We start from the raw sequence: 113,340 nt of genomic DNA, 5'->3' as shown, positions 1-113,340 counted from the left end.
GATCTCACCGTCTGCGGCCTCGGCCTTGCCAACCCGTTGGAGAGCGAAGGGCTGACCACCAAATGGGCGATCGAACTGGTCTTCTCGCCGATCCACGGTTTCGACCAGGCGGGTGATCTCGCCGAACTTTTTGCCCGGCCGCTACGGCGCCGCGACGTGTTGAAGGTTTGATCCGGTGCAGTTAACCGTCTGGACATACGAGGGTCCACCCCATGTCGGCGCGATGCGGATCGCGACCGCGATGGAGGGCGTGCATTACGTGCTCCACGCGCCGCAGGGCGATACCTATGCCGACCTGCTGTTCACGATGATCGAACGCCGCGGCAAGCGTCCGCCGGTCACCTACACCACGTTTCAGGCGCGCGATCTCGGCAAGGATACCGCCGAATTGTTCCAAAGCGCCGCGCGCGACGCGTTCGAGCGGTTCAAGCCGCAAGCCATGCTGGTCGGCGCATCGTGCACCGCCGAGCTGATCCAGGACGATCCGTCGGGCCTCGCCGAGGCGATGCGCTTGCCGATCCCGGTCGTCGCGCTCGAACTGCCAAGCTATCAGCGCAAGGAAAATTGGGGCGCGGCGGAGACGTTTTACCAATTGGTCCGAAAGCTTGCCGACAAGGATTTGCGCGCCGCCCCGCGCGAAGGCCGTCGCCCGAGCGTCAACCTGCTCGGCCCGACCGCTTTGGGCTTCCGCCACCGCGACGATGTCGTCGAGATCAGCCGCCTGCTCGGCACGCTCGGCATCGACATCAACGTGACGGCACCGCTCGGCGCCAGCCCCGCCGATCTGGCGCGCCTCGGCGCCGCCGATTTCAACATCTGCCTCTATCCCGAAATCGCCGACACGGCGTGCCGCTGGCTGGAGAAGACGTTCGGACAGAAGACCGTTCACACGATCCCGATCGGGCACGGCGCGACGCGCGATTTCATCGCCGAAGTCGCCGCACTTGCCGGGGTCGATGCCGCCGCCGCGCTCGACGATTCGCGCCTTCCCTGGTGGAGCCGCTCGGTCGACTCGACTTATCTCACCGCCAAGCGCGTCTTCATCTTCGGCGATGCGACGCACGCCGTCGCCGCCGCGCGGGTGGCACGCGACGAGCTCGGCTTCGAAGTGGTCGGGCTCGGCTGCTACAATCGCGAATTCGCCCGGGACATCCGCGAAGCAGCGAAGCTTTATGGGCTCGAGCCGCTGATCACCGACGACTATCTCGAAGTCGAGGATGCGATCGCCAAGCTCCAGCCCGAACTCGTGCTCGGCACGCAAATGGAGCGCCACATCGCCAAGCGGCTGCGCATTCCGTGCGCGGTGATCTCGGCCCCCGTCCACGTGCAGGATTTCCCGGCACGCTACAGCCCGCAAATGGGTTTCGAAGGCGCGAACGTGCTGTTCGACACCTGGGTGCATCCGCTCGTCATGGGGTTGGAGGAACATCTGCTGACGATGTTCCGCGACGATTTCGAATTCAGCGACAGCGCCGGCGCCTCGCACCTCGGGCATGGGTCGGCACCCGCCCCAACCCGTCACCCCGGACCCGTTCCAGGGTCCACCGCACCACAAGCTCCGTCTGCTCAGCCGGAGGAGTGGACCCCGGAACAAGTCCGGGGTGACGTTGCAGTTGTTGCGACCGGCTGGTCCCCAGAAGCCGAACGCGAACTCCTGAAAATCCCGTTCTTCGTGCGTGGCAAAGCCCGGCGAAACACCGAGCGCTATGCCGCCGAGCAAGGCATTGCCGCGATCACGCTCGACACGCTTTACGATGCGAAGGCGCATTATGCCCGGTAGCGCGACCATCCCCGCCGCCATCCCGGTGCGCGTCGTCATCGTGACCCTCGATAATCATTTGTCGGGCGCAGTGCTGCGCGCGCAGGAACGCCTCCGCCGCGAAAATCCCGGCGTAACGATCGGCTTTCACGCCGCCGCCGACTGGGAGGAAAACCCCGAGGCGCTCGCAGTCGCCCGCGCCGACATCGCACGCGGCGACATCGTGCTCTCCACGATGCTGTTCCTTGAGGATCATATCCAGGCGGTGCTGCCGCAACTGCAAGCGCGCCGTGAAGACTGCGATGCGATGATCGGGCTGATGTCGGCGGGCGAAGTGGTCAAGCTGACTCGCATGGGCGAGTATCGCATGGACAAGCCCGCCACGGGCATGCTTGCGCTGGTCAAGAAATTGCGGGGCAAGACCAAGGCCGGGGCCAGTTCGGGCAAGGGCCAAATGGCGATCCTGCGCCGCTTGCCCAAGCTGCTGAAATTTGTCCCCGGCACCGCGCAGGACGTGCGCGCCTATTTCCTGACGATGCAATATTGGCTCGCCGCGTCGGACGACAATGTCGTCGACATGGTGCGCGGGCTGGTCGATCGCTACGCCGATGGCCCGCGCCGTGCTTTGCGCGGCACAATGAAGGCAGAGGCCCCGCGCGATTATCCCGAGGTCGGCGTCTATCACCCCGCCCTCCCCGACCGCATCGCGCACACCGCCGCCGCTTTGCCGCGCCGCGCCGATGCCAAGGGAACGGTCGGCGTGCTGATGCTGCGCTCCTATGTCCTTGCCAAGGACGCCGGCCATTATGACGGCGTGATCGCGGCGATGGAGGCACGCGGGCTGAACGTGATCCCGGCCTTTGCCGGCGGGCTCGACGGGCGTCCGGCGATCGAGGCGCTGTTCCTGAAGGACGGTTCGCCCGTAGTCGACGCCGTGGTAAACCTCACCGGCTTCAGCATGGTCGGCGGCCCGGCGTATAACGACACCGCCGCGGCCGAAGAAATGCTGGCGAAGCTCGACGTGCCCTATATCGCGGCGCATCCGGTCGAGTTCCAGACGCTGCAAGCCTGGGGGGCCAATCGCCAGGGTCTGCTCCCGCTCGAATCGACGATGATGATCGCGATTCCCGAGCTCGACGGCGGCACCGTACCGATGGTGTTCGGCGGGCGTTCAGACGGGTCCGACACGCCGTGCACCGGGTGCAACCGCCAGTGCCAATTCCCCGCGGCGAGCGAAGTCCGCGCGATGCAAACCTGTGTCGAGCGTGCCGAGATGCTCGCTGCGCGCGTCGGCAAGATCATCGCGCTGCGCCGTGCGGAGAATGCCGAGAAGCGCGTGGCGGTCGTGCTGTTCAACTTCCCGCCCAATGCTGGTGCGGCCGGCACCGCGCAATTCCTCAGCGTGTTTTCGTCGCTCCACGCGACGCTGCAACGGCTCGATCGTGAAGGCTACCGCGTCGAGGTCCCCGCCTCGGTCGATGCGCTGCGCGAAGCGATCCTGCAGGGCAATGCCGCGCGCTTCGGGACCGAGGCCAATGTCCATGCCAAGGTCAGCGCCGACACGATCGTCGCGCGCGAAACATGGCTGAAGGAGATCGAGGCAAGCTGGGGTCCGGCGCCGGGCAAGCTGCAATCGGATGGCACGTCAGTGCAGATCCTCGGCGCGCAATTCGGCAACGTCTTTGTCGGGCTGCAACCCGCTTTGGGCTATGAAGGCGATCCGATGCGCTTGCTGTTCGAGGGCCGTTTCGCCCCGACGCATGCCTTTGCCGCGTTCTATCGCTGGCTGCGCGAGGATTTCTGCGCGCACGCCGTGCTGCATTTCGGCACGCATGGCAGCCTCGAATTCATGCCCGGCAAGCAATCGGGCCTGAGCGCGGATTGCTGGCCCGACCGGCTGATCGGCGATTCGCCCAACATCTATCTCTACGCCGCCAATAATCCGTCGGAAGGCGTGCTCGCCAAGCGGCGTTCGGGTGCGACGCTGGTTTCCTATCTGACCCCGGCGCTCACCAATTCGGGCGTCTACAAGGGCCTTGCCGCGCTGAAGGCCTCGGTCGAGCGTTGGCGCGCGACCACGCCCGACAGCGACGAAGCGCGCGATCTGGCCGAACTGATCGCGGATCAGGCCGAAGCGGTCGATCTCGACGGCAGCGACGTGACCGCGCTCGCCGCCAAACTCTACGAAATCGAGCGTGAACTGATCCCGCAAGGGCTGCACGTCGCGGGCGAAGCGGCGACGCGCGAAGAGCGGATCGACATGATCGCCGCTTCGTCCGACGCGCGTGGCGAGAAACTCGCGCACGAGACGATCCTTGCCTTGGTCGATGGCACGCTGAAACTCGATACGCCGCTACTCAAGGATATGGCCGCGCTCAACACGGCGCTCTCGACCAATAAAGAGATCGACGGCCTCGTGCTGGCACTCGCGGGGCGCTACATTCACCCGGTCACCGGCGGCGATCTGCTCCGCTCGCCTGAAATCCTGCCGACCGGGCGCAATATCCACGGCTTCGACCCGTTCCGAATCCCCTCGGCTTATGCCGTCAGGGACGGTGCCGCGCAGGCGCAGCGGCTGATCGACCGCAGTCTCGCCGACTCCGGACATTTGCCCGAGACGGTGGCGATGGTGTTGTGGGGCACCGACAATCTGAAGAGCGAAGGCGCGCAGATCGCGCAGGCGATGGCGCTGATGGGCGCACGCCCGCGCTTCGACAGCTACAACCGGCTGGCGGGTGCGGAACTGGTGAGCCTCAAGGAACTCGGCCGCCCGCGCATCGACGTGGTCGTCACGCTGTCGGGCGTGTTCCGCGATTTGCTGCCGCTGCAAACGCGGATGCTGGCGCAAGCCGCCTTGCTCGCGGCCGAAGCCGATGAGCCGCTGGAGATGAACTTCATACGCCGCCACGCGCTCTCGCACAGCGCGGAACAAGGCTGCGACATCGAGACCGCGGCACTACGCGTCTTCTCCAACGCCGAGGGCGCATACGGTGCCAACGTCAATCTGATGATCGACGAAGGTAGCTGGACCGATCCCGACGAGCTGGCCGACAGTTTCGAACGGCAAAAGGGCTTTGCCTACGGCGTGTCGGGCGCACCGGTCCGTCAGGCCGCGGTGCTCGCCGCCGCGCTGAAAACCGTCGATTGCGCGTATCAAAATCTCGAAAGCGTCGAACTCGGCATCACCAGCATCGACCAATATGTCGATACGCTCGGCGGAATCAGCCGCGCCGTTACCCGCGCCAAGGGCGGCCAGACGGCACCGGTCTATATCGGCGACCAGACGCAGGGCGTCGGCAAGGTTCGGTCCTTACAGGAACAGGTCGCGCTCGAAACGCGCACCCGCATCCTCAATCCGGTGTGGACCGAGGGCCTGCTGCGCCACGGTTATGAAGGCGTTCGCCAGATCGAGGGCAGCGTCACCACGACGATGGGCTGGTCGGCGACGACCGGCGAGGTCGATCCCTGGGTCTATCAGCGGATCGGCGAAACCTACGTCCTCGACGCCGAAATGCGCGAGCGGATCGCAGCGCTCAACCCGAAGGCAGCGGCGCGCGTCGCCAACCGCCTGATCGAAGCTTCCGAACGCAAATACTGGTCCCCCGACGCGGCGACGCTCGCCGCACTCCATGCCGCCAGTGACGAACTCGAGGATCGCCTCGAGGGTATCGTCGCGGTGGCGGCATAAAGGAAAATATGATGGCTTTGCTCGATCCCCCAGTCCGCTGCCTCGATGGCGAAGGGTCGCTCCAGGTCGGCCTCGACCCCAATGACCGGATAGGCAACGCCAAGGTGTTTGCGGTGTACGGCAAAGGCGGGATCGGCAAATCAACCACCTCGTCCAACCTCTCCGCCGCTTTCTCGCTGCTCGGCAAACGCGTGCTGCAGATCGGCTGCGACCCGAAGCATGACAGCACGTTCACGCTAACCAAGAAATTGATGCCAACCGTGATCGACGTGCTCGAAACGGTCGAATTTCATGCCGAGGAACTCCGCCCCGAAGATTATATGTTCGAGGGCTATAACGGCGTAATGTGCGTCGAGGCAGGTGGCCCCCCGGCCGGCACCGGCTGCGGCGGCTATGTCGTCGGGCAAACGGTCAAATTGCTCAAGCAGCATCATTTGCTCGAAGAAACCGACGTGGTGATCTTCGACGTGCTGGGCGACGTGGTGTGCGGTGGGTTTGCCGCGCCGCTGCAACATGCCGAGCGCGCGGTGGTCGTCGCCGCCAATGATTTCGACAGCATCTTCGCGATGAATCGCATCGTCGCGGCGATCAAGGCCAAGTCGAAGAATTACGACGTGCGAATGGCGGGCGTGATCGCCAACCGTTCCGCAGCGTGCGACGAGATCGATCGCTTCAACGCGGCGACCGGCCTCAAGCGGTTGGCCCACTTCCCCGATCTCGACGAGATTCGCCGCTCGCGCCTCAAGAAGTGCACCTTGTTCGAGATGCCTTCCTCGCCCGCGGTCGATGCCGCCTGCCTCGAATACAAGCGCCTCGCTGCGCAAATGTGGGCCGGGTGCGAGCCGCTCGATGCGCAGCCGATGAAGGACCGCGAGATCTTCGAGTTTCTGGGGTTCGAGTGAGATGACGACGCAGACGTACGACCGCTTTCGTGGCAACCTCGAAACCTATTTCGACAAGACCGCGAGCAAGGCGTGGGAGCAACTGACCTCGGATGCACCGGTCAGCGGTGTCCGCGCGACGGTGCGCAAGGGCCGTACCGAAATGCGCGACACATTGCTGTCGTGGCTACCCGCCGACATGACCGGCCTGCGCTTGCTCGATGCGGGTTGCGGCACCGGGGCGCTGGCAGTGGAAGCGGCGATTCGCGGTGCCGAAGTCGTCGCGATCGATGTCGCTGGCAGCTTGGTCGACGTCGCCCGCAAGCGCGCGCACGCCCAGGGACAGAGCGGCCTTAACATCGATTGGCGTGTCGGCGACCTGCTCGATCCTGCGCTCGGTCGGTTCGACCATGTCGTGGCGATGGATTCGCTCATTCATTACAAAGCGTTCGACATTGTCGCGGTGCTGCGTGGCTTGTCCGACCGGACCCGTGGATCGATGATGTTCACCTTCGCGCCGCAGACGCCGCTGCTGATGGTTGCGCTCGGCATGGGTCGGCTCTTCCCGAGCGGCGATCGCTCACCCGCAATCATCCCAGTGCGCGAGCGCTTGCTCCGCACGCTGATCCGCAGCGCAATGCCGACGGCACGGCTGGGGCGTGATCGCAAGGTTTCGGGCGGCTTCTATACGAGCCATGCACTGGAGGTAGTGACCGCGTGAACGCTGCCGACCGCGCCCTCTATTTGGCTTCAATGAAAGCATCGCTCGCGCGACCGGCAAAGCCCGAGCGTGCGGGTGCGGCCGTCCGCGCGGAAGCGCTGAAGAATGGCGCGTTCTGGAACCGGCTCGGCACCGCCTTCCTGCCCTTCGCCGATGTCGCGACCAAGGAATTGCCGCTCAGCCGCTTGCTCAGGCTGTCGCTGTTTCAGGTTTCGGTCGGCATGGCCGCTGTGCTTCTGACCGGCACGCTCAACCGCGTGATGATCGTCGAACTCGGCATGTCGGCCTCGGTCGTCGCGGCGATGGTTTCGCTGCCCTTGTTGTTCGCGCCGCTGCGCGCGCTCGTCGGGTTCAAATCCGATCATCACACTTCGCTGCTGGGGTGGAAGCGCGTGCCCTATATTTGGTTCGGCACGATGCTGCAGTTTGGCGGCTTTGCGATCCTGCCCTTCGCCCTGCTTGTCATGTCGGGCGGCGGTCAGGGCTCGCCGGTCTACGGCCAGATCGCCGCCGCGCTCGGCTTCCTGCTGATCGGTGCGGGGATGCACACGACGCAGACCGCCGGCCTCGCGCTCGCGACCGATCTCGCGACCGAGGAGAACCGGCCGCGCGTCGTCGCCTTGCTCTATGTCATGCTGCTGCTCGGCATGATGATCAGCGCGCTGGTCATCGGCCAACTCCTCACCCACTTCTCGGCAACGCGGCTCGTGCAAATCGTATCGAGCGTCGCGATCATGACCGTGATCCTCAACGTGATCGCTTTGTGGAAGCAGGAAGCGCGCAACCGTGGCGCGATGACGCCACGCGAGGCACGGCCGTCGTTCCGCGAAACCTGGGCACAGTTCATCGCCCAGCCCAAGACATTCCGGTTGCTGGTCGCGGTCGGGCTCGGCTCGGCGGCGTTCAGTATGCAGGATGTGCTGCTCGAGCCTTATGGCGGCCAAATCCTCGGTCTGTCGGTCGGTGCGACGACCTCGCTCACGGCGTTGTGGGCAATGGGCATGCTGGCCGGCTTCGGCCTTGCCGCGCGCGCGCTCGGCCGCGGCGGCGAACCCAATCGACTGGCCGGCTTCGGAGCGACGGCAGGGATTGGCGCATTCCTCTGCGTGCTGTTTGCCGGACCGATCGGATCGGCGCCGTTGCTCGCGGTCGGCGCGATCATCATCGGCTTTGGCGGCGGTCTCTTCTCGGTCGGCACGCTGACCGCGGCAATGGGCATTTCCGACGAGGGCCGCACCGGCCTCGCGCTCGGGGCGTGGGGCGCGGTTCAAGCCAGCTGCGGCGGCCTTGCCATCGCAATCGGAGCGTTTGCGCGCGACCTGATTTCGGCCGCCGCCGTGGCGCATGATCTGGGGACGACGCTCGCCGTCCCGACCACCGGTTATGCCTTTGTGTACTGCGTAGAGATCGTGTTGTTGTTGGCGACACTGGTGGCGCTCGGACCCCTGGTTCGCGTTCGCGAGCGTAAACCCGCCCCGCGGTTCGGCCTCACCGAATTTCCCATTTGATGGACTGTGAAGGATAGTCTCATGCACTTGCAACTCACTCACGGGATCGACGTCGCGCTGGTCGTGCTCAACGCCTTTTTCCTCTTCTTCCTGGGATTGGTCGTCTATTTGCGACGCGAGGATCGCCGCGAAGGCTATCCGCTTGAGCATGAGCTGACCGGTCGGCTCGAAGGCGGCGGGGCGCTGTCCACCGCGCCGACCAAATTCTTCAAGCTGCCCTTTGGCCATGGCACCGTCAGCGCGCCGACCAAGGGCCGCGAGCCGCTCAATGTGCCGGGCGCACGCAAGTCGGATTGGTTCCCCGGCGCGCCGATCGAGCCGACCGGCAACCCGCTGGTCGACGGCGTCGGCCCCGCCGCCTGGGCCGAGCGCGCCAAGCGCCCTGATCTCGATTGGGAGGGCCATGCCCGCATCGTGCCGCTCAGCGCCGCCGACGGCTTCTTTATCGCGCGCCAGGATGCCGACCCGCGCGGCTTCACCGTGCTCGGCTGTGACGGCAAGGTAGCCGGCACGATCCGCGAAGTGTGGATCGACAAGGCCGATCGCCTGATCCGCTATCTCGAAGTCGAGATTACCGGTGGCCGCCATGTCCTCGCGCCGATGACGATGGCAACGATCGCCCGCGCCCGTAGCACCGTTACCGTCGATGCCGTCACCGCCGCACAATTCGCCGACGCACCCGCGATCGAGGGTACTGGCGTGATCACTTTGTATGAGGAAGAACGCGTCCAGGCCTATTTCGGTGGCGGCTATCTCTATGCCACTGCCGCCCGTTCGGAGCCGCTGATATGAGAACCGAATATGAATCGGAGCCGAACCCCGGCTTACCCGGCCTGCTCCCCAAGGGCGAAAACATCATCTGGCAGGGATCACCAAACTGGCGCGTGCTGGCGCGCACCGCGTTCCACACGCGGCTGGTCGCCGGCTATTTCGCGGCGCTGACCGTATATGCGATGGGCAACGCGCTGTGGCATGGCGTTACCGGCCTCGCCGATCTCTCGGGCGTGGCGATTACACTGGCGGGCGCGGTGATCGGCGTGGGGCTGCTGCATCTGCTCGCCTGGGCAACGGCGCGCGCCACCATCTACACGCTGACCGACCGCCGCATCGTCCTGCGGATCGGGATCGCTTTGCCAAAGTGCATCAATCTGCCGCTCGGCATCATCGGCAACGTCGATTTGCGGCAGCGCATGGAGGGCACCGGCGATCTCGCGATCAAACTGACCAGCGAACAGCGGCTCGGTTATGCCGCTCTGTGGCCGCACGCCCGCCCCTGGCAGTACAGCAATCCACAGCCGATGCTGCGCGCCGTTCCCGACATCTCGGCAGTCGCAACCTTGCTCGCCCGCGCGTGCTTGTCGATCCAAACCGACGGTCGGGTCGTGCCGATCGAAACCGCCACGCGCATGACCGCCGCCACCGAACAGGCAGAGGCCGCATGAACACCACCCATAGCGACCATGTCGATGTCCCACGCGGCGCGCTCATTATGGCCGGCGCACTTGTCGCGATGGCGATCACCGCGACCAGCATCGTGCGCATTGCGCAGGTCCCGCCATCGGCCTCGCCCGCGCTGCTGCGCGCGGCCGACCATGCCCAAATCATCAAGACGCGCAATCTGCGCTTTAGCGATCGTCCCGATGGCGCGGTCGAGATCGAGGATGTCGGCACCGGCCAGACTGCGCTGATGCTGGAGCGCGGCAGCAATAGCGGGTTCATCCGCGGCGTGATGCGCGGGCTCGCGCGGGAACGGCGGTTGCACGGCGTCGGCGCCGACGCACCCTTCACGCTGACCTTGTGGAGCGACCGGCAATTGTCGCTGACCGACACGGTGACCGGCCGCTCGATCGAGCTGAACGCGTTCGGCTCGACCAACCGCGCGACCTTTGTCGATCTGCTGATGCGGCCTGAAAGGCCACAGACAGTACCCATTGCAGCATCCCCCGCCACAACGGCGGCGCACTCCTGATGCTAGCCCTCGCCCGCACCCGCTTCGATACGCCTTGCCGGATCGAAGTGGAGCATAGCGACGAGCATTTCCACGCGCATGTCGAGCTGGCCGACGGCGTGCCGATCTATCCCGGCGACAAGGTGCGCGTGCATGGCGAGCCAATCGTCGTTGGTTTTGGCGAAAGCGCGGTGTTCAATCGCACCGCCACCGTCGAACGCGCGACCGCTATCGAACGGTTGTGGACCAAATTCGCCGGTCATTTCGAGATGACCGAATTGTACGAAGTCAGCTTTACGCCCCGGAGGACTGCATGAACGCCGTCACGAAGATCAAGGCAGCGCCCGATACGATGGCGATCGCGCGCGAGAATACGGTTCTGTCGCCGCGCTTCTACACCACTGATTTTGTCGCGATGGACAAGATCGACGTCACCCCGGTGCGCGCCGAATGGGACAAGTTGATCGCCGAGATGGTCGCCGATCCCAACAAACTCCACTTCAAACGCACCAACCAGTTCGATGGCGTGATCGAGAGCTTGCCCGATGGCTTGCGCGAGGAATTCATCGATTTTCTCGTGAGCTCGCTGACTGCCGAATTTTCGGGCTGCATCCTCTATGCCGAGATCCAGAAGCGCGCGAAGAACCCCGACATCAAGCAGCTCTTCCGGCTGATGAGCCGCGACGAGAGCCGCCACGCCGGTTTCATCAACGATACGCTGAAAGACGCCGATATCGGCGTCGATCTCGGCTTTCTGACCAAGACAAAGAAATACACCTATTTCCGGCCGAAATTCATCTTCTACGCGACCTATCTGTCGGAGAAGATCGGCTATGCGCGTTATATCACGATCTACCGGCACCTCGCGCGCCACCCCGAGTTGCGCTTCCACCCGATCTTCAACTGGTTCGAGGAATGGTGCAACGACGAGTTCCGCCACGGCGAAGCGTTCGCGCTGCTGATGCGCAACGACCCCAAGCTGCTAAGCGGCCATAACAAGCTCTGGGTCCGCTTCTTCCTCGTCGCGGTCTATGCAACGATGTACGTGCGCGACCACAATCGTCCGCAATTCCACAAGGCACTCGGGATCGACCCCAAGGATTATGATTTCCAGGTCTTCCGCGTCTGTTCGGAAATCACCAAGCAAGTCTTCCCGATGACGCTCGATACCGACAGCCCCGCCTTCCGCGCCGGGCTCGAGCGGATGCGCAAGACCGCACTCGCGATCGACGCGGCAAAGGCGCAGGGCGGCGTGATCGGGGCCATCAAGAAAGTCGGTTTAATCGCCGCCGCCGGGGTCAATTTCGCGCGGCTCTATTTCCACCCGGTGGTCAGCAACGCGCTGCCCGCGCAGATCCGGCTGGCGCCGGTCTGGTGAGCGTTCCGCCGCTGATCTTTGCGCTGGTGATGTGGTTCGTCGGGACGGCGGCGGTCGTCTGGCTCGACAGTCGCCCGCGCCATACCTTTGCGGCCAGCTTCAGGCTCGCCGGGGGGGCCGCGCTGATTGCGCTCGGCGCCGTGTGGCAGAGCGCCGGCGACACGACTTGGGTCGGCTCCTATATCGGCTTCAGCGCGGCCATCGTCCTGTGGGGCTGGCACGAGATGGGCTTTCTGATGGGCTTCGTGGCGGGGCCTAACAAGGCCCCCTGCCCGCCCGACGCGGTCGGCTGGACACGGCTGAAGCTCGCGACCAATACCGTGATCCATCATGAAATCTCAATCGCGATCAATGCATTGGTGCTGTTCGCATTGTGCTGGGGCCAAGCCAATCAGGCGGCGCCGCTCACCTTCCTGCTGCTGTTCGTGTTGCGGCTGAGCGCCAAGTTCAACCTGTATCTCGGCGTACCCAATCTCAGCGACGAAGTGTTCCCGGAACATCTCGCCTATTTGAAAAGCTATTTCCGCGTGCGCTGGATGAACCCGCTGTTTCCGTTCGCGGTTGCGGGCTGGGTCGCGATCACGATCTGGTCATGGCTCGCCGCCGAAGCGTCACCCGCCAATAGCGGCGCCGCCGCCACCGCGACGCTTCTCGCAGGGCTCGCAGCGCTCGGCGTGGTCGAGCATTTGTTCCTTGTGTTGCCCATGCGAGATGCCAAGATGTGGACATGGGCATCATCCACCAAAAAGACAGAGGCGCAGCCGGTTAAGCCGGTCGCCATCGACTAGAAGATCGGGGAGGGTAGAGTAATGGACTATCAGTCATTCTTTCAGACCGAGCTGACCGCGCTCAAGGACGATGGCCGTTACCGGATCTTCGCCGAGCTCGAGCGGCGCGCCGGTTCCTTCCCGCGCGCCCGGCACCATGTCGATGGCGACGTCAACGAAGTGACCGTGTGGTGCTCCAATGACTATCTCGGGATGGGGCAACACCCGTCCGTGCTCGCCGCAATGCATGAGACGCTCGATTCGTGCGGTGCGGGTGCAGGGGGCACACGCAACATTTCGGGGACGACGCACCAGCATGTCCAGCTCGAAGCCGAACTCGCCGATCTGCACGGCAAGGAAGCGGCTTTGCTGTTCACCTCGGGCTATGTGTCGAACTGGGCCGCGCTCGGCACGCTCGCCGCGCGGATGCCAAACTGTGTGGTGCTGTCGGATGCGCTCAACCATGCCTCGATGATCGAGGGGATTCGCCACAGCCGCGCCGAGTGTCTGCGCTTCAAACATAACGATCCTGCGGATCTTGACCGGCTGCTCGCCACGATCGAGCCTGGCCGCCCGAAGCTGGTTGCGTTCGAAAGCGTCTATTCGATGGACGGCGACATCGCACCGATCGCCGAGATCCTCGACGTCTGCGAAAAGCATGGCGCACTCTCCTATATCGACGAAGTCCACGGCGTCGGGCTCTATGGCCCGCGCGGCGGCGGCGTGGCAGAACGCGAAGGGCTGATGGACCGGATCGACGTGATCGAAGGCACGCTCGGCAAGGCGTTCGGCGTGATGGGCGGCTATATCGCGGCCTCGGCGGCGTTGTGCGATTTCGTGCGCAGTTTCGCCAGCGGCTTCATCTTCTCGACCGCCTTGCCGCCCGCGATCGCCGCCGGGGCCTGCGCCAGCATCCGCCATCTGAAGGTGAGCACTGTCGAACGCACGCAGCATCAGGAGCGCGTCGCGCATGTGCGGCGGCGGCTCGACGCGATGGGCATTCCGACGCTCGACAATCCCAGCCACATCATCCCGATCATGGTCGGCGATGCGCACAAGTGCAAAATGATCAGCGACTGGCTGCTCGAGCATCACGGCATCTATGTCCAGCCGATCAATTATCCGACCGTGCCGATGGGCACCGAGCGGCTGCGGATCACGCCGTCGCCGGTGCATACCGACGGCGATATCGACCGGCTGGTGACGGCGCTCTCCGAAATCTGGTCGCAATGCGCGCTGGCGCGGCGGGCGATGGCGGCCTGATCGACCCGGGCGGCGCTGCGAACGGACCGTCGATCTATGTCGCGTCCCGGCTACGTCCCGTATCTGCCACAGTCGGAGCCAGTGCGGGTCGCCGACGACCTTTGGGTCGTCGATGGCCCGGAGATCGGTTACCGTTTCGCCGGGCTAACGCTACCCTGCCCGACGCGGATGACGGTCATGCGGATCGGCACGGCCCTGTGGCTCCATTCGCCGACAGTGTATTCGGCTGATCTTGGCAGGCGGTTAGCGGCGCTGGGCACCGTGGCGTGGATTGTCGCGCCGAACAGCTACCACTATAGCCATGTCGCCACCTGGGCCACCGCCTATCCCGCCGCCGCGTGCCACGTCTCACCCGATGTCATCGCGAAGCTCCCGCCGCTGCCCGATCCGCCGATTCCTCTGGCAAACGAAGCGCCCCCAGACTGGCGCGCCGATCTGGACCAGTTCCACGTCGATCTCGGCCGCTTTGCCGAAACGCTCTTCTTCCACCGCGCGAGCGCCACGCTGATCGTTACCGACCTGGTGCAGAATTTCGAGGCCGACCGCATCCCAAACCCGTTCCTGCGCACGATCTTGCGCATCGGCGGCTCGACTGGACCGGGTGGACAAACCTCGCTCGATGTCCGCATCGCCGCACGCGGCAACCGCGACCGGGCGCGCGAAGCACTGGCCCATATGCTGCGCTGGGCCCCGCAGCGGATCATCCTGTCACACGGCAAAGGCTATGATCGGGACATTCCGGCCACGCTGACCCGCGCCTTTCACTAGGCGACCTAGCGAATCTGCGGTGCGCGACCGCCGCCCCGCGCCTTACGCGCCTTGAGGGTAAAAGCGAGGATCAGCGCGACGCCGACCGTGCTCGGAATCGCCCAGATCACCGGATTGAAGACATGATCGGGCACCAGCCGGATCAATCCGACCGATAGAAACGCGGTGTAGGCCGAGATTCCCATGCCGAGCAGCGAGCGAAAATGCTCTGCGACAGGCGCGCCACGCGTCACGTTCGGGCGCCAGATGTAGAAGAGTTGCGTCGTGACCGCGACCAGCCCAATCGTCGCGACCAGCGCCATCAGCGGCTCGCCCGTCGTCAGGCCATAAAGCCCGCAATTAAGCGCCGAGACGATAACAGCGGCAAAGAGCAATTGATGCCGCGCCGTGCGCAGCCCCGCCCGGCTGGCGCGATGCCGCACGACCGACAGGCCATAATCGGCAAAGCTAATCGTCAGGATGCCAAGATACAGCATCATCCAGCCGAACAGCCCGCGGAACAGGATGCGATCGGTGATCATCGGCAGCCGCTGTTCTGAGCCATACAACGACAACAGCGCCATCGCGACGGCGAGCGCGCCCGCCGCCATGAAGGCAAGGCTTGCCACCCGGCCCCATTTGCGATGCGCAACGCTGCCCTTGCGCGCGGCGATTGGGATCCAAAAGCAAATCAGCCCGGTCGCGCCGGCCAGGACGTGGAGGACAACGATGATCTCAAACAGTTTCATCGTGCCTCGACGGCCTGACCGGTAAAGCCTGTCGCGTGGCGGTCAGTTTCCGCCGACTGTTCCGACGGCCGCTGCACCGGGCGCAACGGCTGCCGTCGTCGTCGGTGCCGCCCTGGGAGCAGTCGGCGTCGCCGGGACCACCGCTGGCGCAAGCGTCGGCTTGGCCAGATACGGATAATCCTTCAGCATGCTGACCCCACCCAGCGGCTTGTTCAATCCCTGGTGGCACGTCGTGCAATTGACCTTGTACACGTCACCATGCGGCCCTTTGCGATTGGCCGGGAAGACCGAGGTCAGCGAGCCGATATACGCTTCGTTAACGTTTCGAACCATGCGGATGCCATACCAGGCGGTCACGCGCTGCGGCCGACTGTTCGACCAGCTGCCGAACGAATCGGTGTTGTGGCAGAAAGTGCAGTTGACGTTGAGCGCCGACGACATGTGGACCATCAGGCCATAGGTCTTTTCGGTGCGCGCGATCGAGGCACCGGCCGGTGCGGTGCGCAGCGGCGTCTTGCCCGCGACGCGAATATTGCCGTTCGCGCCGAGATAAGAGGAGAAGCTGTCATACGGCAGCGACGCATAGCCGGTGGTCGGCGTCGGGGTATCCTGCCCATGCTTGTTGCCCATGATCCGCGTCGGTTCGCCTGGCGCATCGGCGCGGGCCCAGACATTGCGGGGGACAGCATAGCCGCGATGGCAGGTATAGCAGGTGACTCCGGTTGCCTTGACGTGCGACGACCAGTTCGCGTTGATGTTGAGTGTCATCTGCAACATCCGCCGCGCGACGACCTTGGTGTACTTCTCGTCCGATGCCATGTTTTCGGGATTATGGCAGTAATTGCAGCCGACCTTGGTCGGGTCGCCCGTCTGCGGCGCAACCCATTGGTTCATCGATGCCATCAGGTGGTTGAAGCGCTCGGCGCTCATCGCCCCCGCCACCTTGACGTTCTGATACGTCTGCGCCGCGGTCGGCCCGCCATCGGCCGGCAAGTCGTAAGGCGGCGCGGGGATCGGCTGCGCGATCAACCGCTTCTTGGCGATGATCTGATCGCCGCCGGTGCCGCGATAGCCGGTCTGCTCGATCGCCTTGGGGCCGAATTCGCACCCGGCGAGCGCGACGAGCAGGACGCCGCAGGTGATCGAGCTGGTGATGGTGGCGACGCGGATCATTGCGGTGCTCCCGGCAAAGTGGCTGGATCGACGACACCGGTGCTGGGATAGGCTGGCGCATAGCCATGCTGCTGTGCCCAGAGATACCAGTTATCGACGACGGTGCCCGTCAGCAGGATGCCGATCCCGCCCGTGAGCGTCGTCAGCACCGCAAACCACCAGGCCCAGCGGTGGATCGATTCCATCGTGGCGTTGAACCCCATCGTCCAACGCCAGAATAAGGCGGCGCGTTCGGAGGCGGTCCCGCGATCGGTGATCTGCTCGATCTCGCGCTCGCCGCCATAGCGACCGACCGCGAGAATGGTCGCGCCGTGCATCGCGAAGAGCAGCGTCGATCCGTAAAGGAACGCGATCGAAAGCGCGTGGAACGGGTTGTAGAACAGATTGCCGTAGCGGATCGAGAACGCCGCGGTCCAATCGAGATGCGGGAAGATGCCGTAGGGCACCGCTTCCGACCAGCTGCCCATCAGCATCGGGCGGATGAAGCCGAGCACCAGCATCAGCCAGATCGCGCTCAAGAAGGCCCAGGAAACATGCGTTCCCATGCCGAGCGCGACCGCGCGGCGATAGGTGCGCAACCACCAGAGCAAGACCGAGGCACTGAAGAACATGCCGGTCAGGATGAACCAGCCACCATCGGCGAGCGGCACGAACGGCGAGAAGCCATATTTGGGCGCCGGCGGCTCAAGCGACAGCCAGAAGAGCTGGCGGACGAACTGGACCGGGCTCCAATTGACCGAGGCGAGCATGTTGAGACCGATAATCTCAAACGCGATCAGCCCGAAGACCAGCGAGAAAACGCCGAGCCAGCCGAGATAGATCGGACCGATCTGCGCATTGCCGATCTTGCCCAACAGATAGGAGAAGCCCCCCGCGTTGGTGCGCGCGAAATTCCCCGGTGCCATCGGCGGGCCCATTTCGGGGGCCGCGCGTAGCTGAACTTGGGTGAAGATGTTCTGATAGCTTGCCATTGTTCGCGATCCTCTCAAGCCCAGATCGGCAGATTGAGCCACCAGCTCCACCATTCAGGCCAGCCGCGCGTCCAGAGCGGGCCGCTGATGATGATGCAAATGGCGCTCCAGAAGCCCGCCGAAAGCGCGAGGAACAGGCCAACCCGGTGAATGCCGAGCGTGCCGACCGAATAGCCGATCGTATCGCGGAAGAAGGCGTCTTCATATTCGGGAGATTTGACCTCCCCCAATTCTCCATTGGGGCCCTCCCGCGGATTGACCGCCGAGAGCACCAGCCCGCCATGCAGCGCGAGCGCCAGCGTCGTCGTGAAGAAGAAGCTGACCGCGATCATGTGCGCCGGGTTATAATGGAAGTGCAGATATTGGTAGCCGGTGTTCGACACCCAATCGAGATGGCTGAAAATGCCGTACGGGAAGCCGAAGCCCCACGCCCCCAGCAGGATCGGGCGGATCACCACCAGGCTGACATAAGCGAAAATCGCCACGCCGAACGCGATCGGCACATGATAGCCCATACCAAGCTTGCGACAAATCTCGACCTCGCGCAGCGCCCAGGAGCAGAACGCCCCGACCGCGCAAATCGTGATGATTTGCCACAAGCCCCCCGCCTTGAGCGGCGCGAAGCCCAGACCGTAACGGATATCGGGCGGCGCGATGCTGATCAGCCACGGGTTCCACGTCGGCCCAAGCGACGCGCCGTAAAAGATCAGCGCGGTGCCGAGCCCGGCAAAAAATGCGGTCGTGACCCCGAAAAAGCCGACATAGAAGGGGCCGATCCAAAAATCGAACAGATCGCCGCCCACGAGCGTCCCGCCCCTAACCCGGTATTTCCGTTCAAAGCTCAAGAGTGCCATGGACCCGCTCCTTCCCCCCCACCGGTCAGCGGCGAGATCGACAAAATTCGAAAAGGTGGAGGACTGGACGGACCTGGGCGCGCTCGGCGCCAATCAGGTCACGTCCGCCTCGTCGTAGATATTACGACATTGACTGTCAGCCGAGTCCGTCAGGGCGCGGCTGGTGCTGCTACCGCTGCTGCGGGAGCAGTCGGATTCGGAGCCTCAAGCCAGTTATACCGGTTGGTGCTCAGCAGGATGAAGTGAATCAGGATCGCCAGCGTGAACAAGAACACGGCGAGCGCGGTGAGGACCCGGCGAGGGTCAAAAGTTACCCACATTCTCCACATGGTATTTTCTCCTTAGCTTTTGCTGGCAATGGGCGCTTGGATGGGCGCCACAGCGGCCAAGCCTGCCTTGTAAGGCTCAGTACCCGGGAACCACGGGCGCCATTGCCACACGAGGATATGGGCGATGATCGCAACCACCACGAAAAAGCCCATGCTCAGCACGAAGAGTTTGTGAAACTCCTTCGCTTCATCGGGCGTCAGGTAGGTGCCCGGTCCCATTCTTTCGTCACTCATATCGCTCGCTCCTTCTGTGTCGTTCGAACCGGCGAGATAAGGCGCGCGGCACGCGTCCCCCGACGGCATCCACGCAGCGCAGAGCACCGCGAAGATCGGCTGATCCGCACGGTCGTGCGGAGATGGCTGGCTCGCGCGGTCACCCGCCGCGGCTTTCAGTGATGGCACCGGCAAGCCGTTCCGCCGTCACGCGTGTCTCGCCGGCGCGGCGTGCGCCGCGTTCGGCGGCATCGCGGATGCGTTTGGCGGCGGAAATGCGCACGAGCACGGGCTCGCGCTCGACCACTTCGTCGAGCGCAGCCTTGGCGGCATCGTCCCACGCCACTTCGCGTTCGATCCGCGCCGGCGTTGCCTCGATCTTGTCGAGCTGTCCGGCGAGCGGGATGATGTGGAAGAGCGCGTCGAACAGTGCGTTGCACACTTCCTGGATCAGGTAAGTCGCCCCGGCATAGCCCATGAACGGCGTGCCGGTGTGGCGGCGGATCACCGCGCCGGGGAAGCTGGCCGGGATATACACGCCGCGCGAACCGGCCTCGGCCATATACATCCGCTCGTTGAAACTGCCGAACATAATGAGCGGCGGATTGGTCCTAAGCGCGTCGATCACCGCCTGATTGTCGGGCTTGATCCCGGCGGAGCGGTTGAACGAGAACGTACAGGGCAGCCCCATGTCGTTCTCGAGGAAATTGCGGATCCCCCGCGCATACGTCTCAGTCGCGACGATGCCGAAGCTGGCGGTTGCGAAGAAATCCTGCGTGACCGAGCGCCACAGATCCCAGAGCGGCTTGATCGTGGTGTGCTTCTCGCGTTCGATAAAAGGTTCGGGGTCGAGCCCGATCAGCTCGCCCAGCTTGCGCAGGAACAGCGTCGTACTCTGCAACCCGATCGGTGCCTGGAGATAGGGCCGCTCGAGCGCCTCGCACAATCCGCGACCGAACTCGCGATACATGCAGACGTTGACCGCCGCATCGGCCAGCTTGCGCACATCGGCAAGATGGCTGCCGAGCGGGAAGACCATTCCGACATCGGCACCAATCCCTTCGATCAGGCGGCGAATTTCGGCCAGATCGGACGGCATGTTGAAACTGCCATACATCGGCCCGATGATGTTGACCTTGGGCCGCTCGCCCTCCTTCAGGGGACGCAGCGCGGGGACCTTCTTCGGGCCGAACTGCGTCCACAGCCAGGTCAGCGCGCGGTCGCCCGATTGCCACTGATCCTCGTCGATCGTGCGTGGCAGAAAGCGCTGGATATTGGTGCCCTCGGGCGTGACGCCGCCGCCGATCATCTCGGCGATCGAGCCGGTGACGACGACCGCGGGCAGATCGGGATCGAGCGTCGCCCAGGCGCGCTTCATCGCGCCTTCGGTGCCGTCCCGGCCTAGCTCTTGCTCGCCCAATCCCGTCACGACTATCGGCAGCTCATGCGGCGGCAGGCCGTCGGTGTAATGCAGCACCGATGTAACCGGCAGATTCTCGCAACCCACCGGGCCATCGATGATGACCTGCAAGCCCTTGATTGCCGTGAACGCATAGACTGCGCCCCAGTAACCACCGGCCCGATCGTGATCGAGAATGAGGGTCATGTGCCGATATGCTCCTCGGCCTTGGCCGCCGCAATCCGCTTGGCGGCATATTTCGCCTTGAATTCGGGACGATCGACCGGCGTGTTTTCCCACACGCCGGCGGTCGACCCGGTGCCGACGCCCTCGAAAAACGCCTTCATCGTGTCGAAGCGGTGCTGGTTGGCGAGCGCCGCATTCACCACCATCGCCAGGCTGCCCGCACCCGCCGGCCCCATCAGCGGGCGCGCTGAGATGAGGTTGGTGAAATAGAGCGCCGGGATCGCCTTTTGCTTGGCGTGCTGGACGACGGGCGTGGTGCCGATCGCGAGATCGGGGCCATGTTCCTCGACCGCGGCGATATCCTGCTCCAGGCTCGCACGATATTGCACGCGGCAGCCATGCGCCTCGAGCCATTCGCGGTCGGGATCGGACCACACCGTACGCGGACAAGCGGTGCCGACGTAGGGCACCTCCGCGCCGCTTTCGATTAACAGCCGCGCGACGAGCAATTCGGAGCCTTCATAGCCCGACACGGTGATGCGTCCCTTGATCGGCTTGGCGGCGAGCGCGCCTGCGATCGCGGGCAGGAACTTGTTTTTCGACGCGTCGATCTTGTCCTGCGCGATGCCACAGGCCGCGCCGATCGCGTCGAGCCATGCCGCCGTGCCATCGCGCCCGACCGGGGCCGATCCGACAACGGTCCGCCCGGCGGCTTCGAATTCGCGGACGCTCGCGGTGTAGAAGGGATGGATCGCCGCCACCGCCGCGCAATCGAGCGCCGAATACAGCTCGCGCCATTCGCGCGTCGGGACGACTGGCCCTGCGGCCAAGCCCAGCGGTTCGAGCATCAGCCCGATGCCGGGCGGGTCCGCCGGAAACATCTCGCCGAGCAGCGTGATCGTCGGACGATCCGGGCGTTCTTTCGGCGCGGCGACCGGGCCCTGTTCGGCCTCCTTGCGCGCATAGCTGAGCATTGCGCCCGCCAGCACGTCCTTTGCCTCGGCATGCGTGGGAATGCCGAAACCCGGCACATCGATGCCGATGATGCGGACGCCATTGATGTCCTTGGGCAGCAATTGCAGCGGCACGCCCGATGCCGTCGGCACGCACAGATTGGTGACGATGATCGTGTCATACAGCGCCGGATCGGCGATCTGATGCACCGCGTCGCGAATGTCTTCGAACAATTTGCCGGTGACCAGCGTCTCCGACGAGAAGGGCACGTACCCGACCGTCCGCTTCGCGCCGTAGAAGTGCGAGGTGAAGGTCAGGCCGTACACGCAGCACGCCGATCCCGACAGGATCGTTGCGGTGCGCCGCATCCTGAGACCCACGCGCAAGCTGCCGAACGCCGGGCACATCGATTGCGGCTGATCGTGTGGTCCCTTGGGATAATCGGCGTCATAGCGCGCGAGAACCTCGGACTTGCCCGCAAGTTCGGCCGCCTCACGCAAGGTCGATCCGCTCGCGCAGCCACCCCCCGCCCCCTGGGAGGGGTCGGGGGAGGGTGACGTCAGCAATACATCGCGAACGCGTGTCGCGTCGCCCTCCCCAACCCCTCCCAGAGGGACGGGCTTTTCAAGATCGAGGCCAGCCTCAGACGGCATCGTACACCACTTCCAAAGTCGGCTTGGGCACGTATGCCACGCCGCGCATATCGGCCTGGCTCGCGGGCTTGAGCGAATAATCCGCCCCCGTCACATCGGCCGAGAACAAACCGAGCAGCCCATCCTGATCGAGCGGCGCGGGGCGCAGCGGCGGCGCTTCGGCGACGTTGACCGCCAGCTCCTCGAACAGGCTCGCCCATTCGCCACCGGGCTTGCCGATGATCTGATAATTCGCGCTTTTCTTGCGGATGTGCTCATTCGCGGGAATCGCACACAGCACTGGGATGCCGACCGCTTCGGCAAAGGCATTCGCTTCGCCAGTGCCGTCATCCTTGTTGAGGATCATCCCCGCGACGCCAACATTGCCGCCCATCTTGCGGAAATATTCCACCGCCTTGCAAACATTGTTGGCAACGTAGAGCGACTGCAAATCGTTCGAGGCGACGACGATGACCTTCTGGCACATGTCGCGCGCGATCGGCAGGCCGAAGCCACCGCACACCACGTCCCCCAGGAAATCGAGCAGGACGTAATCGAAGCCCCATTCGTGGAAACCGAGTTTCTCGAGCGTCTCGAAACCATGGATGATCCCGCGCCCGCCGCAGCCGCGCCCGACCTCGGGTCCGCCCAATTCCATCGCGAACACGCCGTCGCGCTGGAAGCAGACGTCCTCGATGCCGATCTCTTCGCCCGCCAGCTTCTTCTTGCTCGACGTTTCGATGATCGTCGGGGTCGATTTCCCGCCGAACAATAGCGAAGTGGTATCGCTCTTGGGATCGCAACCGATCAGCAAAACGCGCTTGCCTTGCTGCGCCATCATGTAGCTCAAATTGGCGAGCGCGAAGGATTTGCCCGAGCCGCCCTTACCGTAGATCGCGATGATCTGCGTTTCCTTGGTGATCGGACCCGTATGGACGGGATCGGGCTCTTCGTGCGCTTCATCGCGCAAGGAGCCGAGATCTAGCATCGTCATACATGACTCCAATCGAGCACCATCTTCAGACAAGTCGAGTCGCCAAACGCGGCGGGATAAGCGTCGGCCGCTTCGCTCGCGGGGCGGACATGGCTGATCAGCCCATCAAAACGCAGCGCGCCCGAAGCGACCAGCGCATTGGTCGCGGCCACGTCGGCGGGGGTAAATTCGGCCGAAATGCGCATCCGCGCTTCGCGCATGAAGGCCGGCGGAAAGGCGAAGCTCAGCCGGTCGTAGAAACCCGCCAGCACGATCTCCCCGCCCTTGGTCAGGCGCGGCACGAGCAGGTCGAGAATGTCGGGCGCGCCGCTCGCGTCGCAGATCGTCGCATAATCGCGGCGCGCATCGGCAGGAGGGTCGATCACGGTATAGCCAGCAGCATCACGGCGATTCGGATTGGTTTCCCACACCGTCGGTGCAGGCGCGCCCAGCGCGACCACAATCCGCGCGATCAGCCGTCCAACAATGCCGTGGCCGATCACCAAATCCGGGGCCTTTCCGCCCACGACCGCATGATAAGCGGTTGCAGCGAGCGCGGTCAGAATGCCGTCGCGCCCGAGCGATTCGGCGACCGGCAGCGCGCGCGCCGAGGGCATCACCACGCGTTGCGCCGTTCCCCCGAACAAACCACGCGCGCCTTCATAGCAATTCGCACCGGGTACGAAGACCCACTCGCCGATCCGCCCGCGCACTTCAGCACCGGCATCGACGATCCGTCCGACCGATTCGTAGCCCGGCACCAGCGGATAGCCCATGCCCGGGAAGGCCGGCATTTTGCCCGACCACAGCAATTTCTCGGTACCCGAACTGATTCCGCTATGCGCGACGTCGATCAGCACGTCGGCGGAGCCCAGCGCGGTGAGCGAAAGTGCACGGAGCGCCAACCGCTCCGGAGCCTCCAACACTACCGCCAGTGTTTCCACCGAGCTTCCCCTGCCGCGACCACCCGATCATCGGGTTTGCTTATAGTGTCAGTCTATCTGGACACTTTATATTGTCAACTCGTGTTGACGCATTTTGCCTATCGGGTCGCGACGATGATCCGAACGGTGAGCGGCAAGGCAGTCGGAACGATGCGCGACTCGGCAAAGCCGGTCATGCGCAGCATGCGGCGGATTTCGTCTGCGGTGCGGGGACGGCCCGACCCCATCGCCCACAGGTACAGGCCGAAATAGGCATCGCCCGACGGCTCCGCGCCGCGTGTTCCGGCCATCGGCTCGGCAATCAACAGCGTACCGCCCGGCGGCAAGGCAGCATGGACCGCGCGCAACAAGGCGAGCGCGGGCGCATCGTCATGATCGTGCAGGACGCGCACCAGCGTGATCAGGTCATGCCCGTGCGGCAGCGGGTCCTCGAGAAAATTGCCGCCGAAAATCTCGACTCGGTTGCCGAGTCCGGCCGCCAGCAGCGCCGCTTTCGCGCGCGCGCCGACCGCGGGAAGATCGAACATCGACAGCGCGAGTCGCGGCACGCGCGCCGCCACCGCGCGCACGAAGCGTGCCTCACCGCCCCCGACATCGAGCATGCGGGCGTGCCGCCCAAAGCCGTAACTGTCGATAATATGCTGCGCCACCAACGGCTGCGACGCCGCCATCAGCCGCGAATAGGCCGCGACATCATCCCCGTCGCCCTCGCCCGCGCGCTCGGCATAGGTCCAATAATGCGCAAGCTGCCCGCCCCCGCCGCCGCGCCGCAGCAAGCCGACCGGATCCGCCAAATCGGCATAGAGCAAGCGGTGGTGCGCAACCATCTCGACGATGCCGCCATTGCCGCGCAGCGCTGCGCCATCGGCGCCCAGCGCCCAGCGCGTCGCATCGAGCCGCTGCGTCAGGTTCAGCGCCGCCGCCGCCCGCAACAGGCGCTCGGTCCCTTCAACCGGCACGTCGACTCGCGCGGCGATCTCCTCGATTGCCAACGGCCCCGCCGCGAGCAACTCAAGCAAACCCAGCTCGACACACGCCGCAATCGTCTGCGAATAGGTGAAACCCGCCACCAGATCGAACATCGTGCGCGCCCGCGCCCGGACGATTCCGCGCGTGAGCGGAAAGCGCACGGCGAAGCGCTGAAAGCCCGGATCGGCAAGGATTCGATTGCGCCAAGCGATCCAGCGTTCCCGCCAATTTCGGTTGTCATCGGGTCTAGTCAGCTTCATATGTCCAAACAATTGGACGCATGCACGATAAGCGTCAATCGCCGTTAGGAGTCGAATGCAGCGCGACACAGCCATCGTTATCGGCGCAGGGGTGGGCGGTCTGACCAGCGCCGCTTTGCTTGCCGCGCGCGGGCTGGACGTGACGGTGGTCGAAGCGGCGCATGCCCCCGGCGGCAAGATGCGGCAAGTGGCCGCCGGCACCGCGCAGATCGACGGCGGCCCGACGGTGTTCACGATGCGCGACGTGTTCGACGGCATTTTTGAAGCCTGCGGTGCCGCGCTCGACGATTTCGTAACGCTGCGTCCGACCGCCCGGCTCGCCCGTCACGCCTGGGGCGATGCGCGGCTCGATCTCTTTGCCGACCGCGACGCGAGCGCCGACGCGATCGGTGCCTTTGCCGGAGCCGACGAGGCGCGGGGATACCGCGCATTCTGCGCCGAGGCGCAGCAAGTCTTCACCGGGCTCGACCGCCCCTTCATGCGCAGCCAGCGGCGCACGCCGATGGGGCTCGCCTGGCAAATGGGTCTGGCTAACCCCCGCGAGCTCATCACCAAGCGGCCGTTCGAAACCTTATGGAAGGCGCTCGGCGAGCATTTCCGCGATCCGCGCCTGCGCCAGCTGTTCGGCCGCTATGCCACCTATTGCGGCTCCTCGCCGTTCAAATGCCCCGCCACGCTGATGCTGATCGCGCATGTCGAGGCCAGCGGCGTGTGGCTGCTCGACGGTGGTATGCACGCGCTCGCGCGTGCTTTGGAGGCGCTGGCGGTGCGCGGCGGCGCGCAGTTTCGCTATGGCGAACCGGTCCGCGAAATTCTGGTCGCACAGGGCCGCGCCTCTGGCGTCGTGCTGGCGAGCGGCGAGCGGCTAAGCGCCGGGTCAATCATCTGCAATGCCGATCCCGCCGCGATTGCCGATGGCCGCTTCGGCGCGGCCGTTGCGTCCGCCGTTCCTCCGACGGATCGCGCCGCGCGCTCGCTCGGGGCGATGGTCTGGACAGCGCAAGCGCAAACCAGCGGTTTCCCGCTGCTACACCATAACGTGATCTTCTCGGACGATTATGCGGCGGAGTTCGATCAGCTCGCCGCCAAGCGCCTGCCCGATATGCCGACCGTCTATGTCTGCGCGCAGGACCGCGATGGCGCTGGCAATGGCCCCGCCGGGCCCGAGCGGTTGCAGATTCTCGTCAATGCCCCGCCGATCGGCGACGGCCCCGGATTCACCCAAGCGGAGATCGACACATGCCAAGTCCGGATGCTGGAGAGTTTGGCAAGGGCCGGGCTCTCGGTGGTGCTATCGCCGGCGGCAACGACGCTTACGACGCCGATGGAGTTCGAAACGCTGTTCCCTTCGACGGGTGGAGCCCTTTATGGACGGGCCTCGCACGGATGGGCGGCGTCCTTCCGCCGGCCCGGCGCCCGGACAGCGATCCCTGGTCTTTATTGCGCGGGCGGGAGCACGCACCCGGGCGCCGGCGTCCCGATGGCGGCGCTCAGCGGCGGCCTAGCCGTCGATATCCTGCTCAAGGACCTCGGTTCGACGTACAGGTCGACGCGAACGGCTATGCCTGGTGGTATATCGACGCCTTCAGCGACGCCGCGGGACCCGATGGCGGGCGTTACGGGCTCACGATCATCGCCTTTATCGGCAGCGTCTTCTCGCCCTATTACAAGCTGAGCGGGCGCCACAGCCCGGAAAACCACTGCGCGATCAACGTGTCGATGACCGGCCCGCGCGGCAAGGCGTGGGCGATGACCGAACGCCCGAGCACCAGCGTCCGCCGCGATGCCGATCACCTCGCGATCGGCCCGAGCTCGCTGCATTGGGACGGCGACGTGCTGGTGATCGACATCGCCGAGACATCGGCCCCGCTCCCCTATCCGGTGCGCGGGCAAGTCCGCGTCTATCCCGAGATGATCGGGACCACCGGTTTCCACCTCGATCCGCTGGGCAAGCATCGCTGGCATCCGGTCGCACCCCGCGCGCGCGTCGAAGTCGACATGACCCACCCCGGCGTAAGCTGGTCGGGTGGCGGCTATTTCGATTCGAATTTCGGCGCGGAGCCGCTCGAGGCCGGTTTCGACGACTGGCACTGGTCGCGCGCGCATCTCAAGAACGACGTGGCGGTGCTCTATGAGGGCCGCCGCGTCGATGGCACGCCCTTCGATCTGGCGCTCAGGATGGACCGGCAGGGCAATTGGACCGACGTCGCGCCACCGCCGACCGCGGCGCTCACGCGCACTGGCTGGCTGATCGACCGCCTCACTCGCGCCGATCCCGGCTATCAGCCCAAGGTGGTCAAGACCTGGGTCGACGCGCCCTTCTACGCGCGCTCGGCGATCGATACGCGGCTGTTCGGCGAAGACGTGCGTGCGGTGCACGAAAGCCTGTCGCTCGGAAGGTTCCGCTCACCGATCGTCCAGTCGATGCTCACCATGCGCATGCCCCGCGCTGCCCGCTGAGGCGTCACGGTCGCGCTTGCTGCGGGCGATGGCGCGCGTCATCGCGACATATTGATACAGGCAGAAGCCGAGCACGAGCACACCCGTCATCGCCATTTCGATGATCCCGAGGTTGTTGCCGATCATCGTCCTACTCCCGCACTGCTACCGCCTGCGCGAAATCGCCGATCAGCCGCGCGACCTCGTCCGGCCGTTCCTCATGCGCGAGATGGCCGAGGTCGGGCAGGACTTCGACTCGGGTGCCCGGAATCAGCGCCGCCGCGTCGTTGACCGACGCCAGCGGAATCGCCGCATCGCCGGAACCGTGTACGAACCGGACCGGCACGCGGATGCGCGGCAAGTCGCGCGATAGCGCTTCGAGGTCCCACGCCGCCATCATCGTCAGCGCGCCCGCGCAATGGTCCGATGTGGCGAACAGCCGCCGGTAGAAATCGACCCCCGCGCCATCGATTCGCGATCCAGTGGCGCGTTCCAGAAAGCGCCCCGCCTCGCCCGGCCCGCGCGCCATTGCGGCGAAGAGGTGCGGCGCAAACGGATTGACGAACAGCATCCGCGCCAGCGTCGGGAAGAGCTTCGCGGCAAGACCGGGAAACGGCATCAACGCCGAGTTCAGACCGATCACGGCCTGTGGCGCGATAACCCCGTCGAGCACCATCCGCAGCGCGATCGCAGCCCCGGCGGAATGCCCGACAACCATATCGGGGGCGAGATCGAGCTTCGTCATCAGCTCGCCAACCGCGCGCGCCATGCCGACCATCGACAGCCCGCCGGACGGACGCCCGGTGGTAAAGCCGTGCCCCGGCAAATCGGGCGCGACGACGGTGAAATGCTCTGCCAGCAACGGCAGAAGATCGCGCCAGCTATGCGTCGCGGCCCCCGTCCCGTGGAGCAGTAACAACACCGGGCCGCTTCCCGCCACCTGCACATGCCAACGCATCCGGCCGGTATCGGCGAAACGGCTGGTGGCGCGGTTGGGCCAGTCGCGGCCCTCGACGTTCCACTCGGGCTTGCTCACGCTGCCTGCACCGCTGCGACGGCCCGGTGCATCATCGCGGCATCGGCGCGCGGCAGCGGCAAATAGCGCGCACCCATCGCCAGCGCGAGCCGCGCGCCCTCGGGCCGGGGTCGCGCCGATGTATCGACGAACGCTGCGCCGATCCCGGCCTGGCCGATCGCGCGCGCGGCTTGCTCGGCATCCTGTTCGGCCCGCGCGCGCACCGTGCTGCCATCGGCGGCGATATTGGCGCGGCCGTCGGTCAGCACGACGATGAAGGGGGTGCGTCCGCGCGCCCGCGCCGCCTCGGCCAGCTCGCGCGCGGCATCGAGCCCGATCGACAGCGGTGTTCCCCCACCCCCCGGCAATTCCGCCAGCGCGCGACGCGCGCGCGTCAGCGACCGCGTCGGCGGCAGCAAAATTTCGGCGGTGGTCCCGCGGAACGCCACCAGCGCGACGTGCGCGCGCTTCACATAAGCTTCGGCCAGCAACAGTTCGACCGCACCCTTCGCCTCGGCCAGCCGCGCCGCCGCCGCCGATCCCGAAGCATCGACCGCGAAGATCGTCAGTGTTTCCGCGCGCGTCTCGAAACGACGAATCCGCAAATCGTTGCGGCGGATGCGGATCGGGCCGTCGCCCCGGTCCCGCAAGCCCTGCCATGGGGCCGCCGCGCGCAGCGTGTCGATCAGGCTGAGTCGCAGCCCCCCGCGCGGCACCCCGGCGCGCGCGCTCATCGGCCGCCCGCGCTGCAGCGATGTGCGCCGCTCGCCCTTGCCGCGTGCCGCGCCCGCGCGCCGCCGACCGCGCCCCGCCGCAAGCTTTTCGAGCACATCGCGCGGCAGCGACGCGAGCGCTGCTTCGAGCACAACATCCTCGGGGGGTTTTGGCTCGCCTTGCTCCTCCTCCCCCGAGTCGGTTTCGGGCGGCGGCGGTGGGAGCGGGGCGTCCTCGGGCATGTCCTGTTCCGCCTCGGGCGGTGCGGGAAAGCGCGTCGCGCGCGGACCGAGGACGAGCCGCACCGCGAGAATCACGTCTTCCTCGGCCATCGCCTCGCGCCCGGCTAGCGCCGCCGCGGCGCGCGCTGTGCGCAGCGCGAACAGCGGCGCGCGCGCCGAATCAATTCCCAAAGCCAGCGACGCGGCGGCAAGGGTCGCGAAGACTTCGCCTTCCCCAATCTTTGCCCCTGTTTCCTTCCCCGGCGAAGGGCGGGGCCTAGCCGCGGACGCTTTAATTGGTGAGGACGGCGCTTGATCATCGTCGTCCCGCGACTGGGCCTCGCCCTTCGCGGGGGAAGGCGGAAGGGGTAAATCTATCGGAAGCCGCACGTCCGACAGATCGATCCGAAACGCCAGCCGCTCGACCAGCGCGTGCGGCGGCTCTTCCTCATCGACCCCATCGTCGAGCGCGACCAGTACGAACTGCGCCTCCAATCCCTCGACCGACCCCGCATCAAGCACCGACGCAATCCGCGCCCCCGTCGCATCGCTCATCCGCTCGGCCATCGGCAGCGCCACCAGCCCGCCATCCGCCGCCGCCAGCACGCCGGCCTGCCGCACCGGCCGCCCAAGCGCGAGCGTCGCGCCGAGATCGAGCCCGCCGAGCAGCGCATCATCATCGACATGCGCCGGAATGCGCCGCACCGGTGCGCCCTCGGGTAACGCGTCGCGCAGGGCCGCAACCACTGCGTCGCGCACCTCACCGCCGCCGCGCAAGATCATGCCGCCGAGCCCAACCGGATCGAACGCGCAAAGCTGCGCCGCCAGCATCGCATCGTCGAATGCCCCGGATCGAACCCCAGATCCGACGGGGCCGTCCGCGCTCACGCCGCCGCCAGTTCGTCCAACGCGCGCTCGATCCGGACCGTCGAGCCGGTCTCGTCGAGCACCCCACGCCGCAGCCGGTGCCGCAACGCGAGCGGGGCGACGCGCGCGATATGGTCAGGCGTCACCTCTAGCTTGCCTTCCAATGCCGCCAGCGCGCGCGCCGCGCGCATCAGCGTCAGCTCCCCGCGCAGGCCATCGGCCCCCACCGCCATGCACAAGCCCGACGCCCGCGCCAGCATCGCATCGGACATCGCGACCTTCGCCAGGCCAGCGCGCCCGCGCGCGATTTGCTTGAGCGTCTTCTTCTCGGCCGCGCGCCAGACTTCGGCAAAGTCCACAGGCGTCCGCTCGAACGCATCGCAACGTTTGAGGATTTCCACGCGGCTTGCCAAATCCTGCGGCGTACGCACTTCGACCGACAGGCCGAATCGATCGAGCAATTGCGGGCGGAGTTCGCCTTCTTCCGGATTGCCGCTGCCGACCAGCACGAACCGCGCCGGATGCCGCACCGACAGACCCTCGCGTTCGACGACATTCTCGCCCGATGCCGCCACGTCGAGCAGCAAATCGACGATATGATCCTCGAGCAGATTGACTTCATCGATATAGAGGAACCCGCCATTCGCCCGCGCGAGCAAGCCCGGCTCGAACGCCTTGACCCCCGCCCCCAGCGCGCGTTCGAGATCGAGCGCGCCGACCACGCGGTCCTCGGTCGCGCCGAGCGGCAAATCGACGAACGGCACCGGAACCGTCGCCTTGGGGGCAGGCGGCGCCGATCCTTCTGCGTGGAAACCGGCGAGCGCCGCAGAGACGGGGGGCAACAACGCCGCCAACGCGCGCACCGCGGTCGATTTCCCCGTACCGCGATCGCCAAACACCATCACTCCGCCGATCCGCGCATCAACGGCAGCCAGCAACAGCGCCAATTTCATCTCGTCCTGACCGACGATCGCGGAGAAGGGGAAAGACACACGCATCCACACGGTGTATCATGCGTTGGACACACGACAAGTGGACACTCCCCAGAATCTTGGCCGCGGCATGGGGGGCGTCAAGACGATTGGACCCCGATGAATCCTCTTTACGTTTCCGGCGGCTGCGCGGCTGCCCTGCTCGTGGCCGGCGGCTTGGCGACGCCGATCGGCAGCTGGTACAACACTTTGCGCAAGCCGAGCTGGCAGCCGCCGGGCTGGGCATTCGGGCCGGCCTGGACGATCATCCTCGGGCTGGCGGCCTGGTCCGCCGCGATCGCCTGGACCGCCGCGCCCGATGCCGCCGCCCGCACGTCGATCATCATCCTGTTCGCGGTCAATGCGGCCTGCCATTTTCTGTGGAGCCCCTTGTTCTTCGCGCTCAGACGACCCGATTGGGCACTCGGCGAAGTGGTGTTCCTGTGGGCGTCGCTGGTCGCCTTGCTCATCGGGCTGTGGCCGATTTCGCCATTCGCGGCTTTACTGATCGTGCCCTATTTCCTGTGGGTCAGCTTTGCCGCCTTCCTCAACTGGACGATCGTGCGTCTGAACGCGCCGTTCGCCTGACCTTGCCGTTACGGAACGAGAGGCGTAGCTTGGTACCAGAACAAGAAAGAGGGACGTACCGCAACCGCCGAGAGGATCTTTCCGATGACCACGCTCGATGCAATCGCGACATCCATGCCCGCCGATCTTCCCGAGGTCAGGCGGATTGGTACGGCAGATCTCAACTGGGCGCTGGCGGAGGGGTGGAAGGATTTTCAGGCGAAGCGCGGCGATCTGATCTTTCTCGGGCTGCTCTATCCGATCATCTGCGGCATCGCCGTCGCGCTCGCGTTCAACGCGCCGTTGCTCCCCTTGTTCTTTCCGCTGGTCGCCGGCCTGTCTATCGCGGGACCGGCGGTCGCCTCGGGCTTTTACGAACTGGCGCGGCGGCGCGAAGAAGGGCGCGATTCGAGCTGGTGGCATTTCGTCGATCCGCTGGGTGGGCGCAGCCGCTGGCCGCTCGTCACGCTGACATTCGGGCTGGCGGTGCTGTTCGTCGCCTGGCTCGGCGTCGCTTATGCGATTTACGGCGTCACCTTCGGGGCGAACGCGCCGATGCAAGTCGGAGATTTCTTCGGGCGCCTGTTTACGACGGGCGAAGGCTGGCAGTTGATCGTGCTCGGCAATCTGGCGGGCGGAGCGTTTGCGGTGGTGACGCTGATCGTTGCGGTCGTATCCTTCCCGATGGTCGTCGACAAACCAGTCGATGCCGGAACAGCGCTGCGCACGTCGATCAAGGCGGTGCGCGAAAATCCGCGCGAAGTGTTCGGCTGGGGCTTGCGCGTCGCCGGTCTGCTGCTGCTCGGGCTGATCCCGGCGGCGATCGGGCTGGCGGTAGTGTTGCCGTGGCTGGGCTACGCCACGTGGCACCTCTATACGCGCCTAGTCGTGCGCTAAATCAGCGCATACCCCCGGCGGCGCGCTGCGCGGCGGACATTCTCAGGAACTGGTCGACCGCGGCCAGCCGATCGGCAATATCCGCGCGGTATGGCGCGTCCTTGGGCGTTACCGCGAGCGCATAGGCCCAGGCCGGCCGCGCCGCCGCGAAATCCCCCGAATCGACATAGGCCATGCCGAGGAAGAAGGTTGGCCCAGGCGCCCGCGGTGCGAGCGTAACGGCGCGGCGAAAGGCGAATTTCGCGGCAGGTGACACTGCGCCATCATGCAGCGCAATCGCGTAGCCAAGACCACTCCACAGCACGGCATTGCCCGGCCGCAGCGCGATTTCGGCGCGCAATCCCTCGGCGGCGGCATGCGCGTCGCCCGACCGCAGCCGCGCATCGGCGGTGGCGAGGGCGAGGCTGTCCTCCCGCGACGGCGCGAACACCAATTCACGAAAGGCGATCATGCCGGGATCGACCGAGATCGGCGTCACATCGGCCTCAGTCGGCTTGCCTGGCTGGTGCGCCTGGCTTTGCAGCGCGAAGCCCGCCGCGCCCAGCATCAGTGCTGCGCCTGCAATCGTCCACAACCGGCGCGCGACGCCCATCGCCCACAATACGCTCGCCGCGACGAGCCCGACCGCCAGCAGGATCAGCACATTCATGAGGATCGCCGCCGCTTGAAACTCGCCCGCGCCAGCCAAGCGCCGATCGCCAGCAAGGCCAGCGGCGCGATCCACAGCGGCGCGGTGGTGGCGCTGAGCGGCGGATCATAGCTGACATAATCGCCATAGCGCGCGATCAACCAATCGCGGATCGACTGCGAGCTTTCCCCGGCCGCGATCCGCGTGCGGACGAGCGAGCGCATGTCTCCTGCCATTTCGGCATTGCTGTCGGCGATCGACTGCCCCTGACACACGACGCAGCGCAGCGTGAGCATCAGCGCTTGCGCTTGCGCTTCCTTGGCCGGGTCCTTCAACTGCACGTTGGCAAGCGGCGCAGGCGGCTGATTGCTGTCGGCAAAGGCGGGGGCCGCCAGCGCGAGCAGCAGAATTGCGAGCCACTTCACCGCGCATTCCTCACCGCGGCGATCAGTCCCGGCACTTCTTCTTCGCGGATATCGCCGACATGTTGCTGGACGATCCGCCCCTGCCCGTCGATTACGAAGGTTTCGGGTACGCCCGCCGATCCGAGTGCGAGTTGCACGGCGCTGGCTTGGTCGTCGCCGATCGCGCGATAAGGATCGCCATTCCGCGCGAGGAAATCGGCGATCGCGGCGGGCGTATCGCGGATCGCGACCGCGTCGATCTCGACCCCGGCTTGCTGCAATTTCAGCAATTGCGGTGCCTCGGCAATGCACGGAATGCACCAGCTGGCAAACACATTGAGCAAGCGCGGCTTGCCGGTGGCGAACGCAGCGGTCGAGAGGCCCGGCTTACCCGGAACGATCGGCGGTAAAGTGAACGCCGGCAGCTTCTGCCCGACCAGCGCCGAATGAATAACCCGGTCGGCGGGCCGGAATAGCCCCCAGGCGATCACCGCGAACAAGGCAATCGCGCCGAGGAACGGCACCCAGATCAGCGGCCGCGTCATGCGGAGCCCTCACGCAGCTTGCCTTGCCGCGCGCGCAGCAAGCGCCCGAGCAGCGACAGCGCGCCACCGAGGGCGACCAGCGCGCCGCCGAACCAGATCAGCGTCACGAACGGCTTCCACCACAGCCGCAATTGCCAGCGCCCCGTCCCGTCGGGCTCGCCCAGCACGGTGTAAAGCTGGCCATCCCAGCGTGTGGCGATCGCCGATTCGCTCGTTACCGTCACCGGGTTGGCGAAAAAGCGCGATTGCGGGCGCAGGTAAAACACGCTTCCAGTCTCGCCACGCCGCACGCTCAGCCGCGCTTCGAGCGCCGACCAGTTCGGCCCGATCACGGGCTTGATCCCGTCGAGCGTCACAGTGAACGGCCCGACGCGCTGCGCCACGCCGACGCGCGCGGCGACCAGCGTCGCCTGCGTAAAGGCGGTGTCGCACGCCATCCCCGCGAGACTCACCGCGATGCCGAGATGCGCGAGCACCATGCCGTACGTGAATAAAGGCGTGCGGCGCAAATTGCGCATCCACAACGGCGCAACGCTCGCCACCGCCAGCCCCGCCGCAAGCGCCAGCCCGAGCAGCGGCAGTACGGCGACATGCCCCAGCATCGCCACCAAAATCAGCACGATTCCCGTCACCGCGACCGGCAGCGTCATCCGCTTGAGCACCGCCTCCGCCGTATCGCGCCGCCAGCGTAGCATCGGCCCCGCCGCCATCACCGCGACCAGCGCGAGCGCGACCGGGCCCGCTGCTTTGTCGAAGAAGGGCGCCCCGACCGACAATTGCGTGCCGAATCCGGCCGCAACGATCGGGTAAAGCGTGCCGATCAGCACGATCCCGAGGATCACCGTCAGCAAGAGGTTATTGGCAATCAGCGCGCCCTCGCGGCTGACGAAATCGAACGTATTGCCTTGCTTCACCGTGCCGACGCGCAGCGCAAACAGCAGCAGCGCGCCGCCGATATAGATCGCCAGCAACGCCAGGATGAAGGAACCCCGCGTCGGATCGACCGCAAAAGCATGGACGCTGGTCAGGATGCCCGAGCGCACCAGGAAGGTGCCGAGCATCGACATGGAGAAGGCGACCACCGCCAGCATCAAGGTCCACGCGCGGAGGCCGTCGCGCGTCGCCAGCACGGACACCGAATGGAGCAACGCAGTCGCCGCCAGCCACGGCATGAGCGAGGCATTCTCGACCGGGTCCCAGAACCACCAGCCGCCCCAACCGAGCTCATAATAGGCCCAGTATGAACCCGCGGTGATACCAAGCGTCAGGAAAATCCACGCGCCCAGCACCCACGGCCGCATCGCACGGGCAAAAGCAGGGCCGACATCGCGCGTGATCATCGCGCCGACCGCGAACGAAAACGCGATCGAAATGCCGACATAGCCGATGTACAAAGTCGGCGGGTGGAAGGCGAGGCCGGGGTCCTGCAGCAGCGGGTTGAGGCCATTGCCATCGGCCGGCGCCGGATTGAGCCGGGCAAACGGATTCGAGGAAAACAGCAGGAACGCGTAGAACCCGAGCGCAATCGCCGCTTGCGCGCCCAGCGTCGCGATCAGCGTGCGTCGGTCCAGGCTGCGTTCGAGCAAGGCGACAGCGGCCCCGGCGACGCCGAGAATCGTCACCCACAGCAGCATCGAGCCTTCGTGGTTACCCCATGCGCCCGCCACCTTGTACAGCATCGGCTTGTCCGAATGGCTGTTCTGCGCAACCAGCAGCACCGACATATCGCTGCGCGCGAACACCCAGATCAGCAGCAACATCGCGGCGAGCGCGAGCGCGCCCTGCACCACCGCGACCGGGCGGACTGCGGCCATGATCTCGGCGGTTGATACGTCGTGCGCCAGCGCCGGTTTCGCCGAACGCCACACGCCGAGCCCCGCCAGCACGAGCTGGAGCAAGGCGAGCGCTGCGGCGAACCACAAAGCGGCAAGGCCGGCTTCTGCTAACATCGTGCGCCGATCATTGTTTCAGGGTTTTCGTCTCGTGCATCTTGCCCGCCATTTCGGGCGGCATGTATTTCTCGTCATGCTTGGCGAGCAAATTGGTCGCGGTAAAGCTGCCATCGGGATTGAACGATCCTTCCGCCACGACACCCGATTTCTCGCGGAACAGGTCGGGCGCGATCCCGCGAAACGCGACCGGCACGGTGGCGAGGCCATCGGTCACGACGAAGCGCATCGACACCCCGTCGGCGAGCCGCTGGATCGATCCGCCCTCAACCATGCCGCCAAGCCGTACCGCCTTGCCCAGTGGCAAGCCATCTTTCTTCACGTCGCCCGGCGCATAGAAGAACGCCGCCTGATCTTTCAGCGCGGAGAGCGCCAGCACACTCGCCCCGCCGACCGCCGCGACCGCGAGCAGACCCAAAGTCAAACGCTGATGCTTGGCCTTCACTTCTTCTCGGCCTTCCGCATCGCCAGATAACTCCACAGCGCAAGTCCGGCCGAGGCAACCCCGGTCAGCACATAGGCGGCGGTCACGAACGGCCAGGGGTTCACGCCATCACCTCCACGACATTCGCCATCCGCCGCATTCGCGCCTCGGCCTTGGTGCGGGCGAGGATCGTGCGCATCCGCATCAAGACGATCCCGGCGAACAGCAGCGTGAAGCCGCCAAGCGTGAACCACAATGGCCACAGGATCGACGGATCGATGCTCGATTTGGTGATGCCGATACTCTGGCCCTGATGCAGCGTGTTCCACCACACCACCGAATAGCGGATGATCGGCAGCAGGACCGAGCCGGCAATGCCGTAGATCGCCGGAATACGCCCGTCTCCACCGCGATCATCATCGGCGCGGACCAGCGCCATGAAGCCGAGATAGACGAAGAACAGCAGCAGCATTGAGGTCAGCCGCCCGTCCCATTGCCACCACGTGCCCCAGGTCGGCCGACCCCAGATCGACCCTGTCGCCAGACAGAGCGCCGCAAAGACCGCGCCCGGCAACGCGATCGCGCGCGCGGCGATCATCGCGAGCGGGTGGCGCCAGATGAGAAAGACCAGCGACGAGACTGCAATCCCGCTCCACCCCGACATGCCGAGCCACGCGGTCGGCACGTGGATGTAGAGAATCCGCACCGTCTCGCCCTGCAGATAATCCGCCGGGGTCTGCGTAAGGCCGCCCCACACGCCGTACCCGAGCAGCAACACGCCCGCCCAGAACAGCAAGGGGGTCAGCGGCCTGGCGATTTTCAGGAAGCGCGCCGGGTTGGCGAGGGCATGGAGGCTGGGCACGGACACCTCGATACGCAAGATTTTCGCCGGAATCTACTCCCGGTTTTGGCGGGCGCCCACCCGTTTACTCAGCAGCGCGCAGCTCGGCCTCGCCATAATCGACATGCTCGGGCAACGCCCAGAGCAAGTCGTGTTTGGTCAACACCCGCCCGTCATGCGCGCGCACATCAATCGGGCCGATCGGTCGCATGTCGCGCGCATCGACCAAAACGGGGCTTGCCGGAAAACCGGTCTCCCAGCGTTCACCCCATTGTCGCAGCGCAAGCATCGTCGGCAGCAACGCCGAGCCCTTGTCGGTCAATTGATAATGAATCTTGCGGCGGTCGGCGGGCATTGCGGTGCGTGTCAGAATGCCGTGATCGACCAGCCGCCCAAGCCGATTGGCGAGGATATTGCGTGCGATGCCGAGTTCGGACTGAAATTCCTCGAAATGGTGCAGCCCGTTAAACGCTGCCCGCAAGATCATGAAACTCCAGCGCTCTCCCATCGCCTCGAGCGCGGCGGGGAGGCTGCAGCTTGCCAGTTCCCGCAAGGGTTCGCGGAGTTTTCCGTCCATAATCTGTCACCTTATCGCATTTTTGCGCGTCATGGGAATGAAATATACGTTTTTACTTGCAACTCGCATGTGCAGCATTTAAGTAGTAATTCGCAACTGAATAAAGAAGGAGCCTCCCCATGACCCGCTTGCTCTCGCTTGCCGCCGCCGCTTTGGTCTCGGCCGCTTCGCTTAGCCCGATCGTCGCGCATGCCGCCGATGCCGGCCCCTATTATGCTGCGACCCCGGTTGCTGCGCCCACCAAGACGCTGCTGATCACCAACGGCACGGTATGGAAGTGGAACACCACCGCCTTCACCGCGAACAAGGGTCCGCAACGCGAAGCGATCATGTGCGAAATGGTCGTAAAGAGCGCGGGCAAATTGGCGTCGTTCAGCGCGGGTGGCCAGTCCTTTGACGCGCCTGCGCTCGAAAAGTGCAACGCACGCGCCAAATAAATATCCTCCCCGAGAGGTCACTGCCCCTTCCGCGCCACGCGCGGGAGGGGCTTTTTCTTGGGGCAGGCGCGCAAATATGTTGCAAAGCAGCTACGCGCAACGCCATCTTGGACGCGACATGCTGCGCCAGTACGAACTCGTCGATCGAGTCCTTGATTACGATCCCAATGCCAATGAGGCTCTGCTCAACCGCGCATACGTCTTTTCGATGCAAGCGCACGGCAGCCAGAAGCGCGCCAATGGCGATCCCTATTTCAGCCATCCGATCGAAGTCGCCGGCATCCTGACCGATCTGCATCTCGACGACGAGACGATCGCGACCGCGATCCTGCACGATACGATCGAGGATACCGTCGCCACGCCCGAGGAGATTACGCGGCTGTTCGGTGCGTCGGTCGCACGGCTCGTCGACGGCGTGACCAAGCTCAGCAAGATCGAGGCGCAGACCGAAAACGAGCGCGCCGCCGAAAATCTGCGCAAGTTCCTGCTCGCCATGTCCGACGACATCCGCGTGCTGCTGGTCAAGCTCGCCGACCGGCTGCACAACATGCGCACGCTGCACTTCATCAAATCCGAGGACAAGCGCCGCCGCATCGCGCGTGAGACGATGGATATTTACGCCCCGCTTGCCGAGCGGATCGGCATGTACGAATTCATGACGGAGATGCAGACGCTCGCCTTCGCGCAACTCGAACCCGAAGCGTATGAATCGATTACCATCCGGCTCGCCCAGCTCAAGGAAGGCGGCGGCGACCGCATCGCCAAGATCGGTTCGGGCCTGAAGCTGCTGCTGTCGCGCGCCGGGATCGAGGCCGACGTGTCGGGCCGCGAAAAACATCCCTATTCGATCTGGAAGAAGATGGCCGAGCGCCATATCAGCTTCGAGCAACTGTCCGACATTATGGCGTTCCGCGCGATCGTCCCGACGGAAGAGGCGTGTTACGCCGCACTCGGCACGATCCACCGGCGCTGGCCGATGGTGCCGGGGCGGTTCAAGGATTATATCTCAACCCCCAAGCGCAACGGCTATCGTTCGCTGCACACGTCGGTGATCCACGCCGACAATATGCGCGTCGAGATTCAAATCCGCACCGCCGCGATGCACGAAGAGGCCGAACTCGGCCTGGCCGCGCATTGGGCATACAAGCAGAACAAGGTCCGGCCCGACACACAGCATAGCTGGATCGCCGATCTGGTCGAAATCCTCGACACCGCCGAAAGCCCCGAGGAGTTGCTCGAGCATACCAAGATGGCGATGTACCAGGATCGCATCTTTGCCTTCACCCCCAAAGGCGAGTTGCAACAATTGCCCAAGGGTGCCTCGCCGATCGACTTCGCTTATGCGGTCCACACCGATCTCGGCGATCAGGCCGTGGGTGCCAAGATCAACGGGCGCGTCGTACCGCTTCGCACCATCATCGAAAATGGCGATCAGGTGCAGATTTTGCGCTCGAAAGCGCAGGAGCCGCAGCCGGGCTGGATGAATTTCGCGATCACCGGAAAGGCCCGTGCCGCAATCCGGCGGCACTTGCGCCACAAGGAACATGTCGAGACGCAGTCGCTCGGGCGCAAAATGTATGACGAACTCGTTTCGCGCATGCCCGCTCCGCTCGCGGCAGACGCGCAAGCGGTGGCGATGCAGCGGCTGAAGGTGGCCGATGAAGCCGCTCTGCTCGAAGCGATCGCGCGGCGGCGTATTCCCGACCGCGCAGTGATGGAGGCGCTGATGCCGGGATCGGCCGGTGCCGACGCGCTGCGCGATATGCCGCCGCAATTCTCCGCCATCTCGATCCGCGGCCTGACGGCGGGTGTCGCGTTCGATCTGGCCGAATGCTGCCACCCTGTCCCCGGCGACCGCATCGTCGGCCTGCGCCGCCCCGATGCCGGGATCGAGGTCCATACGATCGATTGCCCGGTGCTCGCATCCGCCGACGATGCCGATTGGGTCGATCTTTCCTGGGGCGACAAGACCGAGGGCGCGACCGCGCGCATCTCGGTCGAGGTCAAGAACGAACCCGGCGCGTTGGGCACGATCGCGACGATCATCGGCGCGCAAAAGGCCAATATCGTCAACCTCCGGCTCGACAATCGCGACACTGGATTTCACACCAACACGATTGATGTCGAAGTGCATGACGTACAGCATTTGATGCACGTCATCGGCGCTTTGCGCGCCGCGGATGCGGTCAATGGCGTGACGCGGGTCTAAGCGCTCCCAGCCAACGACCAAAAAGCCACCCATGGTCCTGGCTTTTGAAACTTGACCCATGACGGATGCGCAACATCGCGCTAGACCGCTGCGATGTCCCGCCCCGCGCTCTCCGTCGTCATCCCGTGTTACAATGAGGCCGCTTGCCTCGACCTGCTCCACAGCCGCGTATCGGCGGCGGCGCGCGCAGCGGTCGGCGAGGATTACGAAATCCTGCTCATCAATGACGGATCGAAGGATGATAGCTGGCCAGTGATGCGACGCCTCGCCGCCGCCGACCCGCGGCTGGTGGTAATCAATCTATCGCGCAACCACGGTCACCAATTGGCGCTGACCGCTGGGCTCGATCTGTGCTCGGGCGCGCAAATCCTGATCATCGATGCCGATCTGCAGGACCCGCCCGAATTATTGGGCGACATGCGCGCGGCGATGATCGAAGCCCAGGCCGACGTGATCTACGCCGTGCGCCGCTCGCGCGAGGGCGAGACCTTGTTCAAGAAAGCCACCGCTGCCGCTTTCTATCGCTTGCTCGATCGCGTCACCGATACCGCGATCCCGCTCGACACCGGCGATTTCCGGCTGATGAGCCGGCGCGCGCTCGATGCGTTCCTGGCGATGCCCGAACAGGCGCGCTTCATCCGCGGGATGGTCGCCTGGGTCGGCTTCAAACAAGTGCCGTTCCCCTATGACCGCGCCGAGCGCCATGCCGGTGAGACCAATTATCCGCTCGCAAAGATGATCCGCCTCGCGCTCGACGCCGTCACCGGCTTTTCAACCGCGCCGTTGCGCTTCGCCAGCCATCTCGGCCTCGCGCTGACGGCGGCGTCGCTGCTGCTGTTCCTCTACATTGCCGTCGGCTTTTTCAGCGGCAGCGCGGTGGCGGGCTGGACGTCGACGATGCTCGTCGTCGTCCTGCTCGGCGCATTCCAGATGTTCGTGCTCGGCATGATCGGCGAATATCTCGGGCGGCTTTACGTCGAATCAAAGCGTCGCCCGCTGTATCTGGTGGCTGATGTGGTCGGCCCGGTGAAGGGCCATGCGACGCTGGGATTTCGCGCCGAACCCATCGTCGAGGCCGCGCCCGACGGAGCCGCTGCCGTGTCGGAAGTTTAGGCTAAGTTTAGGGATAAACACGCCGCAGAAACGGCGTTTTTTTGACAAAAAATACGGCGGTGTCAAAGAGCTACTTCAATTCGCGCGCCATAGCATGGCGAGCCGCCTGTAGGACATAGGTGCCGACGCGGCTTATGGCACTTTGGGCGATGCGAGCGTCACGATCGAGACGCCCGGCGTCAACGGCACCCTGCCGAGCAAGTGCCGCTCAAACCCGAAAATTCGCTCGAACAGCGTGTTGAGCGCAGGGTGCGGGGGGGAATCGTCGCTATCGTCCTGGCCGCGCAACCGCCCCGCGATCCGCACGACCGCCGCCAGCGGGAAGAGCAAAGAGTTGAACCAGCGCAAGCCATTATGGTCGAGCCCCGCTTTGCCAATCGCCGCGGCGAGCGTCGCCTTCGAATAGCGCCGGTGGTGGTGGTTGACGACGTCGTGCGCGCTCCACAGCCATTGGTGTGCGGGCACCGCGATCAGGATCTTGCCGCCGGGCTTCAGGCATTCGCCCATCGCCTTCAGCGCGGCGACATCGTCTTCGATATGTTCGACGACATCGAGCACCGCGATCAGATCATAGGCGCCGCGTTCGATCCCGGGCAGTTCGGGCAAGCGTGCATCGCCGACCGGCGCACCGAGCCGCTCGCTGGCAATCGCGCGTGCCGCCGGATCGATCTCGATCGCCTCGACCGTGCCGAACGCGCTGAGCATCGGCAAATTATGCCCGGTCCCGCAGCCGATTTCGAGAATGCGCGCATCCTTCGGCAGCCCACCTTCGCGCGTCAAATACGCGGCGAGGATGTCGCGCCGCGCACGGTACCACCAATGCGTCGAATCATGCGCCGCCATGCGGTCGTAAACGATACGGTCCATCAGGCGCGATCCATCCGATTCGGGGCCATTATTTGAAAACGAGCTGGCGGTTGAGGAAAAAGGTGAAGACCGTCGCGCAGGCGACGGCGGGGAGCAACGGCACCATCGGGGAATAGCCGAGCTTCGCCGTCCCGATCCACGTAATCAGCCCGTTGAGCGCGATGCCCGAGGCCTGGACCGCGACAAATTTTACATGCCGCAGCGGATCCGCGTCGCGCGTCGCATGGCCCTTGAAGCTCCACCGGCTATGCAGGAAAAAGCCGACCGTCACCGCCACGGCGAAGGCGAACGGCACGGCATAAACGGCGTGCCGCTGCTCGAACACGAAGCGCGTCAGCGGCCAATACACCGCCACATAAATCAGCGTCGTCAGCACGCCCGAAATTCCGAAGCGAATCACCTCGCCGAACATCGCGCTCGCGCGCAGCTGTTCGACGTGTCGCCACATTGCCTTGTCGTTCGCCGCCACGTTCGCTTGCCCTTTACGATTGCGCCAGTAGAGCGCGATGATGGTCGAGGGAAGCACTTTGCACGGGCGCAGTCGGTTCACACAGGCGCTGGAGCGCGACTGGGTCTCGCTCAGCTTGCTCGCCTGGTTCGGCGTCGCAGTCTATTTCGTCGCGCAACGCTGGACCGGGATCCATTTTCTCCAGCTTGGCGACACCGACGACAATATGCGGCTGATGCAGGTCCGCGCGTGGCTCGGCGGGCAGGATTGGTACGATCTGCGGCAGTATCGCCTCAACCCGCCCGGCGGCTATGACATGCATTGGAGCCGGATCGTCGATTTGCCGATCGCCGGGCTCATCCTGCTGCTGCGCCCGTTCGTCGGCGCGCGCGAGGCCGAGATGCTGGCGTGCGGCATCGCGCCGCTGCTCCCGCTGAGCATCACCTTCCTCGGCATCGGGGCGACGGTGCGCCGGCTGGTCAGCCCCTATGCCTGGCCGCTCGCGATCCTCCTGCTGCTGTGCTGCACCGCGACGCTGCTGATGTATATGCCCGAGCGGATCGACCATCACGGCTGGCAGCTCGCGATGCTGAGCCTGACCGTCGCCGGATTGTGCGACCCGAAGCCCGTTCGTGGCGGCGCGATCGTCGGGCTGGCGGGCGCGGTGTCGCTTGCGATCGGGCTCGAAATGCTGCCTTATGCCGCGATCGCCGGCGCGATCCTGACGCTGCGCTGGGTGTGGGACCGCGCCGAGGCCCTGCGTCTGACGCTCTATGCGCTGACGCTCGGCGCAGGGAGCGCGCTTGGCTATGCGCTGTTCGCCTCCTACGCCAATGCCGTGCTGCGCTGCGATGCGCTCACCCCGGTGTGGCTCAGTGTGATGGTGGTGGCGGGCGCGCTGCTGTTCGCGCTGGCGTGGGTGAACCCGCAGAATCGCTGGGTGCGGCTCGCTCTTGCTGTCGCGGCAGGGGCGGTCATCGTCATCGGCTTCGCGCTCATTTTCCCGCAATGCCTCGGCCGCCCCGAACAGGCCTCGCCCGAATTGCAGAAGAACTGGCTCAATATGATCCGCGAGGCGCGGCCGATCTACGCGCATCCGTTCCGGGTTGCGTTCCCGGTTGCGGTGCTGCCCGTGGTCGGCGTGATCGGCGCAGCGGTCGCGACGTGGCGCGCGCGCGGGACCGCGCTGGGTCTGGCGTGGGGAACGGTGTTGCTGTTCGTGACCGGCGCCGCTTTGCTGCTGCTGTGGCAAGTGCGCGCCGGGCCGGCGGCGCAGATGCTGGCGGTGCCCGGCGCGGTCGCTTTGGGGTGGATGCTGGTGCCGTACTTCCAGGGCCGTAAATCGGCACTGATCCGCGTGTTCGGCACGGTCGCGGTCATCCTGCTGATCGGATCGGGGCTATTCGCCGGCCTCGCGATCCGCTTTCTGCCGATCGACCGCCCCGACAAGCGCACCCAAATCGTCGACCGCGCCAGCGGCAATTGCCCGACGATGAGCGCGCTGCGCCCGCTCGACCGCTATCCGGCGCAGACGATCTTCAGCTTCGTCGATCTGGGGCCCCGGATCATCACGATCACGCATCACAATGCCGTGGCGGGGCCGTATCACCGCAATGGTGACGCGATTCTCGATGTACAGCATGCCTTCTCCGGCACGCCGGAAAACTTCCGGACAATCGCCAAGCGCCACGTCGCGACGCTGTTGCTGGTGTGCCCCAACATGGCCGAATCGACGATCTACCGCGCGCGCGCGCCGGGCGGCTTCTACGACCAGCTCGCGCATCGGAAAGAATTCGACTGGCTCGAACCGCTGCCAATGCCGAAAAAGTCGCCGCTCCGGCTGTGGCAGATCAAGTAGCGCGTAGCGCAAATCTCCCTTCTTCTCCGCGTGAACAAAGAGTATGGTTCACGCGGAGACGCGGAGAAGAAAATCTGACCTGCGGTCGGCTTAGCCGAGGCTGATCTTCACCCCGTCGATCACGAACTGCACCGCCAGCGCCGCGAGCAGCACGCCGAGCAGCCGCGTGATCACCGCCTCGATCTTCGCCCCCAGCACGCGCATGATCGGCCCCGCCGCGAGCAAGGCAAGCAACGTCAGCAGCAGGATCGTCGCCAGCGCGCCGAATACCACGAGATGCTGCTCGAGCCCCGGGTTGCGCGAACCGAGCAGCATCACCGACGCGATCGACCCCGGCCCGGCAATCATCGGCATCGCCATCGGGAAGATCGACACATCCTCGACCTCGGGCGTCGCGGCAATCTTGGCGGCGCGGTCTTCGCGGCGCTCGGTGCGCTTTTCGAACACCATTTCGAGCGCGATCAGGAACAGCATGATCCCGCCCGCAATCCGGAAGCTCGCGAGCGAAATCCCCAATCCCTTGAGCAACGCCTCGCCGAACAAAGCGAAGGCGAACAGGATCGCCGAGGCGACCAGCACCGCGCGGATCGCCATTGCGCGGCGATGCGCCACGCTCGCGCCCTTGGTGAGCCCGGCAAAGATTGGCGCGCAGCCCGGCGGATCGATCACCACGAAAAAGGTGATGAGCGAGGAGATATAGAGTTCGATCATTTGGGTGCGGCGATCTTGTCGGTCATTGCCGGCTCCCAGCTTTGCCCATCCCAACGCAATACTTGAAACCGCCGACTGCCGTCGTCGTGTACGATCCAGGTCCAGATCAAGGTCGCATCTTTCGACCCACCACTTCCCGTCATGCCTTCGAGATCAACGCCTTCCCAAACGGAAGTCTTTCCACATTTGGCGTGGTGAACGACAGGCGTTGCAACGTGCGGGCGCGCGACCTTCAAATCGTCTCCGCCATCGACGATCCACTTCCAGCCGCCGTCCGGCTGCCGCTGCCACACCGTCGAGAAATAGCCGACCGCGCCGTCGGGCCGCTTCCACCCGCCGGTATTGACCGCAAGCGACCCGTCGCACGAAACATAGCTCGCAGTCGGCCACCACGCGATCGCCTTGGCCGGGTCCTTGCGGTCCTTAAGCCAGCTTTGCGCGTTGATCGGCTGCGGCACGAACATCGTCGCGTCGCGCGCCGCCCATTTGCGAAAGGCGGTCCATTGCCCGAGCGTCTGCGCATCGGCGGCAAAGGCGCGTTCGGCGTCGAGGGCGGACCCTTTTTCTTCTTCCGTTCGCCCTGAGCCTGTCGAAGGGCCGCTATCCGCGAGCGCAACGCGCGGTGCTTCGACAAGCTCAGCACGAACGGAGGGGGCGGCGGAGGGCAGGGCCGCAAGCAGCAAGAGCGCTAGCATCAGATCGCGCCCTTCTCATATGCCACGCCTTCACGCCGCTCCGCCGAGATCAGCGCATTGCGCAACAAACACGCGATCGTCATCGGACCGACCCCGCCCGGCACCGGCGTCACCGCGCTCGCCACGCCCATCGCGCCCGCGAAATCGACATCGCCGACCAGCCCCTCGGGCGTGCGGTTGATGCCGACGTCGATGACGGTCGCGCCGGGTTTGAGCCATTCGCCCTTGATCATCTGTGCGCGGCCGACCGCCGCGACGACGATATCGGCGCGCTTGACCACGCTCGACAAATCGCGCGTCCGCGAATGCGCGACCGTGACGGTGCAGCTCTCGGCGATCAGCAATTGCGCCATCGGCTTGCCGACGATGTTCGACCGCCCGATCACCACCGCATCGAGCCCGCTCAAATCGCCAAGCTGGTCCTTGAGCAGCATCAGACAGCCCAGCGGCGTACACGGCACGAACCCCGGCAACCCCGTCGCCAGCCGCCCGGCATTGACCGGGTGGAAGCCGTCGACATCCTTGTCGGGGTCGATCCGGATGAGCACCGCGCGCTCGTCAATGTGCGGCGGCAGCGGCAATTGCACCAGAATCCCGTCGATTGCCGGATCGGCGTTGAGCGCATCGACCAGATCGATCAGCGCATCCTGCGGCACGTCGGCGGGCAAGCGATGTTCGACGCTGACCATCCCCGCCTCGCGCGTCGCGCGCCCCTTGTTGCGGACATAGACTGCGGAAGCGGAGTCCTCCCCCACCAGCACCACCGCCAGCCCCGGCGCGCGCCCGGCCTGCGCCACAAACGCGGCAACCCGTTCTCCCACGCGCGCGCGCAATCCTGCGGCAAAGGCTTTGCCGTCGATGATGCTGGCGGTCATGACCTCGGCTCCTTTCGAAATCAGAGCGGGGACGCGCCGATGTACCACAGCATCAGCCGCGGCAGCACGATCGCGCTCAGGATGTTGAGCGTCACCAGCAGCGCGAACGGCGCCAGATCGATTTGCCCGAAATCGGGCAGGATCCGGCGGAACGGGCGGTACAGCGGCTCGGTCCCCTTGTTGAGGCCCTGATAGATCGCGCGGACCGTCTCGTTATAGGTGTTGATGACGTTGAACGCGACGAGCATCGACAGGATCACCTGCACAAGCACGACGAACGACACCGCCTGAATCAGCACTTGCAGGATTTGAAGGATCGTCAGCACCATATCTCTCCGTTCGGGGTCGTTCCGGCTCTAGCGCGATCGCGCGCGTGCGAACACCCCTTGAGGGTGTCGAGCGTGGAAGCGTCTTGAGAAGGTTGGTTCGCGCAGAGGCGCAGAGGACGCGGAGAGTGTGTGCAACGGTGGGGTCGGGAGACACTTCCGACGTCATCCATGTGCCGCGATGGGTGTGGGAGCGCTGCCGCGCCCTTTTTCTTCTCCGCGTCCTCCGCGCGTCCGCGCGAACCAACCTTCTTCTTTTCTCAGCGCCGCACCAACGTCCCCGCCCCACGCTTGGTGAAAATCTCGAGCAGCATCGCATGCGGCACGCGCCCGTCGAGGATGACCGCGGCATCGACCCCGGCCTCGACCGCGCGGACGCAGGTTTCGAGCTTGGGGATCATCCCCCCGCTGATCGTACCGTCGGCGCGCAAGGCGGCGACATCGGCGGGGACGAGATCGGTCAGCAACGCGCCCGATTTGTCGAGTACGCCAACCACATCGGTCAGCATGAACAGCCGTTCCGCGCCCAGGGCCGCTGCGATCGCGCCCGCCATCGTATCGGCATTGATGTTATAGGTCGCGCCATCCGCGCCCAAGCCGACGGGTGCCACCACCGGAATGAAACCGTCGCGCGCGAGGTTGATCAGAATCGACGGGTCGACCGCGACCGGATCGCCGACAAAGCCGAGATCGACATGCCGCTCGATCCCTGAATTGGGATCGGGCTCGCGCCGCCCGCCGACCTTTTCGGCGACGACCAGATTGGCGTCCTTCCCCGAAATGCCGACCGCGCGACCGCCCGCCTGGCCGATCCAGCCGACGATTTCCTTGTTGATGCTCCCGGCCAGCACCATTTCGGCGATTTGCGCGGTCTCGGCGTCGGTAATGCGCAAGCCATCGACGAAGCGCGATTCGACCCCGAGCCGCTTCAACATCGCGCCGATCTGCGGCCCGCCGCCATGCACCACCACCGGGTTGATGCCGACCGCCTTCATCAGCACGACATCCTCGGCGAAGTCGCGCGCGAGTTCGGGGTCGCCCATCGCATGCCCGCCATATTTCACGACGAAGGTCTTGCCCGCGTAACGCTGCATGTACGGTAGCGCCTCGACGAGCGTTTCGGCCTTGGCGAGGAGTTCGGGGGCGGGGGAATGGTCGGTCATGCGTGCCCTTTAGCCAATCCGTCACCCCAGCGAAAGCTGGGGTCTCCGGGAAGTGCGCGCTAGGCTCCCAACCACCAGACCCCAGCTTTCGCTGGGGTGACGGCTATTTGTCCAGCCACCGCCCGAACGCGACCATCGCGGTGATCAACGCGGGCACCAGCACAATCGAGAGCAACACCTTGACCAGCATTTGCCCGGCCATCAACCAGCCGATCGCGCCGACGCCGAACGCGATCGTGATGAACAGCACCGTGTCGACGATCTGGCTCAGCACACTCGCCACCGCCGCGCGGAACCACAACAGCGAATTCCCCTCGCGGCCCTTCAACCACGAAAAGATCGTGACGTTGAGCATTTGCGAAATGCCGTAGGAAATGATCCCGCCGAGCCAGATCCACGGTGTCGCCATCATCATCGTGTTGAACGCCGCCAGCCGGTCGGGCGCCATTTCGGGTGCCGCGGGCAGTTGCAAAATGGCGAGCGTCAGCAGCATCGAGCAGATCAGCGGCACGAACCCGACGAGCACCAGAAAATTCGCGACCTTGCGCCCATACAATTCGGCCACCGCGCTCGACGTGATCACCAGCAGCAGGAACGCGAAAATCCCCGCTTCGATCGCCAGCGGCGGCAAGCCGAGCAGCGGCCCGAGTGCCGAGACCGGCCCTAACGTGACCTGCTTGTTGCCGAGCACCCCGGCAATGCAGACCATGCCGCCATAGAAGATCGAAAAGGCGAAGAGCGCGCGCGGGATGCCGCTAGGCGCGGTGTGAGCAGGTGTGTCCATCGCCGCAACGCTAGCCGGTTTCGCCCGCGCGTCAAATCGCAACCCACTCCGTCACCCCGGCCCTGTGCCGGGGTCCACATCGCCGCGCGCGCCACGCTCGCTATGCGATGCCTTGCCAAGCCGCTTGGTGGGCCCCGGCACGAGGCCGGGGTGACGAAATGAGGTTGGGTCGAAGGACCTGCGAATCAATCGGCTCTAGCACCGGACGCGCGGCCCTGTATGGTGCCCGCTTTCGCGCGGGGGGCCGCGTGGGCGATTTCAAGCGCGAGTGATGCAGTTCATGGGTTCCTTTCCGATCGGCCTCCTTGGCATCGCCGTCATTCTGCTGGCCGCGTTCCTGTTGTCGAATAACAAACGGCTGATCCGCCCGCGCGTCGTCATCGCCGCCTTCGCGCTGCAGGTGACGATGGCGGTGCTGGTCCTGTATGTCCCGGCCGGCAAGCAGGTGATCCAGACGATGGCGCTGGGCGTTTCGGCGCTGCTTGGCTATGCGGCGGCGGGGACGCAGCTGATTTTTGGCAAATTGGCGACCGATCCGACCTTTGGCTCGGCGTTTGCGTTTTCCGCGCTGCCGGTCATCGTCTTTTTCGCAGCGTTGGTGGCGGTGCTCTATCACCTTGGCATCATGCAGCTCGTCATCAAATATATTGGCGGCGGCATTGAGCTGATCGTCGGCGTGTCGAAGGTCGAGGCGTTGTGCGCCGCCGCCAATATCTTCGTCGGGCAGAGCGAGGCTCCGCTGGTCATCGCGCCGTATCTGCCCGGGCTAAAACCGCCGCAGCTGTTCGCGGTGATGTCGGTCGGCATGGCAGGCGTGGCGGGGACGATCCTGGCGGCCTATGCTGCGCTGCTGGGGCCGCAGGCGTTACCTTATCTGCTCGCCGCGTCGTTCATGTCGGCGCCGGGCGGATTGTTGATGGCCAAGATCATCATGCCCGACGTGCCGCCGACCCCGCCGTCCGACACTGTCGATGGCGAAACGGTCGAGATCGCGGACCCGGTCGACCCGGTGGTCGAGGTCGAGCGCGCCGAGAACATCATCATGGCGGCTGCCAATGGCGCGCAGACGGGGGTCCGCATCGCGGTCGCGGTCGCGGCGATGGTGCTGGCGTTTGTCTCGCTGGTCGCGCTCGCCAACGGGTTGCTGGGCGCGGTCGGGGGGCTGTTCGGTCATCCCGAGCTGACCTTCCAATTGATCTTGGGCACCATCCTCTCCCCCTTCATGCTGTTGCTCAACATCCCCGCGAACGAGGCGACAGCAGCAGGGAGCCTGATCGGGACCAAGGTAGTGCTCAACGAATTCGTGGCGTTCATCGACCTGGGCCAGATGAAGAACCTGTCGCCGCGGACCGTGGCGGTCGTCACCTTTGCCTTGTGCGGTTTTGCCAATTTCCTGTCGATCGCGATCCAGATTGCGGCAACCGGGAGCCTCGCCCCCAATCAGCGCCCGATGATCGCCAAGCTGGGGTTGAAGGCGCTGGCGGCGGGGTCGCTGGCGAATTTGATGTCGGCGGCGCTGGCGGGGTTGCTGATCGGGTAGGCCCTCAACCGTCAAGCACTCCCCCGTCACCCCGGCCTTGAGCCGGGGCCCATGGTGCAGCAAGCGCGACGCTCCGAATGCAATCGACGCGCTCGCGGATGGATGGGCCCCGGCTCAAGGCCGGGGTGACGGTGGGGGAGTGTCGGCTCTCTCTCCAATAGCGCAAATTGATGAGCGAGCTTATAGGGAGCGCGAGCGACGGGAGACGTGCGAGTGCTTGGCGGAGATTTCTCAAAGAGGTTTCGTGCGGCCCAACCGCGTTGGTCTCGCTACCTTTTCTGGCTGGTCGGGCTGCCCTCTTGGGTGACTTTCGGGGCGGCCATATTTTCAAGCATGAATGGCGAGGGTCTTCCGCTCTGGGGAATTACTGGGTTCGGGGTATTATGGCTGGTCGCATGCACCCAATGGGTGTGCTTTCTTCAGCGTTCTGAAAGCTGACCGGCGGCAAAACATCAAAGCAAGACTCGGGCTTGGTCTACATGCCGCCCCTACCCCCGCCGCAACATCGCCTTCTTCAACCGCGCGTGCGCCGAGGCCTTAATCTGGCAAATCCGCGCCGCGCCGACGCCGATCACTTCGCCAATCTCCTCGAGGTTGAACTCCTCGACATAATAAAGCTGGATCACCAGCGCCTCGCGCTCGGGCAGCGACGCGATCGCCGCGATCAGCGTGTCGCGCTCCTCGCCCTCCGATAGCTGCGCGAACGCGTCGGGTTCGTCGCTCGCAAACCACGGGCCTTCGTCGGAATAGACCTCGTCGATCGGCTCGAAGCGCATCGGCTGCGCATTGGCATAGTCGAGCCGCAACTTCTCGCGGCTGACGCCGATCCGCTCGGCCACCAGCGCTTCATCGGGCGCATGCCCCAATTCTGCGCCGAGCGCCGCGACGGTCTGCTCATAGGCCCGCTTGCGCTGCATCGCGCCGCGCGTCAGCGTCGCCGACCGCCGCAGCGCATCGATCATCGACCCGCGCACCCGCGTGACGAGATATTGCTCAAACGTCACTTGCCCGCGCTCCTCGAAACTGTTCGCCGCCTCGACCAACGCGACCAGCCCGATCTGCACCAGATCCTCGACCTCGACCGCCGACGACATGCTGCCATGCACGTGCCACGCGATCCGCCGCACCAGCGGGAGATGCTTTTTCGCGAGCACGTTGAGATCGGGCGCGGCGGTGCGGCCATAGGTCAGCGGCATAGCCTCCGCAAAGGCGGTGAAATGGGGCTGGGCGGTCATGCGGGGAGGGCTCCAGGAGCGCCGATCACGGCGACGACTTCGACCGATTTGTCTTCCGGGACTTCGAAGAAACTCATCACCGGAAGGTCGGGCAGGACGGTCTTGACCAGCTTGCGGATCGCAAGGCGGATCGCAGGCTGGACGACGAGCGCGAACGGCTTGGCCTCATCGACCAACGGCTGCGCCGCGCGTTGCAGCGCCTCGACGATGCGGCGCCCGAGATCGGGCTCGATCGTGTGGCGGCGCGACGGATCGTTGCGCAGCGCCTGGCCGAGCAAGCCTTCGAGCTGGCCTTCCAAGGTCATCACGCGAAGCGGCTCGCGTACGCCGCACAATTTGCCGATGATCAGCCCGCCGAGATCGGGGCGGATCGCCTCGATAATGTCCTCGGCATCAAGCGACTTTTGCGCGGCGACCGCGATCGCAGCCGCAATCCGGCGGAATTCCTTCAAGGGGATATTCTCCGCCAGCAGCCCGCGCAGCACTTGCGTCAGCGTCGTCAGCGGCAGCGGGTTGGGCGAGAGCGAGGCGACGAGCTGCGGGTTGCGCTCCTTGAGGCCGTCGAGCAGCGCCTGCACATCGTCCGCGCCAAGCAGTTCGGATGCGTGCACGCTCAATTGATGGTTGAGATGCGTCGCGACGACCGTGCCCGGATCGACCACGAGATAGCCCGCGCCCGTCGCCGCATCGGCATCGCCCGCCGCGATCCACACCGCGTCCAACCCGAAGGTCGGGTCCTTGGCGCGCTTGCCCATCAACCCGCCGACCGCCTGACCGGTGTCGAGCGCGAGCATCTCGTCGGGCGACACGCTATCCTCACCGACAACGACGCCGCCGACCAGGATGCGATAGGCATAGGGTGAAAGATTGATGTCGTCGCGCACACGGACTTGCGGGATGACGAAGCCCATATCCTTCGACAGCTGCCGCCGCACGCCAGTGATCCGCCCCATCAGCGGCGCCCCGCGGCGTTCGTCGACTAGCGGCACCAGGCCGTACCCGATGTCGAGATTGACTTGCATCGTGTCGGCGACTTCGTCCCAGCCGATCTTCGCATAATCGATCGGTTCGGCGGGTGCGGTGACGACCGGCGGTGGGCGGAGTGCCGCCTGCCGCATCCGCCATGCGGCGAACCCGGCCAAAGCGGCGGCGGGCAGGATCACCAGATGCGGCATCCCCGGCATCACGCCGAGCAGCGCGAGGATGATCGCGACCGGCGTCCACGTCCGCGCCGAGCCGAACTGGCTGCCGATCTGCCCCGCCAAATCCATGCTCGAGGTCACGCGCGTCACGATCGCCGCCGCCGCAATGGAGAGCATCAGCGACGGGATCTGCGCGACGAGCGCATCGCCGATCGCGAGCAGCACATAATTGTGCGCGGCATCGGCAATCGTCATGCCGTGGCTGACGGGTCCCAGGATCAGCCCGCCGATGATATTGGCGAACAGGATCAGCAGCCCCGCGACCGCATCGCCCTTCACGAACTTGGACGAACCATCCATCGACCCGTAGAAATCGGCCTCGGTCGCGACTTCGATCCGGCGCGCCTTGGCTTCCTCGGGCGTGATGAGGCCAGCGTTCAAATCGGCGTCGATCGCCATTTGCTTGCCCGGCAAGGCATCGAGCGTGAAACGCGCGGACACTTCGGACACACGGCCAGCACCCTTGGTCACCACGATCATGTTGATGATCACCAGGATCGCAAAGACGAACAAGCCAACGACATAATCGCCGCCGATCAGGAACGTCCCGAACGCCTCGATCACATGCCCCGCAGCACCCTCGCCCTCATGCCCGTGCACCAGCACGACGCGCGTCGAAGCGACGTTGAGCGAGAGGCGAAACAGCGTCGCGAACAACAAGACGGTCGGGAAGGCCGAGAAATCGAGCGGCTTCTGCGCGTTGAGGCTGACCATCAGCACGGCAAGGCTGATCGTGATGTTCATGATGAAGAACACATCGAGCATCGCCGCCGGGATCGGCACGACCATCAGCACGACGAGCAGCAGGATCGCGACCGGCAAGGCAGCCGAACGCAGCAGCGGCAAGATGCCGCCGGGTTGCAGGGCAGGCGAATTCAAAGCAAGTGCCACCCGCTACGCTCCCAAACTCGCCAGCATCATGTACGCCAGCCGCGCCGTGCCCGGCGTCGGGCGGAACAAGCTCGCGGTTTCGGTCCGGCCGGCCTGCCCCACCGTCCCGTTCAACCGTTCGAGTGTCGACTGCGCCCACACCGCCGCATCCGCGGTTGAATCCTCGCCATTGCCGGGAATGACATCGGCACCCCATTGCCCGAGCCGCGTGGCTGACAGCCCCGCGCTTGCCGCCGGGAGGCTCGCGCCACCGACGCTCTTTTCAAGCTTGGCGCCGAAGCGGCTGTAGATTTCGGAGAGCGAGCGCGCGCCGCCGCTGGCGTCGAAGAAGACACCGCGATTGGCATGTGCCGCCGCCGGGAACATCGCCGCCCCCGAACGATCGGGCGAAGCCTGCATCGCGGTAAGGAACGAGCGCGCGCCGCCAAGGCCGAGGAAATGCGCCATGTACAGATCGGTGCCGGTCGCGGTGCGCCCGGTCGCGGCCTCCAGCGCGCTCTTATTGTCGCTGGCATGCTCCGCCGCCATCAGCGAGGCGGCATTGGGGTCCTTGCGCAAATCGAGGATCGCCTTGCGTAGTGCCGGATCGGCCACCGTCGCGCGGCCGCTGGCCGTGGTGGAGATGGCATTCGCCGCCCAGCCAAGCCCGTGTTCGGCACCATGCGCCTTGACGACGCGCAGCCAGCTTTGGTCGATGAACTGATACAGCCCGCTGGCGCTCGACGTGCCGGCCCGCGCATCGGCGCGTAAGCCACTTTCGAGCTTGGCCTGGCCGAGCAGATAGTTGAAGTCGATCCCGGTCTTCTGGCTGGCATTGGCGATGGCATTGCGCACCGCGCCGCCGCCAAGGGTCTTCGCCTCATTGACCGCGCCGTTCAGGATCGTGAGTGGATTGAAAGGCATCGGTCCCCGGCTGTGTCGCCCATGTTCGGGTAACCATCAGCAAGAGCCGTGCCATTTATTGTTGTTTAAAGCCCTCCCTTCAGGGGAGGGGTTTGGGGGTGGGGCGGTGCCTCAAACGCGACTTCGGATTCGCGGATAGGCCCCACCCCAACCCCTTCCCTGAAGGGGAGGGGCTAAGAGGCTCACGCGTACGCTGCCATCCCCATGCCCGGCCGATAGATCGAACCCGGCGCGCTGCCCACCGCGACGCCTGCCGCACCGGTCAAGGTTTGCAGGCGGCGGCGGACATTTGCCGCCATCAAATTCACATAGATGCGGCACGTATCGTTCAACCGCTGCGCTTCTTCGGCCAGGCTCCGCAGCTCGTCGCCGGCCGGTGCGGTGCCGAACGCGGCAACCGCCTCGATCGCGCTCAGCTTGTCGCGCGTGGCCGTCTCCAGCCCCGCGACATCATTGATCTTCAGCGCGGCGATTTCAGCATGCAGCGCCTCGATCACGCCGATCAGCGCGTCGCGCCGGGTGGTGCCCGCAGCCATCATTTCGGGCGTCATTTCTTCGGGCTCCAATAGAGTTTCAGCGCGAGCATACGGTCGGCGATGGTCTCGGGCGTAATCGGATAAGTGCCATTGCGCACTGCACGCTTCACCTCTTCGACATGCTTTTCATTAACCGGCGCCACCTTGCCGAAATCGAACGCCAACGCCGACAGTTCGAGCTGCCGAGTCGTCGCTTCGCTCGGCCGGGTCGCCGCATTTGCGGTTGGCGCGGTTGCTGCGACCGGCACGACCAGCCGGTCCTGCGCTATCGCAGCCCCTGTCCCCGCCTTGGCTCCGATCGACTCTATCATGCCTACACCTATGGGGTTTTGCTGACAGGAGTAGAAACGACCGAATACGACGGACCTTAAGAAATACTTCCAAAGATTATTCGGTCCAGCCGGGCAACGTCGCGCGACCGCTGGCGATCGCGACCGCCTGCACCGGCGCGCGCGTCTGATCGACCTTCACGAGGAAGCGCCCGCCCGCGACGGCATCGCCCGCCGCCACGCCTTCGCGCGTGATCGAAAAGCCGGGCGACCCGGCGCTGATCGTAACCGGATCGCCGCGCTTGATGACATAGACCGGGCGGATTGGCGCAGCCGCGGTTGATGGCTCGATCACCAAGGGTGCCGCCCCCTTCGGCGCAACCGTGGCCATGCGCATCGGCACGAACAGCCGCCACTGCGGCCCGGTGCAGGTCACCACAACGGCATCGTGCGCGTCGGAGCGCCACGCCATCGACACCATCGGGCAGGAAGCAAGCTTCAGGCGAGTATCAACCGGCGTGCGCGCGCCGCCCTCATCGCCAATGGCATGCCCGGCAAAGGCGGCAACCGCGCGATCGATCGCGACGGTATCCTGAAACAGTGGTGCCGCAGCGAGCGGGCTCGCAAGAGCAATCGAAAGAAGGGCGAAGGTACGCAGCATGGCTTTATCCCTGGATGAAGCGGCAAATAGGGGTTGCCGGGCGGCACATCATTGCCGCACGCCGGCAGTCGGCGCGGCAAAGCCGGTGGTGACGGTCACCGCGCGGCGGCCGGGCCGGGCGGCGGATAGCGTGATGCGGTCGGCGGGAACGGCATGCGCGAGCAGCAAGACGGTGGCGACGGCGCGGGCCCGGTCGGCGGCAAGCACCGCGCCGCTGCCCGTTACCGGATCGACATCGTCAGCGCTGCCATCGACCGCGCCCGCGACGCGCAGCACTACGCGGGGATCCCGCGTCGAATCGCGCGCCCAGCCGATCAGCGCGTCGGGCGCCTGGCGCAGCACCGCCGATCCGACCGCAAAGCCGGTGACCGACCCGGCGGAGACCGCCATCGGCTCGCGCACAACCGCGCGATCGTAAACCCCGAAGCCCTCACGAATGCCCTTGGCAAACGCGCCCTTGTCGAGATGCTGGCTGGCTTGCAGGAACACGAAAAAGCCGACCAGCAACAAAGCGAGATCGGCCAGCGTCATCAGCCACACCGGACGCGCGGGCGCGATATCGGGAAGGTCGATGTCGGATGCAGCCACGGTCATGCGACCTCCGCCAGCTGCGCGCCGCGCGGCTGTTCACGCGTCGCGAGCGCGATCAGCGGCGCATCGAGCCGCAAGCGCTCGACCGCTTCGTCCCGGGCAGAGCGGCGCAGCCGCGCGGCAACAGGCGCCAGCACGAGATTGGCAAGCAACGCGCCATACAAGGTGGCAAGCAACGCCACCGCCATCGACGCACCGATCCCGGCGGGATCCTGCATCTTCACGAACATCCCGACCAGGCCAATCAGTGTGCCGACCATGCCCATTGCCGGCGCGGTGTCGGCGGCGGCGCTCCACAGCTCGCACGCGGCGACGGCGCGCTCGGTGCGCGCACGGTGACGCTGGCGCAACACCTCGGCGACGTGGTCGGGCGTTGCGCCATCGACGATCGCGGCGATTGCGGCGGCGACGTCGGGGTCGGATATCACCGATTTGTCGAGCGCCATCACCCCATGCCCGCGCGCGATCCGCCCGAACGCAGCGATCTGCTCAAGCAGCGGCGCGGCCTCGAAGCGCGGTGCGAACAGAGTTGCGAGCGCGCCGAACCCGCGGATCAAGTCACGCAGCGGCGTCCGCAAGATCGCGGCGGCAAGCGTGCCCCCGCCGACGATGGCGAAGGCTACGGGATCGAGAAAGGGCGCGAGCACAGGTGTCATCGCGCGAATGCACTGCAAGGTGCGGGCCAAGTTGAGGAGAAAAGAAGGTTGGTTCGCGCAGAGGCGCGGAGGACGCAGAGAAGTGCGATGGTGCGGCAGCATGCCCTTTGCACCCGAGCCTCGAAGCGCGACCGGCGCGCAATAGGCGATCTCTGCGTCCTCCGCGCCTCTGCGCGAACCATTTTTCCGTGAAAGACGGCAACCCGCTTGCCGTCAACCGGCAAGCCTTTGCCGCTTCACCCTTCCCAAACCCACTCCACCCCGCCCCACACCCATTTGGCACGACCTTTGCTGATACCCCGTCGCGCAATAGGGCGTGAGGAGATGGGCGATGCCCAGCGAAGGTCTTTTCGGGGTACATGGTGCGGCACTCGAAGTGCGCTCGCAGCGGATGGGCGTGCTCGCGTCGAACATTGCCAATGCCTCGACCCCTGGGTTCAAGGCGCAGGACGTCGATTTTCAAAAGGCGCTCGCCGCGGTCGAGAATTCCGCGAGCACCGGCGGCAATGCGAGCATCACGGGCGTGCTGCAATATCGCGTGCCGTCGCAGCCTTCGCTCGATGGCAACACCGTCGAACTGTCGACCGAACAGACCGCCTTTGCCGAAAACGCCGTCGCCTATCAGACGACGCTGTCGTTCCTGAACGGGCGCATCGGGCAAATCACCCGCGCATTGCGAGGCGAATAAACATGGCCGACCAACCCCTCACCATTTTCCAGGTCGCCGGGCGCGCGATGTCGGCACAGCTGGTGCGGATGAACACGACCGCGTCGAACCTCGCCAACGCCGGGTCGGTCACGTCGAGCGCGGACACCGCGTACCGGACGATCAAACCCGTCTTCCGCACCGAATATGACAAGGCCTCCGGCCTCGCCACGGTCAATGTCGAAAGCATCGTCACCGCGGGCGAAGCCCCCGAGAAACGCTACGACCCCTCGCACCCGCTCGCCGACAAGGACGGCAATGTGTGGGAAGCGGCGGTCGATGAAACGCGCGAGCTGGTCGACATGATGGAGACCGCGCGCAGTTATCAAAACAATGTCGAGGTCATGCAGACCGCGAAATCACTGATCCTCGATACCCTCAAGATGGGACGCTAAACCATGGCCTCCGCTTTCGATACCACGCTCACCAATCTCGGCATCAACCGCTCGACGACAAGCAACGCCGCTGCGGCGGTGAAGAGCTCGTCGAGTCTTGGCACGTCGGATTTCCTCAAGCTGCTCACCGCGCAGCTGCAGAATCAGGATCCGTTCTCGCCGACCGACAACAGCCAGATGGTCGCGCAACTCGCGCAGATCACCAGCACGTCGGGCATTACCGATATCAACACGACGTTGAAATCGATCCAGACCAAGCTCGGCGGCACCAGCACCGCCGATGCGCTCGCTTATGTCGGCAAGACCATCCTGACCGAAGGATCGACCGCGTATGGCCGCGCGACCGGCGGCATCGCCGGCGCGGTCGAGCTTGACGGCGATGCGACCGATGTCTCGGTCTCGATCCAGGATGCCAATGGCCAGGTGCTCAACACGCTGCAGCTCGGCGCGCAGAAGCAGGGCACGATCTCCTACGAGTGGGACGGCAAAACCGCCGCCGGTGCCGACGCCGGAACCGGTCCGTTCACCGTTCGGGTACAAGCGGCAAAGAGCGGCGCGACCGTCACCTCGCGCGGCCTCGTCTGGGCACCCGTCGCGGCCGTGTCCGTCCCCGCCACTGGCGACCCTACGCTAACCGTCCCCGGCCTTGGTACCGTTGCCGTCTCCGCCGTCCGCCAGGTCGGCTGAACCCGTTTTATTCGCCTTCGATAAGGAGCAGATTCCATGTCCTTTTACACCTCGCTCAGCGGCCTGCAGGCGGCACAAACCGAACTTTCGACGGTGTCGCACAACCTCGCCAACGTCTCGACCAACGGCTTCAAAAAAAGCCGTACCGATTTCGCCGACGTGATCGCTTCCAGCATCGCGACCGATCCGACCAAGCTCGTCGGATCGGGCACGGTGGTGAAGGGCAATCGCCAGCAATTCGGCGAAGGCAACCTCAAGACCACCGGATCGTCGCTCGATCTGGCGATCAGCGGCGACGGCTTTTTCGCGGTCAAGACCGCGGGGCTCAACGCGACCACCGCGTATACGCGCAACGGCGCGTTTCAGGTCGATCCCGCGACGAAGAGCATCGTCGATGCGCAAGGCTCCGCGCTGCAGGGCTATCCCGTCGATACCAAGGGCAATGCGACCGCGACCGGATCCGACGGCCTGATCACGCTAACCCTCGCCGCGACGAGCGGCACGCCAGCGGCCACCGCCAATGTCGCGCTGAAGCTCAACCTGTACGCCGCCGCCTCGACCCCAACGCCCGCCTTCGATCCGGCCAATGCGGCCAGCTACAACAGCTCGACCGCAACGACGATCTACGATTCATCGGGGAAGGCGAGCACGCTCACCAATTACTATGTCCATACCGGCACCAACGCCTGGACGGTCCACAGCTACGTCGGCGACACGGCATTGAGTGTCGGCGGATCGACCGCCGGCACACCCGTCACCTTCGATGCGACCGGGAACATCACCGCGCCGACCACGCCAGTCACCTATGACGCGTTCACGCCCACCACCGGCGGCGTGGCACAGACGCTCGCCTTCAGCCTCGCCGGATCGACCCAGGCGTCGAGCGCCTTTTCGGTCAATGCCCGCACCGCCGACGGCTCGGCGGTCGGCGAATTGGCCGGCGTCACGGTCAATGGACAAGGCATCGTCGCGGCCAATTATTCGAACGGCGACACCGTTAATCTCGGCAAGGTGGCGCTCGCCAATTTCGCCAATCCGACGGGCCTGCGCCAAACCGGCAACAGCTATTGGTCGGCCAGCGGCATTTCGGGTCAGGCGGCGCTCGGCGGGGCCAATGAAAGCGGCTTCGGCTCGTTGCTCTCGGGTACGCTCGAGGGATCGAACGTCGATATCACCGAGGAACTGGTCGATCTGATCGCGGCCCAGCGCAACTTCCAGGCGAACGCCAAAGCGCTCGATACCGCCAGCCAGATTTCGCAGACGATCTTCCAGATCCAAGGCTGAGCGGGGCGTAATCGGAGCAGAACATGGACAAATTGGTCTACACCGCGGCCTCGGGGCTCAAGGCGCATCTCGCGTCGCAGGCGGCGATCGCCAACAATATGGCGAACGTGTCGACCATCGGGTTCCGCGCCGACCGCGTCGTGTTCGAACGGCTGTCGCTGCAAAGCGCCGGTTTCGACACGCGCACCTCCGCCTCGGCCGAAGTCGCCGATGCCGACCGCAAGCCCGGCGCGCTGCAACAAACCGGGCGCGCGCTCGATATCGCGATCCCCGGTGACAGCTGGCTCGCGGTACAGGCGACCGACGGGAGCGAGGCCTATACCCGCCGCGGCGATCTGCAGATCGCGCCGTCGGGCGTGCTGCAAACCGGCGACGGCTTCCCCGTGATCGGGGCGGGCGGGCCGATCACCTTGCCGCCGGTGCAAAGCATCACGATCTCGAATGACGGCACGATTTCGATCGTGCCGGTCGGCGGCGACCCGCGCAGTCCGCAAATCATCGACACGCTCAAACTTGCCAGCCCCAAGGGGACGCAGACGGTCAAGGGCACCGACAATCTGCTGCATGTGAAGGGCGGCGGCGTCTTGCCGGCTGACCTCGATACCAGGATCGAGAGCGGAACGCTCGAGGGGTCGAACGTCAACATGACGCAAGCGCTGGTCGATATGATCGAAAATCAGCGCGCCTATGAGGTTCAGGCCAATTTGATGAAATCGGCCAAGGAATTGGATGAAAGCAGCGCATCGTTGATGCGCCTGCCGGCTTGAGAGGAATAGATCATGGGTAGTGCAGCCATGCATATCGCGCGGACCGGGCTCGATGCCCAGGACATGCGCATGCGCGTCATTTCGAACAACCTCGCCAACGTGAACACCACTGCGTACAAAAAGGATCGCGCTGCGTTCGAAACGCTGGCGTATCAGACCGTGACCGCGCCCGGCGCGCCGAGCACCGCGGAATCGAAATATGCCACCGGCCTCAACCTCGGCACCGGAGTCAAGATTCAGGGCACCGCGCGGATCGATACGCAAGGCTCGTTCCAGCAGACCAATAACAGCCTCGATCTCGCGCTCGACGGCGATGGCTATTTCCAGGTGCAAATGCCCGGCGGCACGCTCGGCTACACGCGTGCGGGCAATTTCTCGCGCTCGCCCGAGGGTTTGCTGATCACCTCCGAAGGCTATCAGGTCCAGCCCGGCATCACCGTGCCCGAGGGCGCGACCGCGATCACTATCGGCACGGACGGCACCGTCTCGGCCACGATCCCAGGGCAAGCCGCATCGACCACGCTCGGCCAGATCCAGGTCGCGAGCTTTCCCAACTCCGCGGGCTTGCTTGGCAAGGGCGACAATTACCTCGTCGAAACCTCCGCCAGCGGTGCCGCCAATCTCGGCATCGCCGGACAGGATGGCCGCGGCAACATCCGCCAGGGCCAGCTCGAAGGATCGAACGTCAATGTCGTTGAGGAGCTCGTCGACATGATCGAGACGCAGCGCGCCTATGAGGTCAATTCGAAGATGATCTCGGCGACCAACGAAATGCTACAATATGTTAACCAACATTTCGGTAGCTAGGGGCATGAAGTCGTCCGCCCTTCTCGCTGCCGCCTGCGCGGCGTGCCTCGTCACCGTCGCGCTTGCACCGGGGGCTGCGGAGGCGAGCATTTTCGGCAAGAAGAAGCCGCCGGTCGATTTCTCGGCAGCCCTGCCCCCGCCACCGCCGCCGCCGCCGCCCGTGTCGACCGGATCGATCTTCCAGGTCGCCGATGGCTATGCTGCGCTGTACGAGGGCACCCGCGCGCGCCGCGTCGGCGATCCGCTGACGATCGTGCTGGTCGAACGCACCGCCGCGTCCAAATCCGCCAGCTCGAAGCTTGATTCGGGCGGTGGCCTCAGCATCACGCCGCCGACCACGGGCAGCCTTGCGCTGTTCCAGGGGACCGATGCGAGCCTCAGCAGCAAACGCAATTTCACCGGCCAGGGCGCCTCCGACCAGTCGAACACGCTGTCGGGCGAAGTCAGTGTGACGGTCAGCCAGGTCCTGCCCAACGGCACGATGCTGATCCAGGGGCAGAAGCGCGTTACGCTCAACCGCGGCGACGAATTTGTCCAGATCAAGGGGCTGATCCGTGTCGCCGATATCGACGCCGACAACCGCGTCCTGTCGACGCGCGTCGCCGATGCGCAGATCGCTTATACCGGCAAGGGCGACGTCGCCCGCGCCAGCCGCCAGGGCTGGCTCGGCCGCTTCTTCTCCGTGGTGAGTCCGTTCTGATGCGCACTTTTCAGCTCCTCACCCTCACCCTTCCGGCGCTTCGCGCCTCCCTCCCTCTCCCATCGGGAGAGGGAGGGGGCCCGCTGCCGAAGGCAGTGGGAAGGGTGAGGGTGACCATCGCCGCGTTGGTCTTGGGCATGCTGTCACTCGCTGCCCCCGCCTCGGCCGACCGGATCAAGGATCTCGGCGGCTTTCAGGGCATCCGCAGCAACCAGCTGACGGGCTATGGCATTGTCGTCGGTCTGCCCGGCACGGGTGACGACAATCTCGAATATACCATTCAGTCGATGAAGGCGGTCGCCTCGCGCTTCGGCTTGCAATTGCCCGCCAACGTCAATCCCGGCCTGAAAAACGCGGCGGTCGTGATCATCACCGCCGATTTGCCGCCCTTCGCCAAGCCCGGGCAGAAGCTCGACATCACCGTTGCGTCGATGGGCAAGGCCAAGTCGCTGCGCGGCGGCGCGCTGATCCTCACGCCCTTGCTCGGTGCCGACGGACAGATTTACGCGATGGCGCAAGGCAATCTCGCGGTCGGTGGCCTTGGTGCCGAGGGCAAGGACGGGTCGCAGATCGTCGTCAACATCCCCTCGGCCGGGCGCATCCCCGACGGTGCGACGGTCGAACGCGCGGTGCAAACCGGGTTCGAAAATACGCCGGGCCTGACCTACAATCTCGCGCGCGCCGATTTCACCACCGCGCAGAATGTCGCCGCGGCGATCAATTCGCGGCTCGGCGCCGGCACCGCGCAAGCGACCGATGCGATTTCGGTCTCGATCCGCGCGCCCGTCGGCGGCGATGTCCGCGCGACCTTGATGAGCGAGATCGAGAATCTCGACATCGTTTCCGCAGAACCCTCGGCACGGGTGATCGTCAACGCGCGCACCGGCACCGTCGTAATCAATTCGAGCGTCCGCGTCGGCACCGCCGCGATCACGCATGGCAAATTGACCGTCCGCATCGACGAATCCGAACGCGTCAGTCAGCCAGCGCCCTTCAGCAAGGGCGAAACCACCAAGGAGCAGAAATCCGCGGTCGGCGTCGATGAGGAAAAACATCCGATCTTCCTGATCGAGCCTGGCCCGCGTTTGTCCGATGTGGTCAAGGCGATCAACGCGATCGGTGCGTCACCGGCTGATCTGGTCGCGATCCTCGAAGCCTTGAAAGAGGCGGGCGCGCTCAAAGCCGAGTTGATCATCCTGTGAGCGAGGTCCCCGCCCTTCCGCCCGTCCAGGGTCCCCAAGGCCCGCTACAGGGTGTCAACGTCGACACGAGCCGCTTGCAAAACCGCGCCAATCTGGAAGCGGCGGGCAAGAAGTTCGAGGCGGTGTTCACCGGCATGATGGTAAAAGCCATGCGCTCGACGCATCTCGCCGAGGACGATCTGTTCGGCTCGAAGGGCCTCGATACCTTCAAGGAAATGCAGGACACGCAATTTGCCACCGGCATGGCGAATCACGCCCCGCTCGGCATCGGCAAGGCGATGACCGAATTCCTCGCGCGCTCGCAAACCGGCCTGCAGGCCGCGCCGCCCGCTGCTGACGGCAAGACGCCATGAGCGATCTGCTCGGCATCGGCGCCAGCGGGGTGCGTGCGTATCAAAGCGCGCTCACCACCGTGTCCGAAAACATCGCCAATGCGGCAACCCCGGGCTACGCCAAGCGCACCGCCGATCTGCGCGAGGTCGCGGCGCCGGTCGGCGTCACTGCAGGCGGCAGGGTCCAGACCGGTCAAGGCGTAACGGTCGCAGGGGTCACACGCTCGGCCGACGCCCTGCGCGCGGCCGACGTGCGCACGTCGAGCGCCGATCTTGCGCGCAGCGAAACCGGCATTGCCTGGCTCGACCGGATCGAAACCGCGTTGACCGGCAACCAATTGGGCGACCGGCTGACCGGTTTCTTCAATGCCGCCAAAAGCGTCGCCGCCGACCCCAGCGCAACCGTCCCGCGCACTGCCTTGCTCGAGCAAGCGAGCGCGGTCGCGGGCAGCTTCACCGCGACCGGCAAGGCGCTCGACGGGCTCGACGCCAACCTCGATGCGACCGCCGGGAGCGCCGTGACCACGCTCAACAGCCTCGGCGCGGCGCTCGCCAAGGTCAATGACGGGCTTGGCCGCGCGCAACCCGGATCGAACGGCGCAGCACAGCTCGCCGATCAACGCGACGCAATCCTCGATCAGATCAGCGCGATCAGCGACGTGTCGGTCAGTACCGACGGCATCGGGCGCGCGACGGTCAAGCTCGGCAATGCCGGCGGCCCGGATTTCGTGACCGGCAACACCTCGGGCGAGGTCACCTTCACGCGCGGCAGCGATGGAACGGTGGCGTTCGCCTTGCAAACGCCGGCTGGCGTCGCGACGGTCACGCCGGGGGGCGGCGCGCTCGCCGGCGTCATCGATGGCGCGGCGCGCATCGCCGACGCGCGCGTAACGCTGGAGACGATCGCCACCGCCTTCACCAACGGCGTCAACGCGGTGCAAGCGGGTGGGCGCGATCTCGACGGCAATCCCGGTGCGACCTTGTTCACGACCGGCACGAGCCCGACCGACCTTACGCTCACCCTCACCGATCCGCGCGGTATTGCGGCGGCGGCGGTCGGCGGGGGGCCGCGCGACAACAGCAATTTGAAAAACCTCGATACGCTGCGCACCAGCGGCGCATTCGAGGCGAAGACCACCGCACTCATCTCGGGCAATGCCGCTACGCTCAACGGGCGCAAGCAAATCGCCGATGCGCAAAGCGCGATCCGCGACAATGCCGTCGCGGCGCGCGACGCCGTATCGGGGGTCAATCTCGACAGCGAAGCGGTCGATCTGCTGCGCTTTCAGCAAGCCTATTCGGCGGCGAGCCGCGTGATTCAGGTCGCGCGCGACACGCTCCAGTCGATCCTCGACATCCGCTAGGGTAGCTTATGCAAATCGGCACCAACCAATTTTACGACACGAACGCGACCCAGCTCGGCAAGTTGGCGACGCAAGCCGACACGCTCAACACGCAAATCGCGACGGGCAAGAAATTCACGGCACCGTCGCAGGACGTGGTGGCGTATAACCGCCTGACCGCGATCAAACAGACCAATGCCGACAGCACCGCTTATGCCAGCAATGTCAGCCTCGCCCAGTCGCTGCTCCAGCAATCCGACACGACGCTGACCGCGGTCGGCAATCAGCTTCAGCGCGCCGCCGAACTGACGACGCAAGCCGCCAACGGCACGTTGAACGATGCCAACCGCAAGACGATCGCGATCGAGCTGCAAAGCATCCGCGACGATCTCGTGGGGCTGGCAGGCACCACCGACGCGCGCGGCCAGCCGCTGTTTGGCGCGGCGAGCGGCGGCGCGGCGGTCGTACAAGCCGCGGACGGCACGGTGAGCTTCGGCGGTACCGGCGAAATCTCGCCAATCCCGGTTGCCGATGGCACTGACATTCACGCAACCGACAGCGCGCAGCGCGTGTTCGGCAACATCCCGGCCAGCGGCGGTGGCACGACCGATGTATTCTCGGTGCTCTCCAGCCTGATCTCCGCGCTCAACGCCGGCGGCGACGTCTCGGCTGCTACCGGTAGCGCCGCCGACGGCCTGAAGGGCGCGCTGAATCAGGTCAGCAACGTCCAGGGCTCGGTCGGTGCGCGCGCCGCGCGGCTCGACATCGTCGCGTCGCAAGCAACCGATGCCGCCGCTGCGCGCGAAACCGATCGCGTCGCGTTGGAAGATACCGATGTCTCGACCGCGATCACCGAATTGCAGAAAACCATGACGGTGCTGCAAGCGACGCAAGCCAGCTTCACCAAGCTGGGGCAATTGTCGCTGTTCACGTATTTGCGCTGACGCTACGGCGCGGTTCGCGCCGGTTGCGCCTCCGCCAGGATCACCGCGAACAACCCCGCGGGGTCGGTCCACTCCGCGACCGGCGTCCACCCGCCCGCGCGCAGCAGCATGCGCGCGTCGCGCGGCCCGTATTTATGGCTATTCTCGGTATGGATCGTCTCGCCCGCCGCCATTGCGAAGGGCCGCCCCTCGATTCCGAAGGCGACATCGGCCAGCGCCTCGAGGTGCATTTCGATCCGCGAACGATCATCGTTCCAGATTGCGCGGTGACGAAACGTCGCGATCGGAATCGTGCCGTCGAGTTCGCGGTTGATCCGCTCGAGCAAATTGAGGTTGAACGCCGCGGTCACCCCTTGCGCATCGTCATACGCCGCCTCGAGCACCGCCGGATCCTTGATCCGGTCCATCCCGATCACCAGCATCGCGCCCTCACCCAGCGACGCCTTCATCGCGCGCAGCAAATCGACCGAGGAATGCGGCACCATATTGCCGATCGTCGACCCGGGAAAGAAACCGAGTTTCGGCGTGGCGGCAATCTGCAGCGGCAACGCGATCGGCTTCATGAAATCGGCCTCAAGCGGCAGCACCGTCAGCCCCGGAAACGCCGCCGCCAGCAGGCTTGAGGATTCGCGCAGGAAATCACCCGAAATATCGATCGGCACATACGCCGCCGGATCGACCGCCTGCAGCAGGATCGGCGTCTTGGTCGACGAACCCGACCCAAACTCCACCACCGCGCGCCCCGCGCCGGCAATCGCGGCGATCTCGCCGCAACACGCCTGCAGAATCGCGGTTTCGGTCCGCGTCGGATAATATTCGGGCAAATCGGTGATTGCCTCGAACAATTCCGACCCGCGCCGGTCATAAAACCAGCGCGCCGGGATCGCGCGCGGGCGCATCTCGAACCCGCGCAGCACGTCGTGGCGAAACGACGGGTCGGCCAGCGACGCCTGGCCGTCCTCGATTTCCTGCTTCAACACGTTATAAATCCTTGGCGAGGCGCACGCCGGTGAATTGCCAGCGCTGGTGCGGATAGAAGAAATTGCGATAGCTTGCGCGCACATGCCCGCGCGGCGTAGCGCATGATCCGCCCCGCAACACACACTGTCCGCTCATGAACTTGCCATTATATTCACCGACCGCCCCTTCAACCGCGCGAAACCCCGGATAGGGGCGGAACGCGCTGCCGGTCCATTCCCAGACATCGCCGAACCAGCCGCCCCCGGCGGTGGCGGGGCGCGGCTCGACCGGTCCTGCCGCATCAAGTTGATTGCCGCTTTCGGGATCTTGCGCCGACGCCATGGCTTCCCATTCCGCCTCGCTCGGCAAGCGCGCGCCCGCCCAACTGGCATAGGCATCGGCTTCGTAGAAGCTGACATGCGTCACCGGTGCCGCGGGATCGATCGCGCGGCGTCCGTCGAGCCCGAAACGCGTCCAGCCACTGTCGCTGCGCTCCCAATAGAGCGGCGCGAAAATTGCCTGGCCGCGCACCCACGCCCAACCGTCCGACAGCCAGTGCCGCGCATCGGCATAGCCGCCATCGGCGATGAAATCGGCCCATTCGCCATTGGTGACGGTGCGAGTCGCCAATGCGTGCGGGCTGAGCAACGCGGCATGGCGCGGACCTTCGCAATCGAACGCGAAATCGTCGCCGCCGTGTCCGATCTCGATCACACCCGCCACGCCTTCGATCCAGCCGAGCGGCCCCGGCATTGCCACCGGCACCTTGCGCGCCGCTGGCCAAACCGCCGGTTCGATCGGGTTCTGCGCCATCAAATGCAGCACGTCGGTGATCAGCAATTCCTGATGCTGCTCCTCGTGATGACAGCCGAGCATCACCAGATCGCGCGCGGCGTCCGCCAGATCGGGCAAAGCGGCGAGCACCGCCGCATCGACATGCGCGCGGTACGCGATCACTTCGCCCAGCGCAGGCCGCGTCACCATCCCGCGCCGCCCGCGGGCGTGGCGCTGGCCTTCGGCTTCGTAATAGCTGTTGAACAGGAACGGGAAGCGATCGTCATACAGCGCATAGTCGCTGACGAAATCGCGCAGCACGAAGGTTTCGAGAAACCACGTCGTATGCGCGAGATGCCATTTCGCGGGCGAGGCATCGTCCATCGATTGCACGCTCGCATCGGCATCCGACAGCGGCGCGACCAACGCGACCGACAGCCCCCGCACCGCCTGAAAGCGTGCAGCCAAGGACGAGGGGTCAGCCTTGGGGGCAGTCCGCGTTCGCATCGTTTCGTCCCCGTTTTCAGCCGACCATCGGCGTGCCCGGATTACAGCGCCATGCTCAGCGCGTGGCACCCGGTCGCCACAGAACGTCGCCACCGGCATTTTGGTTCACCGCGCGTGCCGCCACGAACAAATAATCCGACAAGCGATTGAGATAGGCGAGCGCCAGCGGGTTGAGCGGCACTGCCCGCGCCGCCGCCACGCCCGCGCGCTCGGCGCGCCGCACCGTCGCGCGCGCGATATGCAGCGCCGCCGCCGCCGGAGTCCCACCGGGCAAAATGAAGCTGGTCAGCGGGGAAAGCGCACCGTTCATCCGGTCGATTTCGGCCTCAAGCCGGTCGACTTGCGTGGCGACGATGCGCAGCGTCATCTCCGACGGCGCAAAATCCTTGCCTTCGTCATCCGTGGCCGGCGTGGCCAGATCGGCGCCGAGATCGAACAAATCATTCTGGATCCGCTCCAGCAGCACGCCGAGCCACGCGAGCGCAGCGCCGTCGCTGCGCAAGGCGACCACTGCCGTGCCGATCGCGCTATTGGCTTCATCGACATCGCCGATCGCCGCCATGCGCGCAGCATCCTTCGCGACACGCGATCCATCGACAAGGCCGGTCGTGCCGTCATCGCCGGTGCGGGTGTAGATGCGGTTGAGCTTGACCATCGATCAGCGCCCCCCAATCTGGCCGCTCAGCTCTTGCCCGCCATCCACAACAGCAAAACGACGATGAAGATCGCCACCGCCTGCAACATCACGCGATATTGCATCAGCTTGTTCGATTTGGTCGCCGAAGCGAGCAGACCGTCACCGCTGGTGGTGCCTTCGCGGACGTCCTGGCTCGCGCCGAGCAGGAAAACGATAAGGCCGCGCACCAGCACGACGACGACCGCGATCATCGACGCGATCAGGAGGATGGTCAGGAAAGTGCTCATAGGCCCTATCTAGGCACTTGCGAGGCCAAAGCCAATGGGCAGCACCCCGCGCCGCAACTGATCGGCCAGCGCCAGACCATCCTGCCCAAGCAACCGCACGCTTTCGAGCGTCGGCGCACCGTTGCGCTTGGCGAGGCGCTGTCCATCCGCAGCGGCGAGCAGCCGGTGATGCCGGTAGATCGGCGTCGGCAGTCCAAGCAACGCCTGCAGCAACCGGTGAACATGCGTCGCCGCAAACAGATCGACCCCGCGCACGACATGGCTGATTCCCTGCGCCGCATCGTCGAGCGTCACCGCGAGGTGGTAGCTGGCGGGTGCGTCTTTGCGTGCGAGCACGACATCGCCATGCGAGAGCGGATCGGCGGCGACATCGCCTGCGATCTCGTCATGCCACAGGAGCGCTTCCGGCTCTTCCAAATCCGTCACCCCGGCCTTGTGCCGGGGTCCACCGTGCACCACCAGCGGCGGTGCGTGAGGAGGCGTGGACCCCGGCACGAGGCCGGGGTGACGAAGAAAGGTTTGGGCGAAACGCACTTGAGAAACCGCCCGCCCCACATCCAGCCGCCACGCATAAGCCACGCCCGCCGCAACCCGCGCCGCCCGCTCGTCCTCCCCCAACCCCCGACACGTCCCCGGATACACCGCCTCCACCCCATGCGGCGCACTCACACTCGCCGCAATTTCCGCACGCGTACAAAAACACGGATACAGCAGCCCCATCCCCCGCAACCGTCCCAGCGCCGCCGCATAAACCGCCAGCCGCGTCGACTGGAACAGCACCGGCCCGTCCCATTCCAGCCCGAGCCAGCGCAAATCGGCTTCGATCGCCGCGACATGCTCGGCCCGCGAACGCGCGCCGTCGATATCCTCGATCCGGAGCAGAAACCGCCCGCCGTCCGCCCGCGCGCGATCATGCGCCTGGATCGCCGAATAGGCATGGCCGAGGTGCAGCTTACCCGTCGGGCTCGGCGCAAAGCGCGTGACGGGCAGGACGGGCGCGATCATCCAGCCCTTGACCGCGAGTCGTGGCTTGTGTGAAACTCGCGGGCGACGGGTGGCGCTGTCATCACAGCGTCATCCTACGGGTTAAGAAGCCGCCAGGAAAGCGCCACTTGGGTGTAAAGGGGGGCTCGCATGTACCATCCCGATCTGATCCGCCATCCCGATGGCTGTCCCGCGCTCGTGCTCAATGCCGATTATACGCCGCTCAGCTATTATCCGCTGTCGCTGTGGCCGTGGCAAACCGCGATCAAGGCAGTGTTCCTCGACCGCGTCGACATCGTCGCCGAATATGAACGCGAAGTGCGCAGCCCGACGATGCGCGTCAAGCTGCCCTCGGTGATCGCGCTCAAGCAATATGTCCGCCCCTCGGCCTTCCCCGCCTTCACGCGCTTCAATCTGTTCCTGCGCGACAAATTCGCCTGCCAATATTGCGGATCGGGGCATGACTTGACGTTCGACCATATCGTCCCGCGCGCGCAGGGCGGGCGCACGACCTGGGAAAACGTCGCCACCGCCTGTGCGCCGTGCAACCTCAAAAAGGGTGGCCGCACGCCGAAGCAAGCCAACATGCCGCTCCACATCGACGCAATCCGCCCGACGAGTTGGCATTTGCAGGAACATGGCCGCCGCTATCCACCCAATTTCCTGCACGATACGTGGCACGACTGGCTCTATTGGGATGTCGAGCTGGAGGCGTAGGCGTGCGAGCGTATTGGTCCGGTCGATCGAACTCCACCCCCGTCATCCCCGCGAAAGCGGGGACCCAGCTATTCTGATGCAAGGCGGCTGGGTTTACATGATGGCCAATCGCTATCGCGGAACCATCTACACGGGCGTCACTGCCGATATCGCGATGCGGGTATGGCAACACAGGCAGGGCATCGGATCAAAGTTCGTCGCGGAATAGGGGCTGACACGATTGGTTTACGTGGAGCCGCACGGCAGGATCGAGGATGCCATCGTACGCGAAAAGCGGATCAAAAAATGGAACCGGAATTGGAAGATCGAGCTGATCGAAAGCACCAATCCCGAATGGGGCGATCTGTGGGAAACGATCAACACCTGGCTTTAGTCGAGGAGAAGAAAGCTGGGTCCCCGCGTTCGCGGGGATGACGTTTGGGACAGTCGATAGCGATTGACCGCCGCGCTACCGCAGCGCAGCATAACCCAATGGCTACGCTCCCCGGAATCGCAAACAATCCCGACATCCGTTTTCTGGGCAAATTGCTCGGCGACGTGATCCGCGCCTATGGCGGGGACGCGCTGTATGCGCGCACCGAATCGATCCGCGCGGCCTCGGTCGATCGGCACCGTTCTAAAGCTGAGGGGGGTGGCGCGACCGATCTCGGGCTCGACGCGCTCAGCCTCGATGACACGCTCGATTTCGTGCGCGGCTTCATGCTGTTCTCCATGCTCGCCAATCTTGCCGAGGACCGGCAGGGCATCGCGGCCGAACCCGGCGCGGATATGGCCGCGGCACTCGATCGGCTGGCAGGCGAAGGGATCGACCATGCGCAAGTGATGGCGCTGCTCGATCACGCGCTGATCGCCCCCGTCCTCACCGCGCACCCGACCGAGGTGCGGCGCAAGTCGATGATCGACCATCGCAACCGCATCGCCGCGCTGATGGGCTTGCGCGATACGGGCGCGACCGAAACCCCCGATGGCGATAATGTCGAGGAAGCGATTCTCCGCCAGATCGCGCTTTTGTGGCAAACCCGCGTGCTGCGCCGCGAACGGCTCTACGTCACCGACGAAGTCGAGATCGCGCTGAGCTATTTGCGCGACGTCTTCCTGCCCGCTTTGCCCGCGCTCTATCAACGCTGGGACCGCGCGCTCGGGACGCGCGTGCCGAGCTTCCTGCGCCCCGGCAGCTGGATCGGCGGCGACCGTGACGGCAATCCGTTCGTCACCGCCGATTCGCTCAAGACCGCGCTCGCCAAGGCCAGCGAAGCGGTGCTCGGCCATTATCTCGACGCGGTCCACGCGCTGGGGGCCGAACTGTCGATCTCGACCAACCTGGTCCCCGCCGACGACGCCGTCACTGCGCTGGCCGAGGCGAGCGGCGACACCGCCGAGAGCCGCAGCGACGAACCCTATCGCCGCGCGCTGTCGGGCATTTACGCACGGCTCGCCGCGACGCACCTCGCGCTCACCGGCAAGCCCGCCCCGCGTCCCGGCCTGCTGAGCGGCGAACGCTATCCCGATCCGCACGCGTTCCGCGCCGATCTTGTCACGATCGCCCGGGGCTTGCGCGGCGGTGGCGAGGCACTCGCCTCCGGCGGCGCGCTCGGGCGCCTGATCCGCTCGGTCGAAACGTTCGGCTTCCACCTCGCCACGCTCGATCTGCGCCAGAACAGCGCGGTCCATGAACGCGTCGTCGCCGAATTGCTCAAGGTGGCGGGGGTCGAGGCCGATTATCTCGCGCTCGGTGAATCGCAGCGCGTCTCTTTGCTCCGCCACGAACTCTCCAACGCCCGCCCGCTCGCCAGCGGCTTTGCCGATTATTCCGACGAGACGAAATCCGAACTCGCAATCCTGCGCGCCGCAGCGCAAGCGCACGCGACCTACGGCTCCGCCTGCATCGTCCAGCACATCGTCTCGATGGCGCAAAGCGTGTCGGATCTGCTCGAACTCAACATCTTGCTCAAGGAAGTCGGCTTGTATCGCCCGGGCGAAACCCCGAGTGCCGCGATCATGGCGGTGCCGCTGTTCGAAACGATCGGCGATCTTGAGGCCGCCCCCGGCATCATGGCCGAATGGTTCGCGTTGCCCGAAGTGCGCGGCATCACCGCCGCGCGCGGGCTTCAGGAAGTGATGATCGGCTATTCCGACAGCAACAAGGACGGCGGCTATCTCACCTCGACCTGGAGCCTGTCGAAAGCCTCGACCGCGCTCAAGGGCGTTTTTGCGGGAGCAGGCGTCGGGATGCAGCTCTTCCACGGGCGCGGCGGTGCCGTCGGACGTGGCGGCGGCTCGGCTTTCGCCGCGATCCGCGCCCAGCCCGCCGGCACCGTGCAGGGCCGCATCCGCATCACCGAACAAGGCGAGGTAATCGCCGGAAAATATGGAACGCGCGAAACTGCGATCACCAATCTGGAAGCAATGACCGCCGCCACCTTGCTCGCCAGCCTTGAACCCGAAGCCTTGTCGAGCGCCGACACACGGCGCTTCTCGGCGGCAATGGACACGCTATCGGCATCGGCGTTCGAGGCGTATCGCGCGCTCGTCTACGGCACCGCAGGAAACGATCGGGGCTTCCGCACCTTCTTCCGCCAGATGACGCCGCTCGCCGAAATTTCCGGCCTCAAGATCGGCAGCCGTCCGGCCAGCCGCACCAAATCCGACCGGATCGAGGATTTGCGCGCAATTCCCTGGGTGTTCAGCTGGGCGCAGGCCCGCGTGATGCTGCCCGGCTGGTACGGCGTCGGGCAGGCGCTCGCCGGGTTCGAAGACAAAGGCTTGCTCAAGGAGATGGCGCAGGGCTGGCCGCTCTTCGCCGCGACGCTTGCCAATATGGAACAGGTCATCGCCAAGTCCGACATGGGCATCGCCGCGCGCTATGCCGCGTTGGTCGAGGATCGCGGCCTCGCCGATGCGATCTTCCCGCAAATCGAACGCGGCTGGAGCCAGGCGCATGACGGTCTGCTCGAGGTCACCGGCCAATCGCACCTGCTCGCCGCGCACCCAGCGCTCGATGCGTCGATCCGGCTGCGCCTCCCCTATATCGAGCCGCTCAACCTGCTCCAGATCGAACTGATCAAGCGCCGCCGTGCGGGCGACGAGGATGAACGCATCGGCGAGGGCATCCTCCTCTCGATCAACGCGATCGCGACCGCGCTGCGCAACTCAGGCTAAATCTCTCCAAATCCTCCCCGTTCCGGGGAGGAATTACGCCAAAGCAGCCCCATCGATTGCCAGCGGCCCATCCACCACCTCGCCGCGCGCATACAGCCCGGTCAGCATCCCCGCGCCGATCACATGCCCCTGAATCGCATTGAGCACCGCGCCACGCCCCGGCGCGTCGCCCAGATCCTCCGCCACGACATCGAGTGCGAACAGCTGGAACACATAGCGATGCTCGCCATGCCCGCTCGGCGGATCGGGCGCGAGCCAGCCTTGCGCGAGGTAAGAATTCCGCCCGATTTCAGCGGTTGCGCCGCCCTCGACGATCGCTCCCTCGGCGAGGTCGCGCGTGTCTGGACCCATCCCCCAGACGATCGCGTGCACCAAGGGCGAGAGCGTCGGCGAATCGGCATCCTCGACAATCAGCGCGAGGCTTTGCGTTGCGCCCGGCACCGCATCCCAGACCAAAGGCGGCGACACGCCCGCGCCATCGGCGGTGAAGCGCACCGGCATCTCCGTCCAATCGCCAAAGGCCGAGCTGCTCAGCGCAATCGGGGCATAGCCGCCTCCGAGCGCAGGATTGACGATCGTCAGATGCTCCGCTCCCGCGCGCACGCCGCGCAAACTGGCGCCAAGCCATTCGGGAATATGTTCGAGCATCGCAGCAACCCTTTCGAAAACGGTTGCTGTTCAAGCCCCCGGCACGCGCGGTTGTTCCGTCGGCGGACACAAAAACGGCGCGGCGATCTCCGGCCGCACGCGCAGCAAGCGCCCGGTCGCGCGGTCGAGCAAGGCCCAGGTCGTCACTGCCTCCACCTTCACGAGCCCGTCGCTGCCGGCAAAGCGCACATGCCGGTCGAACCGCGCGCCCTTGGGCGGCGCGGGCACCCAGGTCTCGCCCGTCACCGTCTCGCCTACGGAGACATTGCCGCGATAGTCGATCTCGTGCCGCGTCACGACCCAGACATAGGCCGCTTGCTGCTCCACCGACGCCACCGCCGCCCAATGCGCGACGGCAAGCTCCTGAATCCAGCGCACCCACACCGCATTATTGACATGCCCGAGCGCATCAATGTCAGCGGGCATGGCGGTGAAGGCGTGGGTGAAGCGCTTCTCCCTCTCCCCGCTCGCGGGGAGAGGGTCGGGGAGAGGGGCCGTGCCTTGCTTCACCGTCCGCGTCACTGCCCCTCTCCCGACTTCGGCTTCGCCTCGTCTGCCCTCTCCCCTGCAGGGGAGAGGGCAATCACCCCTCGACCCCAAGCTGCCACAACACGAAGGCATGCTCCTCCGCCGCCTCGCGCAAGCTCTCGAACCGCCCTGACTTACCGCCATGCCCCGCGCCCATATTGGTCTTGAGCAGCAGCACGTTATCGTCGGTCTTGGTCGCGCGGAGCTTCGCCGCCCATTTCGCCGGTTCCCAATAGGTCACGCGCGGATCGTTGAGACCGCCCGAGATGAACATCGGCGGATAGCCTTGCGCACGAACATTGTCGTACGGCGAATACCCTCGGATCAGCTCGAACGCCGCCTTATCCTCGATCGGATTGCCCCATTCGGGCCACTCGCCCGGCGTCAGCGGGAGTTCGGCATCCATCATCGTGTTGAGCACGTCGACGAACGGTACGTCGGCAATCACCGCGCCCCATAGTTCAGGATCGGAATTGACCACCGCGCCCATCAATTCGCCCCCGGCCGATCGCCCGGCAATCGCGATCTTGCCCGCGCTGGTCCAGCCATCGGCGACCAACCCCTTCGCCACATCGACGAAATCGTTGAAGGTGTTGGCGCGCTTCTCGAGCTTGCCGTCGAGATACCATTGCTGCCCGAGATCGTCGCCGCCGCGGATATGCGCGATGGCATAAGCGAAACCCCGGTCGAGCAGCGACAACCGCCCGGTCGAGAAGCCCGGCGGGATCGCATAGCCATATGCGCCATACGCATAGAGATAGAGCGGGCGGCTGCCGTCCTTGGGGAAGTCTGCCGGATAAACGATCGAAACCGGCACCTCGGTGCCATCGCGCGCGGTGATCTTGAGTCGTTCGGTGCGGTACTTCGCGGCGTCATACCCGCTCGGAATCTCCTGCACTTTCAGTGTCGTCAGCCCGCCGGTCGCCACGTCATAATCATATTCGGTCCCCGGCGTGACCATCGATTCATAACCCAGCCGCAGCACCGACATGTCATATTCGGGATTGTTGCCGAGGCCCGCATCATAGCTCGCCTCGGGAAAAACGATCCGCTGCGGCGCGATCGCTGAATCGTAGCGGTGGATCTCGATCTGATCCAACCCATCCTCGCGGCCGTCGACGATAAAGAAGTCTTTGAAGCAATCGATCCCGGTCATGTAGAAATGCCGCGACGGTCCGATCTTCTCGACCCAGTCGCCCGGTGCCGAAATATCCGCCGTGCACAGCCGAAAATTGGGATCGGTGTCGTTGGTGTGGATGAACAGCGTGTCGCCATGCATGTCGACATCATATTCGCGCCCGACCTGGCGCGGCGAAACGCACAGCGGCGTCGCCAACGGGTCGTTCGCGGGGAGCAGATAGATTTCGCTGGTGACATGATCGCCGCTTGCCAGCACGATCCATTGGCGGTCGCTCGTCTCCGAAACGCCGACGCGAAAGCCTTCATCGGCCTCCTTGAACAGTTCCACATCGTCGGCGATCGGCGCACCAAGCCAGTGCAGCCGCGCGTTATCGGTGCGCCATTGCTCATTGGCGAGGCCGTAGAGAAAGCCTTTGTCGTCGGCGGTCCAGACGATCTCCGACAGCATTCCGGGGATGACGTCGGGTAAATGCGCACCCGTGGCGAGATCCTTGACGCGCACCTCGAAGCGTTCCGAGCCATTGTCGTCGATCGCATAAGCGAGCAGCCGCCCGTCATTCGACACCGAAAACGCGCCGAGCCGAAAGTATTCCTTGCCCTCGGCCAGCGCGGTCTCGTCGAGGATCAGTGCGTCGGCTCCGCCAGCGACAGGCCTTCGCCACCATTTGCGATACTCGCCCCCCGTCTCGAACGAGGTCCAGTACAACCAGTCGCCATCCTTTTGCGGGACCGAGGCATCGTCTTCCTTGATGCGTCCTTTCATCTCGGCATAGAGCCGGTCAGTCAGGCCTTTCAGCGGCGCCATCACGCTTTCGAAATAGCCATTTTCCGCCGCGAGATAGGCGAGCACGTCGGTGTCACCCACCTCGGGATAGTTCGGGTCTTTCAGCCACGCATAGGGATCGTGGATCGTAATCCCGTGTGCGGTGAAGCTGTGCGGGCGGGTTTCGGCGATGGGGGGGGTGAGATCGGTCATCCCCGATCCCTACCCGCTCCCGACCGGCCAAGTCGAGATGCGGGCGGTTATGACCTCGCTCAGGCAGACACCATCGGAACGACGGGCACGCGAGGGATCCGCGCGAGCGCGGATAGGATCGGCACAACGGCGCTCGGCAAACCTCGTGCGACGCGCACGCGCTGGTCGAGGGCCACCGGCACGTCCTGTTCGCGGCCATCGTGACGAAAGGCACTGGCATGCCCCGCCAGCGTCGCGATATCGCAAGCGAGCGACGCCGCCGCGGCCGAGGTTTCCTCCACCATCGCCGCATTCTGCTGCGCGATCCCATCGAGCTGGGTCACCGCGCCCTTGATCTCGCCGATCGAGCTTGCCAGCGCGGCATTATCATCGGCGATGTCGCGCGACAGGCTCGCCCCCTCGGCACAGCGCGCAAGAATGGTTTCGAGCGCACCATCGACTTGCCCGACCGCCGTGACGGCGACCCCGACATCATCCTGCGTTGCGCTGAGCTGCACCCGCGCGCGTTTCGCTTCCTCCTCGGCGCGCATCGCAAGCGTCGAAACGAGATCGGCGACGACCGCGAAACCACGCCCGGCGTCGCCCGCGCGCCCCGCCTCGACCGCGGCATTCATCGCCAGCACGCGCGTCTGAAAGGCGATCTTGTCGAGTCCTTCGATCACATCGTCGATTCCCGCCGTGCTGACCGAAACGCGGCGCATCGCCTCGATCGCGCCGTCGGTCCGCTTGCGAACGTCGCCGGCCGCATCGAGCGTCTGTTGCGACCCTTGCGACGATTTTTGCGCGGCCTGCGCGGTGCTGCGCAACCGCTGGTCCATTTGCTCGATCGCAGCGGAGGTCTCCTCGATTGCGGCAGCGCTGCATTCGGTGCGTTGGGCGAGATCGTCGGTCGCGCGCGCGATCGACCCCGATGTGGCATCGATGTCGCTTGTCGTATCCACCACGGCGCGCACCATCGTGCGCAGCGTGTCGATCGCCCGGTCAAGGTCGGCATGGACCCCGGCATAGCTGGGTGGAAACACGATCGTGGTACTGTGGCGCAAGTCACCCGATGCCATCGTCCGCAGCATCTGGCCGAGATTGTCGGCGATGAACGTCTGCTCGGCGCTCGTGCGCGCATCCTCGATCGCGCGGTCGCGCGCGGCGCAGCTAAAGACATCGACCGCGCGCGCCATGTCGCCGAGTTCGTCGCGACGGTCGCAATACGGGACGGCGCGATCGCTCCCGTTCGCCAGCGCCATCGTCACCTCGATCAAACTACCGAGCGGCGTCATCACCGTGCGCGTCAAATAGACGCCCGCACCGATCGCGAGCCCGAGCACCATCGCCGCAAGCGCAAGCAAGGCGATCGACGCGGCCGTCAGGGTCGCGCTGGAGCGCGCCTTCAGCAGAGTCTGATGCTGTCCGGCAAGCGTCACCGCACGATCGATCAGCGCGCGGTGCGTGGCATAGTCGGCAGCGAGCCGCGCATAGCTTGCGTGGATGGCTATCGGATCGCCCGCGCGCGCTGCGGCCTTCAAGCGATCGACCCCGTCCCAGAAGCGGCGGGCGGGCGCATCGGCATCACGAGTCAGCGCGACCACCAACGCCGGATCGAGATTGGCACGCAACCAATAGGCATGTCGATCGTCATAGTCGCGCCGCAACGCCGCAAGCCGGGCCGCGCGTGCGTCAATCTGGTCGGGGTGATTGGCGAGCAACGTCGCCTCGAGAAAGGGTTCGAGCACATATTCGGGCGGCGGCAAAATATCGGCGACATAGTCCGACGCGGACTGGATCTGTTCGGCGACGGGGCCGCCGATCCGCACCACATTGATACTGTAGGCCGCGATCCCGATCGCGATCAGGACGATCCCGATGATCAGGGCAGTACCGATTTGAAGACGCTTGGCGATCGACACGGGCAAGCCCACCTTCGGGAAGAAGCGGATGAAACTAATCATAATTATAGCGGACCCGCAGGCGAAGGGGGTGCGCCAGCGGAATCCATGCCGCCGGCCCTGTCGCGCGCACGTGCGATCTGCCAAGGTACTGCTGCGTCCCCACCCGATCTGCTAAGCTGCATCCCGCACCATTCCCCGATCCTGCAATCACGAGAAAGCGCATGTCGACCTACACCGCCCGCCTCACCGCCCTCCGCGCCCAGCTCGCGCGCCAGCGTCTCGACGGCTTCGTCGTCCCGCTTACCGATGAGCATATGTCCGAATATGTCGGGGCCTATGCCCAGCGGCTCGCCTGGTTGACCGGGTTTCAGGGCTCGGCCGGGAGTGCGGTGGTGCTGCCCGAGGCGGCCGCGATTTTCACCGACGGACGCTACACGCTGCAAGTGCGCGAACAGGTCTCGGGCGACGACTGGCACTATGTCGCCGTCCCCGCCACCAGCATCGCCGACTGGCTGGGCGAACACGCGCCGGCGGGCGGGCGGATCGGCTATGATCCATGGCTCCACACGCGGGCGTGGGTCGCCGAGGCCAGCACCGCGCTGGCCGCGCGCGGGGCCGAGCTCGTCGCGGTCGACACCAACCCGGTCGATGCGGTCTGGCCCGACCGCCCCGCCCCGTCCGATGCGCAGCTCGCCGTCCAGGACGATGCACGAGCAGGGCTGAGCTCGGCAGCCAAGCGCGCCGCCATCGCTGACTGGCTGGCCGAGCAACAGGCTGATGCGGTCGTCCTCACCGCGCTCGATTCGATCGCGTGGGTGCTGAACGTGCGCGGCAAGGACGTCGCGCACACGCCGGTGGCGCTCGCTTATGCGATCGTCGATGCGGACGGCACCGCCGATTTGTTCGTCGCGCCCGAAAAGCTCACCGATGCGGTGCGGCAGCATCTCGGCAACGCGATCCGCCTCCACCCGCGCGAGGCCTTCGCCGATGCGCTGGGCGTCTACGCGACCAAGCGCATTGCCGCCGACCCGCAAAGCGCGGTGGCGGCGATCTTCGACCGGCTCGATCAAGGCGGCGCGACGATCCTCCCCTCACGCGATCCGGTCACCCTCGCCAAGGCGACCAAGAACCCGACCGAGATTGCCGGCCACCGCGCCGCTTCTGCGCGCGACGGGGCCGCCCTCGCGCGCTTCCTGCGCTGGGTTGAGGCCGAGGCACCCAAGGGCGGCCTGACCGAACTCTCCTGCGTCGCCAAGCTGCAGGAATTTCGAGAAGCCACCGGCGTGCTGCTCGACACCTCGTTCGACACGATCTCGGCGACCGGCGCGCATGGCGCCAGCCCGCATTACCATTCGACGCCAGACTCGAACGCGCCGCTCGAACTGGGGCAGCTTTATCTGGTCGATTCGGGCGGCCAATATGCCGATGGCACGACCGATGTGACGCGCGTGCTGCCGATCGGCGAGCCCACGCCGGAAATGCGCGACCGTTTTACCCGCGTGCTGAAGGGCCATATCGCGCTTGCCACTGCGATCTTCCCGGCAGGCACCACCGGCGGCCAGCTAGACGGCTTCGCGCGGCGGCCCTTATGGGAAATCGGCCTCGATTACGCGCATGGGACCGGCCACGGCGTCGGCGCCTATCTCTCGGTGCATGAAGGCCCGGCGCGGATCGCCCAGCCTTTCTATCCCGGCGGCGGACCGGCGGAACCGCTGCGCCCCGGCATGATGCTGTCGAACGAGCCGGGCTATTATAAAGCGGGCGCCTACGGCATTCGGATCGAGAATTTGATCCTCGTCGAGGAACGTGCGCTGGAAGGCGGAACGATGCTTGGCTTCGAAACGCTGACGTTTTGCCCGATCGAGCGCACGCTGATCATCGCCGATTTGCTCACCCCGGCCGAGCGCGACTGGCTCGATACCTATCATGCCCGCGTGGTGGCGGTGATCGGTGCGCAGCTCGACGCCGACGAGCGCGCTTGGCTGACAGCGAAATGCGCGCCTATCGCTTAGGCGTGTCGGGGTCGGCGGGCAGGTCGAGCGCGCGCGCGCGTGCCTTGCGGCGTTTGAGGTTTTCGCGCAGCGCCGCCGCCAGTCGCGCGGCGGTCTCGTCCTCCTTCGTCGTCACGTCATACGCTCCCTCACGACAATCAAGTTGACATTGCCGCTGCATCCGGCTCTTAGGCCGCTTCCGCTGGCAGCGTAAGCGCCGACGGTATGCTGCCGTAGCTCAGTGGTAGAGCGCATCCTTGGTAAGGCTGAGGTCGTGAGTTCAATCCTCACCGGCAGCACCATTTTTTAACACAGATATCATTAGCTTATCATTTCCCCTCGGGGAGGTACCGTCGATTGGCTGTTCGAAACAGCCAATCGCGCCATAACGCTGGCGAGTGCGGAGAGCTTGCGACCGCACCCGCTATGGACGGGCAAACCCGGCCGGCCGCTTGCTGACCGCTCCTGTCGCGACAGCGCAGAATGCGGCGATCGACGGCGGCTAAAGCTTTATGCGGCCTAATCGCAGCGCGTTCACCACAACCGTGAACGATGACAGCGCCATCGCGGCACCGGCGAACATCGGGGACATGACCAGACCGGTAAGCGGGTAGAGCACGCCAGCCGCTACCGGCACACCAATCCCGTTGAACACGAACGAGAAGAACAGGTTCTGCCGGATATTCGTCATCGTTGCCTTGGCAAGCACGCGGGCACGCACGACAGCGGCGAGGTCGCCCTTGGTCAGGGTGATCCCTGCGCTTTCGATCGCGACATCGGTGCCGGTGCCCATCGCCAGCCCGACATCGGCCGCAGCCAGTGCGGGTGCATCGTTAATACCGTCGCCTGCCATCGCGACTTTTGCGCCCTTTGCCTTCAGCTCACCAACGATGCGCGCTTTGTCCTCGGGCTTGAGTTCGGCGTGAACGCCGTCGAGGCCGCCAACCGCGTCGGCAACGATGTGCGCGGTCGTCGGATTGTCGCCGGTGAGCATGATGACGCGCAGCCCCTGTTTGCGAAGCGCGGAAATCGCTTCCCGGGCGTTTGCCCGGATCGGATCGGCAACCGCGATAAACCCGGCAAGCGCGCCATCGACCGCGACGAGCATAATACCTGCACCTTCGCGGCGCTTGGCCTCCGATGCGTCAAAGAGCGGCTGTGCATCGACACCGATACGCTGCATTTGCGCGGTGTTGCCGACGACGACGGTGTGCCCGTCGATGTTGGCGCTGATGCCGGCGCCGACCTGAACCTCAAAGCCCTCGGGTGCGGCAAGCGCCAGATTTTGCTCCTTGGCTGCCGTTACGATCGCGTGGGCCAGCGGATGCTCGGAGCGCGCCTCGACCGACGCGACGAACCGCAGCAGATCATCATGGCTGAGCGCCCCGACCGTCTCAATTCCCACAAGCTTCGGCTTGCCTTCGGTAAGCGTGCCGGTCTTGTCGATCAGCAGGGTATCGACCTGCTCGAAGCCTTGGAGGGCCTCGGCACTTTTGACGAGCACCCCTGCCTGCGCGCCGCGCCCGGTGCCGACCATGATCGACATTGGCGTGGCAAGTCCGAGCGCACAGGGACAAGCGATGATGAGCACCGCGATCGCATTAAGCAGCGCGTGCCCGATCCGCGGTTCGGGGCCGACCACACTCCAGACGATGAAGGTGAGAACCGCAATCGCGATCACCAATGGCACGAACCAGCCCGAAATGCGGTCGGCGACCGCCTGGATCGGCGCGCGGCTGCGCTGCGCCTCGGCCACCATCTTGACGATGCGCGCGAGCATCGTGTCACTGCCGACGGCCTGCGCTTCCATGACAAGGCTGCCCGTGCCGTTGACGGTGCCGCCGGTCAGCGCGCTCGCTGCTTGTTTTGCGACCGGTAGCGGTTCGCCGGTCAGCATCGATTCATCGACCGAGGATGTGCCGTCAACGACGATGCCATCGACCGGCACGGCCTCACCGGGGCGGACCCGGAGGTGGTCGCCTGCGACGATGTCGGCGAGCGGGACTTCGCTTTCCGTCCCGTCGGGTGCAATCCGCCGCGCAGTCTTTGGCGCAAGGTTGAGGAGCGCCCGAATGGCTTTTCCGGTGGACGCACGCGCGCGCAGTTCGAGCACCTGGCCGAGCAGCACCAGCGCAACGACGACGCCTGCCGCTTCATAATAGACCGGCACCATCCCGTGCATCTTGAACGTATCGGGGAAAATCCCCGGCGCGAGCGTCGCGACAAGACTGTAAAGGAAGGCGGCGCCGACCCCGATCGCGATCAGCGTGAACATGTTCAGGTGGCGTGTCTTGAGCGAATTCCAGCCCCGCACGAAGAAGGGCGCGCCGGCCCACAGGACGATCGGCGCAGCGAGTGCGAGCTGAATCCACGGCGAAAAGGTTGCGCTGACGAAATGAAGCCCGAGCAGGTCAGTCCCCATCGTCAGCATGAGGAGCGGCACCGCCAGCACTGCCGATACCCAGAACCGCCGCGTAAAATCGACCAGTTCGGGGTTGGGTGCATCGTCGAGCGACGGGGCTTCGGGTTCGAGCGCCATGCCGCAAATTGGACACGTCCCCGGCCCCGTCTGTCGAATGTGCGGGTGCATCGGGCACGTCCAGATCGCACGCTCCTGAGCTTCTGGCGCGGCGCGTGAGGGCGCGGTCAGATAGCGCGCCGGAGCGGCGACGAATTTCGTGCGGCATCCCGCTGAACAGAAATGATAGTCCGTTCCCGCATGGGTGGCGTGATGCGCGGTTTTCGCTGGATCGACCGTCATCCCGCAAACCGGATCAAGAACCGTGATTGCGCCGTCGACACCCTTCGACGTTGAACAGCTACCGCATACGCCTTGAAGAGCATCGTCAGGCTTGGTGGTGGGCATGGAGGGGACGGCCACGGGATGATCGGTCATCAACAAATCCTTTTCCCAGCCGCCCCACCGCCTATATGATACCCCTTGGGGGTATAAGCAACCCGAACCTGGATTGGAGCGACGCATGCGAGGCTACAGCGGTAACAAGGATGCTTTGGGAAAGCGGCTGGCGCGGATCGAGGGGCAAATCAGGGGAATTGCCGCGATGATCGGCAACGACCGTTACTGTATCGACGTGGTGACCCAGGTGCAGGCCGCACGGGCCGCCTTGTCTAAAGTCGAAGCCGAACTCGTGCGGGGTCACGTAAGCCATTGCCTCGACGAAGCCGCCGCCACTGGCGATGCCGAAATACGGGCGCTCAAGCTCGAAGAATTGATGCGCGTATTCCCGCGCATGCGGCAAGACTGAGCAGAGGCGACGGCGATATCGGTGCTGAGGCAGGCTGATTGAAAGAACCCGGAACTTCACCATCGCGGCCGTTTTGGTGCCAAGCGGGCGATGCTGGCGAACCGGAACCTCCGCTCGGCGTAGCCCCTTTGACCGACCCGTTGCGGTAAGCCCGCGACCACCGGCGCAATCGCGGTGATCGCGCCGCGTTCATTTCAGTCAAACACGGTCGGTGCCGCCTAACCGCGATGTTAGCCGACACCGACGATGCGCTTAGCGCCGGGGCAGTTTTGCCAGCGCCGCCTTGTAGGCGTCGTAATGCGTCCCCTCGTCGACCGCGATCTGACGGAACATCGCTGCGACCTTTGCATCGCCATCGGCCTCGGCCTGTTTGGCGAAGGTCACATACATCGTGACGTTCTCATAATGCTCGCCGGCCATCGCATCCTCGAGATTGGCACTGCTCGCACCGCCGAGCTGGAGCGCCTGTGCCTCGCGGTCGAAATGTTCGTTGGCCTCGATGTTCGCCGACGCGCGGAACAGCGTGGCAAGCGCCGGCTTTCCAGCAGCCTGCGCCTGATCGGCGTAACGGAGATATTTGAGGTTGGCATAGGCTTCGCCGTGCATCGCGGCTTCGAGATTGGCGCGAGTCTGCGCCGAGAGCGGTTTGCCCTCCGGTGGAGCGGCGATCGCGCTGGTTGAAACGAAAGCGGCAACGCTGGCAGCCGCTGCGAACAGGGAACGGTTCATGGTCAATCTCCGGTGTGCGCCGACAGCGGCGACGCCCGGCTTGTGCAACGATGTGCTGACGCACTCCTGACGCGGCGACCAAATGCCGCGAAAAACCCACGACAACGGATTTATCTTTAACCGTCAGCTTTCCGTCAGCCGGCAGGCGCAGTTCGATCTGGCCGGGGCGCATCCCCGATCAAATAAGGATTGTCCCGATGAAGCTCTCGACCGTGTTCAAGCTAACCGTTGCCGCCTCCGCTCTGTCCGTCGCCGCCATGGCGAGCGCAGCCCCGGTCTGCACCAAGCTCCCTCCGGCCAAATGGCTGTCCCAGGCGCAAATGAAGGCGAAAATTGCCAAGATGGGCTATCGCGACATCAAGGTCTTCCAGGTCTCGGGTAGCTGCTACGAAATCTATGCCCACACTAAGGATGGCAAGCGCGCCGAAGTCTATTTCAACCCGGTGACCGGCGCGGTTATCCAGAACAACGTCGACTGATCGTGGCCGCGACTGCCCCCTTTGTCGTCGCCACGCCCACCCCTGACCCGGTCCCCCGCCGGGTCAGGGTGTGGGACCCAATCGTCCGGATCTTTCATTGGACCGTCGTGGGCGGCGTCGTCGCCAACCTTACTCTTCTGAGGCATGCCGAAAGCCCGCACATTTATGTCGGCTATGCCGTCATTGCGGCGCTTCTTGTGCGGCTCGGTTGGGGCTTCGTCGCGCGGGGCCATGCCCGCTTCGCGAGCTTCGTTCCCGGCCCGCATCGACTGGTCGGGTATTTTGCCGCGATGCGGAGGAAGCGCGAGCTGCGTTATGTCGGCCATAATCCGGCGGGCGCGGCGATGATCGTGCTGTTGCTGATGCTGCTGGCGATGGTCGGCACGACTGGATGGATGATGGGCCTCGATGCGTTCTGGGGCGTCGGCTGGGTCGAAACCTTGCATGAGGTGACGGCCAACCTCTTGATCGGTGCGGTTGCGCTGCACGTCATTGGCGCGATCGTCGAAAGCATCCGTCACCACGAGAACCTGCCGCTCGCGATGATTACCGGCTATAAGCGCGCCGCAGAAGGGACGGACATCGACAATGCGCCTGTTGCTGATTGAAGATAATGCCCGGCTCGCAAGCCTGATCCGGGAGGGGCTTGATCGTCAGGGCTTCGCCGTCGATTGGTGCGAAACGGTCGATGGCGCCGAACACGCGCTGAAGATCAACGCTTATGACCTGATGCTGCTCGATCTCGGCCTGCCTGACGGCGAGGGGCTCGATCTGGTCCGCACGCTACGGCGGCGGCGGGATACGATACCGATCCTGATCCTGACGGCGCGCGGCGGACTCGATGATCGGGTGCTGGGCCTTGATGCCGGCGCGGACGACTATCTGGTCAAGCCGTTCCAGATTCCGGAGCTGGCGGCACGGTGCCGCGCGCTGTTGCGGCGACCGGGGGCGTCGCTGGGGACCGAATTGACGGTCGGAAACGTCATCCTGCATTCGGCTGAACGGAGCGTTGCTGTGGCCGGTCGTTCGGTCGAGGCGACGCCGCGTGAGGTCGACCTGCTTGAATGCCTGTTGCGCAGAGCCGGGCATGTCGTTGCCAAGCCCGCGCTCGAAGGCGCGCTTTACTCGATGGATGCCGAAGTAACGCCGAATGCGCTGGAGGCGTGCATGTCACGCCTGCGCAAGCGGCTGAGCACCGCCGGGGCCGATGTACAGATCCGCACCGTCCACGGCGTCGGCTATGCGCTGTTCGCGCCTGTCTCCGTATATGGATAGAGCGAAGAACAGCTTGAAAGCACTGGCCGGCCCGACGCTGTTCCGGCAAATTGCGACGCGGCTGGCCGCCTTTACCCTATTGTTCGCATTACTCGACGTCGGCATCGTCATCTTCACCTACAACCGCCAGCCTGAATCGCTCGCGCAGGAACTGCTGACCCTCGAAGCGAGCAAGGCGGCCGGGTCGACCGCGCTCGCGCCTGATCTGCTGGCCGGGCCACCCGGTGCCGAGCATTGGGCCGCGCGCTATGTCGAGCCGGATGCGAACAGCCCGATCGCTCCGCTGTTCCGCACCGATTCCCCGGGCGCCCTTTTGATGGACTGGACGCGCCGTGAACGTATCGCGGGGGGCTATCGGATCTCAGGGGTCCGGTCGGTTGTGCAGGATGGACAGCAGCGCTGGCTGTTCATGCAGTTCGAAGGCGACGGCGTTCGCCCTTACGTGCCCGTCATCGTCAATGAGATCGTGCAGCATGTGCTCCTGCCACTGATCCCGCTGTCGCTGCTCTTGCTGCTGTTCAATATCGTCGCGGTCCGCCGCGTCCTTCAGCCGCTGCGGCGCGCCGAAGCCGAGGTCGATGCGCTCGATCCGTACGACGTCTTGCTGCGTCTGTCGGAGGTGCCCGAACCGCGCGAAGTCAATACGCTCGTCCGTGCCGTCAACCGTGCGCTGACCCGGCTCGACGAAACGATGGCGATCCTGCGCGGATTCACCGCCAATGCGGCGCACGAACTGCGCACGCCGCTGTCGATCCTGCAGCTCTCGCTCGACAAATTGCCCCCCAGCCCCCTGCGTGACGAGCTGCAAGCCGACACGCAGCATATGACGCGTCTGGTCAGCCAGATGCTTGACTTGGCACAGGCCGATGCGCTGGCGGTCGAACCCGACACTACCGTCGACCTGGCCGATATTGGCCGCGAAATCGTCGCCACACTGGCCCCGAAGGTATTCGACGCGCACCGCGACCTGCGGTTCGAAGCGATCGGGGATACAAGCGCGCGCGGGCATGCCGAAGCGATCTATCGCATCTATCGCAATCTGATCGACAATGCGCTCGCGCACGCACCGGGCGAGACACCGATCGAGGTAACGGCTGGCCCTGGACCACAGATTAGCGTGCGCGATCATGGCCCGGGTATTTCGGACGAAGACCTGCCCCACATCTTCGAGCGCTTCTGGCGCAAGGATCGACGGAAAAGCGATGGGGCCGGCCTTGGCCTCGGCATTGTCGAGCGGCTTGCGCAGGCACATGGCGGCGCGATCACGGTCGAAAACGCCACTGGCGGCGGCGCGCTGTTCCGCGTTACGTTCGCCGCGCCCGAACATGCGTGACGCGCAGCCGCCGAAAGCCGAGGACTGACTGAACAGCTATCTGCTCTTGTTCGTGATCGTATTGGGCGTGAACCTGCTGCCAGCATTCGGCCCGCCGACGTGGTCGATCATCGTTCTTTATGGTCTTGGCACGCAAATGCCCACGGCTGCCATCATCCTGACCGGCGCGCTTGCCGCCGCGTCCGGTCGTTTTGCCCTCGCCCACGCCTTCCGCCTGCTCGGCCGGCGCGTCCCCGCACGGATCCGCAGTAATCTCGCGGCGGCACGCGACGCGCTCGAACGGAACAAAAGCGGCGGGTTCCTGGCCCTGGGGTTGTTTGCGCTATCGCCGTTACCGTCCGCGCAATTGTTCGAAGCGGCGGGCCTCGCGCGCGTCCGTCTTACCGGCTTTACAGCCGCCTTTTTCGCCGGGCGACTGGTGTCCTATTCGATCTACGCGGTGACGGCCAAGGGCCTTCAGAAGACGCCGATGGGGGATCAGTTCCTCAAGATGGTCACCAGCCCAGCGAGCATTGCCCTCCAGCTTTTGATGATCGCCTCGCTGATTGCATTGGCGCGGGTCGATTGGCGAAAGCGGCTCGGTGGCAACCCCGCCAAAAGACCCGCAGCGCGAGACCGCTGATCGGCGGCGACTTGACGAAATTGGCCCCGGCGTCAGGTTTCGGTCAGCAAGTAAGCGGATGGCATCCCCTCCACGGAGGTGACCATGTCCAACCTGTCGACGCCCCCTCGATCCACCGCCACCCCACCCTCCCCGCCGCGTCTTCGCGTTTGGGATTTGCCCGTGCGGCTGTTCCACTGGCTGCTGGTCGCGGCAATCCTGATTACCTTCCTGTCGTCGGAGGAAGATAGCGCGCTGGCGCCGTGGCATGTCCCGGCCGGGTGGGTCGCCGCGATCCTGATTGCATTCCGGCTTGTCTGGGGTTTTGTCGGCGGCGAGCATGCACGCTTCGCCGATTTTCTAAAGCCCAGCCAGATCGCGCATCACATCGGCAGTCTTCTCGCCGGCAAACCAGAACGATCGGTCGGTCACAATGCACTGGGCGGCATCGCGATCCTCGCGCTGCTCGGGACGGTCGGCGGTATCATCTATACCGGCGCCACGATGCGGAGCGAAGCCGAAGGCGGCTTGCACGAGGCTTTGGCCAATGTCCTGCTTGGTCTGATCGCGTTGCACGTCATCGCCGTCATCGCGATGTCGCTGCTGACCAAAGATAATCTGATCAGGGCGTTCATCACCGGCACCAAGCGCGCCGATCTGCACCCCGGTGTCGACGATGCGCGTCCGCCCGCGCCGCTGGCGCTGCCGATCGCGGCGATCGTCATCGCTGGAACGGCATATGCGGCAACGACCATAGACCCCCTGGCATTCACCCCAGGCGCCCACGCCGATTCTGGCGAGGACGGCGGTGCTCCGGAACAAGGCGAACACGGCAATGATTAGGCTCCACCTTCACCCCGAACGCCATCTGGTGTCGCGGATCGGCTGGCTGCGCGCCGCCGTCCTCGGGGCTAATGATGGCATCGTCTCGACCGCCAGCTTGATCATCGGCGTGGCGGCAGCCGCCGCGAAACCGGGCGATATCCTCATTGCCGGTGTCGCGGGATTGGTTGCGGGTGCCATGTCGATGGCGGCCGGCGAATATGTTTCGGCCAGTTCGCAATCCGACACCGAGCGGGCCGATTTGGCGCGCGAGCAGGCAGAAATTGCGGGCGACGTCGCGGCGGAAATCCACGAACTCGCCGGGATCTATATGAAGCGCGGCGTCGATTCGGCCACTGCCGACACTGTCGCGCGGCAGCTGATGGCGAAGGACGCGCTCGCGGCCCATGCCCATGACGAACTCGGCATATCGGAGATGACGACCGCGCGCCCGATCCAGGCCGCGCTCACCTCGGCCGCGACCTTCACTGCCGGTGCCGCGCTTCCGCTGGCGATCGTGATTTTCGCCCCGGCACCCTGGTTGCCCGCCCCGTGGTTGGTCGTGATCGAGGCCATTGCATCGCTACTATTTCTTGCGCTGCTGGGTGCAGTTGGCGCGCGGGCGGGTGGCGCTCCGGTCTGGGTTGCGACGATCCGCGTCACCTTCTGGGGCGCGCTGGCGATGGCGTTGACGGCAGGGATCGGCCTTTTGGTGGGAACGGCGGTATGAAACACCCTGCCTCTGCGTCGCACAATCGTCGCGCGTGCGGCAAGGCCCCTAAACGGTGGAGCACCAGCCCGGGATGATCGGATCGAGGACCGGCGGCGAGGTTACGTCATGCGGTCGGTCCGCTCAGCGCCGTGCGCCACGGCTTTGCAAGACCATGATACAACCGCTCCTTGCAGACCAGCGTCGACACCGAATGCGCGATCAATGCCGACAGGAACAACGGCATGATCAGCCCGCGGCTGGCGGTTGCCTCGACGATGATGATGACGGCGGTCAGCGGGGCACGAACAACCCCGGTGAAATATGCGACCATGCCGAGCAACACGACCGCGCCACCGGGATCGTCCGGGAAAAGCGGCCGTAGCAAGGCCCCCAACCCCGCGCCGGTCGCCAGCGAGGGCGCGAAGATGCCACCCGGAAGGCCCGACGATGCCGTGGCGAGTGTTGCGGTAAACTTCGCCGGGCCGAACCAATAGGGAGCGTTCGTCCCATCGATGATGGCGTGCGCCGCCGAATAGCCCGTTCCCCACGTCAATCCTGTGACGACCCCGAGCAAGGCGACAACCACCCCGCACAGGAACGCCCAGACGATCGGTCGTCCCTTGAACCACGGCACCCACCGATCGCGCGCAGGCCCGATGTTCAACATGGCGCGGGCGAAGAGACCCCCGCTCAGGCCGCCAAGAACGCCTGCAACGGGGGCGACGCGGATGACCGATCCCACGCTCATATGTTCGCCAACGGCGCCAAAATACACATAGTCTCCGGCGAACCCGAGGCTGACGATGCCGGCAAGCAGGATTGTCGTCATCACCAGCAACGCGACGCGCTGTTCATAGGCATCGGCCAATTCCTCGATCGCAAACGTAACCCCCGCAAGCGGGGTATTGAAGGCAGCGGCAACGCCCGCGGCACCCCCGGCGATGATCATCGATGCGCGGATCGGCGCCCGGAACAGCCGGGTATACCAGCCAAGAATCGCTGCTGAAATCTGTACCGTCGGCCCCTCGCGTCCGACCGACGCACCGCACAGCAAGGCAAGAAGCGTAAACGCGCCCTTGATCGCGGCAATTTTGGGCGAGATCAGCTTGCGCAACGCCGCTTTGGGCTGGTGCACCGACGCGATCACTTGCGGAATGCCCGAGCCTGCGGCTTCGGGCGCGAAGCGGCGGGTCATCCACGCGATGGCGACAAAGGCCAGCGGCGTTGCGATCAGCGGCAGCCACCAAATCGCGTGAACCGTCGCGGTGAACACGGTGCTGGCGGAATCCGCGAGCCGGGCGAAGAGCAAGGCGGCAAGGCCGATCGTGATCGCACCCAATGCCATCGCAGCGCGGCGCCGCCACATCACGGAGGCGGGGCCGTGGCGCCTGAGCAATACCCTCCACCGGCGGTTTATGGGCAATTTCATGGGATCTCCACTTAGTCCGGGCGCATCGCTGCACCACTGCGAATGTGGCCTCGCCGAAACAGCGGTTTGCACTTGGACGCTTCCCAACGCTAAAGCCAGTCCGCACGTTCGCGCTCAGGTTCGATGGCTGGGCGTTGCGCAGCGGGTTTGCCGCGATCGGGCTGGTCTGCCTTGTGGCAGCAGCGGCGGGCGCCCCTGCTGAAGGCTGATGCTGGCCTTCAGTGCGGCGTCAGTCCGATCTCGACCCCGGTCTTGTCGTGTAGCGCAAAGCGATCGATCAAATCGGCGCTGGCGCGGTTATAGCCGATGATGTCGACATGGCGACCGTCGCGCCGCATCCGTCCAACGATCTTGTCGAGCGCGGCGACCGCCGAAATGTCCCAGAAATGGGCGCCGGAAACGTCGATCGTGACGCACGACCGATCGTCTGCGCTGCCCAACGCCGCGGCGAATCGATCGACCGAGGCAAAGAACACTTGGCCGGTGACGCGATAGATCGATACGCCATCTTCGACCGAATGCTCGACCGCAACCATCCGGCGCACCTTCCCGGCAAAGAAAATACCCGAGAGCAACACGCCGGCCAGCACGCCCTGCGACAGGTCGCGCGTCGCCACGACCACGACGACCGTTGCCAGCATCACGATCGAAGAGGTCGGCGGGTGGCGCCGCAGATTCGCGATCGAATTCCAGCTGAATGTGCCGATCGACACCATGATCATCACAGCGACAAGGGCGGGCATTGGTATGCGACCGACGAACGGGCCGAGCACGGCCAGCAGGAAAAGCAGGAACGCCCCTGCGACGAAGGTCGAGAGTCGCCCACGCCCACCGGAGGTGACGTTGATCACCGACTGCCCAATCATCGCGCAGCCGCCCATGCCGCCGAACAGCGCCGCCACGATATTCGCGCCACCCTGTCCGGCACACTCGCGGTGCTTGTCGCTGTCGGTATCGGTCATGTCGTCGACGATCTGTGCGGTCAGCAGCGATTCCAGCAGACCGACCGCCGCCATCGTCACTGAATATGGCAGGATGATCTGCAGTGTTTCCAGCGACAAGGGCACTGTTGGCACGGTGAAGCTTGGCAACCCTTCGGGCAGCGTGCCCATGTCGGCGACCGAGCTGACCGGCAGGCCCATCGCGATGCTGACGATGCTGAGCACGACGATCGCGACGAGCGGCGAGGGGACCGCCCGGCTAAGCCGCGGGAAGCCATAAATGATCGCGAGGCCACCCGCGACCAACGCGTAGGTCTGCCAGCCGACGTTGGTCAGTTGCGGCACCTGCGCCATGAAGATCAGGATCGCCAGCGCGTTGACGAAGCCGGTGATCACAGAGCGCGAGACGAACTGCATCAAAAGGTCGAGGCGTAATACCCCGGCAACGATCTGAATCAGCCCCATCAAAAGCGTTGCCGCAAGCAGATACGCGACGCCGTGATCGCGCACTAGCGGTATGACGACGACGGCAACCGCCGCAGTTGCCGCAGAGATCATGCCGGGACGACCGCCGATCAACGCGATGGTCATGGCGATCGCAACCGACGCATACAGCCCAACGCGCGGATCGACGCCCGCAATCACCGAAAAACCAATGGCTTCCGGAATCAAGGCGAGCGCAACAACGATACCGGCAAGGAGTTCGCGCGACGCCGTGCCGCCGATCGGGATCCATTCGTTTCGGTACTGAGGCAGGTTGAAGGTCATGAGGTGTCCGCACATAGCGCACGATCCCGCGCGACAACCGCCGGGATCAAAAAGGACGTGAGTGCTGTTGTCCGGCGGATCGGCGGCCGGAATAGCCACCCGGGTTTGCACCGGGTCCAAGCGAATGCAGCTGTCTTACAGATGCGACCCACCGGAAAGCAAGGCCGCTGCGCCGCAATATCGGAGCATGCGCCGCCGCCGCACCTGTGTGGACCTATCCGGCGGCTGGGTCGTTTGTCGTTGAGATAAAAATCGCCACCGCGCGTTCTTCGTTTCCCGGGTACCTTCTCTTTCCGATCCTGTTTTGGTTCGGATCTCAAAGTACGGCTGCAACGGCTGCCCAACTTCCCCCGGTTCAGAATTCCGACCAGTCGGCGCCGAGGCCCCTGATCTCGGCCGAGCAACTGCGGGCGGCCGCCGTCGATCCGACAACGCGACCTACACGCTGCCACGGCCCGATGCAGATTTCACCAAGCCGCTGGCACAAGCGAACGCCGATGGCAGGGTTGACCCATGGCTCGCCAGCCTTGCGCCTCAAGATGACGTGTATGCCCGAACAGATCGTCGCGCGATCCGGCGATCATCACCAGCCGCCCCTGCGCCGCCTCGGTCAGCGCGCGTTGCAGCGCGATTTCGGGATCGGGGTGGCAGCCATAGCCGCGATACAGGCCGAGCTCGGGCGTCTCGCGGTCGATCGCATAGACCATGACCGTGGGCACGCCGATCTCGCTCGAACAGTCGAACGCGACAACCTCGATCCCAGCCGCAGCATAGCGGTCGAGCAGCGCGCGGGTCGCCACGCCGATCCCCGCGGCACCAGGCCCGAGCCGAAGCCGCGGCGGCGGGCGATCATGCCGTTCCCAGGCGTAGCGCATGATCGCGATCGCATCGCGCTCGATCAGCTCGCACAGGCCGCCGAAGATCGCTTCGTCGATCGTATTGCCCGCCGACAGCCCGTTCGATCCGGTCTGGAACGGCATGATGTCGCCAGCACCCCGCCGATAACGGTCGAGCGCGACGAGCTCGAGCGGGACCGCCACGTCTTCGCCATCGGCCAGATCGCGCACCAGCGTCCAGTCGACCGGCAGCCGCGCGTCGAACGGCGCATCGCGCGCGATCGGCAAGTCGCCGCGCGCGATCACGCGGTGCGTCTGCGCGACCTTGGCATATGACGCGCGCCATTGCGGCGGCCGGGCATTCTCACCGGCATGACGCTCGACGCACTCCATCGCCGCCGAGGCGCGGGCGAAGGCCAGCGTCATCCCCTTGCCGGCATCGACGCTGAGATAGCGCGCGGTCGGACGGACCGAGAGCACCACGGGAATCCCGATCCGGTCGAGCCCGGTAATGTCGGCCAGCCGCGTCAGCCCGAGCGCGCCCTTGCGTTCCAGCACAAGCGCGATGGTCTCCTCAGGCGGCGGGCGCTGCCATACGCGCGCCGCCGTCATTGCAAGCTCCGGTGGCGTTCGACCCAGGCGAGCGCGCGCGGGCCCGGCGTATATTGATCGAACATATAGCCTTCGAGCCCCGGCACGAGCACGCGAACGACCGGGATATCGATGTCCGGGTCGGTGAGATCCACCACCAGCGCTTGATCGATCCCGGCGGCGCGGAGCCGGTCGAGGATCGTCGCGACATCCTCCTCGAAACTGTCGCTTGCGGCACTGGGCAGCGGCACCGCGTCGGGATCGAACGCCAGTGCCAGCATGTCGTTCACCATCGCGTCGCTGTCGGCGAGCTGATGCGCGAACTGGTCACGGCGAAAATAATCATCGCGCGATCCGGCGATGAAGATCAGCCGCGCCTGCACCGCCTCGGTAATCGCGCGGACCATCGCGACGGCCGGGTCGAGATGCGCACCATAGCCCTTGGTCCCGCCGCTGTGGCGGTATTCGGCCTCGAACACGAAGGCCATGTAGCACGGCACGCGCGTGTCGACGGTACAGTCGATCAGCACGAGTTCGAGATCGGCCTCGCCGAGCCGCCGCAACAGATCGGCGACCGAGGGGTCATCGACAAGAGTTGGATCGACGCGTCGCCAGGTCTGCGGGATCGTCGTGACCAGCAGCCGGTCGCACGCCACCGCATCGCGCTCGACCACTTCGTAAAGCCCGGCGGCGATTGCCTCGAGCAAGTGATTGCCCCCGGCAAGGCCGTTGCTGCCCATCGCGAACGGCCGGTCGATCAGCGGACGCTGGCCAGCGGGCGGCGCCATGCCGACGCACATTTGCGGCACATAGACCGGGCGCTGCCCGATCAGGTCCCACGCCTCGACCCAATGATAGGGCTTGTCGTCATCGAACAAAGCGAGGCGATTGAGCGGGAGCAAATCGCGGGCGATCCGCGCCTCCTCGGGCAATTCGGCCCAGCTCGCCTCGACCACGTCGAGCTGCATCGCCTCGGCATGATAGATCTCGACCGCTTCCATCGCCGCCGACACCGTCGCCGCGACCAAGGTGAAGCCCTTGCCCGCGGCATTGGCCAAGGTCGGGCAATTCGGCCGATGCGCGAGCACGGTCGGGATGCCAACACGGTCGAGCCCGGTAATATCGGCGAGCCTGCTGACCCCCGCCGTGCGCAAATGCGGCCGCAACCGCTCGAGCGTCTCGGCCGGCGACACGGTGCGGTGGGTTGCTTCGAAGAAACGCTTGCGCGCGCTGAGCGGCGCGCCGCGCAACAGGATCGGCTCGGCCATTGCGTGTCTCTCGACAAAGGGTGGGAGTCCCCGGGAAGAGGACTCCCTGAAGGTCGATGTCAGGCAGCGGCGACCGCTGCGGCCGCGCCGGCGAACACCGTCGTCGTGGTGGTCGTGGTCGTCACCGTATCGCTCGCCGCGACGAGGCCACCGGTGGCGAGATCGTTGGGGCTGAGCGACATCACGGCCGGCTCGATCGCGTGCTGGATGTCGTCGCGGGTGACGTCGCCAAAGCCGTTCTCGGACAGGAAGCCCAACTTCTCGCTAACGGGCAGAGCATCGAGCTCCTTGCGGAACGCTTCGTCGGTCGCAATCTTGGTGATCAGGTTCTGTGCGGAACTCATGACGCATTCTCCAGTGGTGCGGACAGGGGAATTACACGGACGGCACCAACGCCGCGTGTTCGGGGGCAGCGGCGCGCAGGTCGCCGCCGAAATCAGGGCCGTGGTCGGTGTCGGGAACGAGGACGCCCTCGCTCAGCAGGCGCTCGGCGAGGACGCGCTGACCTGCGGCATCGAGCCCGGGCAAATCGCGGACGCGGAAGCGCGGCGTCTCCGCGACGAAGACCAAAGTGCGAAAAATGTCGGCAGGGCCGCGCGTCTGGCCGCCGGGATAGGCGATCACCGCCGCGCCATCGCTCTGGCTGACGAACGGCAGCAGACCGGGCGCATGGCGCAATGGCTGATCGCTATCGAGCACGGCATTGCCCCAGTTGAAGCGCGCGGCGGGGTGCGGATGCATTTGCCCCAGCATCTCATGGACGAGCGCGCCGTGCGTCGCCTCGGCATCGAAGCCGCTGGCGAGCCGGTCCGCCAGATCGCGGAACAAGGCGGCGATCGCGGTTGCGCCATCCGTCGACCCGAGCAGGCCAGGTGCCAGCGGCTGGCGGAATGCGACGTCGGCATCGGCCGCCAGCGCCAACGCCCGCGCGATCATGTCGCGCGCGCGGATGCAGTTGATATAGACCGAGACGTGCACCGATGGTGCCGCGCCGCTGAGCGCGATGTGCGGAAACCCCATCGGCACGTACAGCACGTCGCCCGGCGTCAGCCGGTAATCGACATGCGGCTCGGGTAAAGCCGGCAGATCGGTCAGCGGATCGCCAAACAACGGCTTCTCGCGCACCGGGCGCGCGACTTTCCAGGTCTTCTCGCCGCTGATCTGCATCGCGAACACCGCGGCGGCATCGAAATGCGGGGTCAGCCCCTGCGCGTTGGGAGGGCTGAACACCAAGGTTGCGCCGACCGGATGGCGGAACGCCGTCTCCAGCATGCGGCAAAAGTCCGCGAACGGACCCCAGCGCAAGTGAATCTCGGGAACGAAGATCGTCTCGCCGGCATCATAAGCGCGCCGCGCATCGGGCAGCGGACGGCTGGTATGGCGCGGGCCGACCGCACTGTTCTTGGCAACGCTGAACGGCGGCTGCCCGCTACGCCCGTGCCACGCGATCAGCGATTCGAGATCACCTTCGCCAAGCAAGCGATCGAGCAGGTCGTGCTTGGCGGTCAGCAGAAGCGGCTCACGCTCCCAATGACGCGAGAGGAAGTCGGGCAAAGCGAGCGGCTGCAAGAGCGCGAGCAAGTCCATGCCTGTAGCAGCCACGCACACCTCCGCGCAATTGCCGTCGCGCATTGTGCACCACAGCAACCAATAAACATCCAAAACTGATCAAATTAAACGCCGAACTCGCGGACAATAAATATCACTGATTCTGTCAGAGTCAACGGTCGTTACGTATTTGTCTCTTATATTACATGCAGAATGTCATTTATTCTACATAAACCTTATTATCTACAATACTCGTAAGTTTAGCCAATGGCACATATTGCTATGATGACGGAGATACACAGTCATAGGATTCAAGCGGGGAATGCCTGACGGCGCTTACTGCACTTTACCTGCGCTATCGGCACGTAGTTCGGAGTAAAGCGCGCGTTCAAGACATTGAAGATCATCGGGTCGATGGCCTGGTACCCCCCGGATCAGGGCGGAAAAATCGTGCATCACACCGGTCCGATCATCGCGAGGTTTTGCACCTGCTCAATCCGGCCCTGCTCAATCCGCCATCCCCCGAATTGTCCAAGTCGCCGGTCGAACCCTGCACGAGATGCCAGGCACCGTTCGGGCGCGCCGCGGATCGGGGTAAATCTGCGATGGCGACCTTGCGCCGCAATCGCCGTGATCAGCGCAGCGCAGCGCGCGGCCTCGTCCACAAGGCCGGGTCGCGCGGCTGCTCGGGATACAGCGCGTGCCGCTCCCGCGCTTGCCCCCAGGCGCGGGCCATCATGCCGATCTTTGCCGCGCCCGATGTCGACACCCTTTTATCCCATGCCCGCGGCCCGAGGGCGGCGACCTGCCGCGCGATCGCCCCGTAAATGTCGGCCGCCGCCAGCACCGCCCAGGCCGAGCGGAACGCCAAAGCCGGGGTCCCGAAGCGCGCACTCGCTTCATACGCTGCCGCGCGCTCGGCAAGGCGCGCGCCCAAGCGCCCAAGCGCATCACGATATTGTACCGCGAGCAGATCGTCCGCCGGAATCCCCGCTTCGTCGAGCCAGTCCTGTGGCAGATAGCAGCGCCCGGCGCGCGCATCCTCGCCCACGTCGCGCGCAATATTCGCCAGCTGGAAGGCCAGACCGAGATCGCAAGCACGGTCTAAGGTGGCGTCATCGTCGCGCGACACCCCCATTGCCAGTGCCATCATGCACCCGACGACGCCTGCGACATGGTAGCAATACAGGTACAAATCCTGCTCGGTCTGCGGCCGCCAGTCCTCGGCATCGAGCGCAAAACCCGCGATCAGGTCCCGCGGCAAGGCCGGGGGCAGCTTCACCTCGGCGGCGAACAGGCGGAGCGCATCGAAAGCGGGATCGCCGATCTCCGCACCCCCCAGCGCCGCCTCGGTCTTGGCGGAAATCTCGGCGAGCCGCGCGGGGCCATCGGTGACACCGGTCATGCCATGGCCATGGTCCTGCCCGTCGGCAATGTCATCGCACGCCCGGCACCAGGCGTAGAGCAGCCACGCGCGCTCGCGATTCGCGCGGTCGAACAGACGGCTGGCGGCAGCAAAGCTCCGCGATCCGCGCGCGATCGCTTCCTGCGCGGTCGCGACGATCGCGTCCCGGCTGGGCCCGCTCGCACCGGAATGCGCGCCGCTCAAAGGTCCTTCGCGCCGATCTTGGTGATCGTTGTCACCGGCACGTGGCGCTCCATTTGCGTCAGCAATCCGTCGAGCGCGGTATCGACGATGAGAATGTCGCGGTGTTGCGCGCGCAGGAAGCCGACCTCGGCCATATGGTGATAGAAAGCGACGAGATGGTCGTAATAGCCCGCGACATTGAGCAGCCCGACCGGTTTGGCATGATAGCCGATCTGCGCCCAGCTCAGCGCCTCCCACAGTTCGTCCATCGTGCCGGTGCCGCCCGGCAAATTGACAAAGCCGTCGCTGAGATCGGTGAACGCCTGCTTGCGCTGATGCATCGTCCCGACGATATGCAGCTCGGTGCAGCCTTGGTGCGCGACTTCGGCATCGACCAGCGCCTGCGGGATGATCCCGATCACTTCGCCGCCCGCCGCCAGCGCGGCATCCGCCACCGCGCCCATCAGCCCGAGCCGCCCGCCGCCATACACGACGCCAATCCCGCGCTCGGCGAGCGTCCGCCCGACCTCGCGCGCGCAATCGATATAGACCGGGTCGGCGGGCGTGGCGGAGCCGCAATAGATGGCGAGGCGTTTCATGCGCCTTGGCTAGGCGAGCCGCGCGTGCGCGACAAGCGCCGATATCGCGACAGCGGCGCGGTTCGCGGGTGGAGTGGCTCGAAAAAAGCGAGGCTAGGCTGGGGCATGTCCGGGTGATGGCGGTCGCGCTCCGCCACGCCGCGTCGGCAGCATGACCAACGTCGTCTCGTCGCTGGCTTGCGGCATCATCCCGGCGGCGATCAGCGTCGTCGCGTGGTTCAGCGGGGGAGCACTGACCCCCCACACGTTGTAATAATACACGTCTTGCATCGAGTGCATCAGAACAACCTCTTCCGGCCAGCTCGGATAGCTCTGCGCATTGACGGGAACCGGGTCGACGGTGAACGTGTCCGCCGCGCCCAGCGGATAATAGTCGCCTTGAGCGAGCCAAAGGGTCTCCAGAACGTAGTACAGCGCCCAATCGTAATCGAGGAGTGTGGGATAGGTTTGACCGGCGTTGGTCGGACCGGTGAACGATTTTTGAATTCCGGTGATATTGTTCCACGCCATTGGCACGACATCGTTGGTGTTCACCATCGGACTGTAGCCGGGGAACGCCGTGTTGAACGCCGTCTGAAAGGTCTGGTCCGAGATCGTCGGCGCCGCGAAGGTCATCGGATAGATCGTCGCGGTGACGTTGTAGCGCGGCAACTGATCGTACAGCCACAGCGCGGCGACGTTGGCCAGGGCACCGCCCAAACTGTGGCCGGTAACCAGGACATGGGTCGGATTGGCAGTCAACGACTCGCAAAGATACTGCAACAGCGTCTGGCCGCTGTTCGGATCGGTGGATGCGATCGCAAGCGCCAACGCGGCATTGGTTCCGGCCGTGATTTTGGCCTTGAGCGACTGCGGGAACTGCCACGTGACCAGGCTGGTATTGGCGTCAGCGACAAAGTTCGTCCAGACCCCCGTCACGAAAGCCGGGTTGGTCCCGCGGAAAGCGACCGCAAGCGTTCCGTCCTGACCGCGTGCCGCATACGACACGATCCCATCGTTGAAGGCCGGACCCCATACGAGCGTCCAAGGGCCGTTCGCCGCCGCGCCGATGTGCCCGAGCCCATCGCTGAAGTCGGCCGCGACGACGTAGCCGAAGTCGGAATCGGTATAGGCGATCCACGCAAGACTGGATGCAGCTTTGTTGGTCGGCGCGGCGGGCGTTGCGGAAGCCATCTGATCCCCCGTTGCAGTCGCATCTCGTGCGTGCGGCGGACCGCCGCCAACACGAATCGCGCGGTGAAGAATGACACTTTTCGCGGTAAATGCGAGACGCTTTTTGCGCCAAGATGGTCGCTAGCGCCCCGCCTCCAGCATCAACGCCGCGGTCGCCTTGGCGCTCCCGACCACGCCGGGAATCCCCGCGCCCGGATGCGTGCCTGCGCCGACGAAATACAGGTTCGGAATATGGTCGTCGCGATTGTGCACCCGGAACCAGGCGCTTTGCGTCAGGATCGGTTCGAGCGAGAAGGCGCTGCCGAGATGCGCATTGAGATCGCCCGCGAAATCCTTCGGCGTGTACGAAAATTTGGTGACGATCCGCTCATGAATGTCGGGGATCAGCCGCCGCCCGATCTCGTCGAGAATGCGTTTTTCGAGGATCGGTCCGATCTCGTCCCAATCGACCGGGAATTTGCCGAGATGCGGCACCGGCGCCAGCGCGTAAAAGGTCGAATCCCCCGCGGGCGCCAGCGACGGATCGGTCACGGTCGGGTGGTGCAGATACAGCGAGAAATCTTCCGGCAGCACGCCATGATCGTAAATATCGGCCATCAGGCCCTGATAGCGCGGCCCGAACAGAATCGTGTGGTGCGGGATACCCGGCCAGGTCCCCTTGATCCCGAAATGCACGACGAACAGCGAGGGCGAATAGCGTTTGCGCACCAGTGCCTTGCGGGTGCGCTGCGCACTCCGCGAGGAGGAGAGCAAGTCGCGATAGATGTGCATCACGTCGCCGTTGCACGCGACCATGTCGGCATCTTTATGCCATCCGCTCGCGGTCGTGACTCCGGTCGCGCGGTCGCCCATCGTCGCGATATCGACCGCTGGATCGCCCAACCGCAGCACGCCGCCGAGCCGCTCGAACTGCGTCACCATACCGGCGATCAACTGATTGGTCCCGCCCATCGCAAACCACACGCCGCCGTCTTTTTCGAGCTTGTGGATCAGCGCGTAGATCGCGCTCGTGTTCATCGGATTGCCGCCGACCAGCAGCGTGTGGAACGACAGCGCCTGCCGCAGATGTTCGTCCTTCACATAAGACGAAACAACCGAATAGACCGAGCGCCACGCCTGATATTTGAACAGCCCGGGCGCTGCCTTGATCATCGCCGCAAAGTCGAGAAACGCGACATGGCCAAGCTTGCGATAGCCCTCTTCATACACGCCGGCCGCATAATCGAGGAACTTGGCATAGCCCGCCACATCCTCGGGGTTGAGCTTGGCGATTTCGGCCCGCAGCGCGGTTTCGTCGTTCGAATAATCGAACGAAACGCCGTCGGGCCAATTGAGCCGGTAGAAGGGCATCACCGGCACCAGCGTCACGTCATCGGCCATGTCGCGCCCGGTCAGCGCCCATAACTCCTGCAGGCACGGCGGATCGGTGATCACGGTCGGCCCGGCGTCAAAGGTGAAGCCGTCTTTTTCCCACACGTATGCGCGCCCGCCGGGCTTGTCGCGCGCCTCGACGATCACCGTCTCGACGCCTGCCGATTGCAGCCGGATTGCCAGCGCAAGCCCGCCAAAGCCCGCGCCGATGACGATCGCCGTCCGCCCGCTCATGACTTGGCCGAGGGCAGCAAGCCGATCGCGCGCATCGCGCGCGGGATCGTGACGGGCGGCTTGCCGATCAGCACGCGCGCTTTGTCGAACAGTGTCGATCGTCCCGCATAGAAACGCCGCACCAATTGCGGATCGAGCCGATAGAAGCGCTCAAGAACACGGTAACGCTCGTCAGGGTCGGCAGCGCGAAACAACATCTTGTCGAGCATACGGTAGAAGCCGCGCGCCTTCCACGTCCTTCTTGCAAAATCGTGCGTCAAGGCGTGCAGCCCCGCCCCCGACAGGTCGCTCGCGGTCGCGATCAGCGCCGCCATCCGCACCGCATCGGGCAACGAATAGCCCGTGGTCGGGTGGAACAGCCCGGCGCGCATCCCCGCCTTGGCCACCTTATTGCCGCCCGATTGCCAGTAAGCCTCGAAATCGCCGCCCATCGTCACCGGCAGCACGCCCGATTCCTCGCGCACGATATGCTCGGTCTGCCAGCCATGCGCGGCGGCATAGTCCAGCACGCGCTCGGCAATCGGGTCGCTGTTGCTCCCGCTGCCGGGCTTCGGGCGGTACAGATCGGGCGTGTCGCTGTAATAGGTGTCCTCGACGAACAGCCGCGTCGCCGAAAACGGCAAGGTATAGACGAAGCGATAGCCGTCGATCTGCTCCACCGTCGCATCCATCACGATCGGATGGTCGACGCCGTGCGGCTCGTCGAGCGCGAATTCCATGCCGACGAACTTCTGCCAGCCCAGATCAAGCAAGCTGAGATCGCCGGGCCCGCGCGCATCGATCACGCCTTTCGCCTCGATCCGGTCGCCATCGGCGAGCACGACCGCGGTCGGGCTGGCGGCGAGCACCTTGCGACCGGTCATCAGCGCGCTCGGCGGCAAGGTTGCACGGACGACGGTGTCGAGCCGCTCCGATTCGATCGAATAATACGGGCTCTTCAGCGTCCTTTTGTGCGCCGGAAAGGCGATGTCATACTGCGTCCAGCCGTAGGAAATGAGCGGCGCGACGATCCAGCGATTGCCCTCGTCAATGTCGCTGGCAAAGAACGACCACAAATGATTGCCGCCGATCGACGGCGATCCCTCGACGATCCGCACGTCGAGTCCTGGCCGCTTCTTGGCCAAAGCAAGCGCGATCAACCCACCGGCCAGCCCGCCACCGACAATGGCCAAGTCGCAAATGTGGGTGGTCGGCATGGTGAAGAGCGATACTCGAAATGCGCCGTGGCGCAAGCGCGCGCGCGTGACGGATCGCTTCGCCCTGTGTAAGGTTCGCGGCGATGACCACGCTCTTTGCCATCCCGCTCGCTATCCCGGTCGCTGTCCCGATCGCGATCATCGTCTCGGCGCTCGCCATGTCGCTTATTGTCGGTATCCGGTACCTGATCGTGTCGGGCGCGTTCGATGTCGCGACGCGGGCGCGCCATCCCGGCCTCTATGTCGGCCTCACCCCGCAGATCCGCCGCGAGATCGCCTGGAGCCTCGCCTCGGCGTTGATCTACGGCATTCCCGCCGGCGTCGTCGCCTGGGGGTGGCAGAATCGCGGCTGGACGATGATCTACGCCGACAGCAACACTTGGCCCCTATGGTACGCGCCAGTCTCGGTTTTTCTGTATCTTTTCGCGCACGATACATGGTTTTACTGGACGCATCGCTGGATGCACACGCCGCGCGCGTTCCGTATCGCGCATGCGGTCCATCACGAAAGCCGCCCGCCCACCGCCTGGGCGGCGATGGCGTTTCACCCGATCGAAGCGGTCACCGGCGCTGTGATAATTCCGCTACTTGTGTTCGGGATTCCGATCCACGTCGCAGCGCTTGGGTTGGTGTTGACCATAATGACGGTTATGGGGGTGACAAATCATATGGGCTGGGAAGTCTTTCCTGCGTTCATGTGGAAGGGCCGATTAGGGGGTTGGCTCATCACCGCGAGTCATCATCAACGCCACCACGAACTGTATCGGGGCAATTATGGACTCTATTTCCGTTTCTGGGACCGGATCTGCGGCACCGATCGCGGCGTCGGCGATTTCGCCAAGAGCCATGCGCGGGCAGCCGATGCGCAAGCTGGCGCTGGCAAGCGGCCTGGGCGCAGCGGCGCTGCTGTCGCTGCCCGGAGCGGTGGCGACGGGTGAACTGTCGGTCGTTGTCTCCAATCTGCGCTCGCACAAGGGTTTCGTGCGCGTCTGCCTGACCGCCGACCCCGCCAATTTTCCGGCCTGCATCGACGATGCGCAGGCAGTTACGCGGTCGATCCCGGCGAGTGCGACCAATATTCGCTTCGACGGGCTCGCGCGCGGGGACTATGCAGTCGCCGTCATCCATGACGAGAATGGCAATCGCAAGCTCGACACGTTCGCCGGCATCCCGCGCGAAGGTTTCGGCTTCTCGCGCAACCCCCCCGTCACTTTCGGACCGCCGCGCTTCGCCGCCGCGCGCTTCACGCTGACCAGTGATGCCGAAACGCAACAGGTGCGGATGCGTTACTTGTTCTGACGTCGACGCGCGGACCCAAAGCATCGCGACGGCGTTACTGCCCCAAACCCCCTGTCTTTGGAGCTACGCGTGATTGATTCCCGTTTTCTTGCCGCTGCCGCCGTCCTTTTTGTGGCCGGTGCCGCCCCCGCCCTTGCGCAAGACGCCACCTCGTCCGCCGCGACCGACCCGCAAATTGCCGATGATTACGATAAGGACAGCGTCACGATCGGGATCGGCGGCGCCTATGTGCCCGATTATGACGGATCGGACAATTACCGCATCTCGCCAGGACCGGTTGCGATCGGGTCGGTCAAGGGCTTCAACTTCTCGGTGATCGGCAACCGCGGCAGCGTCGATCTGATCTCGAATCGCCCAGGGCAGAAGATCGACCTCCAATTCGGGCCGATCGCCGTGCTCAATTTCGACCGGTCGACGCTGTCGACGATCGACGACCCACGGATTCGCGCGCTGGGCAAGCGCAGCACCGCAGTCGAACTCGGCGGCTATGTCGGCCTCGGCAAGACCGGCATCATTACCAGTCCGTACGATCGGCTGGCGGTTTCGGTCAGCTATCGTCAGGGTGTGACCGGCGCGCATCGCAGCTATATCTGGCAGCCGACGATCAACTACATCACGCCGCTCAGCCGCAAGGCAGCGGTCGGCTTTTACGGATCGGCGCAATATGTCGGGCAAGGCTATGCCGACACCTATTTCACGATCACGCCGACGCAAAGCATCGCCAGTGGCCTGCCTGCCTTCAACGCGCGCAAGGGCTGGAAGAATTATACCGCAGGCGGCTTCGCGACCTACTCGCTGACCGGCAATTTGCTCCACGGCTTCAAGATCGTCGCGGGCGGCGGCTATACGCGGTTGCTCAACGATTATTCGTACAGCCCGGTCGTGCGCATCGCGGGATCAAAGAGCCAGTGGCTGGGTGCGGTCGGTGTAGCCTATACATTCTGACGCATTCACACCGGGTTCACCTTGTCCGGTGAAGCAAGGCTACCGACGCAAAACGGGCGTGATCCGCCACATCCCGTCTTGCGTCGCCGCCCGGTCGGTGCCACGCATCCCGGAATAGTGAAGTGTTTTAAGCAAAAGGGTTCGCCCCAATGACCGATACTGTGATGGACGCCGGGGACACGGATGCCGCGCTGATCGCGCAACTCGAGCGGCGCGCCGAACGCCGTAACGAACGGCGCGAATTCTTTCGCACCGCGTTGGGGGCTGGTGCCGTCGCGGCCGTGGGCGCAGCGGCGGTCACGTTGGGGTCGCGGGCCACTGCGCAATCGGTCAACGATGCCGCGACGCTCAATTTCGCGCTCAACCTCGAATATCTCGAAGCGCAATTTTACAGCTACGCGGTGACCGGCGCTGGCTTGGCCAACACGCTGTTGACCCCGGGCAGCGCCAGTACGACGACGCAAGGCGCGGTCACGGGCGGGCGTCAAGTCAGCTTCTCCGATCCGCTCGTCGCGCAATATGCGCGCGAAATTGCCGCCGACGAAGTCGCGCATGTCACCTTCCTGCGCAACCAGCTCGGCACCGCCGCCGTCGCGCAGCCCGCGATCGACATTGGCAGCACCGCGACCAGCGCGTTCAGCGTCGCCGCCGCTGCCGCCGGACTGGTCGCCAGCGGGGCAGCGTTCGATCCTTATGCCAGCGACGAGAATTTCCTGCTCGCGGCCTATTTGTTCGAAGATGTCGGGGTCACCGCCTATAAAGGTGCGGCGACGCTGCTGGAGAGCAAGCTCTATCTCGATGCCGCTGCCGGGATCCTCGCGGCGGAGGCGTATCATGCCTCGATCATCCGCACCGTCTTGTACCGCAAGGGGCTCGACACGCCGTCGCTGCGCACCTCGGCCGACGGCATTTCGAATGCACGCGATGGCCTCGACGGCACGACCGACGATGATCAGGGCATTTCACCCGTCACGCTCACTGCATCGCTGACCTCGACCACGACGCCGGGGTCCTATGCCCCGCAAGTCCCCACAGCCTTGCTCGGCCTTGCCTCCAACATCGTGCCCAGCGCGGCGGACGGCACCGTTTACGGTCGCTCGATCGGCGCGGTGCTCAACATCGTCTATTTGACGCGGTTGTCGGTGTCGAAGGGCGGCTTCTTCCCGAATGGCCTCAACGGCTCCTACGTCACCAGTTCCGCCAACTGATTGCCCGACTGATTGTGGTGCGACGCCAGCCAGTGATTATTCCGATCGGAGTTTCCCAGTGATCGACAGCGACCTTCTCCTCCACGCGCTCGATGCCAGCGAACGGCGTCGGTCCGAGCGCCGCGCGTTCCTGCGCAGCGCCAGTACCGCGACGCTCGCGGTTGGGGGCAGTGCGCTGCTCGCCGCCTGTGGCGGCGGGACGCCGACGCCAACCAGCACGGTGACGCCAACGCCAAGCCCGAGTTCGACCGCGGTGCTGCAGGACCAGGATACGCTCAACTTCGCGCTCAACCTCGAATATCTCGAGGCGCAATTTTACAGCTATGCCGTCACCGGTGCGGGCATTCCGGCCGTGCTGCTCGCCAATGGTAATGGCAATACCACCGTTCAGGGGAGCGTCACCGGCGGCCGCCAAGTCACATTCACCGATCCGGTGGTCCAGCAATATGCCCGCGAGATCGCGGCCGACGAAATCGCCCACGTCGCGTTGCTGCGTTCGGCGCTTGGCGCGGCCGCCGTCGCGCAGCCCGCGCTCAACATCGATGGCAGCGCGACCGGCGCCTTCACCGCGCTTGCGCGCGCGGCGGGGATCGTCAGTTCGACCGGTACCTTCGATCCCTATTTGAACGACGAGAATTTCCTGCTCGGCGCGTATATTTTCGAAGATGTCGGCGTCACCGCGTACAAAGGTGCCGCCGCACAGATCAACACCGCCTTGCTGATCGACGCCGCCGCCGGGATTCTCGCGACCGAGGCGTATCATGCCGGATTGATCCGCACCGTGCTCTATTCGAAGGGTCTGACCACGCCCAGCTTGCGCACCAATGCCGGGCTGATCAGCGATGCGCGCGACAGCCTCGACGGCACGACCGATCTCGACCAGGGCATTGTCGGCGACGCGACCATGTCGAACCTCGTGCCGACCGACAGCAACGGCCTCATCTTCGGCCGCACCGCGGGCCAGGTGCTCAACATCGTCTATCTCAACCGCAATGCGGTGGTTGGCGGCGGGTTCTTCCCGAACGGCTTCAACGGCAACATCCGCACCAGCGCGGCGAGCTGAATCGAGGCTGGACGCAGCCGCTGGCTGCGCCTAGTGTTGTCACTATCCCCGGGGAGCCATGTGGCTGAGAGGTGCGGTAACGACGCACGACCCGCTGAACCTGATCCGGCCCCTTGACCCCTCAAGGACTCACCGGCGGAGGGAGGGAGCGTGTTTCCACCCCGAAACCCGTGCCCCGCTCCGATTTTTGGAGCGACACGCATGGCCGACATCCCCGCCCGTACTGAAATTGGCGTCACGACAGGCGCGATCCGCGGCAGCCGCAAGATCCACGTCGCCTCGCCCAATATCCCCGGCGCCGGCGTCGCAATGCGCGAGATCCTGCTCGAACCGTCGTGCGGCGAGCCGCCCTTGCGCGTCTATGACACCAGCGGTCCCTATACTGACCCAAATGCGCAAATCGACATCTCGGTCGGCTTGCCGCAACTCCGCCGCGACTGGATCGTCGCGCGCGGTGATGTCGAATCGTACGACGCGCGCGAAACCCGCCCCGAGGATAACGGCTTGACCGGGCCCGATCGCTCGGCCGGCGTCCCGCAATTCCCGCACGTCATCAAGCGCCCCTTGCGCGCCAAGGCGGGCCACAACGTCAGCCAGATGCACTATGCGCGGCGCGGCATCATCACGCCCGAGATGGAATATGTCGCGATCCGCGAGAATCTCGGTCGCGCGCAGCTGAAAGAAGCCCTCATCCGCGACGGGCAGGATTTCGGCGCGTCAATCCCCGATTACGTCACGCCGGAGTTTGTTCGCGATGAGATCGCGAGGGGCCGCGCGATCATCCCCAACAACATCAACCACCCCGAATCCGAACCGATGGCGATCGGCCGCAACTTCCTGGTCAAGATCAACGCCAATATCGGCAACAGCGCCGTCGCCAGCAATGTCGCGTCCGAAGTCGACAAGATGGTGTGGTCGATCCGCTGGGGCGCAGACACGGTGATGGACCTCTCGACCGGGCGCAACATCCACGACACGCGCGAATGGATCATCCGCAACTCGCCCGTCCCGATCGGCACCGTGCCGATCTACCAGGCGCTCGAGAAAGTGAATGGCGTCGCCGAGGATCTCACCTGGGAAATCTTCCGCGATACCCTGATCGAGCAAGCCGAGCAGGGCGTCGATTATTTCACGATCCACGCCGGCGTCCGCCTCGCCTATGTCCCGATGACCGCCAAGCGCGTCACCGGCATCGTCAGCCGCGGCGGCAGCATCATGGCGAAATGGTGCCTCAGCCACCATAAGGAGAGCTTCCTCTACGAACATTTCGACGACATCACCGAGATCATGAAGGCGTATGACATCGCCTACAGCCTCGGCGACGGCCTGCGCCCCGGCAGCATCGCCGACGCGAACGACGAAGCACAGTTCAGCGAGCTCTACACGCTGGGCGAACTCACCCACCGCGCGTGGAAGAGCGACGTCCAGGTGATGATCGAAGGCCCCGGCCATGTGCCGATGCACAAGATCAAGGAGAATATGGACAAGCAGCTCGAAGTCTGCGGCGAGGCGCCCTTCTACACGCTCGGGCCACTCACCACCGACATCGCGCCGGGTTACGACCACATCACCAGCGGCATCGGGGCGGCGATGATCGGCTGGTACGGCACCGCGATGCTTTGCTACGTCACGCCGAAGGAGCATCTCGGCCTGCCCGACCGCGACGACGTGAAAGTCGGCGTGGTGACCTACAAACTCGCCGCCCACGCCGCCGATCTGGCGAAAGGCCACCCCGCCGCCAAGATGCGCGACGACGCGGTGAGCCGCGCGCGCTTCGAATTCCGCTGGCGCGATCAGTTCAACCTGTCGCTCGATCCCGACACCGCCGAACTCTATCACGACGAGACGCTCCCGGCAGAAGGCGCCAAGACCGCGCATTTCTGCTCGATGTGCGGCCCGAAATTCTGCTCGATGAAGATCACGCAAGAAGTGCGCGATTTCGCGGGCAAGCAGAATCAGGGCGTCGAAGGCTTTATTGCCAGCGGCCCGACCGGTGCGGAGACCGCAGCGGCAAGCAAGGCCGCGGCGATCAAGGGGATGGAAGAGATGAGCGCGCTCTACAATGCGTCAGGGCGCGAGCTGTACATTGGCGCTGGTGGGCGGGAGCACGATTGAGACGTTCGGCCAAGTGCGGCAGTAAGATATCCCCACTTGTTGTAGCTTGGCTTGGCCAAACCCGAACAGTTCGTTAGGCTGACGCTATTCGCACCGAGAAGGGGAAGTCGTATGTTGCACGAACAAGCGCTCCAAACGGCGGGCGCTACGCCTGCATTGGCCCCCCCGCCCAATTTCACCGGGCGTTGGCGCAACCAGATGAACTCGTTCATGGACCTCGCGATTACCGGCAGCTCGGTGACGGGACTTTACAATTCGGCGTCAAGCAGCGGTGGCGCGCCCGTTCAAGGCGTTATCAACGGCGTGACGATCGGTGATCTGATCGCCTTCACCGTACTGTGGCTGCCGAGCGGCTCGATTACCTCTTGGACCGGGCAATTGGTCGAAGAGGGCGGCGTACAGACGATTCGGACGCTGTGGCACCTCGTCACCAATATTCCCGACGACAACGAGGACGATAAGTTCTGGATGTCGACCTGGGCCGGTGCGGACGAATTCGTCCGCTGAGGCCCCCTGCTTCGAATTCCGCTGGCGCGACCCGTTCAACCTGTCGCGCGATCCGGGCAGCGCCGAACTCTATCACGTCGAAACGCTCCCCGCAGAAGGCGCCAAGACCGCGCATTTCTGCTCGATGAAGATCATGCAGGAAGTTCGGGAATTTGCTGCCGGTAGGGCAGCAAATCGTGACCTGCCCGGGGCAGGGCACGATCCCGAACTCGCGCCTTCGCGGGCAAGTAGAATCAGGGCGTCGAGGGGTTTATCGCCAGCGGCCCGACGAGTGCCGAGACGGCAGCGGCGAGCAAGGCAGCGGCGATCAAGGGAATGGAGGAGATGAGCGCGCGGTTTAAGGCCGAGGGTGGGGAGATTTATCTCCCTGCCGATTGAGTCTCTTCCGCCACACTTTGCAAATAATAGCGGGATGATCCGCCAAAAACTTTGACTTGTTGGGAAAAGAACGATTCAAAGCGCTTTGGGGAGCCTGCGATGACGATCTGTGTTGCCGTAAAAGTGCACGATTGCCTGGTGTTTGCAGCAGATAGCGCTCTGTCAGTGGTCGAAGGCGGAGAGACCGTAAACGTCTACGCCCACGGTAACAAAGTATTCAACCTCGTAAAGGGGCTGCCCGTTTGCGCAATGTTCTGCGGCATGGGTAACATCGGGCACTCGTCCATATCTTCACTCGCCAAGGAGCTCTGAGTTGCTGCCGGTCCCATGGACACCAAGTTAGACTACATGAGCCTGCTTCTCGAAGTCCATGGGGCTGAGATAGCCCAAGGTCGAGTGCCTGCGTGTGGGAT

The 113,340-nt window shown here is 65.0% G+C and carries 115 protein-coding genes, 1 tRNA gene, 1 pseudogene, 1 riboswitch and 1 other annotated feature (1 of these 119 only partly in view); of the genes and pseudogenes, 56 read left to right on the top strand and 61 right to left on the bottom strand.

Annotation, left to right across the window (positions count from 1 at the left end; genetic code table 11):
- The 14 genes in view from IEV62_RS07645 to IEV62_RS07580 are tightly spaced (at most 36 nt apart) and all read left to right on the top strand, a layout consistent with a single transcriptional unit that may run on beyond the window.
- Positions 1–171 carry the 3' portion of a ferredoxin:protochlorophyllide reductase (ATP-dependent) subunit N gene (locus IEV62_RS07645; RefSeq protein WP_188446272.1) on the top strand. Its footprint begins 1,113 nt before the window's first position, so the window shows 171 of its 1,284 coding nt (coding positions 1,114–1,284); its start codon lies off the left edge, out of view; it ends in the stop codon at positions 169–171.
- 4 nt (positions 172–175) lie between these two features.
- Positions 176–1,780, top strand: a complete 1,605-nt coding sequence (gene bchB / locus IEV62_RS07640; RefSeq protein ID WP_188446271.1) for a ferredoxin:protochlorophyllide reductase (ATP-dependent) subunit B — start codon at positions 176–178, stop codon at positions 1,778–1,780.
- Positions 1,770–5,447 (top strand): magnesium chelatase subunit H, encoded by a 3,678-nt coding sequence (locus tag IEV62_RS07635; protein WP_188446270.1) that lies wholly within the window; start codon positions 1,770–1,772, stop codon positions 5,445–5,447. Before bchB ends, IEV62_RS07635 begins: the two co-directional genes overlap by 11 nt.
- A gap of 11 nt (positions 5,448–5,458) precedes the next feature.
- On the top strand, positions 5,459–6,349 hold the full coding sequence (gene bchL / locus IEV62_RS07630) for a ferredoxin:protochlorophyllide reductase (ATP-dependent) iron-sulfur ATP-binding protein (protein WP_188446364.1): 891 nt from the start codon (positions 5,459–5,461) through the stop codon (positions 6,347–6,349).
- A gap of 1 nt (position 6,350) precedes the next feature.
- Positions 6,351–7,049, top strand: coding sequence for a magnesium protoporphyrin IX methyltransferase (gene bchM, locus IEV62_RS07625; RefSeq protein WP_188446269.1), 699 nt, complete (start codon positions 6,351–6,353; stop codon positions 7,047–7,049).
- A gap of 32 nt (positions 7,050–7,081) precedes the next feature.
- Positions 7,082–8,557, top strand: coding sequence for a BCD family MFS transporter (locus IEV62_RS07620; protein WP_188446268.1), 1,476 nt, complete (start codon positions 7,082–7,084; stop codon positions 8,555–8,557).
- Positions 8,558–8,578: 21 nt separating this feature from the next.
- A complete protein-coding gene (puhA, locus tag IEV62_RS07615) occupies positions 8,579–9,349 on the top strand; it encodes a photosynthetic reaction center subunit H (RefSeq protein WP_188446267.1) in 771 nt (256 codons plus the stop codon).
- Positions 9,346–9,999, top strand: a complete 654-nt coding sequence (gene puhB, locus IEV62_RS07610; RefSeq protein ID WP_188446266.1) for a photosynthetic complex putative assembly protein PuhB — start codon at positions 9,346–9,348, stop codon at positions 9,997–9,999. Before puhA ends, puhB begins: the two co-directional genes overlap by 4 nt.
- Positions 9,996–10,526 (top strand): photosynthetic complex assembly protein PuhC, encoded by a 531-nt coding sequence (gene puhC / locus IEV62_RS07605; protein WP_188446265.1) that lies wholly within the window; start codon positions 9,996–9,998, stop codon positions 10,524–10,526. The genes puhB and puhC overlap by 4 nt, the downstream gene beginning before the upstream one ends.
- Positions 10,526–10,822 (top strand): O2-dependent cyclase accessory protein, encoded by a 297-nt coding sequence (locus IEV62_RS07600; protein WP_188446264.1) that lies wholly within the window; start codon positions 10,526–10,528, stop codon positions 10,820–10,822. The genes puhC and IEV62_RS07600 overlap by 1 nt, the downstream gene beginning before the upstream one ends.
- The gene (acsF, locus tag IEV62_RS07595) at positions 10,819–11,883 is read left to right on the top strand and encodes a magnesium-protoporphyrin IX monomethyl ester (oxidative) cyclase (protein WP_188446263.1); all 1,065 of its coding nucleotides are present in this window, start codon (positions 10,819–10,821) and stop codon (positions 11,881–11,883) included. Before IEV62_RS07600 ends, acsF begins: the two co-directional genes overlap by 4 nt.
- A complete protein-coding gene (gene puhE, locus IEV62_RS07590) occupies positions 11,880–12,671 on the top strand; it encodes a putative photosynthetic complex assembly protein PuhE (RefSeq protein ID WP_188446262.1) in 792 nt (263 codons plus the stop codon). The genes acsF and puhE overlap by 4 nt, the downstream gene beginning before the upstream one ends.
- Positions 12,672–12,692: 21 nt before the next feature.
- Entirely contained in the window at positions 12,693–13,913 is a 1,221-nt protein-coding gene (gene hemA / locus IEV62_RS07585) for a 5-aminolevulinate synthase (RefSeq protein ID WP_188446261.1), read from the top strand.
- Positions 13,914–13,949: 36 nt separating this feature from the next.
- Positions 13,950–14,681 carry a DUF4336 domain-containing protein gene (locus IEV62_RS07580; RefSeq protein WP_188446260.1) on the top strand — a complete coding sequence of 244 codons (732 nt, stop codon included), beginning with the start codon at positions 13,950–13,952 and terminating at the stop codon, positions 14,679–14,681.
- 5 nt (positions 14,682–14,686) lie between these two features.
- Here IEV62_RS07580 and IEV62_RS07575 read toward each other — a convergent pair whose 3' ends face one another.
- The 11 genes from IEV62_RS07575 to IEV62_RS07525 all read right to left on the bottom strand — a co-directional run bounded on the left by IEV62_RS07575 (position 14,687) and on the right by IEV62_RS07525 (position 25,266).
- A complete protein-coding gene (locus IEV62_RS07575; RefSeq protein ID WP_188446259.1) occupies positions 14,687–15,409 on the bottom strand; it encodes a hypothetical protein in 723 nt (240 codons plus the stop codon).
- A 42-nt stretch (positions 15,410–15,451) separates the two neighbouring features.
- On the bottom strand, positions 15,452–16,582 hold the full coding sequence (gene pufC, locus IEV62_RS07570) for a photosynthetic reaction center cytochrome PufC (protein ID WP_188446258.1): 1,131 nt from the start codon (positions 16,580–16,582) through the stop codon (positions 15,452–15,454).
- Positions 16,579–17,553: a photosynthetic reaction center subunit M gene (gene pufM / locus IEV62_RS07565; RefSeq protein WP_188446257.1), complete on the bottom strand. Its 975-nt coding sequence runs from the start codon at positions 17,551–17,553 to the stop codon at positions 16,579–16,581. The genes pufC and pufM overlap by 4 nt, the downstream gene beginning before the upstream one ends.
- Before the next feature lie 14 nt (positions 17,554–17,567).
- Positions 17,568–18,407 carry a photosynthetic reaction center subunit L gene (pufL, locus tag IEV62_RS07560; protein ID WP_188446256.1) on the bottom strand — a complete coding sequence of 280 codons (840 nt, stop codon included), beginning with the start codon at positions 18,405–18,407 and terminating at the stop codon, positions 17,568–17,570.
- Positions 18,408–18,556: 149 nt separating this feature from the next.
- Positions 18,557–18,736: a light-harvesting antenna LH1, alpha subunit gene (pufA, locus tag IEV62_RS07555; protein ID WP_176497384.1), complete on the bottom strand. Its 180-nt coding sequence runs from the start codon at positions 18,734–18,736 to the stop codon at positions 18,557–18,559.
- A 12-nt stretch (positions 18,737–18,748) separates the two neighbouring features.
- Positions 18,749–18,970 (bottom strand): light-harvesting antenna LH1, beta subunit, encoded by a 222-nt coding sequence (pufB, locus tag IEV62_RS07550; protein ID WP_188446255.1) that lies wholly within the window; start codon positions 18,968–18,970, stop codon positions 18,749–18,751.
- 139 nt (positions 18,971–19,109) lie between these two features.
- Positions 19,110–20,555 carry a chlorophyllide a reductase subunit Z gene (bchZ, locus tag IEV62_RS07545; protein ID WP_188446254.1) on the bottom strand — a complete coding sequence of 482 codons (1,446 nt, stop codon included), beginning with the start codon at positions 20,553–20,555 and terminating at the stop codon, positions 19,110–19,112.
- Positions 20,552–22,141 (bottom strand): chlorophyllide a reductase subunit Y, encoded by a 1,590-nt coding sequence (gene bchY, locus IEV62_RS07540; protein ID WP_373868576.1) that lies wholly within the window; start codon positions 22,139–22,141, stop codon positions 20,552–20,554. Before bchY ends, bchZ begins: the two co-directional genes overlap by 4 nt.
- Positions 22,131–23,114: a chlorophyllide a reductase iron protein subunit X gene (locus IEV62_RS07535; protein WP_188446253.1), complete on the bottom strand. Its 984-nt coding sequence runs from the start codon at positions 23,112–23,114 to the stop codon at positions 22,131–22,133. Before IEV62_RS07535 ends, bchY begins: the two co-directional genes overlap by 11 nt.
- Positions 23,111–24,037 carry a chlorophyll synthesis pathway protein BchC gene (gene bchC / locus IEV62_RS07530; protein ID WP_188446252.1) on the bottom strand — a complete coding sequence of 309 codons (927 nt, stop codon included), beginning with the start codon at positions 24,035–24,037 and terminating at the stop codon, positions 23,111–23,113. Before bchC ends, IEV62_RS07535 begins: the two co-directional genes overlap by 4 nt.
- A 98-nt stretch (positions 24,038–24,135) precedes the next feature.
- Positions 24,136–25,266: a methyltransferase gene (locus IEV62_RS07525; protein WP_188446251.1), complete on the bottom strand. Its 1,131-nt coding sequence runs from the start codon at positions 25,264–25,266 to the stop codon at positions 24,136–24,138.
- Between the two features lie 55 nt (positions 25,267–25,321).
- Here IEV62_RS07525 and crtD point away from each other — a divergent pair, with 55 nt between their 5' ends.
- Together crtD and IEV62_RS07515 are read left to right on the top strand one after the other, a co-directional pair.
- A complete protein-coding gene (gene crtD, locus IEV62_RS07520) occupies positions 25,322–26,941 on the top strand; it encodes a 1-hydroxycarotenoid 3,4-desaturase CrtD (RefSeq protein ID WP_188446250.1) in 1,620 nt (539 codons plus the stop codon).
- Entirely contained in the window at positions 26,842–27,726 is an 885-nt protein-coding gene (locus IEV62_RS07515; RefSeq protein WP_507772840.1) for a carotenoid 1,2-hydratase family protein, read from the top strand. The genes crtD and IEV62_RS07515 overlap by 100 nt, the downstream gene beginning before the upstream one ends.
- On the opposite strand, the gene IEV62_RS07510 is transcribed toward IEV62_RS07515, so the two are convergent.
- From IEV62_RS07510 to IEV62_RS07495, 4 genes are read right to left on the bottom strand one after another with little or no spacing between them, the layout of a single operon-like run.
- Positions 27,673–27,852: a hypothetical protein gene (locus tag IEV62_RS07510; RefSeq protein WP_188446248.1), complete on the bottom strand. Its 180-nt coding sequence runs from the start codon at positions 27,850–27,852 to the stop codon at positions 27,673–27,675. The two genes, IEV62_RS07515 and IEV62_RS07510, sit on opposite strands and share 54 nt — an antisense overlap.
- A gap of 4 nt (positions 27,853–27,856) precedes the next feature.
- Entirely contained in the window at positions 27,857–28,741 is an 885-nt protein-coding gene (gene bchO, locus IEV62_RS07505; RefSeq protein WP_188446247.1) for an alpha/beta fold hydrolase BchO, read from the bottom strand.
- The gene (locus tag IEV62_RS07500) at positions 28,738–30,543 is read right to left on the bottom strand and encodes a magnesium chelatase subunit D (RefSeq protein ID WP_268234236.1); all 1,806 of its coding nucleotides are present in this window, start codon (positions 30,541–30,543) and stop codon (positions 28,738–28,740) included. Before IEV62_RS07500 ends, bchO begins: the two co-directional genes overlap by 4 nt.
- Positions 30,540–31,520 carry a magnesium chelatase ATPase subunit I gene (locus IEV62_RS07495; protein ID WP_188446246.1) on the bottom strand — a complete coding sequence of 327 codons (981 nt, stop codon included), beginning with the start codon at positions 31,518–31,520 and terminating at the stop codon, positions 30,540–30,542. Before IEV62_RS07495 ends, IEV62_RS07500 begins: the two co-directional genes overlap by 4 nt.
- Before the next feature lie 93 nt (positions 31,521–31,613).
- Between IEV62_RS07495 and IEV62_RS07490 the strand changes: the two genes are divergently transcribed.
- Together IEV62_RS07490 and IEV62_RS07485 are read left to right on the top strand one after the other, a co-directional pair.
- The gene (locus IEV62_RS07490) at positions 31,614–32,081 is read left to right on the top strand and encodes a TspO/MBR family protein (RefSeq protein ID WP_188446245.1); all 468 of its coding nucleotides are present in this window, start codon (positions 31,614–31,616) and stop codon (positions 32,079–32,081) included.
- Between the two features lie 84 nt (positions 32,082–32,165).
- Complete coding sequence (locus IEV62_RS07485) at positions 32,166–32,957, top strand: DUF2189 domain-containing protein (RefSeq protein WP_188446244.1); 792 nt, start codon at positions 32,166–32,168, stop codon at positions 32,955–32,957.
- A 1-nt stretch (position 32,958) separates the two neighbouring features.
- Here IEV62_RS07485 and IEV62_RS07480 read toward each other — a convergent pair whose 3' ends face one another.
- The 7 genes from IEV62_RS07480 to IEV62_RS07450 all read right to left on the bottom strand — a co-directional run bounded on the left by IEV62_RS07480 (position 32,959) and on the right by IEV62_RS07450 (position 38,325).
- A complete protein-coding gene (locus IEV62_RS07480) occupies positions 32,959–33,606 on the bottom strand; it encodes a tetratricopeptide repeat protein (RefSeq protein WP_188446243.1) in 648 nt (215 codons plus the stop codon).
- The gene (locus tag IEV62_RS07475) at positions 33,603–34,010 is read right to left on the bottom strand and encodes a cytochrome c-type biogenesis protein (protein WP_188446242.1); all 408 of its coding nucleotides are present in this window, start codon (positions 34,008–34,010) and stop codon (positions 33,603–33,605) included. The genes IEV62_RS07480 and IEV62_RS07475 overlap by 4 nt, the downstream gene beginning before the upstream one ends.
- Complete coding sequence (locus IEV62_RS07470) at positions 34,007–34,534, bottom strand: redoxin family protein (RefSeq protein ID WP_188446241.1); 528 nt, start codon at positions 34,532–34,534, stop codon at positions 34,007–34,009. Before IEV62_RS07470 ends, IEV62_RS07475 begins: the two co-directional genes overlap by 4 nt.
- Entirely contained in the window at positions 34,531–36,483 is a 1,953-nt protein-coding gene (locus IEV62_RS07465; RefSeq protein WP_188446240.1) for a heme lyase CcmF/NrfE family subunit, read from the bottom strand. Before IEV62_RS07465 ends, IEV62_RS07470 begins: the two co-directional genes overlap by 4 nt.
- Positions 36,484–36,493: 10 nt before the next feature.
- Positions 36,494–36,928, bottom strand: a complete 435-nt coding sequence (gene ccmE, locus IEV62_RS07460) for a cytochrome c maturation protein CcmE (RefSeq protein ID WP_188446239.1) — start codon at positions 36,926–36,928, stop codon at positions 36,494–36,496.
- A 100-nt stretch (positions 36,929–37,028) separates the two neighbouring features.
- Positions 37,029–37,769, bottom strand: coding sequence for a heme ABC transporter permease CcmC (ccmC, locus tag IEV62_RS07455; protein ID WP_188446361.1), 741 nt, complete (start codon positions 37,767–37,769; stop codon positions 37,029–37,031).
- 64 nt (positions 37,770–37,833) lie between these two features.
- Positions 37,834–38,325 (bottom strand): winged helix-turn-helix transcriptional regulator, encoded by a 492-nt coding sequence (locus IEV62_RS07450; RefSeq protein ID WP_188446238.1) that lies wholly within the window; start codon positions 38,323–38,325, stop codon positions 37,834–37,836.
- 119 nt (positions 38,326–38,444) lie between these two features.
- On the opposite strand from IEV62_RS07450, the gene IEV62_RS07445 reads away from it, so the two are divergent.
- From IEV62_RS07445 to IEV62_RS07435, 3 genes are all read left to right on the top strand, one after another.
- Positions 38,445–38,762 carry a CC_3452 family protein gene (locus IEV62_RS07445; RefSeq protein WP_188446237.1) on the top strand — a complete coding sequence of 106 codons (318 nt, stop codon included), beginning with the start codon at positions 38,445–38,447 and terminating at the stop codon, positions 38,760–38,762.
- 118 nt (positions 38,763–38,880) lie between these two features.
- On the top strand, positions 38,881–40,971 hold the full coding sequence (locus IEV62_RS07440) for a RelA/SpoT family protein (RefSeq protein ID WP_188446360.1): 2,091 nt from the start codon (positions 38,881–38,883) through the stop codon (positions 40,969–40,971).
- A 93-nt stretch (positions 40,972–41,064) separates the two neighbouring features.
- Positions 41,065–42,084, top strand: coding sequence for a glycosyltransferase family 2 protein (locus IEV62_RS07435; RefSeq protein WP_188446236.1), 1,020 nt, complete (start codon positions 41,065–41,067; stop codon positions 42,082–42,084).
- 132 nt (positions 42,085–42,216) lie between these two features.
- On the opposite strand, the gene IEV62_RS07430 is transcribed toward IEV62_RS07435, so the two are convergent.
- Both IEV62_RS07430 and IEV62_RS07425 read right to left on the bottom strand, forming a co-directional pair.
- A complete protein-coding gene (locus tag IEV62_RS07430; RefSeq protein WP_188446235.1) occupies positions 42,217–42,951 on the bottom strand; it encodes a class I SAM-dependent methyltransferase in 735 nt (244 codons plus the stop codon).
- A gap of 28 nt (positions 42,952–42,979) precedes the next feature.
- Positions 42,980–43,477 carry a GtrA family protein gene (locus IEV62_RS07425; RefSeq protein ID WP_229732906.1) on the bottom strand — a complete coding sequence of 166 codons (498 nt, stop codon included), beginning with the start codon at positions 43,475–43,477 and terminating at the stop codon, positions 42,980–42,982.
- On the opposite strand from IEV62_RS07425, the gene IEV62_RS07420 reads away from it, so the two are divergent.
- Positions 43,461–45,257, top strand: a complete 1,797-nt coding sequence (locus tag IEV62_RS07420; protein WP_188446358.1) for an AcrB/AcrD/AcrF family protein — start codon at positions 43,461–43,463, stop codon at positions 45,255–45,257. The two genes, IEV62_RS07425 and IEV62_RS07420, sit on opposite strands and share 17 nt — an antisense overlap.
- Positions 45,258–45,347: 90 nt before the next feature.
- Here the strand turns inward: IEV62_RS07420 and IEV62_RS07415 are convergent, their stop codons facing one another.
- From IEV62_RS07415 to IEV62_RS07390, 6 genes are all read right to left on the bottom strand, one after another.
- A complete protein-coding gene (locus IEV62_RS07415) occupies positions 45,348–45,968 on the bottom strand; it encodes a MarC family protein (protein WP_188446234.1) in 621 nt (206 codons plus the stop codon).
- Positions 45,965–46,663 (bottom strand): hypothetical protein, encoded by a 699-nt coding sequence (locus IEV62_RS07410; protein ID WP_229732903.1) that lies wholly within the window; start codon positions 46,661–46,663, stop codon positions 45,965–45,967. The genes IEV62_RS07415 and IEV62_RS07410 overlap by 4 nt, the downstream gene beginning before the upstream one ends.
- The gene (gene folD / locus IEV62_RS07405) at positions 46,663–47,538 is read right to left on the bottom strand and encodes a bifunctional methylenetetrahydrofolate dehydrogenase/methenyltetrahydrofolate cyclohydrolase FolD (RefSeq protein WP_188446233.1); all 876 of its coding nucleotides are present in this window, start codon (positions 47,536–47,538) and stop codon (positions 46,663–46,665) included. The genes IEV62_RS07410 and folD overlap by 1 nt, the downstream gene beginning before the upstream one ends.
- A 20-nt stretch (positions 47,539–47,558) precedes the next feature.
- Entirely contained in the window at positions 47,559–47,867 is a 309-nt protein-coding gene (locus IEV62_RS07400) for a YggT family protein (protein ID WP_373868575.1), read from the bottom strand.
- A gap of 257 nt (positions 47,868–48,124) precedes the next feature.
- On the bottom strand, positions 48,125–49,027 hold the full coding sequence (gene argB, locus IEV62_RS07395; protein WP_188446232.1) for an acetylglutamate kinase: 903 nt from the start codon (positions 49,025–49,027) through the stop codon (positions 48,125–48,127).
- 103 nt (positions 49,028–49,130) lie between these two features.
- Positions 49,131–49,811, bottom strand: coding sequence for a queuosine precursor transporter (locus tag IEV62_RS07390; RefSeq protein WP_188446231.1), 681 nt, complete (start codon positions 49,809–49,811; stop codon positions 49,131–49,133).
- A gap of 280 nt (positions 49,812–50,091) precedes the next feature.
- Here IEV62_RS07390 and IEV62_RS07385 point away from each other — a divergent pair, with 280 nt between their 5' ends.
- Entirely contained in the window at positions 50,092–51,351 is a 1,260-nt protein-coding gene (locus IEV62_RS07385; protein WP_188446230.1) for a NupC/NupG family nucleoside CNT transporter, read from the top strand.
- Positions 51,352–51,839: 488 nt separating this feature from the next.
- Here the strand turns inward: IEV62_RS07385 and IEV62_RS07380 are convergent, their stop codons facing one another.
- The 8 genes from IEV62_RS07380 to IEV62_RS07345 all read right to left on the bottom strand — a co-directional run bounded on the left by IEV62_RS07380 (position 51,840) and on the right by IEV62_RS07345 (position 58,325).
- Positions 51,840–52,586, bottom strand: a complete 747-nt coding sequence (locus tag IEV62_RS07380) for a sigma-70 family RNA polymerase sigma factor (protein WP_188446229.1) — start codon at positions 52,584–52,586, stop codon at positions 51,840–51,842.
- A complete protein-coding gene (gene flhA, locus IEV62_RS07375) occupies positions 52,583–54,634 on the bottom strand; it encodes a flagellar biosynthesis protein FlhA (protein ID WP_188446355.1) in 2,052 nt (683 codons plus the stop codon). The genes IEV62_RS07380 and flhA overlap by 4 nt, the downstream gene beginning before the upstream one ends.
- A gap of 48 nt (positions 54,635–54,682) precedes the next feature.
- On the bottom strand, positions 54,683–55,582 hold the full coding sequence (locus IEV62_RS07370) for a lytic transglycosylase domain-containing protein (RefSeq protein WP_188446228.1): 900 nt from the start codon (positions 55,580–55,582) through the stop codon (positions 54,683–54,685).
- 182 nt (positions 55,583–55,764) lie between these two features.
- The gene (locus IEV62_RS07365) at positions 55,765–56,133 is read right to left on the bottom strand and encodes a flagellar protein FlgN (RefSeq protein ID WP_229732901.1); all 369 of its coding nucleotides are present in this window, start codon (positions 56,131–56,133) and stop codon (positions 55,765–55,767) included.
- Positions 56,130–56,429, bottom strand: coding sequence for a flagellar biosynthesis anti-sigma factor FlgM (locus IEV62_RS07360; RefSeq protein ID WP_188446227.1), 300 nt, complete (start codon positions 56,427–56,429; stop codon positions 56,130–56,132). The genes IEV62_RS07365 and IEV62_RS07360 overlap by 4 nt, the downstream gene beginning before the upstream one ends.
- Before the next feature lie 76 nt (positions 56,430–56,505).
- Complete coding sequence (locus IEV62_RS07355) at positions 56,506–57,048, bottom strand: flagella basal body P-ring formation protein FlgA (protein WP_188446226.1); 543 nt, start codon at positions 57,046–57,048, stop codon at positions 56,506–56,508.
- 48 nt (positions 57,049–57,096) lie between these two features.
- On the bottom strand, positions 57,097–57,642 hold the full coding sequence (locus tag IEV62_RS07350; protein ID WP_188446225.1) for a flagellar motor protein MotB: 546 nt from the start codon (positions 57,640–57,642) through the stop codon (positions 57,097–57,099).
- The gene (locus IEV62_RS07345) at positions 57,639–58,325 is read right to left on the bottom strand and encodes a motility protein A (RefSeq protein ID WP_229732899.1); all 687 of its coding nucleotides are present in this window, start codon (positions 58,323–58,325) and stop codon (positions 57,639–57,641) included. Before IEV62_RS07345 ends, IEV62_RS07350 begins: the two co-directional genes overlap by 4 nt.
- Positions 58,326–58,626: 301 nt before the next feature.
- On the opposite strand from IEV62_RS07345, the gene flgB reads away from it, so the two are divergent.
- The 11 genes from flgB (at position 58,627) to IEV62_RS07290 (ending at position 67,462) form a co-directional block, all read left to right on the top strand.
- Entirely contained in the window at positions 58,627–58,983 is a 357-nt protein-coding gene (gene flgB, locus IEV62_RS07340) for a flagellar basal body rod protein FlgB (RefSeq protein WP_188446224.1), read from the top strand.
- 2 nt (positions 58,984–58,985) lie between these two features.
- Positions 58,986–59,396, top strand: coding sequence for a flagellar basal body rod protein FlgC (gene flgC, locus IEV62_RS07335; protein ID WP_188446223.1), 411 nt, complete (start codon positions 58,986–58,988; stop codon positions 59,394–59,396).
- 3 nt (positions 59,397–59,399) lie between these two features.
- Positions 59,400–60,083 (top strand): flagellar hook assembly protein FlgD, encoded by a 684-nt coding sequence (locus IEV62_RS07330; RefSeq protein ID WP_188446222.1) that lies wholly within the window; start codon positions 59,400–59,402, stop codon positions 60,081–60,083.
- A 36-nt stretch (positions 60,084–60,119) separates the two neighbouring features.
- The gene (locus tag IEV62_RS07325; protein WP_188446221.1) at positions 60,120–61,367 is read left to right on the top strand and encodes a flagellar hook protein FlgE; all 1,248 of its coding nucleotides are present in this window, start codon (positions 60,120–60,122) and stop codon (positions 61,365–61,367) included.
- 23 nt (positions 61,368–61,390) lie between these two features.
- Positions 61,391–62,134 (top strand): flagellar basal-body rod protein FlgF, encoded by a 744-nt coding sequence (flgF, locus tag IEV62_RS07320; protein WP_188446220.1) that lies wholly within the window; start codon positions 61,391–61,393, stop codon positions 62,132–62,134.
- Positions 62,135–62,146: 12 nt separating this feature from the next.
- Positions 62,147–62,941, top strand: a complete 795-nt coding sequence (gene flgG / locus IEV62_RS07315; RefSeq protein WP_188446219.1) for a flagellar basal-body rod protein FlgG — start codon at positions 62,147–62,149, stop codon at positions 62,939–62,941.
- 4 nt (positions 62,942–62,945) lie between these two features.
- Positions 62,946–63,641: a flagellar basal body L-ring protein FlgH gene (locus IEV62_RS07310; RefSeq protein WP_188446218.1), complete on the top strand. Its 696-nt coding sequence runs from the start codon at positions 62,946–62,948 to the stop codon at positions 63,639–63,641.
- 137 nt (positions 63,642–63,778) lie between these two features.
- Positions 63,779–64,843, top strand: coding sequence for a flagellar basal body P-ring protein FlgI (locus tag IEV62_RS07305; RefSeq protein WP_229732928.1), 1,065 nt, complete (start codon positions 63,779–63,781; stop codon positions 64,841–64,843).
- On the top strand, positions 64,840–65,196 hold the full coding sequence (locus IEV62_RS07300; RefSeq protein WP_188446217.1) for a rod-binding protein: 357 nt from the start codon (positions 64,840–64,842) through the stop codon (positions 65,194–65,196). The genes IEV62_RS07305 and IEV62_RS07300 overlap by 4 nt, the downstream gene beginning before the upstream one ends.
- Positions 65,193–66,539: a flagellar hook-associated protein FlgK gene (gene flgK, locus IEV62_RS07295; RefSeq protein ID WP_188446216.1), complete on the top strand. Its 1,347-nt coding sequence runs from the start codon at positions 65,193–65,195 to the stop codon at positions 66,537–66,539. The genes IEV62_RS07300 and flgK overlap by 4 nt, the downstream gene beginning before the upstream one ends.
- Before the next feature lie 8 nt (positions 66,540–66,547).
- Entirely contained in the window at positions 66,548–67,462 is a 915-nt protein-coding gene (locus IEV62_RS07290; protein ID WP_188446215.1) for a flagellin N-terminal helical domain-containing protein, read from the top strand.
- 2 nt (positions 67,463–67,464) lie between these two features.
- On the opposite strand, the gene egtD is transcribed toward IEV62_RS07290, so the two are convergent.
- Genes egtD through IEV62_RS07265 form a run of 5 tightly spaced genes read right to left on the bottom strand, consistent with a single transcriptional unit; the run spans position 67,465 to position 71,632 of the window.
- Complete coding sequence (egtD, locus tag IEV62_RS07285) at positions 67,465–68,442, bottom strand: L-histidine N(alpha)-methyltransferase (RefSeq protein WP_188446214.1); 978 nt, start codon at positions 68,440–68,442, stop codon at positions 67,465–67,467.
- 1 nt (position 68,443) lies between these two features.
- Positions 68,444–69,703: an ergothioneine biosynthesis protein EgtB gene (gene egtB / locus IEV62_RS07280; protein WP_188446213.1), complete on the bottom strand. Its 1,260-nt coding sequence runs from the start codon at positions 69,701–69,703 to the stop codon at positions 68,444–68,446.
- A gap of 55 nt (positions 69,704–69,758) precedes the next feature.
- Entirely contained in the window at positions 69,759–70,358 is a 600-nt protein-coding gene (locus IEV62_RS07275) for a cob(I)yrinic acid a,c-diamide adenosyltransferase (RefSeq protein WP_188446212.1), read from the bottom strand.
- A 26-nt stretch (positions 70,359–70,384) separates the two neighbouring features.
- Positions 70,385–70,627 (bottom strand): twin transmembrane helix small protein, encoded by a 243-nt coding sequence (locus tag IEV62_RS07270; RefSeq protein ID WP_188446211.1) that lies wholly within the window; start codon positions 70,625–70,627, stop codon positions 70,385–70,387.
- Positions 70,628–70,636: 9 nt separating this feature from the next.
- Complete coding sequence (locus IEV62_RS07265) at positions 70,637–71,632, bottom strand: glutamyl-Q tRNA(Asp) synthetase (RefSeq protein ID WP_188446210.1); 996 nt, start codon at positions 71,630–71,632, stop codon at positions 70,637–70,639.
- Positions 71,633–71,761: 129 nt separating this feature from the next.
- On the opposite strand from IEV62_RS07265, the gene IEV62_RS07260 reads away from it, so the two are divergent.
- From IEV62_RS07260 to ppc, 4 genes are all read left to right on the top strand, one after another.
- A complete protein-coding gene (locus tag IEV62_RS07260; protein ID WP_188446209.1) occupies positions 71,762–72,328 on the top strand; it encodes an HNH endonuclease in 567 nt (188 codons plus the stop codon).
- Entirely contained in the window at positions 72,249–72,536 is a 288-nt protein-coding gene (locus tag IEV62_RS18420; RefSeq protein ID WP_373868574.1) for a GIY-YIG nuclease family protein, read from the top strand. Before IEV62_RS07260 ends, IEV62_RS18420 begins: the two co-directional genes overlap by 80 nt.
- A gap of 12 nt (positions 72,537–72,548) precedes the next feature.
- Positions 72,549–72,701 carry a GIY-YIG nuclease family protein gene (locus IEV62_RS18415; RefSeq protein WP_373868573.1) on the top strand — a complete coding sequence of 51 codons (153 nt, stop codon included), beginning with the start codon at positions 72,549–72,551 and terminating at the stop codon, positions 72,699–72,701.
- A 98-nt stretch (positions 72,702–72,799) separates the two neighbouring features.
- Positions 72,800–75,487, top strand: a complete 2,688-nt coding sequence (ppc, locus tag IEV62_RS07250; RefSeq protein WP_188446208.1) for a phosphoenolpyruvate carboxylase — start codon at positions 72,800–72,802, stop codon at positions 75,485–75,487.
- A gap of 33 nt (positions 75,488–75,520) precedes the next feature.
- On the opposite strand, the gene IEV62_RS07245 is transcribed toward ppc, so the two are convergent.
- The 4 genes from IEV62_RS07245 to IEV62_RS07230 all read right to left on the bottom strand — a co-directional run bounded on the left by IEV62_RS07245 (position 75,521) and on the right by IEV62_RS07230 (position 80,722).
- Positions 75,521–76,135, bottom strand: a complete 615-nt coding sequence (locus IEV62_RS07245) for a YbhB/YbcL family Raf kinase inhibitor-like protein (protein ID WP_188446207.1) — start codon at positions 76,133–76,135, stop codon at positions 75,521–75,523.
- A 30-nt stretch (positions 76,136–76,165) separates the two neighbouring features.
- Positions 76,166–76,645: an acyl-CoA thioesterase gene (locus IEV62_RS07240; RefSeq protein WP_373868579.1), complete on the bottom strand. Its 480-nt coding sequence runs from the start codon at positions 76,643–76,645 to the stop codon at positions 76,166–76,168.
- A 73-nt stretch (positions 76,646–76,718) separates the two neighbouring features.
- Positions 76,719–78,779 (bottom strand): S9 family peptidase, encoded by a 2,061-nt coding sequence (locus tag IEV62_RS07235; RefSeq protein ID WP_188446206.1) that lies wholly within the window; start codon positions 78,777–78,779, stop codon positions 76,719–76,721.
- Positions 78,780–78,838: 59 nt separating this feature from the next.
- Positions 78,839–80,722 (bottom strand): methyl-accepting chemotaxis protein, encoded by a 1,884-nt coding sequence (locus IEV62_RS07230; RefSeq protein ID WP_229732897.1) that lies wholly within the window; start codon positions 80,720–80,722, stop codon positions 78,839–78,841.
- Between the two features lie 161 nt (positions 80,723–80,883).
- Between IEV62_RS07230 and IEV62_RS07225 the strand changes: the two genes are divergently transcribed.
- Positions 80,884–82,674, top strand: a complete 1,791-nt coding sequence (locus tag IEV62_RS07225; protein WP_188446205.1) for an aminopeptidase P family protein — start codon at positions 80,884–80,886, stop codon at positions 82,672–82,674.
- Here IEV62_RS07225 and IEV62_RS18350 read toward each other — a convergent pair.
- Positions 82,664–82,789 carry a hypothetical protein gene (locus IEV62_RS18350; RefSeq protein WP_268234235.1) on the bottom strand — a complete coding sequence of 42 codons (126 nt, stop codon included), beginning with the start codon at positions 82,787–82,789 and terminating at the stop codon, positions 82,664–82,666. The two genes, IEV62_RS07225 and IEV62_RS18350, sit on opposite strands and share 11 nt — an antisense overlap.
- A gap of 91 nt (positions 82,790–82,880) precedes the next feature.
- Here IEV62_RS18350 and IEV62_RS07220 point away from each other — a divergent pair.
- A tRNA-Thr gene (locus IEV62_RS07220) sits at positions 82,881–82,955 on the top strand.
- A 200-nt stretch (positions 82,956–83,155) separates the two neighbouring features.
- Here the strand turns inward: IEV62_RS07220 and IEV62_RS07215 are convergent.
- Positions 83,156–85,519 (bottom strand): heavy metal translocating P-type ATPase, encoded by a 2,364-nt coding sequence (locus tag IEV62_RS07215; protein ID WP_188446349.1) that lies wholly within the window; start codon positions 85,517–85,519, stop codon positions 83,156–83,158.
- Positions 85,520–85,634: 115 nt separating this feature from the next.
- Between IEV62_RS07215 and IEV62_RS07210 the strand changes: the two genes are divergently transcribed.
- Complete coding sequence (locus IEV62_RS07210) at positions 85,635–85,919, top strand: metal-sensitive transcriptional regulator (protein ID WP_188446204.1); 285 nt, start codon at positions 85,635–85,637, stop codon at positions 85,917–85,919.
- A gap of 252 nt (positions 85,920–86,171) precedes the next feature.
- Here the strand turns inward: IEV62_RS07210 and IEV62_RS07205 are convergent, their stop codons facing one another.
- The gene (locus IEV62_RS07205; protein WP_188446203.1) at positions 86,172–86,648 is read right to left on the bottom strand and encodes a rubrerythrin family protein; all 477 of its coding nucleotides are present in this window, start codon (positions 86,646–86,648) and stop codon (positions 86,172–86,174) included.
- Positions 86,649–86,845: 197 nt separating this feature from the next.
- Between IEV62_RS07205 and IEV62_RS07200 the strand changes: the two genes are divergently transcribed.
- The 7 genes from IEV62_RS07200 to IEV62_RS07170 all read left to right on the top strand — a co-directional run bounded on the left by IEV62_RS07200 (position 86,846) and on the right by IEV62_RS07170 (position 91,888).
- The gene (locus IEV62_RS07200; RefSeq protein ID WP_188446202.1) at positions 86,846–87,127 is read left to right on the top strand and encodes a PepSY domain-containing protein; all 282 of its coding nucleotides are present in this window, start codon (positions 86,846–86,848) and stop codon (positions 87,125–87,127) included.
- A 2-nt stretch (positions 87,128–87,129) separates the two neighbouring features.
- Entirely contained in the window at positions 87,130–87,735 is a 606-nt protein-coding gene (locus IEV62_RS07195; protein ID WP_188446201.1) for a cytochrome b/b6 domain-containing protein, read from the top strand.
- Complete coding sequence (locus IEV62_RS07190; protein ID WP_188446200.1) at positions 87,716–88,402, top strand: response regulator; 687 nt, start codon at positions 87,716–87,718, stop codon at positions 88,400–88,402. The genes IEV62_RS07195 and IEV62_RS07190 overlap by 20 nt, the downstream gene beginning before the upstream one ends.
- Positions 88,395–89,735: a sensor histidine kinase gene (locus tag IEV62_RS07185; protein WP_188446199.1), complete on the top strand. Its 1,341-nt coding sequence runs from the start codon at positions 88,395–88,397 to the stop codon at positions 89,733–89,735. The genes IEV62_RS07190 and IEV62_RS07185 overlap by 8 nt, the downstream gene beginning before the upstream one ends.
- 67 nt (positions 89,736–89,802) lie before the next feature.
- Complete coding sequence (locus IEV62_RS07180) at positions 89,803–90,357, top strand: hypothetical protein (RefSeq protein ID WP_229732895.1); 555 nt, start codon at positions 89,803–89,805, stop codon at positions 90,355–90,357.
- Positions 90,358–90,441: 84 nt separating this feature from the next.
- On the top strand, positions 90,442–91,179 hold the full coding sequence (locus IEV62_RS07175; protein WP_188446198.1) for a cytochrome b/b6 domain-containing protein: 738 nt from the start codon (positions 90,442–90,444) through the stop codon (positions 91,177–91,179).
- Positions 91,172–91,888 carry a VIT1/CCC1 transporter family protein gene (locus IEV62_RS07170; protein ID WP_188446197.1) on the top strand — a complete coding sequence of 239 codons (717 nt, stop codon included), beginning with the start codon at positions 91,172–91,174 and terminating at the stop codon, positions 91,886–91,888. The genes IEV62_RS07175 and IEV62_RS07170 overlap by 8 nt, the downstream gene beginning before the upstream one ends.
- A gap of 106 nt (positions 91,889–91,994) precedes the next feature.
- Here the strand turns inward: IEV62_RS07170 and IEV62_RS07165 are convergent, their stop codons facing one another.
- The 11 genes from IEV62_RS07165 to crtY form a co-directional block, all read right to left on the bottom strand.
- On the bottom strand, positions 91,995–93,299 hold the full coding sequence (locus IEV62_RS07165) for a chloride channel protein (protein ID WP_188446196.1): 1,305 nt from the start codon (positions 93,297–93,299) through the stop codon (positions 91,995–91,997).
- A gap of 218 nt (positions 93,300–93,517) precedes the next feature.
- The gene (locus tag IEV62_RS07160) at positions 93,518–95,008 is read right to left on the bottom strand and encodes a SulP family inorganic anion transporter (protein ID WP_188446195.1); all 1,491 of its coding nucleotides are present in this window, start codon (positions 95,006–95,008) and stop codon (positions 93,518–93,520) included.
- A gap of 65 nt (positions 95,009–95,073) precedes the next feature.
- Positions 95,074–95,129 (bottom strand) — a sequence feature (sul1 is cis-regulatory element that is thought to sense ions involved in sulfur or methionine metabolism; They are found in Alphaproteobacteria).
- Positions 95,130–95,475: 346 nt separating this feature from the next.
- On the bottom strand, positions 95,476–96,456 hold the full coding sequence (locus tag IEV62_RS07155; protein ID WP_188446194.1) for a YcaO-like family protein: 981 nt from the start codon (positions 96,454–96,456) through the stop codon (positions 95,476–95,478).
- Positions 96,453–97,703: a YcaO-like family protein gene (locus IEV62_RS07150; protein WP_188446193.1), complete on the bottom strand. Its 1,251-nt coding sequence runs from the start codon at positions 97,701–97,703 to the stop codon at positions 96,453–96,455. The genes IEV62_RS07155 and IEV62_RS07150 overlap by 4 nt, the downstream gene beginning before the upstream one ends.
- Positions 97,704–97,762: 59 nt before the next feature.
- Positions 97,763–98,047, bottom strand: coding sequence for a Nif11-like leader peptide family natural product precursor (locus IEV62_RS07145; RefSeq protein WP_188446192.1), 285 nt, complete (start codon positions 98,045–98,047; stop codon positions 97,763–97,765).
- Between the two features lie 31 nt (positions 98,048–98,078).
- Complete coding sequence (locus tag IEV62_RS07140; protein WP_188446191.1) at positions 98,079–99,305, bottom strand: JmjC domain-containing protein; 1,227 nt, start codon at positions 99,303–99,305, stop codon at positions 98,079–98,081.
- Positions 99,306–99,885: 580 nt separating this feature from the next.
- Positions 99,886–100,860 (bottom strand): phytoene/squalene synthase family protein, encoded by a 975-nt coding sequence (locus tag IEV62_RS07135; RefSeq protein WP_188446190.1) that lies wholly within the window; start codon positions 100,858–100,860, stop codon positions 99,886–99,888.
- Positions 100,857–101,438 carry an LOG family protein gene (locus IEV62_RS07130; RefSeq protein WP_188446189.1) on the bottom strand — a complete coding sequence of 194 codons (582 nt, stop codon included), beginning with the start codon at positions 101,436–101,438 and terminating at the stop codon, positions 100,857–100,859. The genes IEV62_RS07135 and IEV62_RS07130 overlap by 4 nt, the downstream gene beginning before the upstream one ends.
- 93 nt (positions 101,439–101,531) lie before the next feature.
- Complete coding sequence (locus IEV62_RS07125) at positions 101,532–102,611, bottom strand: lipase family protein (protein ID WP_188446188.1); 1,080 nt, start codon at positions 102,609–102,611, stop codon at positions 101,532–101,534.
- A gap of 120 nt (positions 102,612–102,731) precedes the next feature.
- Positions 102,732–104,216: a phytoene desaturase gene (locus IEV62_RS07120; protein WP_188446187.1), complete on the bottom strand. Its 1,485-nt coding sequence runs from the start codon at positions 104,214–104,216 to the stop codon at positions 102,732–102,734.
- A complete protein-coding gene (gene crtY, locus IEV62_RS07115; RefSeq protein WP_188446186.1) occupies positions 104,213–105,412 on the bottom strand; it encodes a lycopene beta-cyclase CrtY in 1,200 nt (399 codons plus the stop codon). Before crtY ends, IEV62_RS07120 begins: the two co-directional genes overlap by 4 nt.
- A gap of 83 nt (positions 105,413–105,495) precedes the next feature.
- On the opposite strand from crtY, the gene IEV62_RS07110 reads away from it, so the two are divergent.
- From IEV62_RS07110 to IEV62_RS18225, 8 genes and pseudogenes are all read left to right on the top strand, one after another.
- Positions 105,496–106,350 carry a sterol desaturase family protein gene (locus IEV62_RS07110; RefSeq protein ID WP_188446185.1) on the top strand — a complete coding sequence of 285 codons (855 nt, stop codon included), beginning with the start codon at positions 105,496–105,498 and terminating at the stop codon, positions 106,348–106,350.
- Positions 106,274–106,711, top strand: coding sequence for a DUF2141 domain-containing protein (locus IEV62_RS07105; RefSeq protein WP_188446184.1), 438 nt, complete (start codon positions 106,274–106,276; stop codon positions 106,709–106,711). Before IEV62_RS07110 ends, IEV62_RS07105 begins: the two co-directional genes overlap by 77 nt.
- Positions 106,712–106,783: 72 nt before the next feature.
- Positions 106,784–107,656: a MipA/OmpV family protein gene (locus IEV62_RS07100; protein ID WP_373868578.1), complete on the top strand. Its 873-nt coding sequence runs from the start codon at positions 106,784–106,786 to the stop codon at positions 107,654–107,656.
- Between the two features lie 149 nt (positions 107,657–107,805).
- Positions 107,806–108,864 (top strand): ferritin-like domain-containing protein, encoded by a 1,059-nt coding sequence (locus IEV62_RS07095; RefSeq protein WP_188446182.1) that lies wholly within the window; start codon positions 107,806–107,808, stop codon positions 108,862–108,864.
- A 58-nt stretch (positions 108,865–108,922) separates the two neighbouring features.
- Positions 108,923–109,927, top strand: a complete 1,005-nt coding sequence (locus IEV62_RS07090) for a ferritin-like domain-containing protein (RefSeq protein ID WP_229732893.1) — start codon at positions 108,923–108,925, stop codon at positions 109,925–109,927.
- A gap of 39 nt (positions 109,928–109,966) precedes the next feature.
- A riboswitch (TPP riboswitch) is annotated at positions 109,967–110,088 on the top strand.
- Between the two features lie 40 nt (positions 110,089–110,128).
- Positions 110,129–112,042, top strand: a complete 1,914-nt coding sequence (gene thiC / locus IEV62_RS07085) for a phosphomethylpyrimidine synthase ThiC (RefSeq protein WP_188446180.1) — start codon at positions 110,129–110,131, stop codon at positions 112,040–112,042.
- Between the two features lie 111 nt (positions 112,043–112,153).
- Positions 112,154–112,549 carry an avidin/streptavidin family protein gene (locus tag IEV62_RS07080; protein WP_188446179.1) on the top strand — a complete coding sequence of 132 codons (396 nt, stop codon included), beginning with the start codon at positions 112,154–112,156 and terminating at the stop codon, positions 112,547–112,549.
- 10 nt (positions 112,550–112,559) lie between these two features.
- Positions 112,560–112,927 (top strand): annotated as a pseudogene (locus tag IEV62_RS18225) (phosphomethylpyrimidine synthase ThiC); the annotation flags it as partial.
- Positions 112,928–113,340 lie beyond the last annotated feature (413 nt).

Origin of the sequence: Sphingomonas psychrolutea, from assembly GCF_014636175.1 — a bacterium.
Lineage (GTDB): Bacteria > Pseudomonadota > Alphaproteobacteria > Sphingomonadales > Sphingomonadaceae > Sphingomonas > Sphingomonas psychrolutea.
This window is presented reverse-complemented; position numbering and strand designations above follow the sequence as displayed.

Bases quoted from the DNA above. Each gene is read 5' to 3' on its own strand.
- IEV62_RS07635 (WP_188446270.1), top strand. From the start codon at position 1,770: ATGCCCGGTAGCGCGACCATCCCCGCCGCCATCCCGGTGCGCGTCGTC.
- bchL (WP_188446364.1), top strand. From the start codon at position 5,459: ATGGCTTTGCTCGATCCCCCAGTCCGCTGCCTCGATGGCGAAGGGTCG.
- bchM (WP_188446269.1), top strand. From the start codon at position 6,351: ATGACGACGCAGACGTACGACCGCTTTCGTGGCAACCTCGAAACCTAT.
- IEV62_RS07620 (WP_188446268.1), top strand. From the start codon at position 7,082: ATGAAAGCATCGCTCGCGCGACCGGCAAAGCCCGAGCGTGCGGGTGCG.
- puhA (WP_188446267.1), top strand. From the start codon at position 8,579: ATGCACTTGCAACTCACTCACGGGATCGACGTCGCGCTGGTCGTGCTC.
- puhB (WP_188446266.1), top strand. From the start codon at position 9,346: ATGAGAACCGAATATGAATCGGAGCCGAACCCCGGCTTACCCGGCCTG.
- puhC (WP_188446265.1), top strand. From the start codon at position 9,996: ATGAACACCACCCATAGCGACCATGTCGATGTCCCACGCGGCGCGCTC.
- IEV62_RS07600 (WP_188446264.1), top strand. From the start codon at position 10,526: ATGCTAGCCCTCGCCCGCACCCGCTTCGATACGCCTTGCCGGATCGAA.
- acsF (WP_188446263.1), top strand. From the start codon at position 10,819: ATGAACGCCGTCACGAAGATCAAGGCAGCGCCCGATACGATGGCGATC.
- hemA (WP_188446261.1), top strand. From the start codon at position 12,693: ATGGACTATCAGTCATTCTTTCAGACCGAGCTGACCGCGCTCAAGGAC.
- IEV62_RS07580 (WP_188446260.1), top strand. From the start codon at position 13,950: ATGTCGCGTCCCGGCTACGTCCCGTATCTGCCACAGTCGGAGCCAGTG.
- IEV62_RS07575 (WP_188446259.1), bottom strand. From the start codon at position 15,409: ATGAAACTGTTTGAGATCATCGTTGTCCTCCACGTCCTGGCCGGCGCG.
- pufC (WP_188446258.1), bottom strand. From the start codon at position 16,582: ATGATCCGCGTCGCCACCATCACCAGCTCGATCACCTGCGGCGTCCTG.
- pufM (WP_188446257.1), bottom strand. From the start codon at position 17,553: ATGGCAAGCTATCAGAACATCTTCACCCAAGTTCAGCTACGCGCGGCC.
- pufL (WP_188446256.1), bottom strand. From the start codon at position 18,407: ATGGCACTCTTGAGCTTTGAACGGAAATACCGGGTTAGGGGCGGGACG.
- pufA (WP_176497384.1), bottom strand. From the start codon at position 18,736: ATGTGGAGAATGTGGGTAACTTTTGACCCTCGCCGGGTCCTCACCGCG.
- pufB (WP_188446255.1), bottom strand. From the start codon at position 18,970: ATGAGTGACGAAAGAATGGGACCGGGCACCTACCTGACGCCCGATGAA.
- bchZ (WP_188446254.1), bottom strand. From the start codon at position 20,555: ATGACCCTCATTCTCGATCACGATCGGGCCGGTGGTTACTGGGGCGCA.
- bchY (WP_373868576.1), bottom strand. From the start codon at position 22,141: ATGCCGTCTGAGGCTGGCCTCGATCTTGAAAAGCCCGTCCCTCTGGGA.
- IEV62_RS07535 (WP_188446253.1), bottom strand. From the start codon at position 23,114: ATGACGATGCTAGATCTCGGCTCCTTGCGCGATGAAGCGCACGAAGAG.
- IEV62_RS07525 (WP_188446251.1), bottom strand. From the start codon at position 25,266: ATGAAGCTGACTAGACCCGATGACAACCGAAATTGGCGGGAACGCTGG.
- crtD (WP_188446250.1), top strand. From the start codon at position 25,322: ATGCAGCGCGACACAGCCATCGTTATCGGCGCAGGGGTGGGCGGTCTG.
- IEV62_RS07510 (WP_188446248.1), bottom strand. From the start codon at position 27,852: ATGATCGGCAACAACCTCGGGATCATCGAAATGGCGATGACGGGTGTG.
- IEV62_RS07495 (WP_188446246.1), bottom strand. From the start codon at position 31,520: ATGCGTGTGTCTTTCCCCTTCTCCGCGATCGTCGGTCAGGACGAGATG.
- IEV62_RS07490 (WP_188446245.1), top strand. From the start codon at position 31,614: ATGAATCCTCTTTACGTTTCCGGCGGCTGCGCGGCTGCCCTGCTCGTG.
- IEV62_RS07485 (WP_188446244.1), top strand. From the start codon at position 32,166: ATGACCACGCTCGATGCAATCGCGACATCCATGCCCGCCGATCTTCCC.
- IEV62_RS07480 (WP_188446243.1), bottom strand. From the start codon at position 33,606: ATGAATGTGCTGATCCTGCTGGCGGTCGGGCTCGTCGCGGCGAGCGTA.
- IEV62_RS07470 (WP_188446241.1), bottom strand. From the start codon at position 34,534: ATGACGCGGCCGCTGATCTGGGTGCCGTTCCTCGGCGCGATTGCCTTG.
- IEV62_RS07465 (WP_188446240.1), bottom strand. From the start codon at position 36,483: ATGTTAGCAGAAGCCGGCCTTGCCGCTTTGTGGTTCGCCGCAGCGCTC.
- IEV62_RS07450 (WP_188446238.1), bottom strand. From the start codon at position 38,325: ATGGACGGAAAACTCCGCGAACCCTTGCGGGAACTGGCAAGCTGCAGC.
- IEV62_RS07445 (WP_188446237.1), top strand. From the start codon at position 38,445: ATGACCCGCTTGCTCTCGCTTGCCGCCGCCGCTTTGGTCTCGGCCGCT.
- IEV62_RS07440 (WP_188446360.1), top strand. From the start codon at position 38,881: ATGCTGCGCCAGTACGAACTCGTCGATCGAGTCCTTGATTACGATCCC.
- IEV62_RS07435 (WP_188446236.1), top strand. From the start codon at position 41,065: ATGTCCCGCCCCGCGCTCTCCGTCGTCATCCCGTGTTACAATGAGGCC.
- IEV62_RS07430 (WP_188446235.1), bottom strand. From the start codon at position 42,951: ATGGACCGTATCGTTTACGACCGCATGGCGGCGCATGATTCGACGCAT.
- IEV62_RS07420 (WP_188446358.1), top strand. From the start codon at position 43,461: ATGGTCGAGGGAAGCACTTTGCACGGGCGCAGTCGGTTCACACAGGCG.
- IEV62_RS07415 (WP_188446234.1), bottom strand. From the start codon at position 45,968: ATGATCGAACTCTATATCTCCTCGCTCATCACCTTTTTCGTGGTGATC.
- IEV62_RS07410 (WP_229732903.1), bottom strand. From the start codon at position 46,663: ATGCTAGCGCTCTTGCTGCTTGCGGCCCTGCCCTCCGCCGCCCCCTCC.
- folD (WP_188446233.1), bottom strand. From the start codon at position 47,538: ATGACCGCCAGCATCATCGACGGCAAAGCCTTTGCCGCAGGATTGCGC.
- IEV62_RS07400 (WP_373868575.1), bottom strand. From the start codon at position 47,867: ATGGTGCTGACGATCCTTCAAATCCTGCAAGTGCTGATTCAGGCGGTG.
- argB (WP_188446232.1), bottom strand. From the start codon at position 49,027: ATGACCGACCATTCCCCCGCCCCCGAACTCCTCGCCAAGGCCGAAACG.
- IEV62_RS07390 (WP_188446231.1), bottom strand. From the start codon at position 49,811: ATGGACACACCTGCTCACACCGCGCCTAGCGGCATCCCGCGCGCGCTC.
- IEV62_RS07385 (WP_188446230.1), top strand. From the start codon at position 50,092: ATGGGTTCCTTTCCGATCGGCCTCCTTGGCATCGCCGTCATTCTGCTG.
- IEV62_RS07380 (WP_188446229.1), bottom strand. From the start codon at position 52,586: ATGACCGCCCAGCCCCATTTCACCGCCTTTGCGGAGGCTATGCCGCTG.
- IEV62_RS07370 (WP_188446228.1), bottom strand. From the start codon at position 55,582: ATGCCTTTCAATCCACTCACGATCCTGAACGGCGCGGTCAATGAGGCG.
- IEV62_RS07365 (WP_229732901.1), bottom strand. From the start codon at position 56,133: ATGACGCCCGAAATGATGGCTGCGGGCACCACCCGGCGCGACGCGCTG.
- IEV62_RS07360 (WP_188446227.1), bottom strand. From the start codon at position 56,429: ATGATAGAGTCGATCGGAGCCAAGGCGGGGACAGGGGCTGCGATAGCG.
- IEV62_RS07355 (WP_188446226.1), bottom strand. From the start codon at position 57,048: ATGCTGCGTACCTTCGCCCTTCTTTCGATTGCTCTTGCGAGCCCGCTC.
- IEV62_RS07350 (WP_188446225.1), bottom strand. From the start codon at position 57,642: ATGACCGTGGCTGCATCCGACATCGACCTTCCCGATATCGCGCCCGCG.
- flgB (WP_188446224.1), top strand. From the start codon at position 58,627: ATGCCCAGCGAAGGTCTTTTCGGGGTACATGGTGCGGCACTCGAAGTG.
- flgC (WP_188446223.1), top strand. From the start codon at position 58,986: ATGGCCGACCAACCCCTCACCATTTTCCAGGTCGCCGGGCGCGCGATG.
- IEV62_RS07330 (WP_188446222.1), top strand. From the start codon at position 59,400: ATGGCCTCCGCTTTCGATACCACGCTCACCAATCTCGGCATCAACCGC.
- IEV62_RS07325 (WP_188446221.1), top strand. From the start codon at position 60,120: ATGTCCTTTTACACCTCGCTCAGCGGCCTGCAGGCGGCACAAACCGAA.
- flgF (WP_188446220.1), top strand. From the start codon at position 61,391: ATGGACAAATTGGTCTACACCGCGGCCTCGGGGCTCAAGGCGCATCTC.
- flgG (WP_188446219.1), top strand. From the start codon at position 62,147: ATGGGTAGTGCAGCCATGCATATCGCGCGGACCGGGCTCGATGCCCAG.
- IEV62_RS07310 (WP_188446218.1), top strand. From the start codon at position 62,946: ATGAAGTCGTCCGCCCTTCTCGCTGCCGCCTGCGCGGCGTGCCTCGTC.
- IEV62_RS07305 (WP_229732928.1), top strand. From the start codon at position 63,779: ATGCTGTCACTCGCTGCCCCCGCCTCGGCCGACCGGATCAAGGATCTC.
- flgK (WP_188446216.1), top strand. From the start codon at position 65,193: ATGAGCGATCTGCTCGGCATCGGCGCCAGCGGGGTGCGTGCGTATCAA.
- IEV62_RS07290 (WP_188446215.1), top strand. From the start codon at position 66,548: ATGCAAATCGGCACCAACCAATTTTACGACACGAACGCGACCCAGCTC.
- egtB (WP_188446213.1), bottom strand. From the start codon at position 69,703: ATGCGAACGCGGACTGCCCCCAAGGCTGACCCCTCGTCCTTGGCTGCA.
- IEV62_RS07275 (WP_188446212.1), bottom strand. From the start codon at position 70,358: ATGGTCAAGCTCAACCGCATCTACACCCGCACCGGCGATGACGGCACG.
- IEV62_RS07270 (WP_188446211.1), bottom strand. From the start codon at position 70,627: ATGAGCACTTTCCTGACCATCCTCCTGATCGCGTCGATGATCGCGGTC.
- IEV62_RS07265 (WP_188446210.1), bottom strand. From the start codon at position 71,632: ATGATCGCGCCCGTCCTGCCCGTCACGCGCTTTGCGCCGAGCCCGACG.
- IEV62_RS07260 (WP_188446209.1), top strand. From the start codon at position 71,762: ATGTACCATCCCGATCTGATCCGCCATCCCGATGGCTGTCCCGCGCTC.
- IEV62_RS18420 (WP_373868574.1), top strand. From the start codon at position 72,249: ATGGCCGCCGCTATCCACCCAATTTCCTGCACGATACGTGGCACGACT.
- ppc (WP_188446208.1), top strand. From the start codon at position 72,800: ATGGCTACGCTCCCCGGAATCGCAAACAATCCCGACATCCGTTTTCTG.
- IEV62_RS07245 (WP_188446207.1), bottom strand. From the start codon at position 76,135: ATGCTCGAACATATTCCCGAATGGCTTGGCGCCAGTTTGCGCGGCGTG.
- IEV62_RS07235 (WP_188446206.1), bottom strand. From the start codon at position 78,779: ATGACCGATCTCACCCCCCCCATCGCCGAAACCCGCCCGCACAGCTTC.
- IEV62_RS07230 (WP_229732897.1), bottom strand. From the start codon at position 80,722: ATGATTAGTTTCATCCGCTTCTTCCCGAAGGTGGGCTTGCCCGTGTCG.
- IEV62_RS07225 (WP_188446205.1), top strand. From the start codon at position 80,884: ATGTCGACCTACACCGCCCGCCTCACCGCCCTCCGCGCCCAGCTCGCG.
- IEV62_RS07215 (WP_188446349.1), bottom strand. From the start codon at position 85,519: ATGCCCACCACCAAGCCTGACGATGCTCTTCAAGGCGTATGCGGTAGC.
- IEV62_RS07210 (WP_188446204.1), top strand. From the start codon at position 85,635: ATGCGAGGCTACAGCGGTAACAAGGATGCTTTGGGAAAGCGGCTGGCG.
- IEV62_RS07205 (WP_188446203.1), bottom strand. From the start codon at position 86,648: ATGAACCGTTCCCTGTTCGCAGCGGCTGCCAGCGTTGCCGCTTTCGTT.
- IEV62_RS07200 (WP_188446202.1), top strand. From the start codon at position 86,846: ATGAAGCTCTCGACCGTGTTCAAGCTAACCGTTGCCGCCTCCGCTCTG.
- IEV62_RS07190 (WP_188446200.1), top strand. From the start codon at position 87,716: ATGCGCCTGTTGCTGATTGAAGATAATGCCCGGCTCGCAAGCCTGATC.
- IEV62_RS07185 (WP_188446199.1), top strand. From the start codon at position 88,395: ATGGATAGAGCGAAGAACAGCTTGAAAGCACTGGCCGGCCCGACGCTG.
- IEV62_RS07175 (WP_188446198.1), top strand. From the start codon at position 90,442: ATGTCCAACCTGTCGACGCCCCCTCGATCCACCGCCACCCCACCCTCC.
- IEV62_RS07170 (WP_188446197.1), top strand. From the start codon at position 91,172: ATGATTAGGCTCCACCTTCACCCCGAACGCCATCTGGTGTCGCGGATC.
- IEV62_RS07165 (WP_188446196.1), bottom strand. From the start codon at position 93,299: ATGAAATTGCCCATAAACCGCCGGTGGAGGGTATTGCTCAGGCGCCAC.
- IEV62_RS07160 (WP_188446195.1), bottom strand. From the start codon at position 95,008: ATGACCTTCAACCTGCCTCAGTACCGAAACGAATGGATCCCGATCGGC.
- IEV62_RS07155 (WP_188446194.1), bottom strand. From the start codon at position 96,456: ATGACGGCGGCGCGCGTATGGCAGCGCCCGCCGCCTGAGGAGACCATC.
- IEV62_RS07150 (WP_188446193.1), bottom strand. From the start codon at position 97,703: ATGGCCGAGCCGATCCTGTTGCGCGGCGCGCCGCTCAGCGCGCGCAAG.
- IEV62_RS07145 (WP_188446192.1), bottom strand. From the start codon at position 98,047: ATGAGTTCCGCACAGAACCTGATCACCAAGATTGCGACCGACGAAGCG.
- IEV62_RS07130 (WP_188446189.1), bottom strand. From the start codon at position 101,438: ATGAAACGCCTCGCCATCTATTGCGGCTCCGCCACGCCCGCCGACCCG.
- IEV62_RS07125 (WP_188446188.1), bottom strand. From the start codon at position 102,611: ATGGCTTCCGCAACGCCCGCCGCGCCGACCAACAAAGCTGCATCCAGT.
- IEV62_RS07120 (WP_188446187.1), bottom strand. From the start codon at position 104,216: ATGAGCGGGCGGACGGCGATCGTCATCGGCGCGGGCTTTGGCGGGCTT.
- crtY (WP_188446186.1), bottom strand. From the start codon at position 105,412: ATGCCGACCACCCACATTTGCGACTTGGCCATTGTCGGTGGCGGGCTG.
- IEV62_RS07110 (WP_188446185.1), top strand. From the start codon at position 105,496: ATGACCACGCTCTTTGCCATCCCGCTCGCTATCCCGGTCGCTGTCCCG.
- IEV62_RS07105 (WP_188446184.1), top strand. From the start codon at position 106,274: ATGCGCAAGCTGGCGCTGGCAAGCGGCCTGGGCGCAGCGGCGCTGCTG.
- IEV62_RS07095 (WP_188446182.1), top strand. From the start codon at position 107,806: ATGACCGATACTGTGATGGACGCCGGGGACACGGATGCCGCGCTGATC.
- thiC (WP_188446180.1), top strand. From the start codon at position 110,129: ATGGCCGACATCCCCGCCCGTACTGAAATTGGCGTCACGACAGGCGCG.
- IEV62_RS07080 (WP_188446179.1), top strand. From the start codon at position 112,154: ATGTTGCACGAACAAGCGCTCCAAACGGCGGGCGCTACGCCTGCATTG.